This window comes from Microbacterium murale (assembly GCF_014635185.1).
Taxonomy (GTDB): domain Bacteria; phylum Actinomycetota; class Actinomycetes; order Actinomycetales; family Microbacteriaceae; genus Microbacterium; species Microbacterium murale.
Map to the genome: position 1 here is coordinate 455534 of NZ_BMCM01000003.1, position 113344 is coordinate 568877.

114 protein-coding genes, 1 tRNA gene and 1 other RNA gene (2 of these 116 cut by a window edge) are annotated in these 113344 nt (G+C 66.6%); 37 read left to right on the forward strand and 79 right to left on the reverse strand.

All coding sequences use genetic code 11. The annotated features are described in order from the left end of the window. The 5 genes from IEV67_RS11785 to IEV67_RS11805 all read right to left on the reverse strand — a co-directional run. On the reverse strand, positions 1–76 hold the beginning of the coding sequence (locus IEV67_RS11785; protein ID WP_188436751.1) for an acetolactate synthase large subunit. Its footprint begins 1727 nt before the window's first position; only the first 76 of its 1803 coding nucleotides appear in the window; the start codon lies at positions 74–76; its stop codon lies beyond the left edge, outside the window. 48 nt (positions 77–124) lie between these two features. Further along, entirely contained in the window at positions 125–1843 is a 1719-nt protein-coding gene (gene ilvD / locus IEV67_RS11790) for a dihydroxy-acid dehydratase (protein ID WP_188436752.1), read from the reverse strand. A gap of 9 nt (positions 1844–1852) precedes the next feature. Further along, a complete protein-coding gene (gene otsB, locus IEV67_RS11795; protein ID WP_188436753.1) occupies positions 1853–2650 on the reverse strand; it encodes a trehalose-phosphatase in 798 nt (265 codons plus the stop codon). 62 nt (positions 2651–2712) lie between these two features. Further along, positions 2713–4125, reverse strand: coding sequence for an alpha,alpha-trehalose-phosphate synthase (UDP-forming) (locus IEV67_RS11800; protein ID WP_188436754.1), 1413 nt, complete (start codon positions 4123–4125; stop codon positions 2713–2715). A 34-nt stretch (positions 4126–4159) separates the two neighbouring features. Then, positions 4160–5395 (reverse strand): MFS transporter, encoded by a 1236-nt coding sequence (locus IEV67_RS11805; RefSeq protein WP_188436755.1) that lies wholly within the window; start codon positions 5393–5395, stop codon positions 4160–4162. Between the two features lie 176 nt (positions 5396–5571). Here IEV67_RS11805 and IEV67_RS11810 point away from each other — a divergent pair, with 176 nt between their 5' ends. Further along, on the forward strand, positions 5572–5868 hold the full coding sequence (locus tag IEV67_RS11810; RefSeq protein ID WP_188436756.1) for a hypothetical protein: 297 nt from the start codon (positions 5572–5574) through the stop codon (positions 5866–5868). A gap of 9 nt (positions 5869–5877) precedes the next feature. Here the strand turns inward: IEV67_RS11810 and IEV67_RS11815 are convergent, their stop codons facing one another. From IEV67_RS11815 to IEV67_RS11825, 3 genes are read right to left on the reverse strand one after another with little or no spacing between them, the layout of a single operon-like run. Then, a complete protein-coding gene (locus IEV67_RS11815; protein WP_188436757.1) occupies positions 5878–7056 on the reverse strand; it encodes an acetyl-CoA C-acyltransferase in 1179 nt (392 codons plus the stop codon). After that, positions 7053–7706 (reverse strand): 3-oxoacid CoA-transferase subunit B, encoded by a 654-nt coding sequence (locus tag IEV67_RS11820; RefSeq protein ID WP_188436758.1) that lies wholly within the window; start codon positions 7704–7706, stop codon positions 7053–7055. Before IEV67_RS11820 ends, IEV67_RS11815 begins: the two co-directional genes overlap by 4 nt. A 1-nt stretch (position 7707) precedes the next feature. Further along, a complete protein-coding gene (locus IEV67_RS11825) occupies positions 7708–8496 on the reverse strand; it encodes a CoA transferase subunit A (protein ID WP_188436759.1) in 789 nt (262 codons plus the stop codon). 104 nt (positions 8497–8600) lie between these two features. Between IEV67_RS11825 and IEV67_RS11830 the strand changes: the two genes are divergently transcribed. Next, complete coding sequence (locus IEV67_RS11830; protein WP_188436760.1) at positions 8601–9386, forward strand: IclR family transcriptional regulator; 786 nt, start codon at positions 8601–8603, stop codon at positions 9384–9386. A gap of 86 nt (positions 9387–9472) precedes the next feature. Here the strand turns inward: IEV67_RS11830 and IEV67_RS11835 are convergent, their stop codons facing one another. The 9 genes from IEV67_RS11835 to IEV67_RS11875 are packed head-to-tail and all read right to left on the reverse strand — an operon-like array spanning position 9473 to position 18119. Then, the gene (locus tag IEV67_RS11835) at positions 9473–10384 is read right to left on the reverse strand and encodes an alpha/beta fold hydrolase (RefSeq protein WP_188436761.1); all 912 of its coding nucleotides are present in this window, start codon (positions 10382–10384) and stop codon (positions 9473–9475) included. Further along, positions 10381–11133 (reverse strand): 3-hydroxybutyrate dehydrogenase, encoded by a 753-nt coding sequence (locus IEV67_RS11840; RefSeq protein ID WP_188436762.1) that lies wholly within the window; start codon positions 11131–11133, stop codon positions 10381–10383. Before IEV67_RS11840 ends, IEV67_RS11835 begins: the two co-directional genes overlap by 4 nt. Next, the gene (locus IEV67_RS11845; protein WP_188436763.1) at positions 11126–11860 is read right to left on the reverse strand and encodes a TetR/AcrR family transcriptional regulator; all 735 of its coding nucleotides are present in this window, start codon (positions 11858–11860) and stop codon (positions 11126–11128) included. Before IEV67_RS11845 ends, IEV67_RS11840 begins: the two co-directional genes overlap by 8 nt. After that, a complete protein-coding gene (locus tag IEV67_RS11850; protein ID WP_229703049.1) occupies positions 11857–13422 on the reverse strand; it encodes a class I adenylate-forming enzyme family protein in 1566 nt (521 codons plus the stop codon). The genes IEV67_RS11845 and IEV67_RS11850 overlap by 4 nt, the downstream gene beginning before the upstream one ends. Positions 13423–13430: 8 nt before the next feature. Then, positions 13431–14537, reverse strand: a complete 1107-nt coding sequence (locus IEV67_RS11855) for a branched-chain amino acid ABC transporter permease (RefSeq protein ID WP_229703051.1) — start codon at positions 14535–14537, stop codon at positions 13431–13433. Continuing rightward, positions 14537–15412: a branched-chain amino acid ABC transporter permease gene (locus IEV67_RS11860; RefSeq protein ID WP_188436766.1), complete on the reverse strand. Its 876-nt coding sequence runs from the start codon at positions 15410–15412 to the stop codon at positions 14537–14539. The genes IEV67_RS11855 and IEV67_RS11860 overlap by 1 nt, the downstream gene beginning before the upstream one ends. Further along, positions 15409–16119, reverse strand: coding sequence for an ABC transporter ATP-binding protein (locus tag IEV67_RS11865; protein ID WP_188436767.1), 711 nt, complete (start codon positions 16117–16119; stop codon positions 15409–15411). Before IEV67_RS11865 ends, IEV67_RS11860 begins: the two co-directional genes overlap by 4 nt. Next, positions 16116–16907 carry an ABC transporter ATP-binding protein gene (locus IEV67_RS11870; RefSeq protein WP_188436768.1) on the reverse strand — a complete coding sequence of 264 codons (792 nt, stop codon included), beginning with the start codon at positions 16905–16907 and terminating at the stop codon, positions 16116–16118. The genes IEV67_RS11865 and IEV67_RS11870 overlap by 4 nt, the downstream gene beginning before the upstream one ends. An 18-nt stretch (positions 16908–16925) precedes the next feature. Continuing rightward, on the reverse strand, positions 16926–18119 hold the full coding sequence (locus tag IEV67_RS11875) for a substrate-binding domain-containing protein (RefSeq protein WP_188436769.1): 1194 nt from the start codon (positions 18117–18119) through the stop codon (positions 16926–16928). A gap of 132 nt (positions 18120–18251) precedes the next feature. Between IEV67_RS11875 and IEV67_RS11880 the strand changes: the two genes are divergently transcribed. Genes IEV67_RS11880 through IEV67_RS11900 form a run of 5 tightly spaced genes read left to right on the forward strand, consistent with a single transcriptional unit; the run spans position 18252 to position 21793 of the window. Beyond that, a complete protein-coding gene (locus IEV67_RS11880) occupies positions 18252–18728 on the forward strand; it encodes a MarR family winged helix-turn-helix transcriptional regulator (RefSeq protein WP_188436770.1) in 477 nt (158 codons plus the stop codon). Beyond that, positions 18725–19957, forward strand: a complete 1233-nt coding sequence (locus IEV67_RS11885) for an MFS transporter (RefSeq protein WP_188436771.1) — start codon at positions 18725–18727, stop codon at positions 19955–19957. The genes IEV67_RS11880 and IEV67_RS11885 overlap by 4 nt, the downstream gene beginning before the upstream one ends. 34 nt (positions 19958–19991) lie before the next feature. Then, complete coding sequence (locus IEV67_RS11890; RefSeq protein ID WP_188436772.1) at positions 19992–20474, forward strand: YbaK/EbsC family protein; 483 nt, start codon at positions 19992–19994, stop codon at positions 20472–20474. Between the two features lie 34 nt (positions 20475–20508). After that, a complete protein-coding gene (locus IEV67_RS11895; RefSeq protein WP_188436773.1) occupies positions 20509–21348 on the forward strand; it encodes an SDR family NAD(P)-dependent oxidoreductase in 840 nt (279 codons plus the stop codon). Between the two features lie 4 nt (positions 21349–21352). Then, positions 21353–21793: a hypothetical protein gene (locus tag IEV67_RS11900; protein ID WP_188436774.1), complete on the forward strand. Its 441-nt coding sequence runs from the start codon at positions 21353–21355 to the stop codon at positions 21791–21793. An 89-nt stretch (positions 21794–21882) separates the two neighbouring features. Here the strand turns inward: IEV67_RS11900 and IEV67_RS11905 are convergent. Next, positions 21883–21955 (reverse strand) — tRNA-Lys (locus tag IEV67_RS11905). Positions 21956–22058: 103 nt separating this feature from the next. Between IEV67_RS11905 and IEV67_RS11910 the strand changes: the two genes are divergently transcribed. Further along, positions 22059–22868 carry an inositol monophosphatase family protein gene (locus IEV67_RS11910; protein ID WP_188436775.1) on the forward strand — a complete coding sequence of 270 codons (810 nt, stop codon included), beginning with the start codon at positions 22059–22061 and terminating at the stop codon, positions 22866–22868. A 13-nt stretch (positions 22869–22881) separates the two neighbouring features. Beyond that, positions 22882–23463: a hypothetical protein gene (locus IEV67_RS11915; RefSeq protein WP_188436776.1), complete on the forward strand. Its 582-nt coding sequence runs from the start codon at positions 22882–22884 to the stop codon at positions 23461–23463. A gap of 28 nt (positions 23464–23491) precedes the next feature. Here the strand turns inward: IEV67_RS11915 and arr are convergent, their stop codons facing one another. Both arr and ssrA read right to left on the reverse strand, forming a co-directional pair. Beyond that, positions 23492–23902 carry an NAD(+)--rifampin ADP-ribosyltransferase gene (gene arr / locus IEV67_RS11920; RefSeq protein ID WP_188436777.1) on the reverse strand — a complete coding sequence of 137 codons (411 nt, stop codon included), beginning with the start codon at positions 23900–23902 and terminating at the stop codon, positions 23492–23494. Between the two features lie 94 nt (positions 23903–23996). After that, positions 23997–24364: a transfer-messenger RNA gene (gene ssrA, locus IEV67_RS11925) on the reverse strand. A 150-nt stretch (positions 24365–24514) separates the two neighbouring features. Between ssrA and IEV67_RS11930 the strand changes: the two genes are divergently transcribed. Then, positions 24515–25177, forward strand: coding sequence for an SIMPL domain-containing protein (locus tag IEV67_RS11930; protein WP_188436778.1), 663 nt, complete (start codon positions 24515–24517; stop codon positions 25175–25177). 15 nt (positions 25178–25192) lie between these two features. Here IEV67_RS11930 and hflX read toward each other — a convergent pair whose 3' ends face one another. After that, positions 25193–26713: a GTPase HflX gene (gene hflX / locus IEV67_RS11935; RefSeq protein ID WP_188436779.1), complete on the reverse strand. Its 1521-nt coding sequence runs from the start codon at positions 26711–26713 to the stop codon at positions 25193–25195. 59 nt (positions 26714–26772) lie between these two features. Between hflX and IEV67_RS11940 the strand changes: the two genes are divergently transcribed. Continuing rightward, positions 26773–27414 carry a class I SAM-dependent methyltransferase gene (locus IEV67_RS11940; RefSeq protein ID WP_188436780.1) on the forward strand — a complete coding sequence of 214 codons (642 nt, stop codon included), beginning with the start codon at positions 26773–26775 and terminating at the stop codon, positions 27412–27414. Between the two features lie 16 nt (positions 27415–27430). On the opposite strand, the gene IEV67_RS11945 is transcribed toward IEV67_RS11940, so the two are convergent. The 15 genes from IEV67_RS11945 to dapA all read right to left on the reverse strand — a co-directional run bounded on the left by IEV67_RS11945 (position 27431) and on the right by dapA (position 42839). Beyond that, the gene (locus IEV67_RS11945; RefSeq protein ID WP_188436781.1) at positions 27431–28813 is read right to left on the reverse strand and encodes an LLM class flavin-dependent oxidoreductase; all 1383 of its coding nucleotides are present in this window, start codon (positions 28811–28813) and stop codon (positions 27431–27433) included. 80 nt (positions 28814–28893) lie between these two features. After that, the gene (gene dapF, locus IEV67_RS11950) at positions 28894–29766 is read right to left on the reverse strand and encodes a diaminopimelate epimerase (RefSeq protein WP_188436782.1); all 873 of its coding nucleotides are present in this window, start codon (positions 29764–29766) and stop codon (positions 28894–28896) included. Between the two features lie 28 nt (positions 29767–29794). Beyond that, a complete protein-coding gene (locus IEV67_RS11955) occupies positions 29795–30256 on the reverse strand; it encodes a GNAT family acetyltransferase (protein ID WP_229703053.1) in 462 nt (153 codons plus the stop codon). A 26-nt stretch (positions 30257–30282) separates the two neighbouring features. Next, a complete protein-coding gene (locus IEV67_RS11960; protein ID WP_188436783.1) occupies positions 30283–30810 on the reverse strand; it encodes a dihydrofolate reductase family protein in 528 nt (175 codons plus the stop codon). Positions 30811–30839: 29 nt separating this feature from the next. After that, complete coding sequence (miaA, locus tag IEV67_RS11965) at positions 30840–31742, reverse strand: tRNA (adenosine(37)-N6)-dimethylallyltransferase MiaA (RefSeq protein ID WP_188436784.1); 903 nt, start codon at positions 31740–31742, stop codon at positions 30840–30842. A 100-nt stretch (positions 31743–31842) separates the two neighbouring features. Further along, the gene (gene miaB, locus IEV67_RS11970) at positions 31843–33393 is read right to left on the reverse strand and encodes a tRNA (N6-isopentenyl adenosine(37)-C2)-methylthiotransferase MiaB (RefSeq protein WP_188436785.1); all 1551 of its coding nucleotides are present in this window, start codon (positions 33391–33393) and stop codon (positions 31843–31845) included. Between the two features lie 32 nt (positions 33394–33425). Continuing rightward, positions 33426–34178, reverse strand: a complete 753-nt coding sequence (locus IEV67_RS11975; RefSeq protein ID WP_229703055.1) for a regulatory protein RecX — start codon at positions 34176–34178, stop codon at positions 33426–33428. A 38-nt stretch (positions 34179–34216) separates the two neighbouring features. Next, positions 34217–35272: a recombinase RecA gene (gene recA, locus IEV67_RS11980; protein ID WP_188436787.1), complete on the reverse strand. Its 1056-nt coding sequence runs from the start codon at positions 35270–35272 to the stop codon at positions 34217–34219. Between the two features lie 272 nt (positions 35273–35544). Next, positions 35545–35769 carry a DUF3046 domain-containing protein gene (locus IEV67_RS11985; protein WP_188436788.1) on the reverse strand — a complete coding sequence of 75 codons (225 nt, stop codon included), beginning with the start codon at positions 35767–35769 and terminating at the stop codon, positions 35545–35547. A 26-nt stretch (positions 35770–35795) separates the two neighbouring features. Beyond that, the gene (locus tag IEV67_RS11990; protein ID WP_188436789.1) at positions 35796–36104 is read right to left on the reverse strand and encodes a helix-turn-helix domain-containing protein; all 309 of its coding nucleotides are present in this window, start codon (positions 36102–36104) and stop codon (positions 35796–35798) included. A 156-nt stretch (positions 36105–36260) separates the two neighbouring features. Then, positions 36261–36743 carry a CinA family protein gene (locus IEV67_RS11995; RefSeq protein WP_188436790.1) on the reverse strand — a complete coding sequence of 161 codons (483 nt, stop codon included), beginning with the start codon at positions 36741–36743 and terminating at the stop codon, positions 36261–36263. Continuing rightward, positions 36740–37318, reverse strand: coding sequence for a CDP-diacylglycerol--glycerol-3-phosphate 3-phosphatidyltransferase (gene pgsA, locus IEV67_RS12000; RefSeq protein WP_188436791.1), 579 nt, complete (start codon positions 37316–37318; stop codon positions 36740–36742). Before pgsA ends, IEV67_RS11995 begins: the two co-directional genes overlap by 4 nt. Then, positions 37318–40053 (reverse strand): FtsK/SpoIIIE family DNA translocase, encoded by a 2736-nt coding sequence (locus tag IEV67_RS12005; RefSeq protein ID WP_188436792.1) that lies wholly within the window; start codon positions 40051–40053, stop codon positions 37318–37320. The genes pgsA and IEV67_RS12005 overlap by 1 nt, the downstream gene beginning before the upstream one ends. Before the next feature lie 63 nt (positions 40054–40116). After that, on the reverse strand, positions 40117–41793 hold the full coding sequence (locus IEV67_RS12010; RefSeq protein ID WP_188436793.1) for a ribonuclease J: 1677 nt from the start codon (positions 41791–41793) through the stop codon (positions 40117–40119). Positions 41794–41861: 68 nt separating this feature from the next. After that, positions 41862–42839: a 4-hydroxy-tetrahydrodipicolinate synthase gene (gene dapA, locus IEV67_RS12015; protein ID WP_188436794.1), complete on the reverse strand. Its 978-nt coding sequence runs from the start codon at positions 42837–42839 to the stop codon at positions 41862–41864. A gap of 55 nt (positions 42840–42894) precedes the next feature. Between dapA and IEV67_RS12020 the strand changes: the two genes are divergently transcribed. Further along, on the forward strand, positions 42895–43428 hold the full coding sequence (locus tag IEV67_RS12020; protein ID WP_188436795.1) for an NUDIX domain-containing protein: 534 nt from the start codon (positions 42895–42897) through the stop codon (positions 43426–43428). Positions 43429–43451: 23 nt separating this feature from the next. On the opposite strand, the gene IEV67_RS12025 is transcribed toward IEV67_RS12020, so the two are convergent. From IEV67_RS12025 to IEV67_RS12035, 3 genes are all read right to left on the reverse strand, one after another. Further along, positions 43452–44213, reverse strand: a complete 762-nt coding sequence (locus IEV67_RS12025) for an SDR family NAD(P)-dependent oxidoreductase (RefSeq protein WP_188436796.1) — start codon at positions 44211–44213, stop codon at positions 43452–43454. Continuing rightward, positions 44213–44626, reverse strand: coding sequence for a dihydrofolate reductase (locus tag IEV67_RS12030; RefSeq protein WP_229703085.1), 414 nt, complete (start codon positions 44624–44626; stop codon positions 44213–44215). Before IEV67_RS12030 ends, IEV67_RS12025 begins: the two co-directional genes overlap by 1 nt. Positions 44627–44706: 80 nt before the next feature. Beyond that, positions 44707–45516: a thymidylate synthase gene (locus IEV67_RS12035; protein WP_188436797.1), complete on the reverse strand. Its 810-nt coding sequence runs from the start codon at positions 45514–45516 to the stop codon at positions 44707–44709. Positions 45517–45629: 113 nt separating this feature from the next. Here IEV67_RS12035 and IEV67_RS12040 point away from each other — a divergent pair, with 113 nt between their 5' ends. The 3 genes from IEV67_RS12040 (at position 45630) to IEV67_RS12050 (ending at position 47130) form a co-directional block, all read left to right on the forward strand. After that, a complete protein-coding gene (locus IEV67_RS12040) occupies positions 45630–46070 on the forward strand; it encodes a TlpA family protein disulfide reductase (protein ID WP_188436798.1) in 441 nt (146 codons plus the stop codon). After that, complete coding sequence (locus IEV67_RS12045) at positions 46067–46633, forward strand: DUF4395 domain-containing protein (RefSeq protein WP_188436799.1); 567 nt, start codon at positions 46067–46069, stop codon at positions 46631–46633. The genes IEV67_RS12040 and IEV67_RS12045 overlap by 4 nt, the downstream gene beginning before the upstream one ends. Positions 46634–46704: 71 nt before the next feature. Continuing rightward, entirely contained in the window at positions 46705–47130 is a 426-nt protein-coding gene (locus tag IEV67_RS12050; protein ID WP_188436800.1) for an OsmC family protein, read from the forward strand. A gap of 10 nt (positions 47131–47140) precedes the next feature. Here IEV67_RS12050 and IEV67_RS12055 read toward each other — a convergent pair whose 3' ends face one another. Further along, positions 47141–47581, reverse strand: coding sequence for a hypothetical protein (locus IEV67_RS12055; RefSeq protein ID WP_188436892.1), 441 nt, complete (start codon positions 47579–47581; stop codon positions 47141–47143). Further along, a complete protein-coding gene (gene dapB / locus IEV67_RS12060; RefSeq protein ID WP_188436801.1) occupies positions 47581–48327 on the reverse strand; it encodes a 4-hydroxy-tetrahydrodipicolinate reductase in 747 nt (248 codons plus the stop codon). Before dapB ends, IEV67_RS12055 begins: the two co-directional genes overlap by 1 nt. 70 nt (positions 48328–48397) lie before the next feature. Here dapB and IEV67_RS12065 point away from each other — a divergent pair, with 70 nt between their 5' ends. Beyond that, positions 48398–48862 carry a GNAT family N-acetyltransferase gene (locus tag IEV67_RS12065; RefSeq protein WP_188436802.1) on the forward strand — a complete coding sequence of 155 codons (465 nt, stop codon included), beginning with the start codon at positions 48398–48400 and terminating at the stop codon, positions 48860–48862. A 13-nt stretch (positions 48863–48875) separates the two neighbouring features. On the opposite strand, the gene IEV67_RS12070 is transcribed toward IEV67_RS12065, so the two are convergent. The 4 genes from IEV67_RS12070 to IEV67_RS12085 all read right to left on the reverse strand — a co-directional run bounded on the left by IEV67_RS12070 (position 48876) and on the right by IEV67_RS12085 (position 55174). Further along, a complete protein-coding gene (locus IEV67_RS12070) occupies positions 48876–49478 on the reverse strand; it encodes a histidine phosphatase family protein (protein ID WP_188436803.1) in 603 nt (200 codons plus the stop codon). 90 nt (positions 49479–49568) lie between these two features. Beyond that, positions 49569–50597 carry an aldo/keto reductase gene (locus tag IEV67_RS12075; protein ID WP_188436804.1) on the reverse strand — a complete coding sequence of 343 codons (1029 nt, stop codon included), beginning with the start codon at positions 50595–50597 and terminating at the stop codon, positions 49569–49571. A gap of 212 nt (positions 50598–50809) precedes the next feature. Continuing rightward, on the reverse strand, positions 50810–53101 hold the full coding sequence (locus tag IEV67_RS12080) for a polyribonucleotide nucleotidyltransferase (RefSeq protein WP_188436805.1): 2292 nt from the start codon (positions 53099–53101) through the stop codon (positions 50810–50812). A 147-nt stretch (positions 53102–53248) separates the two neighbouring features. Next, positions 53249–55174, reverse strand: coding sequence for a GDSL-type esterase/lipase family protein (locus IEV67_RS12085; protein WP_229703057.1), 1926 nt, complete (start codon positions 55172–55174; stop codon positions 53249–53251). A 154-nt stretch (positions 55175–55328) separates the two neighbouring features. Here IEV67_RS12085 and IEV67_RS12090 point away from each other — a divergent pair, with 154 nt between their 5' ends. Both IEV67_RS12090 and IEV67_RS12095 read left to right on the forward strand, forming a co-directional pair. Then, complete coding sequence (locus IEV67_RS12090) at positions 55329–55949, forward strand: DedA family protein (RefSeq protein WP_229703059.1); 621 nt, start codon at positions 55329–55331, stop codon at positions 55947–55949. Between the two features lie 9 nt (positions 55950–55958). Beyond that, positions 55959–56138 carry a DUF5302 domain-containing protein gene (locus tag IEV67_RS12095; RefSeq protein ID WP_188436807.1) on the forward strand — a complete coding sequence of 60 codons (180 nt, stop codon included), beginning with the start codon at positions 55959–55961 and terminating at the stop codon, positions 56136–56138. A gap of 57 nt (positions 56139–56195) precedes the next feature. Here IEV67_RS12095 and IEV67_RS12100 read toward each other — a convergent pair whose 3' ends face one another. Beyond that, entirely contained in the window at positions 56196–57632 is a 1437-nt protein-coding gene (locus IEV67_RS12100; protein ID WP_188436808.1) for a cation:dicarboxylate symporter family transporter, read from the reverse strand. Positions 57633–57784: 152 nt separating this feature from the next. On the opposite strand from IEV67_RS12100, the gene IEV67_RS12105 reads away from it, so the two are divergent. Beyond that, the gene (locus tag IEV67_RS12105) at positions 57785–59053 is read left to right on the forward strand and encodes a sensor histidine kinase (protein WP_188436809.1); all 1269 of its coding nucleotides are present in this window, start codon (positions 57785–57787) and stop codon (positions 59051–59053) included. Further along, the gene (locus IEV67_RS12110) at positions 59050–59730 is read left to right on the forward strand and encodes a response regulator (protein WP_188436810.1); all 681 of its coding nucleotides are present in this window, start codon (positions 59050–59052) and stop codon (positions 59728–59730) included. The genes IEV67_RS12105 and IEV67_RS12110 overlap by 4 nt, the downstream gene beginning before the upstream one ends. 5 nt (positions 59731–59735) lie before the next feature. On the opposite strand, the gene IEV67_RS12115 is transcribed toward IEV67_RS12110, so the two are convergent. Both IEV67_RS12115 and IEV67_RS12120 read right to left on the reverse strand, forming a co-directional pair. Beyond that, positions 59736–60380, reverse strand: a complete 645-nt coding sequence (locus tag IEV67_RS12115; RefSeq protein ID WP_188436811.1) for an FMN reductase — start codon at positions 60378–60380, stop codon at positions 59736–59738. 2 nt (positions 60381–60382) lie between these two features. Further along, positions 60383–61609 carry an LLM class flavin-dependent oxidoreductase gene (locus IEV67_RS12120; RefSeq protein WP_188436812.1) on the reverse strand — a complete coding sequence of 409 codons (1227 nt, stop codon included), beginning with the start codon at positions 61607–61609 and terminating at the stop codon, positions 60383–60385. Between the two features lie 130 nt (positions 61610–61739). On the opposite strand from IEV67_RS12120, the gene IEV67_RS12125 reads away from it, so the two are divergent. Continuing rightward, on the forward strand, positions 61740–62900 hold the full coding sequence (locus tag IEV67_RS12125; protein ID WP_188436813.1) for an acyltransferase family protein: 1161 nt from the start codon (positions 61740–61742) through the stop codon (positions 62898–62900). A gap of 86 nt (positions 62901–62986) precedes the next feature. Further along, complete coding sequence (locus tag IEV67_RS12130; protein ID WP_188436814.1) at positions 62987–63991, forward strand: isopenicillin N synthase family dioxygenase; 1005 nt, start codon at positions 62987–62989, stop codon at positions 63989–63991. Positions 63992–64037: 46 nt separating this feature from the next. On the opposite strand, the gene IEV67_RS12135 is transcribed toward IEV67_RS12130, so the two are convergent. From IEV67_RS12135 to rpsO, 3 genes are all read right to left on the reverse strand, one after another. Further along, on the reverse strand, positions 64038–64373 hold the full coding sequence (locus IEV67_RS12135) for a transcriptional regulator (protein ID WP_188436815.1): 336 nt from the start codon (positions 64371–64373) through the stop codon (positions 64038–64040). Beyond that, on the reverse strand, positions 64366–65088 hold the full coding sequence (locus IEV67_RS12140) for a hypothetical protein (protein WP_188436816.1): 723 nt from the start codon (positions 65086–65088) through the stop codon (positions 64366–64368). The genes IEV67_RS12135 and IEV67_RS12140 overlap by 8 nt, the downstream gene beginning before the upstream one ends. A gap of 141 nt (positions 65089–65229) precedes the next feature. Then, positions 65230–65499, reverse strand: coding sequence for a 30S ribosomal protein S15 (rpsO, locus tag IEV67_RS12145; RefSeq protein ID WP_033104617.1), 270 nt, complete (start codon positions 65497–65499; stop codon positions 65230–65232). 228 nt (positions 65500–65727) lie between these two features. On the opposite strand from rpsO, the gene IEV67_RS12150 reads away from it, so the two are divergent. After that, positions 65728–67023, forward strand: a complete 1296-nt coding sequence (locus tag IEV67_RS12150; protein ID WP_268238585.1) for an MFS transporter — start codon at positions 65728–65730, stop codon at positions 67021–67023. A gap of 26 nt (positions 67024–67049) precedes the next feature. Here the strand turns inward: IEV67_RS12150 and IEV67_RS12155 are convergent, their stop codons facing one another. The 3 genes from IEV67_RS12155 to IEV67_RS12165 form a co-directional block, all read right to left on the reverse strand. Further along, on the reverse strand, positions 67050–67604 hold the full coding sequence (locus IEV67_RS12155; RefSeq protein ID WP_188436817.1) for a YceI family protein: 555 nt from the start codon (positions 67602–67604) through the stop codon (positions 67050–67052). 148 nt (positions 67605–67752) lie between these two features. Then, the gene (locus IEV67_RS12160; RefSeq protein WP_188436818.1) at positions 67753–68121 is read right to left on the reverse strand and encodes an FKBP-type peptidyl-prolyl cis-trans isomerase; all 369 of its coding nucleotides are present in this window, start codon (positions 68119–68121) and stop codon (positions 67753–67755) included. A 191-nt stretch (positions 68122–68312) separates the two neighbouring features. After that, entirely contained in the window at positions 68313–69605 is a 1293-nt protein-coding gene (locus tag IEV67_RS12165) for a PrsW family intramembrane metalloprotease (protein ID WP_229703061.1), read from the reverse strand. A gap of 61 nt (positions 69606–69666) precedes the next feature. Here IEV67_RS12165 and IEV67_RS12170 point away from each other — a divergent pair, with 61 nt between their 5' ends. Continuing rightward, positions 69667–70536, forward strand: a complete 870-nt coding sequence (locus IEV67_RS12170) for a fumarylacetoacetate hydrolase family protein (RefSeq protein ID WP_188436819.1) — start codon at positions 69667–69669, stop codon at positions 70534–70536. Positions 70537–70594: 58 nt separating this feature from the next. Here the strand turns inward: IEV67_RS12170 and IEV67_RS12175 are convergent, their stop codons facing one another. From IEV67_RS12175 to IEV67_RS12185, 3 genes are all read right to left on the reverse strand, one after another. Continuing rightward, positions 70595–72055 (reverse strand): aspartate ammonia-lyase, encoded by a 1461-nt coding sequence (locus tag IEV67_RS12175; RefSeq protein WP_188436820.1) that lies wholly within the window; start codon positions 72053–72055, stop codon positions 70595–70597. A gap of 101 nt (positions 72056–72156) precedes the next feature. Then, positions 72157–72492, reverse strand: a complete 336-nt coding sequence (locus IEV67_RS12180; RefSeq protein WP_188436821.1) for a peptidase — start codon at positions 72490–72492, stop codon at positions 72157–72159. Next, the gene (locus tag IEV67_RS12185; protein WP_188436822.1) at positions 72489–73862 is read right to left on the reverse strand and encodes an inorganic phosphate transporter; all 1374 of its coding nucleotides are present in this window, start codon (positions 73860–73862) and stop codon (positions 72489–72491) included. Before IEV67_RS12185 ends, IEV67_RS12180 begins: the two co-directional genes overlap by 4 nt. Positions 73863–74018: 156 nt before the next feature. Between IEV67_RS12185 and IEV67_RS12190 the strand changes: the two genes are divergently transcribed. Together IEV67_RS12190 and IEV67_RS12195 are read left to right on the forward strand one after the other, a co-directional pair. Continuing rightward, positions 74019–76130: a S9 family peptidase gene (locus IEV67_RS12190; RefSeq protein WP_188436823.1), complete on the forward strand. Its 2112-nt coding sequence runs from the start codon at positions 74019–74021 to the stop codon at positions 76128–76130. A 39-nt stretch (positions 76131–76169) separates the two neighbouring features. Then, entirely contained in the window at positions 76170–77282 is a 1113-nt protein-coding gene (locus tag IEV67_RS12195) for an acyltransferase family protein (protein ID WP_188436824.1), read from the forward strand. Here IEV67_RS12195 and IEV67_RS12200 read toward each other — a convergent pair whose 3' ends face one another. The 8 genes from IEV67_RS12200 to IEV67_RS12235 all read right to left on the reverse strand — a co-directional run bounded on the left by IEV67_RS12200 (position 77283) and on the right by IEV67_RS12235 (position 85812). Then, complete coding sequence (locus tag IEV67_RS12200; RefSeq protein WP_188436825.1) at positions 77283–78776, reverse strand: glycosyltransferase; 1494 nt, start codon at positions 78774–78776, stop codon at positions 77283–77285. Positions 78777–78867: 91 nt separating this feature from the next. Next, positions 78868–79896: a 6-phosphofructokinase gene (locus IEV67_RS12205; protein ID WP_188436826.1), complete on the reverse strand. Its 1029-nt coding sequence runs from the start codon at positions 79894–79896 to the stop codon at positions 78868–78870. Between the two features lie 214 nt (positions 79897–80110). Continuing rightward, complete coding sequence (locus tag IEV67_RS12210; protein ID WP_188436827.1) at positions 80111–82246, reverse strand: DEAD/DEAH box helicase; 2136 nt, start codon at positions 82244–82246, stop codon at positions 80111–80113. 193 nt (positions 82247–82439) lie between these two features. Next, entirely contained in the window at positions 82440–83396 is a 957-nt protein-coding gene (locus tag IEV67_RS12215) for a bifunctional riboflavin kinase/FAD synthetase (protein WP_188436828.1), read from the reverse strand. Continuing rightward, positions 83393–83803: a hypothetical protein gene (locus IEV67_RS12220; protein WP_188436896.1), complete on the reverse strand. Its 411-nt coding sequence runs from the start codon at positions 83801–83803 to the stop codon at positions 83393–83395. Before IEV67_RS12220 ends, IEV67_RS12215 begins: the two co-directional genes overlap by 4 nt. 74 nt (positions 83804–83877) lie before the next feature. Next, positions 83878–84246: a hypothetical protein gene (locus IEV67_RS12225; RefSeq protein ID WP_188436829.1), complete on the reverse strand. Its 369-nt coding sequence runs from the start codon at positions 84244–84246 to the stop codon at positions 83878–83880. Further along, positions 84243–85136 (reverse strand): tRNA pseudouridine(55) synthase TruB, encoded by an 894-nt coding sequence (gene truB / locus IEV67_RS12230; protein WP_188436830.1) that lies wholly within the window; start codon positions 85134–85136, stop codon positions 84243–84245. Before truB ends, IEV67_RS12225 begins: the two co-directional genes overlap by 4 nt. 40 nt (positions 85137–85176) lie before the next feature. Further along, entirely contained in the window at positions 85177–85812 is a 636-nt protein-coding gene (locus IEV67_RS12235; RefSeq protein ID WP_188436831.1) for a hypothetical protein, read from the reverse strand. Between the two features lie 72 nt (positions 85813–85884). On the opposite strand from IEV67_RS12235, the gene IEV67_RS12240 reads away from it, so the two are divergent. After that, positions 85885–86784, forward strand: coding sequence for an HhH-GPD family protein (locus IEV67_RS12240; RefSeq protein ID WP_306440992.1), 900 nt, complete (start codon positions 85885–85887; stop codon positions 86782–86784). A 27-nt stretch (positions 86785–86811) separates the two neighbouring features. Here IEV67_RS12240 and rbfA read toward each other — a convergent pair whose 3' ends face one another. From rbfA to IEV67_RS12275, 7 genes are all read right to left on the reverse strand, one after another. Next, on the reverse strand, positions 86812–87246 hold the full coding sequence (gene rbfA / locus IEV67_RS12245; protein ID WP_188436832.1) for a 30S ribosome-binding factor RbfA: 435 nt from the start codon (positions 87244–87246) through the stop codon (positions 86812–86814). Positions 87247–87308: 62 nt separating this feature from the next. Further along, a complete protein-coding gene (gene infB / locus IEV67_RS12250) occupies positions 87309–90080 on the reverse strand; it encodes a translation initiation factor IF-2 (protein ID WP_188436833.1) in 2772 nt (923 codons plus the stop codon). Positions 90081–90139: 59 nt separating this feature from the next. Continuing rightward, complete coding sequence (locus IEV67_RS12255) at positions 90140–90412, reverse strand: YlxR family protein (protein ID WP_188436834.1); 273 nt, start codon at positions 90410–90412, stop codon at positions 90140–90142. A gap of 41 nt (positions 90413–90453) precedes the next feature. Next, positions 90454–91437, reverse strand: a complete 984-nt coding sequence (gene nusA, locus IEV67_RS12260) for a transcription termination factor NusA (RefSeq protein WP_188436835.1) — start codon at positions 91435–91437, stop codon at positions 90454–90456. 83 nt (positions 91438–91520) lie between these two features. Further along, complete coding sequence (locus IEV67_RS12265; RefSeq protein WP_188436836.1) at positions 91521–92561, reverse strand: LOG family protein; 1041 nt, start codon at positions 92559–92561, stop codon at positions 91521–91523. Position 92562: 1 nt separating this feature from the next. Next, the gene (locus IEV67_RS12270) at positions 92563–94317 is read right to left on the reverse strand and encodes a proline--tRNA ligase (protein WP_188436837.1); all 1755 of its coding nucleotides are present in this window, start codon (positions 94315–94317) and stop codon (positions 92563–92565) included. A 40-nt stretch (positions 94318–94357) separates the two neighbouring features. Then, positions 94358–95128 carry an isocitrate lyase/PEP mutase family protein gene (locus IEV67_RS12275; protein WP_188436838.1) on the reverse strand — a complete coding sequence of 257 codons (771 nt, stop codon included), beginning with the start codon at positions 95126–95128 and terminating at the stop codon, positions 94358–94360. A gap of 52 nt (positions 95129–95180) precedes the next feature. Between IEV67_RS12275 and IEV67_RS12280 the strand changes: the two genes are divergently transcribed. The 3 genes from IEV67_RS12280 to IEV67_RS12290 all read left to right on the forward strand — a co-directional run bounded on the left by IEV67_RS12280 (position 95181) and on the right by IEV67_RS12290 (position 97758). Beyond that, entirely contained in the window at positions 95181–96620 is a 1440-nt protein-coding gene (locus tag IEV67_RS12280; RefSeq protein WP_188436839.1) for an RNB domain-containing ribonuclease, read from the forward strand. A gap of 71 nt (positions 96621–96691) precedes the next feature. Next, complete coding sequence (locus IEV67_RS12285) at positions 96692–97243, forward strand: helix-turn-helix domain-containing protein (RefSeq protein WP_188436840.1); 552 nt, start codon at positions 96692–96694, stop codon at positions 97241–97243. 56 nt (positions 97244–97299) lie between these two features. Then, complete coding sequence (locus IEV67_RS12290) at positions 97300–97758, forward strand: GNAT family N-acetyltransferase (RefSeq protein ID WP_188436841.1); 459 nt, start codon at positions 97300–97302, stop codon at positions 97756–97758. 6 nt (positions 97759–97764) lie between these two features. On the opposite strand, the gene IEV67_RS12295 is transcribed toward IEV67_RS12290, so the two are convergent. Both IEV67_RS12295 and ispG read right to left on the reverse strand, forming a co-directional pair. After that, entirely contained in the window at positions 97765–98661 is an 897-nt protein-coding gene (locus IEV67_RS12295; protein WP_229703067.1) for an alanyl-tRNA editing protein, read from the reverse strand. A gap of 26 nt (positions 98662–98687) precedes the next feature. Next, a complete protein-coding gene (gene ispG, locus IEV67_RS12300) occupies positions 98688–99839 on the reverse strand; it encodes a flavodoxin-dependent (E)-4-hydroxy-3-methylbut-2-enyl-diphosphate synthase (RefSeq protein ID WP_188436842.1) in 1152 nt (383 codons plus the stop codon). 236 nt (positions 99840–100075) lie between these two features. Here ispG and IEV67_RS12305 point away from each other — a divergent pair, with 236 nt between their 5' ends. Next, positions 100076–101986, forward strand: coding sequence for an anthranilate synthase family protein (locus tag IEV67_RS12305; RefSeq protein ID WP_188436843.1), 1911 nt, complete (start codon positions 100076–100078; stop codon positions 101984–101986). Between the two features lie 117 nt (positions 101987–102103). Here IEV67_RS12305 and IEV67_RS18995 read toward each other — a convergent pair whose 3' ends face one another. Continuing rightward, entirely contained in the window at positions 102104–103876 is a 1773-nt protein-coding gene (locus IEV67_RS18995; RefSeq protein WP_229703069.1) for an HNH endonuclease signature motif containing protein, read from the reverse strand. 110 nt (positions 103877–103986) lie between these two features. Continuing rightward, complete coding sequence (locus tag IEV67_RS12315; protein ID WP_188436844.1) at positions 103987–105297, reverse strand: M50 family metallopeptidase; 1311 nt, start codon at positions 105295–105297, stop codon at positions 103987–103989. Between the two features lie 51 nt (positions 105298–105348). Between IEV67_RS12315 and IEV67_RS12320 the strand changes: the two genes are divergently transcribed. The 3 genes from IEV67_RS12320 (at position 105349) to IEV67_RS12330 (ending at position 108410) form a co-directional block, all read left to right on the forward strand. Next, a complete protein-coding gene (locus tag IEV67_RS12320) occupies positions 105349–105918 on the forward strand; it encodes a hypothetical protein (protein WP_188436845.1) in 570 nt (189 codons plus the stop codon). 137 nt (positions 105919–106055) lie between these two features. Further along, positions 106056–106721: a YcnI family copper-binding membrane protein gene (locus IEV67_RS12325; protein ID WP_188436846.1), complete on the forward strand. Its 666-nt coding sequence runs from the start codon at positions 106056–106058 to the stop codon at positions 106719–106721. A gap of 72 nt (positions 106722–106793) precedes the next feature. Then, a complete protein-coding gene (locus IEV67_RS12330; protein WP_188436847.1) occupies positions 106794–108410 on the forward strand; it encodes a Mur ligase family protein in 1617 nt (538 codons plus the stop codon). Positions 108411–108439: 29 nt separating this feature from the next. Here the strand turns inward: IEV67_RS12330 and dxr are convergent, their stop codons facing one another. Together dxr and IEV67_RS12340 are read right to left on the reverse strand one after the other, a co-directional pair. Continuing rightward, positions 108440–109522 (reverse strand): 1-deoxy-D-xylulose-5-phosphate reductoisomerase, encoded by a 1083-nt coding sequence (gene dxr / locus IEV67_RS12335; protein ID WP_188436848.1) that lies wholly within the window; start codon positions 109520–109522, stop codon positions 108440–108442. A 50-nt stretch (positions 109523–109572) separates the two neighbouring features. Continuing rightward, on the reverse strand, positions 109573–110520 hold the full coding sequence (locus tag IEV67_RS12340) for an FKBP-type peptidyl-prolyl cis-trans isomerase (protein ID WP_188436849.1): 948 nt from the start codon (positions 110518–110520) through the stop codon (positions 109573–109575). 145 nt (positions 110521–110665) lie between these two features. Between IEV67_RS12340 and IEV67_RS12345 the strand changes: the two genes are divergently transcribed. Then, on the forward strand, positions 110666–111469 hold the full coding sequence (locus IEV67_RS12345; protein WP_188436850.1) for a lysophospholipid acyltransferase family protein: 804 nt from the start codon (positions 110666–110668) through the stop codon (positions 111467–111469). Here the strand turns inward: IEV67_RS12345 and IEV67_RS12350 are convergent. Continuing rightward, on the reverse strand, positions 111438–111929 hold the full coding sequence (locus IEV67_RS12350; protein ID WP_188436851.1) for an OsmC family protein: 492 nt from the start codon (positions 111927–111929) through the stop codon (positions 111438–111440). The two genes, IEV67_RS12345 and IEV67_RS12350, sit on opposite strands and share 32 nt — an antisense overlap. A 61-nt stretch (positions 111930–111990) precedes the next feature. On the opposite strand from IEV67_RS12350, the gene IEV67_RS12355 reads away from it, so the two are divergent. Both IEV67_RS12355 and ald read left to right on the forward strand, forming a co-directional pair. Then, the gene (locus IEV67_RS12355) at positions 111991–112986 is read left to right on the forward strand and encodes an asparaginase (protein WP_188436852.1); all 996 of its coding nucleotides are present in this window, start codon (positions 111991–111993) and stop codon (positions 112984–112986) included. A gap of 53 nt (positions 112987–113039) precedes the next feature. Further along, positions 113040–113344, forward strand: partial view of an alanine dehydrogenase gene (gene ald, locus IEV67_RS12360; RefSeq protein ID WP_188436853.1) — the beginning only. It continues 808 nt past the right edge of the window; only the first 305 of its 1113 coding nucleotides appear in the window; the start codon lies at positions 113040–113042; the stop codon falls past the right edge of the window.

Here is a 113344-nt window from a genome sequence, read left to right on the forward strand (position 1 = left end):
CAGCCCCCGTGATCTCCGGAGCAGCAGCCTTCTGGGACGGTGGCCGTGGAACGGCCGAAACAGAATCAGCAGTCATGTCTTTCCTTGGTGATCTGAGAAGTCGTCAGCAATCAGCCGACGAGGATCAACCGGTCGTCGCGCCTTCTGCAGCGGAACGCACGAGTCGCGAGTACTTGGCAAGAACGCCACGGGTATAGCGCGGGGGAAGCGGCTCCCAGCCAGAGCGGCGGGAGGCGAGCTCTGCCTCATCGACGAGTAAGTCAAGAGAGCGAGCTGCGATATCGACCCGTATCAGATCACCATCGCGCACGAAGGCGATAGGACCTGCGTCCACCGCTTCGGGTGCTATGTGGCCGATGCAAAGGCCGGTTGTGCCGCCTGAGAATCGTCCGTCAGTCAACAGTAGTACATCTTTTCCGAGCCCGGCGCCCTTGATGGCCGCGGTGATCGCGAGCATCTCCCGCATGCCGGGGCCGCCCTTGGGACCCTCGTAGCGGATGACGATGACTTCTCCGGCCTTGATCTCACCATTCGCGACGGCATCCATTGCGGCGCGCTCGCGCTCGAAGACGCGCGCGGGGCCTTCGAACACAGTGGCGTCGAAGCCCGCGGTCTTCACGACCGCGCCTTCGGGGGCGAGGGATCCGTGCAGGATCGTCAGGCCGCCGGTGGCGTGGATCGGGTTGTCGAAGGTGTGGATGACCTCGCCGTCGATCGGCTGCGGGTCGAGGTCGGCGAGGTTCTCGGCCAGGGTCTTGCCGGTGACGGTGAGGGCGTCGCCGTGCAGAAGCCCCTCGTCGAGCATGGCCTTCATGATGACGGGGATGCCGCCGTGACGGTCGACGTCGTTCATGACGTACTTGCCGAACGGCTTCATGTCGGCGACGTGCGGGACCTTGTCGCCGATCCGGTTGAAGTCGTGCAGATTCAGCTCGACATCGGCCTCGCGGGCGATCGCGAGCAGGTGCAGCACGACGTTGGTGGAGCCGCCCAGCGCCATGGCGAGTGCGATCGCGTTCTCGAACGCCTCCTTGGTCAGGATGTCGCGAGTGGTGATCCCCTGACGCAGCAGGTTCACGACGGCCTCACCCGAGCGGTGCGCGAAGTAGTCGCGGCGGCGGTCGGCGGCGGGCGGTGCGGCAGAGCCGGGCAGGCTGAGACCCAGTGCCTCGGCGACGGACGCCATGGTGTTGGCCGTGTACATGCCGCCGCAGGCGCCCTCCCCCGGCGCGATCGCGCATTCGATGCGCTTGAGGTCCTCTTCGCTCATGAGGCCCGCTCGGCATGCGCCGACGGCCTCGAACGAGTCGATGATCGTGACGTCCTTCTCGGTGCCGTCCGAGAGCTTCACCCAACCGGGTGCGATGGAGCCGGCGTAGAGGAACACACTGGAGAGATCGAGGCGGGCGCTGGCCATCAGCATGCCGGGGATCGACTTGTCGCAACCGGCCAGCAGCACTGAACCGTCGAGGCGCTCCGCCATCATGACGGTCTCGACCGAGTCGGCGATGACCTCACGCGAGACGAGCGAGAAGTGCATGCCCTCGTGGCCCATCGAGATGCCGTCCGAGACGGAGATCGTGCCGAACTGCAGCGGGTAACCGCCGCCGCCGTGCACACCCTCCTTGGCCGCCTGCGCGAGCCGGTCGAGGCTCAGGTTGCACGGCGTGATCTCGTTCCAACTGGATGCGATGCCGATCTGAGGCTTGTCCCAGTCCGCGTCGCCCATGCCGACGGCACGGAGCATTCCTCGCGAGGTCGTGGCCTCGATGCCGTCGGTGACGACTCGGCTTCGGGGCTTGATGTCGATGGGCGCGTTCGAAGAAGGATCTTGCGGGGACATGACGGCAGTCTATTCCCGTCCGGCAGCGCGCTCGGCCACGAGCGCCTCCAGAAGCGCAGCCATCTGTTGTGGGTTCTCCACACGCAGGGCGGCGGCGCTCTCGCCCGGTCCGACGCGCACACCGAGGTCGCCCGGCTGCAGTACGCGCATGGCGTCCTCGTCGGTGACATCGTCTCCGGCGAACAGGATGCCGGTGGCGTCGAAGTGCTCCCGCAGAGCATGCATCGCTGCGTCTTTGCCTTCGGCCCGCGAAGAGAACTCCAGCACCCGGTGGCCAGCTCTTCGGCGCCAGTGCGGGAAGCGCTGGGCCATCAGTTCATCGATCTCGGCGAAGGCCGCGGCCTCGTCCTCGGCCGTCGCCTGGCGGGTGTGGATGCCCATGCCGAAGGTCTTCGGCTCCAGCCTCACGTTCGCGTGGCGATCGACGATCGGCTGGGCGGCGGCCCAGAGAGCCTCAAGCGCGCCTTCTTCGGTACGGACCTCTGGCACGTCTGCGTCGCCGACCCCGGGGAACCAGTACTGCGCGCCGTGCGATCCGGCGAGGGCGGTGAGCGAATCCGCCGTGTGCTCACTGATCTCCTGCAGATCGTGCATGCTGCGGCCGGAGACGTACGCGATGAAGGTGTCCGGAAGGGCCGCAAGTCGGTCGAGCTGGACCTTCACCTCGGGCAGCGCACGCGCGGCCATCGGCTCCGCCACCAGCGGCGACGCGGTGCCGTCGAAGTCCAGCGCGATGACCAGTCGTGGGGTGCGGGCGATGGCCGTGAGTGCGTCGTCAGTGGTTCCTGGCGTCCAGATGCGGGTCACAGTGTGTCTCCTCGTCGGGATCGGTTCGAGATCGGTTCGGGATCGGTTCGGGATCAGGTGTTCTACGGCCGGGAAGAGCGAGCGGCCGAAAGCGCCTCGAGGAACGACGACGACCACGCGAGGACATCGTGCTCGAGCACACGGCGGCGCAGTGAACGCATCCGCTTGCCCTGTTCGCCCGGCGTCATCTCGACGGCCGTCATGATCGCATCCTTGAGATCCTCGATGTCGTGCGGATTGACGCGCACAGCCTGACGGAGTTCGTCCGCCGCACCGGTGAACTCGCTCAGCACGAGCACACCGCGGTTGTCGATGCGAGACGCGACGTACTCCTTTGCGACCAGATTCATGCCGTCGCGGAGCGCGGTGACCAGCATGACATCGGCTGCGAGATAGAGCGCCACCATCTCATCGCGGGGATAGCCCTGGTGCAGGTAGCGGATCGCCGTGTGCTGCATCGTGTCGGTGTCACCGTTGATCCGGCTGACCGCGAGTTCGATCTCATCACGAAGATTGATGTACGCGTCCACCCGCTCACGGCTCGGGCTCGCGACCTGGATGAGGGTGACGTCCTCGACGTTCAGCCGGCCTTCGGCGAGGAGCTCCCCATAGGCCTTGATCCGATGCCGGATCCCCTTGGTGTAATCGAGGCGGTCAACGCCGAGCAGTATCCGCTTGGGGTTGCCGAGGCTCTCCCGGATCTCGAGCGCGCGCGCCTGCACCTCCGGTCTGGCTGCGAGCTCGAGATAGGGTGTCGTCTCGATCGAGATCGGGAAGGCCTTCGAAATGACGGTGCGGTCCCCGTTCTCACCAGGGACGACGACGGTCGTGGACTTCACCTCGTACTTCAGCCGCCGGCGCACCGCAGCGAGGAAGTACGTCGCGTCCTGTGCCCTCTGGAAACCGACGACATCGGCGCCGAGCAGTCCGCGCAGCACCTGATCGCGCCACGGAAGCTGCGCGTACAGCCCGTGCATCGGGAACGGGATGTGGTGGAAGTATCCGATCGTGACGTCGGGCCGCAGCGCCCTGACCATCTCCGGCACGAGCTGCAGCTGGTAATCGTGCACCCACACGGTGCCGTTCTCCGCCGCGGCGGCGGCCGCGGCCTCGGCGAAACGTCGGTTCACCGCGACATACGCATCCCACCACTCGCGGTGATACTGAGGCGGTGCGATGACGTCGTGGTAGAGCGGCCAGATCGTGTCGTTGGCGAAGCCTTCGTAGTACTCGGCGACCTCTTGAGCGCTCAAAGCGATCGGGATCAGTCGGATGTCGTTCGCCGTGAAGGGTTCGAGTTCGAGATCGGCCTGGCCGGCCCACCCGACCCATGCGCCGTCGACCTGTTTCATGACGGGCTCGAGCGCCGCGACCAGACCACCGGGTGAGGTCCGCCAGGTCTCCTCGCCGTCGGCACTCACCACACGATCAACAGGTAGCCGGTTGGCGACGACGACGAAATCAGCGGTGGTCATGGGACTCCTCACGTCGGCGGTCGTTTTCCCCAGGCTATCGACTGCGTGGACGCTTATGGCTGAGGCGCCAGTTCAGGATGCCGGCGGCGAAGGTGATGACTGCGGCGAGGATCGGCAGCAGCAGGGCGGAGGAAGTTCCGGCGGACTCGGCGATCTCACCCGCGACGGCCGCGCCGATCGACTGTCCGACGATCACGCCCGAGCCCAGCATCGTCATGACGGTCGCCGTTCTTCCGAGCGGGCTGCGCGCCGCGCCGAAGCTGAACTGGGTGACGAGCGTCGGCCCGATGCCTATGCCCATGATCGCCAGCGCCGCCGTCATGCCGGCCGTCGTGTCGACCAGAGCGAGCAGGAGCGATCCGAGCAGGAGCGTTCCGGAGAACACCAGCCAGCGCGCCCGCAGCGAGAAGCGCGGCGGCAGCCAGGCCACGCCCAGCGCGAGGATCGCCGATCCCACGCCCATCACGCCGTAGAGCAGCCCCGCTTGTTCCGGCACTCCACGATCGGCCATGAATGAGGTCAGCGAGGTGAGCATGGTGCCGAAGAAGATGCCGACGCCCAGGATGCCCGCCACGATGACCAGCAGCTCCGGCCGGAACAGCTCCGTCACGCGCGATGGTGCACGCCCGTCCGCATCTCGGTGGCTGGACACGTGCCTGCCGCTCGGGTGCAGGGCGAATGCGCCGACGAACAGCACGGTGAGCACTGCGGCTCCGACCAACGGCGCCCACGGGGCGATCAACGACGCGAGCACGCCGACGATGAACGGACCGAACACGAACACGGTCTCATCCGCGGCGGATTCGTATGCCATGGTCCCGGAGAGCGTGCGCGCTCTCACCGGCTCCGGCATCCGCTCCGAGATGATCGTGACGAGCCGCGAACGCGACATCGGTGCGACCTGCGGCGCAGTGGCCCCGATCCCGAATGCGGCGATCAGCACCACCAGATCGGCGGCCGCGCTGTAGATGACGATCGTGAAGACGACGAGCATCGTGGCGTTCGCGATCGCGAGCGCCAGCAGCACGAAACGCTGCCCGAAGCGGTCTGCTGCCGCGCCGAGCAGAGGGCCGAAGCACGCGGTGCCGATGCCGACCGCTGCGGATGTGAGTCCGCCGAGGGACAGCGACCCGCGGGCAGAGACCGCGACCGTGAGCACACCCACGACCATCATCGCGAACGGAAGGCGAGCGACGAACGAGACCACGAAGTACGCGAGACCGGCCTCGCGGAACAGACTTGATGGACCAACAGTGTGTGTCTGGGTCATGACTCTCGCGCGCCCGAGGACGCGGGGATCTGGTGCCGCCGCTGTCCGTCGGGGCACCGACGGCCGGTTGATACACATCTTCGGGGCGTGCGGACACGCCGCAGTGATCGTACCCTCCTCCGCTGAACGATTCCAGGCCTCGAGCTCCGACGAGATCCACCCGGTAGCGTGAGGGTATGCGCTACCTCTTCAGCACCGGACTCATCGCAGCGATCTCTGCAGGAGTGTCACTGCTGCGCGGCACCCGCGAAGAACCTCTCACCTGGCGCGCCGCGCTGTCGTGGGTGAGCTGGGGCATCACTCTCGCGCTCGCTGTCGGCGCAGTGATTGACATGAGACGCGAGAGGCGCGGCGAACTCGTCGATGCCGACTCGCCGCAGTCGGTAAAGAAGGCGAAGAAAGCACAGCGATTGCAGTTCCGCTCCCAGAAGGCACTGGCCGACGCGCAGGGGCATGCCAAGGACCGCCGCTGATCAGCGCGATCAGCGCGTGAGGATCAGCGCCTCGCCCTGACCTCCACCGCCGCACAGGCCGACCGCCGCCGTTCCGCTGCCACGACGCGCGAGCTCGTGCGCCATGTGCACGACCAAGCGATTGCCCGATGCGCCGATGGGGTGTCCGATCGCGATGCCGCCGCCGTGGATGTTCACGATGTCATCTGCGAGGCCCAGCTCTGTCGTGGAACGGGCAACGACAGCACCGAACGCCTCGTTGATCTCCACGAGGTCGAGATCGGCCGCGCCGATGCCCTGCTTCTCGAGAGCGCGCGCGATCGCACGCGCGGGCTGCGCCTGCAGCGAGTTGTCCGGACCCGCGGTCTGCCCGCTTGCGCCCACGGTCACGAGAACCGGCCAACCCTGCGCCTCGGCGTTCTCGCGTGTGGTCACGACGACCGCTGATGCGCCGTCCGAGATCTGAGACGAGTTGCCCGCGGTGATCGAGCCGCCCTCTGCGAATGCCGCCCGCAGCTTTCCGAGCGTCTCGACGGTGGTCTCCGGCCGGATCCCCTCGTCCTTCGTCACGAGGATCGGGTCGCCCTTGCGCTGAGGAACCTCGACGTGCACGATCTCCGCGTCGAACACCCCCGCATCGGTCGCGGCGGCCGCACGCTGGTGCGAGGCGGCTGCCACGGCATCCTGCGCTTCGCGCGTGAGTTCGTAACGGTCGTTGTGACGCTCTGTCGACGCACCCATGCTCTCTTTGTCGTAGGCGTCGGTGAGCCCGTCGAAGGCCATGTGGTCGAGCACTTCCACGCTTCCGTAGGTCCAGCCGTCGCGTGAGCCCATGAGCAGGTGCGGTGCGCGCGTCATCGACTCCATTCCGGCGGCCACCACGGTCGTGGCGTCGCCGGTGCGGATCATGCGCGCGGCGTCGATGATGGCCGTGAGCCCCGACAGGCAGACCTTGTTCACCGAGTGCGCTGGGACGTCCCATCCGATGCCCGCACCGATTGCGGCCTGGCGGGCGGCGTTCTGTCCGGAGCCGGCCGCCAGCACCTGGCCGACGATCACGGCGTCGATCGCGGAGGGGTCGATGCGCGCCTGCGCCAGCGTGCCCTTGATCGCGAGAGCGCCGAGCTGCGGCGCGGTGAAGGAGGCCAGCTGTCCCTTCAGCCGCCCCTGCGGAGTGCGCGCCGCCGCGACGATGACGATGTCGGTCATGACTTCTCCTTGAGTTCGTCCGCGATGATCAGCGGAGGTTCGGTGGCATCGATGACCTCCTGCACGCTCACACCAGGCGCCGTCTCGACCAGCACGAGCCCGGCGTCTGTGACGTCGATGACTGCCAGGTCGGTGATGATCCGGTGCGCCACTCCCCTGCCGGTCAGAGGCAGAGAGCATTCGTTCACGATCTTCGCCGACCCGTCTCTGGCGACGTGCTCCATGAGGATGATGAGCCGGCCCGCACCGTGCACGAGGTCCATGGCGCCGCCGGGCCCCTTGACCATCTTCCCCGGGATCATCCAGTTCGCGAGATCACCCGTCGCGGAGACCTGCATCGCGCCGAGGATCGCGGCGTCGATCTTGCCTGCCCTGATCATGCCGAAGCTGGTGGCCGAGTCGAAGAACGCGGTGCCGGGGAGCGTCGTCACCGTCTCCTTGCCCGCATTGATGAGGTCGGGGTCGACGTTCTCCTCGGTCGGATAGGGCCCGACTCCGAGGATGCCGTTCTCGGACTGCAGCACGAGCGTGACGCCGTCCGGCACATAGTTCGGCACGAGAGTCGGCAGGCCGATGCCGAGGTTCACGTAGGAGCCATCAGTGAGCTCGGCTGCGGCGCGCGCGGCCATCTGCTCGCGGGTGAGTGCCATGTCAGGCCCCTTCCGTGGTGTCTGCGGACTTCGTCACGGTGCGACGCTCGATGCGCTTCTCGATGTCGGTGCCGACTTCGACCATGCGGTGCACGAAGACCCCCGGCAGATGCACGCGGTCCGGGTCGATCTCGCCCGGTTCGACGAGCTGCTCGACCTGCGCGATGCACACACGACCCGACATCGCGGCGAGCGGGTTGAAGTTGCGGGCGGCCTTGTTGAAGACGAGGTTGCCGTGCCGATCCCCCGCCATGGCGTGAACGAGAGCGAAGTCGGTCGTGATCGCCTCTTCGAGGACGAACTCCTTGGGCGTGCCGTTCACATCGAACGTGCGGACGTCCTTGACGGGAGATCCGACGGCGATGGATCCGTCCGCGTTGTAGCGCCGAGGCAGCCCGCCTTCGGCGACCTGGGTGCCAACGCCCGTCTGGGTGTAGAACGCGGCTATGCCTGATCCACCCGCCCGCAGCTTCTCGGCGAGAGTGCCCTGAGGTGTGAGCTCGAGTTCGAGTTCACCGGAGAGGAACTGACGCTCGAACTCCTTGTTCTCGCCGACGTAGGACGACGTCATCTTGCGGATGCGCTGCGCGTTCAACAGGACGCCGAGGCCCCAGTCGTCGACCCCGCAGTTGTTGCTGACGACGCTGAGGGCGGTGGTCCCCTGCGCGAGCAGCGCCTCTATGAGGGCGATCGGGTTGCCGGAGAGGCCGAACCCCCCGACTGCGAGAGATGCACCGTCCGGGATGTCTGCGACGGCTTCCGCAGCCGATGCCCATTGCTTGTCGATCACGCAGCACTCCTTCGTGTGAGGTCTTCTTCCAGCATCCGCCTGTCCTGAGCGGAATCGAAATCAGATCTTGCGATGTGGGCGATTGTCTCGATAGTGTCCACATTATGGACACCGCTCGAACGGTCCCCGGCGCGCAGGCCGTCGCGCGCGCCGCGAGTCTGCTGCGTCTCGTGACGGCGAGCGGCGAAGCGGGCGCGAACTTGCACGAGCTCGCGCAGTCCGGTGGGCTCTCCCGCTCGACGACCCACCGGTTGCTGAGCGCGCTGCGTGCGGAGGGGCTCGTCGATCGCGACGAGGACACGGCGAGATGGATGCCGGGACCCGAGCTCTTTCTCATGGGATCCGTGGCAGCGTCGCGATACGACATCACCGCCCTTGCGCGCGACATCGTGCGCTCCCTCGCTGTGAAGACAGAGGAGAGCGCATTCCTCTCGGTGCGGCGCGCGGATGAGACCGTGTGCCTGCTGCGCGAAGAGGGGTCGTTCCCGATCCGCTCCTTCGTGCTCAGCGAGGGCGTGCGATTCCCGCTCGGCGTCGCGAGTGCTGGACTCGCGATCCTGTCATTCCTGCCTGACCACGATGTGGATGCCTACCTGGATCGACACCCGGAGCTCAGCGAGCGCTGGGGCCGCACGCACGGCGTGAAGCCGCTGCGGACCAGACTCACCGAGACCAAGGAACGCGGGTACGCGATCAACCCCGGACTCATCGTGGAGGGAAGCTGGGGAATGGGCGCCGCCGTGTTCGATCGCGCAGGACGCCCGGAGTGGGCGTTGAGCCTGACCGGCGTGGAATTCCGATTCGGCCCCGACCGGATCGCGCACCTCGGGCGCACGCTCCTGGCGCACGCCCACCAGCTGTCCTCACGCATCGCGAGCGCCCGGCGCTGAGGGCGCACCACCGCGCACCCGCGCACCCGCGCACCCGCGCACCCGCGCACCCGCGCAGTCGCTCAGTCGCTCAGTCGCTCAATCTCTCAGGCGGCCGGAACCGCCCGCAGCTCGGCGCGGACGAGCGCACCCAGTGCGCGCGCACCGCGTGCGCTCATCACGACCGTGTAGTGATTCAGATCGTCCAGATGCTGGTGCCGCACACCAGGGTAGGCGTCGAGCAGCCTGCCCAGGTGCGCAGGCGCATACAGACCGGGCACCTCGTTCTGCAGTCCACGCGGTGCCGTCACCAGAAGCGTCTCGTGCCGCAGTCCGGACAGTGCCTCGGGCAGCGCCGACCCGGTGTTCAGGTCGATCGTGTCCTCCACCGTGGTCTGATAGCTCGTCGTCGGACGGAACTGATCCCCGTCCGGGCGCAGGTCGTATGCGATGTAGCGCTCGAGTTCCGCGCTCCAATCTGTGGCGAAGGCGGGATGGTGACGCCAGAACAGCTCCGTGTACTCCTCGACGTCCTTCCAGCGCTGCGACAGCCGATCGGCCGTGGCTCCGAGGATCAGTGAGACGAGCTGTGCAGGTTCTGCTCCAGCCGGCACATCCAACGGCAGGCCGCCGTCGACGAGGATGAGGCGCTCTACGCGCTGCGGATGACGATGCGCGAACACGACCGCCACGAATGCCCCCATGGAGTGCCCGACCACCGGCACCGAATCGGCACCGACGAAGTCGAGCACCGCCACCATGTCATCCGCGTGGGCGGCCATTCCCGCCTGACCTTCGACGCCGCGGCTCTCGCCGCGCCCACGAAGATCAGGAGCGATCACTCGAACGCCCGGCAGCTCGGCCACCACGAACGGCCACGCGAGGTGTGAGGACGTCACACCATGGATGGCGAGGACCGTCGGCGTGTGCTCGCCGGCGTCCACCGGATCCCAGACGCCGACCCGCAGTGAGCCACCGGAGACCGGCACATCGATCGTGCGATAGGTGTGGCTGTTCATCGGGAGCTCCATCCGCCGTCCATGGTGTACGAGGCGCCTGTGACCATGGCCGCGTGCGGCGATGCGAGCCAGCCGGCGAGTGACGCGACCTCGGCCGGGTCGACGAGACGCTTGATCGCGCTCTCGGTCAGCATCACCTTCTCGATGACCTCGTTCTCGGGGATGCCGTGGAGCTTCGCCTGATCTGCGATCTGCTTCTCGACGAGTGGCGTACGCACGTATCCGGGGTTGATGCAGTTGCTGGTCACGCCGTGCGGACCGCCTTCGAGGGCGGTGACCTTGGACAATCCCTCCAGCCCGTGCTTGGCCGCGACGTACGCCGACTTGTAAGCGCTGGCGCGAAGGCCGTGCACACTGGAGATGTTGATGATTCGGCCCCAACCTCGCTCGTACATGCCCGGAAGCGCGGCACGGATCAGCAGGAACGGCGCCTCCAGCATGATGCGCTGCACAGTGCGGAAGTCATCCGGGGCGAAGTCCTGGATCGGGCTGACCCGTTGGATCCCGGCGTTGTTCACCAGGATGTCGGCCTCGAGCGTCAGGTCGTCGAGCGCCACGGTGTCGGAGAGGTCGACCGACCAGACCTCGCCGCCCAGCGCAGCCGCGTGCTCCTCGGCGGCGGAACGATTCACGTCGGCGATGACGACGCGTGCGCCGCGGGAGGCGAACTCCTGCGCACATGCGAGGCCGATGCCGCTCGCTCCCCCGGTGATCACCGCACGTCGGCCGGTGAGATCCTGCTCAGTCATCGACTTCCTCCTCCGATGCAGCGTCTGCAACGCGCGCGGGATGTGCGGGGTGATCGGGACTCCGCACGCCGTCAGGACGCAGAGCGTTTCCGATGAAGCGCGTCATTCCATCGAGAACGGCCGGATCGATCGCAGCAGGCGGCCGGCCGGAGTCGTCGCGCTCCCAGAGCAGATACCGCATCCCGATCAGCTCACCGGCGCCCATGAGCGCCCACGCGGAGACTTCGGGGTCGAGCAGCGGGTCGACGTCGCCGGACGACTGCGCGGCGCACAGGCCGGCGCGGTACCCCTCGACGATGCGTTCGTAGTGCAGTCTCAAGGTCGCGGGCGAGACGAACTCCGCTTCGCGCACGACGCGGTACAGCGCGGGATGTGCTGCCGTGAAGCGGAAGAAGCCCTCGAAACCGAGGCGCTCCGCCTCGATCCTGTCCTTCGCCTCGGCCATCGACTGCGACATGGCATGACGCACGCGTCGATTGAGATCGATGACGAGAGCCTCGAAGATCGTCTGCTTGCTGTCGAAGTAGAGGTAGAACGTGCCCAGTGCGACGCCGGCGCCTTCCGTGATCTTCACGATCGACGCCTCGTGGTAGCCGAGGTCGGCGAACACCGTCTCGGCGGCCTCCAGGAGCTTTCGACGCGTGGCCTCGCCGCGCTTGGTCAGTGGTCGGCCGGTGGCAGGTGACACATAGCCGTCCGCGGCTACCGTCTCGACGGAATCAGTCATCGGGGCCTTCTTTCTGATGCAGTGACCGTCTCGTGCGCGGTGCCGCCGCTGTCCATGATCCGTGCAGCGGCCGTCCGCAGCGCGGAGCGGGCCACCTTCTCGATCGTCGATCGCGGCAGCTCCTCGACGAACACGATCCGAGCGGGAAGTTTGAAGGCGGCGAGCCGTTCACGGACGAATGCGAGCAGCTCATCCGTCGACACGGCGTCACTCGTCACGACGAAGGCGACACCGCGCTCGCCCCACACCGGGTCGGCCGCACCGACGACGGCGACAGCGGTGACGAGCGGGTGCGCTCCGAAGGCGCGCTCGACCTCGGCCGGGGCGACGTTCTCACCACCCGAGACGTAGATCTCCTTCAGTCGATCGACGATGCGGTACACGCCGGCGGCATCGCGCTGGGCGAGATCGCCCGTGCGCAGCCAGGATTCGGATCGTGCACGCGCCGTTGCATCCGGGTCGTCGAGGTACTCCGCGAAGGTGCTCGGGCCGCGCACCCACAGCTCCCCCGTCGCCGGACCGTCGAGTTCGAGCTCGGTCTCCACGTCGACGAGTCTGACCTCGACCGACGGATACGGTCGCCCGACCGCACCGGGATGCTCCGCGAACTCCGCAGCGGGCAACGTCAGCACGTTGGGACCGGCCTCGGTGAGGCCGTAACCCTGTGTGAAGGCGATGTCACGAGCGGCCCATGACTGCGCGGTGTCGATCGGCATGGTCGCGCCGCCGACCAGCACGTGACGCAGCGATGAGAGATCTGCGTCGGCCCACCCTGCTGACTCCTGCAGCATCCGGTACTGGGTGGGAACGCCCATCATCGTGGTGATCCTGCGCCTGCTGATCAGCTGCAGCACGCGTCCGGGCTGGAACGACCGTTCGAGCACGACGGTCGCGCCGGACCACCACGCCAGCAGGGGCTGCACGTTCCAGGCAGCGACGTGGTACTGCGGAAGCATCGAGAGCACCACATCCGTCGGCAGCATCGGCATGGCCTGCGCGAGCGCCATGTTCGTCCAGAAGCAGTTCTGATGCGTGAGCACCACGCCCTTGGGCGCTGCCTCGCTTCCCGAGGTGAAGATGACCAGCAACGGATCGTCATCGCGCACGGCGCGCACGGGAACCGGTGAACGCGACGGCGGCACATGGGCTTCCACGCCTGCGACTCCGAGGTAGCCGTGCGCAGGCGCATCGTCGAGCATCCTCAACGCGGTCTCGGCGAGTGCGACGTGTTCGTCCTCCACCAGCACGAGCCCAGGACGGCTGCGCCGGATGAGCTCTGCGATCTCTGTCGGGGTGAGCCGCCAGGAGAGCGGGACGAAGGCGATCCCGAGGAAGGCGCACGCGAAGAACGCGACCACGTGATCGGCCGAGCTCCCCGACACCGTCACGATGCGTCCGCCGGCGCCGTGACCGGCATCCGTCAGTCGACTGGCCAGGCTCTCCGCACGCGAGGCGAGCGTCGCATAGTCCGTCGCCACACCACGATCGTCGATCGCGATCTTGCTCGGGTTCGATGCCGCGCGATCGCGCAGCCACCGGCCGATCGTGTGCGGTCCGTCCATCTCACGATTCATCGCGCCCCCACTCCTGCGCCGACGGATTCGCTTTCGTCGAGAGCGCCCAGTGATCCTGCGGCCACGGCAGCAGCACCACGGCGCCGACGACGCCAGCTGTCGACCGTGCCCGCGATTCCACCAGGGAGGAACATCACGACGAGGATGAAGAGCAGCCCCAGAAGGAACAGCGGCTCGGAGAGCGGGATGCGCAGGAAGTCCGGCAGCGCCTGGATCCCTTCGGCGCGGGCGAGGACCGTGAGCCGCTGATCGAGGATCGTGTAGAGCACGCCTCCCACGATCGCACCCCATCGGAATCCGACACCACCGAGCACGACCATGACCAGCACGGTGATCGTCAGATCCGCACCCACCGCACTCGGCTGAGTGCCGGATTGGAGAAGCAGATACGCGATTCCGGCCAGGCTCGCGCATACGGCCGCGATCACGAAGACGAGGAGCTTGGCGCGGGCGGGACGAAGTCCGAGCACCTGCACGCGCAGTTCGTTCTCACGTGAGGCCGCGGCGAGGTGACCGAGACGCGAGGTGTCGACCCAGAGCACGATCAGGTAGACGATCACGAGAACGATCAGGGCGAACCAGTAGAGGTTGCGGGTGTTGATGACGCCGACCAGCCAATCCGGCACGCTGTCGGTGTTGAGTCCCAGTCCTTCCTCACCGCCGGTGACCTTCTGGTTGCGGCGCACGAGCACGGATCCGGCCTGAGCGAAGGCCAGTGTCACCATCGCGAACGGGATGCCGTCGACCCGCATCGCCACGGCACCGGTGACGAGCGCGATCACCATACCGCCGATCAGGGCGAGGAAGACGCCGGGCCACAACGGCATCGCGAAGGCCCGAAGCAGGATTCCGAGACCGTATGCGCCGGCTCCGAAATAGAGCGCATGCCCGAACGACAGCATTCCCGCGGTGCCGAGCAGCAGGTTGTACGACAGTGCGAGGGCTGCGAACACCATGCACAGTGACAGCAGCGCGAGCGATCCCGGTGTGTAGGTCGGACCGGGAAGGATGCCAGGCAGCGAGATGTTCAGCAACGGCAGCAGCGCCATCACGATGATCAGCACGCCGCCCACGATCACCGGCGCGAAACGCTTGATGCTCATCATGCTCGCCTTCCCATCAGACCCGCCGGTCTCACCAGCAGTACGACGGCGAGCAGGATCACGACGATGAAATCACCTGTGCCGCCGAGATATGTGTTGGCGATCTGCTGCAGCACCGCGACCAGCACCGAGGCGACGGCCGCGCCCGTGAGTGATCCGAGCCCGCCGACCACGGTCACGATGAACGCGAAGATCAGCAGCGTCGAACCCAGGTGGGCGGACACATAGGTCATGGCGTGCATGGCGAGCACGCCGCCGATGCCCGCTGCGGCTCCTCCGATCGCGAACACGAGGGTGAACGAGCGGCGCACGTCGATTCCGAGCGCCGTGACCATCGCTCGGTTCTCGACACCGGCGCGGATGATCATCCCGTAGCGCGTCTTCTTCAGGAAGAGCACCAGTGCGGCGAGCACGACCGCTGCGGCGATGATCAGCACCCAGTACTTGTTCGGGATGCTGGCGCCGAGGACGCTGGTCGTCTGACCGAGCCATGACGGTCCTGCGACCGTGATGGCATCCGTGCCCCAGATCCCCTCGAACAGCGCGATCGCCGCGAACGAGAGGCCGACTGTGACGAGGACCTGCTCGATGTGACGTTCGTAGAGGGGCCGGATGAGGATCAGCTCGGTGAGGGTGGCGAACACCGCGCCCACGACGCCGCCGACGAGGATCGAGAGCAGGAAGCCGGTCCAGGTGGAGGCCCCGATCGCCTGCGCGACTGCCCAGCCGACGAAGGCGCTGAGCGTGAGGAACGCGCCGTGTGCGAAGTTCAACACGTGCATGAGCCCGTAGATGAGGCTGAGTCCGCTCGCTACGAGGAAGTAGAGGGCGCCGAGTCCGACGCCGATGACGAGTGTGAGGACGAGTGCGCTCACTGGTGCACCTCCGCACTGACTCCGAGCAGGCGCCGAGTGAGGTCGGCGTCGTCGAGGATCTCCCTGGCGGGCCCGTTGTGCACGACGCGGCCGCCGGCGATCACCACCGCACCCGCTGCGAGCTGACGCACGACCTCGAGATTCTGCTCCACGAGCAGAATCGGCACGGTCTTGGCCGCCTCGGCGAGCGCTGCAGCCACCTCGTTCACGATCTTCGGTGCGAGGCCCTTCGTCGGCTCGTCCACGAGGATGATCCGATTGTCGTTGAGGAGAGCGCGCGCGACGGACACCATCTGCTGCTGTCCGCCGGAGAGCGTCCCGGCGCGCTGATCGCGCCGCTGCACGAGATCCGGGAAGAGCGCCGCCACGAAATCACGCCGGGGCGTGCCCTGGCGCTCCGCGAGAGCGAGATTCTCGGCGACGGTGAGGCCGGCGAACACCTCACGGTCCTCCGGCACGTAGCCGACACCGCGGCGCACGATCTTGTGAGTGGGCAGGTGGTCGATCCGTTCGCCGTCCAGCAGCACCTCTCCGCGTCGGGTGATGAGCCCGAGGATCCCCCGGAGCGTGGACGTCTTGCCTACGCCGTTGCGTCCCAGCACGGCCGTGATGCCTGTTGCCGGCACGTCGAAGGAGACGTTCTCCACGACCTGCTGTCCGGCGATCGAGGCGCGAAGCGAACGCACTTGCAGGATCGGCCCGCTCATGCGGCCGTCCCCGTTCCGAGATACGCGCTCTGGACCGTCGGGTTCTCCATGATGTTCTGGGGTGTGTCCAGAGCGATGATCGTGCCGAAGTACATCACCGCGACCAGATCGACGAGTCCCATCAGCACGTCGATGTGATGCTCGACCATCAGCACCGTGCAGCCCTTCTCGCGCTGCATCACGCGGATGTTGTCGACCAGGCCCGCGACGTCACCCGAGGCGACTCCGGCCATCGGTTCATCGAGCAGGACGAGACGGGAGTCGGTCGCGAGCAACGAGGCGATCTCCAGCTTGCGCTTGTCCCCATGGCTGATGTCGCCGGCGGGTGTGTCGAGACGCCCTGCGAGTCCGACGCGCTCCAAGACCGAGATCGCCTGTGTGGTTGCGGCGTCATCGCGGCGAGGGAACCGCAGCAGAGAATAGCTGCCTCCCTGCGCGGCCTGCACCGCGATGCGGACGTTCTCGAGGATGCTGAGCCTGGGGAACAGGCTCGATGTCTGGAAGGTGCGCCCCAGCCCTGCCCGCGCCCGACGCGGTACGGACAGGCCGGTGATGTCCTCGCCGTCGAGGAGGATCCGACCGGCAGTCGGCCGGATCACACCCGAGATCGCGTTGAACAGCGTGGTCTTTCCCGCGCCATTGGGTCCGATGACTCCGACGAGGGAGCCCGGTGCGATCTCGAGGTCGACGTCTTTGAGGATCATCGCTCCGCCGATCTGCAACCCGAGACCCTCGACACGCAGTGCGGCGCCGGCGGGCTTGGGATCAGGCAGGACTGGGGTGCTCATGAGATGTGCGCCTTCCGCTTACGGTGCGACGTCGGAGGCGTCGACGGTGTCGATGAGCTCCCCGGCGAATCCGTCACCATCGGCGACGAGCTTCGCCTGGTACATCTCCTGCAGGAGGGCGTGATCCTCGGCTCGTACGGTCGTCGTCCCCTTCGGTCCCTCGAACTCGAATCCTTCCAGCGCGGCGATCATGGCATCCACGTCTCCCTTGCCCTCCTTCACGGCCTGCACGAGCATGATTGCCGCGTTGAAGCCGTCGGGGCTGAACAGGTCCGGCGTGCCGCCTGCAGCTTCGATCGCCTCGATCATCGCGGTGTTCACCTCGTTGTCGGGGCCACCAGGGAAGTAATGGTTCAGGAAGTTGATCTTCTCGGAGGCGTCGCCGTAGGCGCCGAACGTCGCGGCATCGCCGAGACCGGTCACGACCGGGATGCTGTCGAGCACTCCCTGCTGGCTCATCGCCTGCCACATGGCGCCGGATGTGGCGCCGGCCCAGGCCACGAACACGAGATCGGGGTCGGTGCTCAGCACCTGCTGGGCGAACGGGGTGAACTCGGTGACGTCCTCAGCGACGAGCACCGGGGTCACGATTGCGCCCTTGCCACCGAGAATCGCCTCGACGGCTGCGACGTTGCCCTGACCGAACGCGTTGTTCTGCGCGAACACGGCGACATTCTTGCCCTCGATGTCATCGAGGAAGGTGCCGGCGGTGGCGACATCCTGTGCGGATTGGCGACCAGAGCGGAAGGTGTACTCGTTGACTCCCGTGATCGCGTCCGCTGCGGCGGGGCCCGAGATGAAGAGCACCTTGTTCTGCGCCGCCTGCTCTGCCACTGCGAGCGCGACACCGGAGGATGCGCTGCCGAGAAGGATGTTGACGCCTTCTCCGATGAGCTCCTTCGCTGCCGTCACAGCGGTGTCTGGGTCGCCTGCATCGTCGCGGTACTCGATGGAGATCTTCGTGCCGTCCACCTCACCTGTTCCGTCGGTGGCGTAGTCGAGCCCGGCTTTGAATGCCGTGAGGTACTGATCGCCGTATCCGGCGAGCGGACCTGTCTCGCTCGTGATCACACCGGCGGTGATCTCGGCGGGGCCGCCGCTTCCCTCTTCCGCGCCGTCGCCGCCGGTTGCGGCCTGCGGCGCACATGCCGCAAGAACGAGGGCGGCCGTGGCGACCACGGACCCGAGGAGCAACTTCTTCGTAACTCGCATGTGAATGCCTTTCGCCGTTGAAGGTCTTGGTGCGTAACCTGAAAGCTGATTCAGGTTATCTGAACGATAGGTCCTTGTGGCGAACCCGTCAAGTCGGACCCAATACATACCAGCCGGTATATACTGAATGGTATGCAACGTGACGAGATCATCCCCTCGATCGTCATCTCCGCCCATGCGCTCGCACGCATCGCGGCGCAGCAGGCGAACAATGACGCACCTTCCGCTCAGTGGCGGGTGCTCAGCATCCTGGAACGCGAGAACGGGCAACGCGTCGGTACGCTCGCGGCCGCCGGACGTACGACACAGCCTGGAATGACCCGGTTGCTCGGCGATCTGGAACGCGCCGAACTCGTCACCCGCACGGCAGACCCCGAGGACTCCCGAGCGACTGTGGTGCACATCACGGATGCCGGGCTCGCTGCGCTGCGCGGATGGCGCGACGAGTTCCGCATCACGCTCGCGCCGCACTTCGACGACCTGGACGTCGTCGACTGGGCGACGCTCACCCGTGCTGCGGAGATCCTCGCGGCGCACAGCACCGAACCGCGCCCGTCGTCACAATCGCCCACGTCAGAACCCCGTCCATCGTCAGGAGCCACCGAGTGAACGGCACCACTTCCACCGTGTCGATCTGGAAGCAGCCGGCGCAGGTGTGGGCGGTGGCGTTCGCCAGCGTCGTCGCATTCATGGGCATCGGTCTCGTCGACCCCATCCTTCCCGCGATCGCCGACTCCCTCCAAGCGAGTCCGACTCAGACAGAGTTGCTGTTCACCAGTTACCTGCTGGTCACCGGCGTCGCGATGCTGTTCACCAGTTGGATCTCGAGCCGCATCGGCGCGAAGGCGACGCTGATGATCGGACTCGCCCTCATCGTCGCCTTCGCGCTCGCGTGCGCCTTGAGCGGCAGCGTGGATGCGATCATCGGCTTCCGCGCCGGCTGGGGCCTGGGTAACGCGCTGTTCATCTCCACGGCGCTTGCGACGATCGTGGGTTCGGCATCCGGTGGAAGCGGTGCCGCGATCGTGCTGTACGAGGCAGCACTCGGCCTCGGAATCGCGATCGGGCCGCTGCTCGGAGGGCTTCTGGGCGAGGTCAGCTGGCGCGGACCGTTCTTCGGCGTGGTCGCGCTCATGGCCATCGCCTTCATCGCGATTCTCACACTGCTGCGTGGTCCGCAGGAGAGGCGCCAGCCCGTGCCGTTCTCCGCACCGTTCAAGGCGCTGCGTCGCCCTGCTCTCGCGATTCTCGCCGTCACCGCGCTGTTCTACAACATCGGGTTCTTCGTGCTGCTGGCGTTCTCGCCGTTCCCGCTCGGATTCGGCGCGATGGGCATCGGCTTCACGTTCTTCGGCTGGGGTGTCGCTCTGGCGATCACCAGCGTGTGGGTCGCCCCGTGGATGATGCGGCGGATGCGACGTACGACGGTCATCATGACTGTGCTGCCGCTGCTCGCGGTGGATCTGATCGTGGCCGGCTTCGTCGCCGAGATCGCTCCGGCACTCGTCACGTGCATCATCGTCGGCGGCCTGCTGCTGGGCGTGATGAACACCGTGCTCACCGAAGCCGTGATGGAGGCGACCGATCTGCCGCGCTCAGTCGCCTCGTCGGCGTACTCGGCCGTGCGCTTCATCGGCGGCGCGATCGCGCCGCCAGTGGCCGCCCTGCTGTGGCACGCGTTCAACTCCACGGTGCCGTACCTCTTCGCCGCCGCATCGGTATTGGTGGCGACGCTGACGATCTTCCTCGGCCGCAAGGTACTCGCGCACATCGACGATGAACCGGCGGATGCCGTGATCGAAGATGCTGAGGCGATCACGGTCGGCGACGCCGGCTGACCGACGCGCACCGCCGATTCGGTAGCGTGGGCCCATGAGTGCCCCAGACCTTCCCGAGCGCAGCATCATCGTCACGCAGCACCTCGCAGCAGCCGGTGTGGATGTGGACATTCGTGTGCTGCCCGATTCCGCGCGCACGGCGGCTGCGGCCGCCGAAGCGATCGGATGCGAGGTCGCGGCGATCGCCAACAGCCTGGTCCTCGTCGCAGACGGGGTACCGGTTCTGGTGATGACCAGCGGCGGGCATCGCGTCGACTTCGACGTGCTGCGCGAGAGCATTCACGCCGACGAGGTGGCCATGGCACCGGCATCCGTCGTTCGAGAAGCCACCGGGCAGGCCATCGGCGGTGTGGCGCCCGTCGGCCACCCGGTGCCGCTGACGACCTACATCGACAGGACGCTGGATGCGCATGACGAGATCTGGGCTGCGGCCGGCCATCCCCACACGGTGATGCCGTTGACGTTCGAGCTCCTCAAGACGCTCACCCGCGGCGAGATCATCGCTGTCACGAACTGACCGCGAGAGTGGCGGTCGAATCGAAGGAGAACAGTTGCGCGATCGCAAGACGGTGGTCATCACGGGAGCCAGCGATGGGATCGGTGCAGCCGCTGCGCGACGACTGCACGCTGACGGACATGAGGTCGTCGTCGTGGGGCGTTCCCGGGCGAAGACTCGTGCGATGGCAGCAGAGCTGAAGGCAGATCATCTCGAGGCCGACTACTCCCGGTTGGATGACGTGCGGGAACTGGCCGCTGCACTCGCCTCGCGGTATCCGCGGATCGACGTTCTCGCGAACAATGCGGGAGGCATGTTCGGTGCGAGAACCGAGACGGTCGACGGCTTCGAACAGACGTTCCAGGTGAACCATCTGGCCCCGTTCCTGCTCACGAATCTGCTGCAGGACGTGCTGCTCGCCAGCGGTGCCGCCGTCATCCAGACCTCAAGCGTCGCGGCTCGTCTGTTCGGCAGTGTCGACATGAGCGACCTCGACAGCCGCTGCGACTACACGCCGATGAAGGCATACGGCGCGGCCAAGCTGGCGAACATCCTCTTCACCCGCGAACTGCACAACCGCTTCCACCGTCGCGGACTGAACGCGGCCGCGTTTCATCCCGGGGTGATCGCTTCGGCGTTCGCGGCGGATACGAGCAGCAGGGCGATGGGCTTCCTGTACAACAACAGGTTCGCGCGCAGGTTCCTCGGAACGCCCGAATCCGGTGCCGACCAACTCGTGTGGCTGGCCGAGACGACCCCCGGCGAGGCATGGGTGCCAGGGCTCTACTACGAGAAGCGCTCCATCGCGGCGCGGGTGAACCCGCAGGGCACGAGGGATGACCTCGCTCATGAACTCTGGGAGCGAAGCGCGACGATGACAGGGCTGAGGAGCTGAGCGAATGGACGATCTGGCTGTCGGCACCTGGCACATCGTCGAATCGAGCCTGTCGCTGTGGCGATCACGGCATGATCCGACCGTGACGTACGGGGCGCTGCCGGACGGCTCGCTCGTCGACGTCGTCGCCTTCAGGTCCAGGCGCGGCGTGACGCGCCGGATCATCGGCATCGACCGACGCGGACCAGACGGCGGATGGCGCTGGCGGGGCGTCGGTCCGGTCACCCGTCTCGCGAGAAGCGATTGGCGATTCGTCGCGGGTGATGCGTCTGAAGGATGGGCGGTCACCGCGTTCGAACGAACACCCTTCACGAGCGCAGGCATCGATCTGTACTTCCGCTCACGGCATCCGTCGCTGGAGATGGTCGATCTCGCACGTCGCGCAGCATCCGCGGACCCTCGAGCACAGCGCTGGGCGCCCAGCCTGTTCCGAACGCAGCCCTGAACGCCTGCGCTCAGCGCAGCGTCGCGGCATCCGGAGCCTCAAAAGCAGAAAAGCCTCGAAGACTGGCGAGAGTCTACGAGGCTGATCCGTGCACCCCCAGGGACTTGAACCCTGAACCCATTGATTAAGAGTCAATTGCTCTGCCGATTGAGCTAGAGGTGCGTGGCCCGGTTTCCCCGGCCGAGGAATTACATTACCAGTCTCAGGGCGTCATGCGAAATCGAGCCAGCATTCGCGGGCACCCGATGCCGACTATCCTGAAGGGGTGACCGACTCCCCCGCAGCCGCCGATTTCACGAGCGATCTCGCACTCGCCCTCCGGCTGGCAGACGTCGCCGACGAGCAGTCCCTCCCCCGCTTCGATGCGGCCGACCTGAGGGTCTCGACGAAGGCCGATCGATCCCACGTGACGGATGCCGATCTCGCGACAGAACGCGCCATCCGCGCCCTGCTTGCCGAAGAACGTCCAGACGACGGCATCCTCGGCGAAGAATTCGGCACCGAAGGCGACACCCACCGTCAGTGGATCATCGACCCGATCGACGGCACCGCGAACTTCATGCGCGGGGTTCCGCTCTGGGGCACGATGATCTCGCTCGCCGTCGACGGCGTACCGCAGGTCGGCGTCGTCAGCATGCCGGCGCTGGGTCGCCGCTGGTGGGCGTCGACCGGCGCAGGCGCCTGGACGGCGACGGACGCCGCCCCTCGCCGCCTTGAGACATCGGCGGTGTCATCGTTGGACGATGCATCAGTGAGTTTTCAGAGCATCACGCAGTGGGCGGATGCTGGACAACTCGACACGCTCGTGCGCGTGGCCGATCGCGTCTGGCGTGACCGCGCCTACGGTGACGTCTACTCATACATGCTGCTTGCCGAGGGCCGTCTCGAGATGGTCGCGGAGTTCGACGTGAAAGAGTATGACATCGCCGCCGCTGTGCCGATCGTGCGCGAGTCAGGTGGTACATTCACCTCGTTCGACGGCCTCGACACGATCGCAGCCCGTTCGACGCTGGCCAGCAACGGCCTGCTGCACGACGCATTCCTCGACCTCACCCACGCGACCACGAATGCCTGACCCGAAAGCAGAGATGATCCGCCGTACATCCTTTGCCGCGCTCGCGGCCGTGACGATCGCACTGACGCTGTCGGCATGCTCCACCGCCGCCGCCGAGCCGGAATCGACTCCGACGTCGAAGCCGACCAAGACCACGACCCCGTCGCCTGAGCCCACACCGACATCGACACCGACACCTGAGCCGGAAGAGACTGCCGGCGCCGCGCCCACGTGCGAGACGATCATCGCACCCAGCACAATCGCCGCTCTGACCGAGCACGGCTGGACCTATCGGGAGCACGAGTTCCGCTTCGGCGACCACGTCGTCGACGGCGGCATCCAATGCGTCTGGGGCGACTACACGGTGCCGTCGGACCATGTCCAGGTGTTCGGGTGGGCTCCGGTCGATCAGGCGGCTTCCAGCGCCGGTCAGCAGAAGCTTCTCGACGACGGATGGCAGCGCGCCGATTCCGATGGGCACGTGTACATCACCGAGAACCCCGAGACCGCGATGTCCCCCGACCAGGACGGGTTCGGTATGACGTACGAGTTCGGTGACGGTTGGGTGAAAGTCGCCGACACGCGGCGGGGCCTCGTGCTGGTCGAGTTCGACTGACCTGCACGACGCCGCGCCTGAAGCGTGGTCAGTTGATGATCTCGCCCCGCTCGTCCGCGCGAAGCACCGCGAGCCGGTCTCTCCACGACTGAAGTGCGTCGGGTGTGAGCCGTGCCCAGTCCGTGATCTCGCCGATCACCCTGAGCGGGGCGCTGCTGCGGTACGACCGGGTGGGGTTGCCGGGGAACTTCTTGTCCGTGACATTCGGATCGTTCTCGAACGCACCTGTCGGTTCGACCAGATAGACACGCGGCACGCCCTCGCCGGCGGCGAGCTCCGCAGCGAGCCCTGCGCCATCGCGCAGCGCCGTGAAGTAGATGTGGTTCATCACCACTTCCGGCCGATAGTTCGAATGAAATCCCGCGGTCAGGAGATCGTCCGCCTGAACATCGGCCTTCGTACCGTGGTAGAACGGTCCGTCATCCAGTACGTCGCTCACGAGCACAGCATACGCAGACCCGCCGCGAGAAACAGAGAAGCCTCTCGCTGCCGTGAGAACACGGAAGCGAGAGGCTTCGCACAGTGACAGCGGTTTGTGGAGCTGGGGGGAATCGAACCCCCGTCCAACGCTGAGTACCCACGGCTTCTCCGGGCGCAGTCTGTGCAGACGTTCTACTCGGCTCCGACCTTTGTCACAGACACCTAAGTCGACGAGCCCAGCCTGGGAAGAGTCCCGTGTGACGTCCAGACGCCGTCACACAGCAAGATTCCTAGATGACGCCAGGATCCGTATCGGAATCACATACGGCCTGACGGACTCGAGCTCGCTTATGCAGCGAGGGCGAAGTCGTTGCGCTTTGTTTCGGCAACTATTGTTTTGCAGGGGGCGTTCACGAGATAACCCTGCATCCTCGGCCCGCTTCACGTGAATTCACAAGCACTGTCGAAACCGATCAGCCCCGTGTGTCTTCTTTCGAAGGAACCACTGTCACTCTGTGTATTTATCACCTCGGATGCCGAAGCACCCGAGCATCACAGAATACAACGGATACGCACTTCATGCTATTCCGCGACCGGTCCGATGAGGATGGGCTGGCGTAGAGTCGCTCCCATGAGCGATGTCACCATCACTGTCCGCGGCGAGCACGAAACCCGCCTGGCACCCGAGCGCGCCACGATCCGCGTCACGGTACGCGCCGAAGGCGCGGAGCGCGCATCGGTGGTCGACCAGGTGATGCGATTGTCCGAACCGCTGCGGACGAGCATCACCGAGCGCAAGGATGCCGGCACCGTGGCCGAGTGGACCAGCAAGCGGCTCGCCGTGAGCGCAGAACGGCCCTGGAACAACGAGGGCAAGCGCCTCGCGCTGGTCTACCGCGCGAGCGTCGACTTCAGCGCGACGTTCACCGATCCGTCCGAGCTCTCCATCTGGGTGTCGGACATCTCCGCCTGGGACGGCGTCGAGGTCGGCTGGGTGGATTGGCACCTCACCCCCGAGACCCGTGCCCGTGTCGAACGCGATGTCGCCTCCTCAGCCGTGAGCGTCGCTGTCGCCCGCGCGGAGGCGTACGCCACCGCGCTGGGCCTCACCGATGTCACGCCCCTCGAGATCGCCGACGTCGGTCTCATCTCGCATGGCCAGGCACCAGGCGCCCCTCAGATGCTGAAAGCACGCGGCGCCGCATTCGTTGCCGATTCAGCACCGTCGATGGAGTACGAGCCCGACGAGATCGTCGTGTCAGCGACAGTGGAGGCACGCTTCAACGCCCATTGACCGGCTCAGGCGTGCTCAGACCGCGAACTGCGCCAGTTCTGCCGCCAGCCGCTCCGAGACGTGCGCACGGACATCGGTGCCTTTCTCGCCATGCTCCGCCGACAGCAGCATCCCGGTCTCGTGGATCGCCGCGACGAGATCGCCACGGTCGTACGGCACGAGTGCATGCACCTCGACGGCCGGTTTCGGCAGCGCCTCGTCGAGCGCGGCCCGCAGCTCTTCGATGCCCTCACCGGACCGTGACGATACGAAGTGCGCGCGTGGCTCGAGGCCCTGCAGCACCAGTCGATCGTCGTCCGAGATGAGATCGGCCTTGTTGAAGACGACGATCTCAGGAAGGTCGCGCACTCCGACGTCACCCATCACGTCGCGGACGGTCTGCAACTGCCCTGCAGGGTCGGGGTGCGATCCATCCACGACGTGCAGCACGATGTCGGCCTCGCCGACCTCTTCCAGCGTGGAACGGAACGCCTCGACGAGCTGATGCGGCAGGTTGCGCACGAAGCCGACCGTGTCGGTGAACGTGTAGACCCGACCGTCAGAGGTCTCGGCGCGCCGCACCGTGGCATCCAGAGTCGCGAACAACGCGTTCTCGACCAGCACGCCCGCACTGGTCAGCGCGTTGAGCAGACTCGATTTCCCGGCGTTCGTGTACCCGGCGATCGCCACAGAGGGAATCGTGTTGCGCTTGCGCTCGGCGCGCTTGGCCTCACGCGCCGGCCCGAAGTCACGGATCTGACGACGCAGCAGCGCCATCTTCGTGCGGATGCGGCGGCGATCCAGTTCGATCTTCGTCTCACCTGGTCCGCGCGAACCCATGCCCGCACCGCCGGCGCCGACCTGTCCACCTGCCTGCCTGCTCATCGAGTCACCCCAGCCGCGCAGACGCGGCAGCAGGTACTCGAGCTGCGCCAGTTCGACCTGCGCCTTGCCCTCGCGACTCTTGGCATGCTGACTGAAGATGTCGAGGATCACAGTCGTACGGTCGATGACCTTCACCTTGACGACATCTTCCAGCGCACGCCGCTGGCTGGGCGCGAGTTCCGTGTCGGCAATGACGGTGTCAGCACCCGTGGCTGCGACGAGGTCCTTGAGCTCCTGGGCCTTGCCGCGGCCCAGGTATGTGGCGGGGTCCGGATTCGGACGTCGCTGCAGCACGGCGTCGAGTACCACGGCACCTGCCGTCTCGGCGAGGGCTGCGAGCTCGCGAAGCGAGTTCTCGGCATCCGTCTGGGCGCCCTGCGGATACACGCCGACGAGCACGACGTTCTCGAGTCGCAACTGTCGATACTCGACCTCGGTGACGTCTTCGAGTTCCGTCGAGAGGCCGGCGACACGACGCAGGGCGTGACGATCCTCCAGATCCCACTGATCGCCGTCTCGATCCGAATACGCCGCCGTGGCGGAGTCCTGCAGCGCCTGTGCGGCGCCGAAGACCCGCGCCTGGGTGCGCGGCTGCGCGCTTGCGAGCACCCGATCCAGTCTCTCGTCGTCGAGTGTCTGCTCAGTGCTTGTCTCGTCTGTGGCTTTCGTCATCCTCTGCCTTCTGTGTCCGACGCCTTAACCTTAACCCTGCTGTCCGGTACGCTCGCCGTATGGGGTCTGATCACTACTTCACTGCGGCCCCGGCAAGCGCGGAGAACCTGCGAACCATTCGCGTGACGCTCGCAGATCGTGAACTCGAAGTGACCACCGCCGGTGGCGTCTTCAGCCCCGACCGCGTCGATGCCGGCACCGCAGTCCTCTTCGCCAACATGCCTCCGCTGCCGCCGAGCGGTAATTTCCTCGACCTCGGAAGCGGCTGGGGCCCCATCAGCATCACGATGGCTCTCACCTCGCCGCACGCCACGGTGTGGGCTGTCGACGTGAATGAGCGGGCGCTGGACCTCGTCCGTCGAAATGCCGAAGCTCTCGGCATCACCAATGTCAACGCCGTGCTGCCCGATGATGTTCCCGACGACATCGTGTTCCGGACCATCCGCTCGAATCCGCCGATCAGAGTGGGCAAGGACGTGCTGCACGACATGCTCGAACGGTGGATACCGCGTCTGGACGAGCGCAGCGATGCGTGGCTCGTCGTGCAGCGCAATCTCGGCGCCGATTCGCTCCAGCGATGGCTCGGAGCGACCTTCCACCCCGGGTACAGCGTCTTCCGCACGGCGACGGGCAAGGGATATCGCGTGCTCAAGGTGCGAAAGCACGGCAACCCTCCGACGGAGCCGATCGCCCTCACCTGAGCGCCGGCCGAGCAGGTCAGACCTTGGCTGTGCGGCGCAGGCTGTAGCCCGCACCACGATGCTCATCCGGCAACCGGTCGCCGCGTCCGTGCAGCTTGTGACGAAGCGTCCCTGGAACGTACTCGGTCTGGTACACGCCGCGGCGCTGCAACTCGGGCACGATGAACTCGACGATGTCCTCGAACGTTCCGGGAGTGATCGCGTAGGCGAGGTTGAATCCGTCGACGTCGGTCTCCTCGACCCACTCCTGAAGGAAGTCGGCGACCTCTTCGGGCGAGCCGACCACGCGCGGACCGAGACCGCCGATGTTGCCCAGTCGGGCGATATCGCGGACCTTCCATTCCTTGCCGTCGTCGTTCGCCTGCTGGAAATTCGCCACGGTCGACTGGATCGCGTTGCTCTTGACGTTGCCGATCGGCTCGTCGAGATCGAACTGCGACAGGTCGATGCCCATCCATCCCGACATGAACACCAGCGCGCCCTCATCACTGGCGTACTGCAGGTAGTCCTCGTGCTTGGCGTGCGCCTTCTCGCTCGTCTCGTCGGTGATGATCGTCAGGAGCGTGTAGATCTTCGCGGAATAGCGGTCGCGACCGGCGGCTTCGAGCGCGTCGCGGATGCGCTTCACCGTTCCCGCGAGCACCGTCTTGGTGGGTGCGGCGACGAAGATCGCCTCGGCGTTGCCTGCCGCGAATGCGATGCCGCGCGGTGATGCGCCGGCCTGGAAGATCACCGGCGTTCGCTGCGGCGACGGTTCGGAGATGTGGATGCCGGGAACAGTGAAGTGCTCACCGTGATGACCGATCTCATGGACCTTGGCCGGATCGGTGAACACCCCGGATTCACGGTCGCGGATGACCGCATCGTCCTCCCATGAGCCCTCCCACAGCTTGTACGTGACCTCGAGGTACTCGTCGGCGACGTCGTAGCGCTGGTCGTGCTCCAGTTGGTCGTCGTGCCCCATGTTGCGGGCCGCGGACGGCAGGTAACCGGTGACGACGTTCCAGCCGACCCGGCCGTTCGTCAGGTGATCGAGGGTCGACATGCGACGGGCGAATGGATACGGGTGTTCATACGCTGTGCCCGCGGTGACGCCGAAGCCCAGATGATCGGTGACGGCGGCCATGGCGCTCACCAGCAGAACGGGATCGTTCACGGGCACCTGGGCGCCGTGGCGGATCGCGGCTTCATTGGAGCCGCCGTACACGTCGTACGTACCGAGGACGTCGGCGATGAACAGACCATCGAAGTTGCCGCGCTCGAGGAGCTTCGCGAGCTCAGTCCAGTAGCCGAGTTCCTTGTAGCGCGCCGACTGATCGAGCGGGTGCCGCCACATCCCGGAGGACTGGTGCGCCACGCAGTTCATGTCGAACGCGTTGAAGCGGATCTGCTTGCTCATACGCACCATCGTGAGCCACGACACGCCTGGATTTCTTCTCGGCTGTAATCCGACGACTCAATCGTCGGCGCCCGAGCGGCTCACACGAGATCGACGGTGCCGCTGTAGACGAGCTGCGCCGGCCCTGAAAGCGCGACGTGCTCACCGTCTTCTGCGGGGAACATCCGCACGCCAAGCGTGCCCCCTGGTACTTCGACACTCCAGTTGTCCGGGGCGCGGTCGCCTGCCCAGTAGCGCACGGCGAGAGCGGCCGCTGCGACACCGGTACCGCAGCTGAGCGTCTCCCCCACCCCTCGCTCGAACACGCGCATCCTGACGTGGCCGATGCCGTCGCGCACGAGGGGTTCTCCCGGGACGACGAATTCCACGTTCGCGCCTGCGGGCAGGGCAGGCTCGAGTTCCGGGATGTACTCGAGTTCAAGACTGTCGAGTTCTTCGTCCGATGCGAGGGCGACGACGACATGCGGGTTGCCGACATCGATCCCGAGGCCGGGGCGAGCGACATCTAGGCCGCGCGCCTTCGCGAGCGGGTCATCCCCTGACAGGCGCCAGCGTCCCAGATCCACCTGATACCCGGTGCCGCTGCTCGTCACATCACGCACACCGGCGCGGGTGCCGATCGGCAGAGTCGTACCGGGTTCGATCACCGCGAGGCCGGCACCGACCAGATAGTGCGCGAAGACGCGGATGCCGTTGCCGCACATCTCGGCGATCGATCCGTCGGCGTTTCGATAGTCCATGAACCATTCGGCAGCGGGTTCCTCAGCGAGCGCTGCCGCACCCTCCGGAAGAGCTGCAGAGCGCACCACGCGGAGGATTCCGTCAGCGCCGATGCCGAAGTGCCGATCGCAGAGCACTGCGACCTGCGCGGGCGTGAGATCCAGCTCACCATCGGCGTCAGGGATGATGACGAAATCGTTGCCGGTACCGTGCCCCTTGGTGAATGCGACCATGCGAACAGTCTAGAGAGGGTCGGAGTGTCTAGCTCTCGTCCGCGATCAGCCTCTTGCCGGTGTTCGAGACCTCGAACCGCTCGTAGCCGAGCTGATCGTAGAAGCCGAGCACCGCTTCATTGTCTGCTCGAACCATCAGCTGCACCTTCGGGCAGCCCATCTCGAGCAGGAGCCGCTCTGCCTCGACCACCAGTCCCCGACCGATCCCCGAGCCTCGGAGTTCGGGCGCCGACGCCAGGTAATAGAGCCATCCGCGGTGACCGTCGTACCCCGCCATCACCGTGCCGACGACACGAGGCGGACCGTCATGCGCGCCGGGAGTCTCGGCGACGATGAAGAGTTTCGGCTGCACCTTCAGCTTGCGCTCGATGTCCTGGTACGGGTCGTTCCACGGGCGTGTCAGTCCCACATCGTGCCACAATTCGACGACAGCATCCGTGTCGCCACGCTCGAAGGCACGAATCGCCCAGGCCGCACTGTTCCCACTCACCTGATCGAGGCTAGCGAACCCATCGATCAGTCACGAACCACGCGGTAACGGCCGCACATGAAGTTGCGGTTGCGCGCCACGTCAAGCAGTTCGAGGTCGAGCGTTCGCGGCAGCAACGGCGCTCCGCCGCCGAGGGTGACCGGCGCGAACTGCACCCAGATCTCGTCGAGGAGCCCGGCATCGGCGAACTGGCCGGCCAGGTCACCACCGCCGACCACCCACAGGTCTTTACCATCTGCGGCCGCGGTCATCGCGGCGTGCACCTCGGGGATCGCATCCCGGGTGAGGGTCACATCGGCGCCGTCGGGAATCGTCAGCTCGCGATGGGTGAACACCCACGACGGCTGCGTGTATCCCCAACGACCCTGCTCATGATCGAGTACCCACTCGTACGTGGCTGCTCCCATCGCCAGCGCGCCGATCGTCTTCTCGAACTGCTGATAGGCCATCGGTCCTTCGGCATCGACGTCTTGCTTCAGCAGCCAGTCGAGTGAGTGCTCTTGCGTCGCGATGAAGCCGTCAAGACTGGAGGCGGTGAAGAAATGCGTGCTCATCACTCCATGATGAAGGCGGGCACCGACATTCAGCCGATCAGCTCTGCGGGATCGCGTCCCGGGGAGAGCCAAGTGAGCTCTGGGTAGCGTTTGAACCACGACACCTGGCGGCGCGCGTAGCGACGGGTCAACGATTGGGTCGCGGCAACGGCCTCGGCCTCGGTCACCTCGCCCTTCAACTGCGCCAGCGCCTGCGCATAGCCGATCGCGCGACCGGCGGTGACGCCCTCTTCCAGACCCTGCTGACGCAGATGCTCGACCTCTTCCAGCATCCCGTCCGCCCACATCCGCTCGACCCGCCTGTCGAGACGTTCGACCAGTTCGGGTCTGTCGACGTGGAGCCCCAGGATGCGAGTGGTCGGGTGCCAGAGCTCAGGAGCCTCCGGCAGAGCGGCACCGTGAGTCTTCTGGCCCTGCTCGAGCACTTCCAGTGCGCGAATGACCCGGCGCCCGTTCTTCGGATCTATTCGTGCGGCAGTGGCGGCGTCCGCAGCCTCAAGACGCGCGAACAGCGCAGCGGGACCATGCGTCTCCAGGTCGCGTTCGAGACGCGCTCGCGCCTCGGCGTCGCGTGGAGGAAAGCGGAAGTCGAAGATGACGCTCGAGATGTAGAGGCCGGAGCCGCCCACCAGGATCGCGTCACCGCCGCGGGAATGGATGCTCTCGATCGCGGTGCGCGCGAACGGCTGATACCAGGCGACGGCTGCCTCATCGCGGACATCGCGGACGTCGAAAAGGTGATGAGGGATGCCACGACGCTCGGCCATGGGGAGCTTGGCCGTACCGATGTCCATGCCCCGGTACAGCTGCATCGCGTCGGCATTGACGATCTCGGCCGGATTGCCGCGTTCGCGCAGCTGCTCTGCGAGGGTCAGCGCGAGGTCGCTCTTGCCTGTTCCTGTCGCGCCGACGACCGCCCACAGGCGGGTCATCCTCTTCGCCGCTTCATCGAGACCCCGCCTTGGTGCCGAAACCTCACGCTGTTCACGACTGCGACCTGGGGTCTCGACACGAACCTGGGGTCTCGGGGAGTCAGACACCGACGCGGAGCGTGGGAAGACCGAGCGACACCGCGCGCGGCGCACCGGCGTCTCCGGCCGGAGCCGGAACTCCGCACGACTCCGCCTGTGCGCGATCCCACGCGTCTCCACCCCTGGTGCGCCGGATGCGCAGCGGAGCGCCGCTCGCGTCGTCGGCCAGAAGGTGGAACGGCGCGCCGTGCGTGATCGTGACGGTCACCACGTCGCCGGGACGCGGGATCTCGGATCCCTCGGTGACCTCGAAATGCACCAGGCGGTTGTCCTCAGCGCGACCGGTGAGGCGGTGCGTCTCGGCGTCCTTCTTGCCTTCGCCGACGGAGACGAGCACCTCGACCTCGCGGCCGACCTGCTTCTGATTCTCTTCCAGCGCGATGCGCTCCTGGAGGGCGAGAAGCCGGTTGTACCGCTCCTGCACCACCTCTTTGGGCACCTGGTCTTCCATGGTCGCGGCGGGAGTGCCTTCGCGGATGGAGTACTGGAATGTGAACGCGTTGGCGAAGCGTGCCTGCTCCACGACGCGCATGGTGTCTTCGAAGTCCTCGTCGGTCTCACCGGGGAACCCGACGATGATGTCGGTCGAGATCGCGGCATGCGGCATCCGTTCGCGAACACGATCGAGGATGCCGAGGAACTTCGAGCTGCGGTACGAACGACGCATCGCCTTGAGCACGCGGTCGCTGCCCGACTGCAGCGGCATGTGCAGCTGAGGCATGACCGCCGGTGTCTCCGCCATGGCGTCGATGACGTCGTCGGTGAAGGCGGCCGGGTGCGGGCTGGTGAACCGGATGCGCTCGAGCCCGTCGATCTCGCCGGCGGCGCGCAGCAGCTTGCCGAAGGCCTGACGATCCCCGAACTCGACGCCGTACGAGTTCACGTTCTGACCGAGCAGCGTGACCTCGATCGCGCCGTCTTCCACGAGCAGGCGGATCTCGTTCAGAATGTCGCCGGGGCGACGGTCCTTCTCCTTGCCACGCAGGCTCGGCACGATGCAGAAGGTGCAGGTGTTGTTGCAGCCGACCGAGATCGACACCCATCCGCTGTGGGCGGAGTCGCGCTTGGTCGGCAGCGTCGAGGGGAACACCTCGAGGGATTCGAGGATCTCGAGTTCGGCGTCGCCGTTGTGGCGTGCGCGTTCGAGCAGTCCGGGCAGCGAGCCCATGTTGTGTGTTCCGAACACGACGTCGACCCAGGGTGCCTTGTCGAGGACCGCGTCCTTGTCCATCTGCGCGAGGCAGCCGCCGACGGCGATCTGCATGCCCTCCTTGCGACGCTTGACGGATGCCAGGTGCCCGAGCGTGCCGTAGAGCTTGCCCGCAGCGTTGTCACGAACCGCGCACGTGTTGATGATGACGACATCCGCCTCCGCGCCGGATTCGGCCCGGAGGTAGCCTGCGCTCTCCAACGACCCCGACAGTCGCTCGGAGTCGTGCACATTCATCTGGCACCCGAAGGTACGCACCTCATAGGTCCGCTGACGTCCGTCGGCGTCGACGGCCGCCGACGAGGCCTGGATGATCGTCGGTTCGCTGCTGAGGATAGTCATGGTGAACCCATTCTACGAGCGATCCGGCCGAGTCACTCCGAGTCGACGAACCGCACGCCGCTGCTCGGCTTTCCCAGCGACGCTTCAGTCAGCGCCGTCCTCGCCGCACTCATGGCGACGGACCCGCCGTATCCGCGCCGCGCGAGCTGGCCCATGAGTCGCCGAAGCGCGGTCTCGAAGTCGAGCCGAGCCATCGAACGCGCCTTGGTCCTGGCGAATTCCAATGCACGTTCGGCGTCGTCGTCCGGCAGATCGCCGAGCGCGGCGTCGATCGCATCACGCGGGATGCCACGCTGGGCCAAAGCCCTCGACAGCGCCACGCGCCCCTGCCCCTTGCGCTCGATACCGGAGATCACCAGCTGCTCGGCGAGGATCGCGTCGTCTAGGTATCCGCGTCGGCAGAAGTCGTCGATCACATCGTCGATCTGGGAGCGATCGAGATCGTGACCGCGCAGCACCTGCCGCGCCTCTGAGATCGACAGCGAGCGCGCCCGGAGCTTGCGGACCAGTGACTCCTCACCGACCCGACGGATCTCGTCCGGGTCGCGCTCAGGTTCCTGCTCCCCCGACTGTTCAGCGCTGGAGCGCATCCCCCGCAGTCTGGGTGGCGCCTTCTCGCGTCCGGGGGTCCGGTCGACAGGCTCTGCAGGCTCAGACTCGGACGACTCGATCCGTGACAGCGCTGGCCGAGCAGGATCGGTCTCCGTCGGGCCCGACGGTGCGACGTCAGCCCCGGCGGACGACGACGAGGCCGATGCGACCTTGCCGCCGAAGAGCGGAATCACGGGGGCGAGGCGAGCCTCGCCCCCGTCACCGACAGTCATCAGGCCGGAACGCGCTGCGTGAGCTCGTCCGCAGCCTCAGGAGCGGCATCGGCGACTGCTCCGCCGATGCCGAGCTTCTGCTTGATCTTCGTCTCGATCTCCAAGGCGACATCAGCGTTCTTGATGAGGAACGAACGCGCGTTCTCCTTGCCCTGTCCCAGCTGATCGCCGTCGTAGGTGTACCACGAGCCCGACTTCTTCACGAGGCCATGCTCCACACCGAAATCGATGAGGCTGCCCTCGCGCGAGATGCCGGTTCCGTACAGAATGTCGAACTCCGCCTGCTTGAAGGGGGGCGCCATCTTGTTCTTCACGACCTTGACACGGGTGCGGTTTCCCACCGCCTCGGTTCCGTCCTTCATCGTCTCGATGCGACGGATGTCGAGTCGAACCGACGCGTAGAACTTCAGCGCCTTTCCGCCGGCCGTCGTCTCAGGAGACCCGAAGAAGACACCGATCTTCTCGCGCAGCTGGTTGATGAAGATCATGGTGGTGTTGGTCTGGCTCAGACCACCCGTGAGCTTCCGGAGCGCCTGTGACATGAGTCGCGCCTGCAGACCCACATGCGAGTCGCCCATCTCTCCCTCGATCTCGGCGCGCGGAACCAGCGCGGCGACCGAGTCGATGACGATGAGGTCGATGGCACCGGAACGCACGAGCATGTCGGCGATCTCGAGTGCCTGCTCCCCGGTATCCGGCTGAGAGACCAGGAGCGCGTCGATGTCGACCCCGAGCTTCTTCGCGTACTCAGGATCAAGCGCATGCTCGGCGTCGATGAAGGCGGCGATACCGCCACCTCGCTGCGCGTTGGCGATCGCGTGCAGCGTCAATGTCGTCTTACCCGATGACTCAGGGCCGTAGATCTCGACGATGCGACCGCGCGGCAGGCCGCCGACACCGAGAGCGACGTCGAGGGCGATCGAACCGGTGGGGATGACGGCGACCGGCGCACGCTCATCACTGCCCAGCCGCATGACTGAACCCTTACCGAACTGACGATCGATCTGGGCGAGGGCTGATTCCAGGGACTTCTCGCGGTCTGCGGGTGATGGCATAATGTGCTCCTATGTGTTCGCGTGGTGCCGCCTGTAGGCTGTCGCGGCCACCCCGACTGGGGCGAACTCTCCGACAAGGCGTATGGCTTTTCGGCCTGTCTTCACCGTAGGAGCGACCTCCGACATTGCATCGGCGGTCCCACGAACTGGGGATGACATCACCTCGAAACCACTTGTGCAGAACGTTACGCGCACTTCGAACACATCTTCGACGACACGCCGATCAGATGCAAGCCGAACACGATCAGAGGAACGAGTTCAGCGCGACGGGATCAGCGCCTGCGCGGCTCAAGCCGACCGACGCCATAGCGGCGCTCGGGCGGGACATCGGTCTCCGCGCAGAGCGCAAGCCAGATCTCGCGGGGAGCGATCCCCGCGTCGAGCGCCTCGTCCGCCGTCCGGTTGCCGAGCGCGTCCAGAACGAGATCCGTCTTCAGCATGGATGCGCGCGCACCGAACTCGAGATCGACCGCGCGAAGGAACTCACTGCGCCGCATTGAAGGTCTACCCGAGAAGCCGCAGGTCAGTGCAGCGAGAGTTCAGGCTCGATGGACGCGACCAGGTCGTCCGGGACGACATCAGGGAAGACCTGGATGCCCTCGAGGACAGAGATGCGGTCGCCCACCTCACGCATGATGATCGAGATGGGCACGTCGAGCGCTTCGGCGACCGAAGCGAGAATCTCGCTCGAAGCCTCCTTCTGACCGCGCTCGACCTCGCTGAGATATCCGAGCGCCACGGAGGCCTTGCTCGCGACCTGCCGGAGCGTGCGCCCCTTCTGCAGGCGGAAGTCCCTCAGCACATCGCCGATTTCCTGTCGTACAAGAATCATCGGAACCTCCTCTCGATTCCCCTCATCGGAGCAAGCTCCGAACGGATCGCCAGTCTAACCCGACTCTCTGAAGAAAAAACTACCGTTTCACGCTGTGCTTTCGTTGTGAGCACATCTTCCATCGCCACACTTCTGACAACGATCACGAGCGGCGGGCTATTCCCGTATCTCTTCGAGCAGCTTCTCGATCGCCGCATCCACCGTCTGAGCTCTGATCGATGCGCGGTCGCCGTCGAGCCGCAGCGAGAACGCACGCGCACGCAAAGGTGTGGCGACGCCGATGTGCACGGTTCCCACCGGTTGACCGTCAGGGGAATCCGGGCCGGCGATCCCCGTTGTGGACAGGCCAATGTCCGCGGGTCGGCCTGCGACGCTCACGGCGTCGCGTACGCCGTCGGCCATCTGCTCCGCGACGAGCGGATGCACCGGACCGTGCTCCTCGAGCAACGCAGCATCCACCCCCAGCAACGATGCCTTCACGGGCGTGGCATACGCGACGACTCCTCCGAGCAACGTCGCCGATGCGCCTGGCACCGACACGATCTCGGCTGCCAGTGCCCCGCCTGTGAGCGATTCGGCGATTCCCAGTGTCCATCCGCGCGCAGTGAGCGCGGCCACCAGTTCCGCCGCCATGGTCATGATCTGTCGGCGCGTGATCCGCGCACCTGTGAGAGCACGTAGTCGATCCCGCTGATGACCGTGAGCGCGAGCGTCACGTACATCAACACAATGCCGACCCCGATCCACCAGTCCATGCCGATCAACTGGTGAAGAGGCAGCAGCCACCAGCCGAGCGCGATGCCCTGCACCGCGGTCTTGACCTTGCCCAGCCACGCCGCCGCCACGATTTGGCTGCTCGCGACGATGAAGCGGTGAATCGTGATGCCCCATTCGCGGATGAGGATGATGATGACGATCCACCATGGCCATTCGGCGAGGATCGCGAGTCCGACGAACCCGGCACCGGTGAGCAGCTTGTCCGCGATCGGATCCCAGAGCTTTCCGAAGTCGCTGACGATGTCGTACCTGCGGGCGAGATACCCGTCCACCCAGTCCGTGGAGATGGCCACGACGAACAGGACACCGGCGACCCAGCGGATCACGAGGTCATCGAGGCCGTACGTCCCGCCAAGGAGCAGCAGGACGAAGAAGACGGCGGCGAGAGGGATCCGTGCGATCGTGATCGCATTCGGCAGCTGCCGAGGAATCGCCATCAGTCGCGCCCCGTCAATCCCCAGGCGTCTTCGTCGCCCTCGTCCTCATCGACCACGGGCAATCCGCGGAACTGATCTTCGATCGGGTCGTGAACAGGTCCTGGCTGCGCCGCAGCTGACGACGGTGCCGGCGCGGCGGCCGGTGGATCATCGCCGCGCAGTTTCGCGATGACGTCGGGCAGCTGCTCGGCCGTCACCAGCACATCACGCGCCTTCGACCCTTCCGAAGGCCCGACGATCTCACGCGATTCGAGCAGATCCATCAGACGTCCGGCCTTGGCGAATCCCACGCGCAGTTTGCGCTGCAGCATCGAGGTCGATCCGAACTGCGAGGAGACGACGAGCTCAGCGGCCGCGAGCAGCACCTCGAGGTCGTCGCCGATGTCCTCGTCGACCTCCTTCTTCCTGGTCGGCTCCAGCGCCTCCTGCACATCGACCCGGTACTCGGGCCGAGCCTGCGCGGTGACGTGCTTGACGACCGCGTCGATCTCGCTCTCCTCGACCCATGCGCCCTGCAGTCGGAACGGCTTGGACGAGCCCATCGGCGAGAAGAGCGCATCGCCTTGACCGATCAGCTTGTCGGCGCCGGGGCTGTCGAGGATCACGCGGCTGTCGGTGACACTGGTCACCGCGAATGCGAGGCGCGAGGGCACGTTCGCCTTGATCAGACCGGTGACGACGTCGACGCTCGGGCGCTGGGTCGCCAGTACGAGATGGATGCCGGAAGCACGGGCCAGCTGAGTGATGCGCACGATCGAGTCCTCGACGTCACGAGGCGCGACCATCATGAGGTCGGCGAGCTCGTCGACGACGACCAGCAGGTACGGGTACGGCTTGAGCACGCGCTCACTGCCGACGGGCAACTCGACCTCACCGGCACGCACGGCCTTGTTGAAGTCATCGATGTGGCGGAAGCCGAACGACGCGAGGTCGTCGTACCGCATGTCCATCTCCTTCACCACCCACTGGAGTGCCTCTGCGGCCTTCTTCGGGTTGGTGATGATGGGTGTGATCAGGTGCGGCACGCCGGCGTAGCTCGTGAGCTCGACGCGCTTCGGGTCGATCAGCACCATGCGCACATCCGAAGGACGCGCCCGCATCAGCAGGCTCGTGATCATCGAATTGACGAAGCTCGACTTACCGGAGCCGGTGGATCCGGCGACCAACAGGTGCGGCATCTTCGCGAGGTTCGCGACGACGAAGTTGCCGCCGACATCCTTGCCGACGGCCACCGTCAGCGGGTGCGTGCTCTTGTGCGCTGCCGCGGAGCGGATGACGTCGCCAAGGGCGACCGTCTCGCGGTCGGTGTTCGGGATCTCGATGCCGATCGCACTCTTGCCCGGGATCGGCGAGAGGATGCGGACATCGTTCGATGCGACGGCATAGGCGATGTTGTTGCTCAACTGGGTGATCTTCTCGACCTTGACGCCGTGGCCGACCTCGACCTCGTACTGCGTCACCGTCGGGCCGCGCGAGAACCCGGTCACCTTGGCGTCGATCTTGAACTGCGAGAGCACGCTCGTGATCTGCTCGACGATCTTGTCGTTCGCCTCTGAGCGGGCGACGGAGGGCGGGCCTGCGCTGAGGACGCTCGGCGCAGGCAGCGCATACGGCGTGCTCGGTGCCTGCAGCCCGCGCTCTCCCGGCCCGTCGGTGCCGAAGCCCGAGAGCCCCGGCAGTTCGGGCTGCTCCCCCGTGGCGCCGGAATCGTCGAGAAGCGCAGTGCTGCCCTGGTTTCCGAGCGTGCCCATGACGCCCTGGACATCGGTCAGGATCTCGGTCGCAGCATCCGCAGGGTCTGCGACGATGACCGCCTGATCGTAGGCCGTGTTATCGACAGCGTCATCGCTCGGCGACAGCAGTTCGGTGAGATCCTGCGAGCCGATCCCCTCATCGGGGTCTTCCTCGCGACCGGTCTTGTTGCGCCGCCACCATGGGAGCACATTCGGGTCGTCGTCCTCGTCGAACGAACCCTCCGCCTTGTCTGCGGCGGCCTTCTCGTCGGAAGCGGGCTTCTCGACCCGCTCTGCACCGAACGTCCAGGCGTACAGGTCTCCGAGCCGCACCCCGATGCGATTCGGCGGCGTCTTCGTGATGATCAGGATGCTGAGAGCGGCCAATACTCCGAGGACGATGTAGGCGACGATGTCGGTGAGATACGAGAGCGGTTCCCCCAGCATCCAGCCGAAGAGTCCACCGGCCGCGCTGAGTGCCGGCATGCCCGACTTCGGCTCCGGCTGCCCACCAGCGACGTGGCAGATTCCGGCGATCGTGAGGACGAACAGCCCGAAGCCGATCCCGATGCGCCCGTTGTCGTGCACGGATGAGGGATGGCGGAACAGCCAGCCCGCGAGGATCAGCAGCAGCACCGGCATCAGGAAAGCCGTGCGGCCGATCAGACCGCCCACCGAGTAGGCGCTGATGTTCTGCGCGATCTCGTTGCCGATGAAGAACCATTCGGTGACCGCGCCCAGGCACGCCAGCAGCACCAGGAACAACGGGAACCCGTCTCGACGCTGGTCCTTCTCGAGCGCCTCCGGCCCGAAGGCGCGGAAGAGCCCCCCGACGCCGTGCGCCAGTCCTAACCAGGCGCGCACGGCGACCGGCGGCTTGTCGACATCGTCGATGTACTTCTTCGGGGTCGCCGGCAGCTTCTTGGTGGGGGCCGTCTGCGCCTTCGAGCGCGCGGGAGTCTTCTCAGACGCGCGCGAGGTCTTGGTGGTGCTCCTGGCCATGTGGAAAGCCTACGGCGAGGCGCCGACAAGCCGCGTAATGACGCGGCTTTCCCGGCGAATGAGCTAGGCCTCGATGACGAGCGGGACGATCATCGGACGACGGCGGAGCTTCTGGTTGACCCATCGACCGATCGTGCGGCGCACCACCTGAGACAGCGCGTGGGTGTCGCGGACTCCGTTGCCGGAGGCCTCCTTGAGCGCCGCCACGATCTTCGGGACCACATCGTCGAAGACCGAGTCGTCCTCGGCGATGCCTCGCGCGTGGATCTCGGGCCCGGTGATGATGCGTCCTGTCGCGGCATCGACCACGATGATGATCGAGACGAAGCCCTCCTCACCGAGGATGCGACGATCCTTGAGATCGGCATCCGTGATCTCGCCGACGGTGGAGCCGTCGACGTAGACGAAGCCGATGTCGAGCTGGCCGGCGATGGTCGTCTGTCCGTCCTTGAGATCGATGATCGTGCCGTTGGACGCGAGGATCGTGTTCGCCTCGGGAACACCGGTGTCCTGCGCGAGCTTCGCGTTCGCCATCAGATGACGGTACTCGCCGTGCACTGGCAGCACGTTCTTGGGCTTCAGGATGTTGTAGCAGTACAGCAGCTCACCCGCCGCCGCGTGTCCGGAGACATGCACCTTGGCGTTGGCCTTGTGCACGACGTTGGCGCCGAGCTTGGTGAGCCCGTCGATCACGCGGTACACCGCGTTCTCGTTTCCGGGGATCAGGCTGGAGGCGAGGATGACCGTGTCACCCTCCCCCACCTCGATCGCGTGGTCGAGGTTGGCCATGCGGCTCAGCACCGCCATCGGCTCGCCCTGCGAGCCCGTGGACATGTAGACGATCTTCTCGTCGGGGAGATCCCTGGCCTTCTTGTAGTCGATCAGCACGTTCTCGGGCACCTTGAGGTAACCGAGATCGGCGGCGATCGTCATATTGCGCACCATGCTGCGCCCCAGCAGCGCGACGCGGCGCCCGTTGGCGTGCGCGGCATCCAGAACCTGCTGGACACGGTGCACGTGGCTGGAGAAGCTGGCGACGATGACTCGGCGCGGAGCCTTGGCGATCACCTGGTCCAGCACCGGACCGATCGAGCGCTCGGTGGGTGTGAACCCTGGTACGTCGGCGTTCGTGGAGTCGACGAGGAACAGGTCCACGCCCTCCTCACCGAGGCGCGAGAACGCACGCAGGTCGGTGATGCGACCGTCGAGCGGAAGCTGATCCATCTTGAAGTCGCCAGTCGCCAACGCCATTCCGGCCGGGGTGCGGATGGCGACCGCCAGGGCATCGGGAATGGAGTGGTTGACCGCGACGAACTCGAGATCGAAGGGTCCGACCTTCTCCTCCTGTCCCTCCTTCACCGTGAGGGTGAAGGGGCGGATGCGGTGCTCCTTGAGCTTCGCCTCCACGAGGGCCAGTGTGAGGCCCGATCCGATCAGCGGGATATCGCTCTTCAGACGCAGCAGATAGGGCACCGCGCCGATGTGGTCCTCGTGACCGTGCGTGAGTACGACGCCGACGATGTCGTCGAGGCGGTCTTTGATCGGCTCGAAGTCCGGGAGGATCAGGTCGACACCTGGCTGGTGCTCCTCGGGGAACAGCACGCCGCAGTCGACGATCAGGATCTTGCCGTCGTATTCGAAGGTCGTCATGTTGCGACCGATCTCGCCGAGACCACCCAGAGGGATGACACGGAGAGCGCCTTCGGCGAGCGGTGCGGGGACGGAGATGGGAATGGTCATTGAAGTCTCCTCAGTCGGACACACGTCGTGCCCGTTCGTGCTTATGGGCGCGCGACGCGCCCGTCGTCTCAGCGCGTCGTGCCATGCACCTTCGGCAACGCGCCGCCGGCGGCCGCGTTGCGGTCGGGGCGGAAGTTCGAGAAATCGGCGCCTGGCACATCGGTGACGAGAGCGAGCTCGTCTTCGATGAGTGCGGCTTCCCACTCCTCCGGCCCCACCAAGGGCAGGCGGACGCGGGGGCTGGAGATGCGGCCGAGGCCGTGCAGGATGTACTTCGCCGATACGGTGCCAGGGACATGTGTCATCGTGGCGCGCACGAGCGGCTCAAGACGCTTGTGCTCAGCGGTCGCGGCCGCGAGATCGCCACGGTTCACGGCATCCACGATCGTGCGGTACGGCGTCGCCGTGATGTTCGCGGTGACGCCGATGAGTCCGGTCGCCCCGATCGCGAGGTGCGGCAGTGCGTTCGCGTCATCGCCGGAGAAGTACATCAGATCGGTCTGGTTCAGCACGCGGCTGACCTCGCTGAAGTCGCCCTTGGCGTCTTTGACAGCGAGGATGTTGGGGTGTTTGGCGAGGCGCAGGATCGTCTCGTACTTGATCGGCACCCCGGTGCGGCCGGGGATGTCGTACAGGATCACCGGAAGATCGGTGGCATCCGCGACGAGGCGGAAGTGCGTGAGGATGCCGGCCTGCGTCGGCTTGTTGTAGTACGGCGTGACGATCATGATGCCGTCTGCGCCGGCCTTCTCGCTGGCCTTGTAGAGCTCGATCGCATGTGCGGTCTCGTTCGAACCGCCACCCGTGATGATCTTGGCGCGTCCGGCAGCCACTGACTTGCCGACCTCGACGAGCTTGAGCTTCTCGGGGTCCGTGAGGGTCGAGGTCTCGCCGGTCGTTCCCGTCACGACGATGCCGTCCGCACCCGCGGTGATGACGTCATCCATGTGCTTCTCGACGGCGGGCCAATCGACTTCGCCGTCGGCCGTCATCGGAGTGACGAGCGCGACGAGAACCTGTCCGAAAGGGTTGCCCGAATGCGTCATTGTCCCAGCGTATCGGTTCGCGTCCCGCCGCATCGCGCCGGATAGGCTCCTGAGCATGACCTGGCGGACCGATGACTCCCGAATCGTGTACGAGAACGCATGGATCTCGGTTCGTGAGGATGCGGTGACGGGCCCCGCGGGCAAGGGTGTCTACGGCGTGGTGACGCTGCGCCATCCTGCGGTGTTCATCGTCGCCCTCGACGAGCAGGAGCGGGTGTGCCTGGTGTCACTCGAGCGCTACACGGTCGGGCGATCCATCGAGATTCCGGCCGGCGGCAGCGACGGTGAGGACCCGCTGGTCGCAGCACAGCGCGAACTGCTCGAGGAGACCGGGATGCGCGCCGACGAGTGGAGGATGATCGGCACCATGAACGCCCTGAACGGCGTCACCGTGGCACCCGAGCACGTGTTCCTCGCGCGTGACCTCCACGTCGCCGATGGCGAGGCCCGCGAGGAGGAGGGCATCGACGACGTCTCATGGGTGCCGTTCGGCGAAGTGCTGTCGATGGTCGCGGACGGTCGGATCAGCGACGGCGAGACGGTCGCGGCGCTGGCGTACGCGGGCATCCATCTCCGGCGATTCCGCTGATCGGCCCCGCTCTCCGGTCTGACTCAGACTCGTCCACGCCTGGCGGCGCGCGCGATGAGCGACGAGGGCAGCACCTTGGTGACCGCCACGACGAGCTTGTACCGCAGCGATGGGACGCAGACGGCCTGGCCGCGCGACGCGGCGCTCAGGCCCTCGCGCACCACGTCGCGTGCCTGCAGCCAGCCGATCGCGGGGATGCCCTCGTGGCCCTGTTTCAATCCCATGCGCTCGTGGAAGGTCGTGTGTGTGAATCCGGGGCAGAGAGCTGTCACGCTCACGCCGTCCGGCGCGTATTCCGCGTTCGCCCACCGGCTGAACCCGATGAGCCACTGCTTGCATGCGGAGTAGGTCGAGCGCGAGATGAAGCCTGCCACAGAGGCGACGTTGATGATGCGACCGCCTCGGCCGCGCATCGTGCCGAGCGCCGCATGCATGAGTCGCATAGGAGCTTCGACGTGTATGCGCAGATGGCGCACCTCGTCTTCGATGTCGTTGTCGGCGAAGTGCAGCGGTAACCCGAAACCGGCGTTGTTGACGAGCAGGTCGATCGGATGCCCCGGCGCCGAGATCCGCGCGGCCACGCGCTTCACGTCGTCTTCGACGACCAGGTCGGCCGTGAGAACCTCGACGACGACACCGTAGGTCTCGCGCAGCTCAGCGGCGAGCGTGTCCAGTGCGTCCTGAGAACGCGCCACGAGCACGAGATCGGCTCCGCGCTCCGCGAGCTGGTGAGCGAACTCGGCTCCGATGCCCGCGCTGGCGCCTGTGACGAGCGCAGTGGGCATCAGCGCTCGTATCCGAGGAAGCGGAACCGGATGCCGGTGCGCGAGGTCTGCCACTCCCCTTCGTCGACGAGTCGCCAACCCTCCTTAGAAGGCGCGTAGGCGTCCCCGTCGACCTGGAGGTCTATCTCGGTGACTTCCAGACGATCTGCGTGACCGATCACCTGCGCGAAGATCTCCGCGCCGCCGATGATCCAGACCTTGTCCAGACCGCGGACGGCCTCTGCGAGATCCGCAGCGCGACGGGCACCGTCGGCTGCCCAGTCCTGCTGGCGCGTGATGACGACGTTCTCGCGGTCGGGCAGCGGACGGAAGCGCTCCGGCAGTGAATCCCAGGTCTTGCGTCCCATCACGACGGGTGCGCTGAGAGTCGTCTCCTTGAAGTGCGCGAGATCCTCCGGCACGTGCCACGGCATGCCGCCCGACGCACCGATCACTCCGCCGTCTGCCTCGGCCCAGATGAGTCCGACCCACGGAAGTTCGAGAGGCACGGCGTTCACACCGCCACCGCAGCGCGGATCGGCGGGTGGTGCTGATAGTCCTCGACGACGAAGTCCGAGAAGTCGTAGTCGAGGATCGACTCGGGCTTACGCGCGAACCGAAGTGTCGGGTACGGGTATGCCTCGCGATTCAGCTGCTCGCGCACCTGCTCGACGTGGTTGTCGTACACGTGGCAGTCGCCGCCGGTCCAGACGAAGTCACCCGGCTCCAGTCCGACCTGCTGGGCGATCATCATGGTCAGCAGCGCGTAGCTGGCGATGTTGAACGGCACGCCGAGGAACATGTCGGCGCTGCGTTGATAGAGCTGGCACGAGAGCCTGCCGTCGGCGACGTAGAACTGGAACAGGGCATGGCACGGAGCAAGCGCCATGTCTGGGATGTCCGCCGGATTCCAGGCGGAGACGATCAGCCGCCGGGAGTCGGGGGTGGCGCGGATCTGCTCGATCACCTGCGACAGCTGGTCGATGTGACCGCCGTCCGGCGTCGGCCACGAGCGCCACTGCACCCCGTAGACCGGTCCGAGATCGCCGTCGGCATCCGCCCACTCGTCCCAGATCGACACACCGTTGTCCTGCAGCCATTTCACGTTCGAGTCCCCGCGCAGGAACCACAGCAACTCGTACGCGATCGACTTGAAATGCACCCGCTTGGTCGTGATCAGCGGGAAGCCCTGCGACAGATCGAAGCGGATCTGACGGCCGAACACGCTGGTCGTGCCGGTTCCGGTGCGGTCGTCCTTGTGCGTGCCGCTCTCCAGCACATCGCGGAGGAGATCTTCATACGGCGTCGGGACGGCTGCGCTCATGTCTGCCACGATACCCGGCTCGCAGGCAACGCAGGCGGATGCCGTGGCGAAGGTCGTGTGTCATCCTCTGTCATATCCGCCGCACCAGCCGATACGCGGCATATCCTCGGGGAATGTCCGTCTCCGTCGCGCTGGTGATCACCGGCGCCGTACTCGCACTCGCGATCGTGTGCGGATTCGCTGTGCGTGCACAGGACGGCCGCAGACGCTCCGGTGGGCGACTTCGCGTGCGATCCGGGGACCTCGGCGGCCGATCGCTCGCGGCGACGGCGACACTGGTGCAGTTCAGCACCGAACTGTGCGCGCGCTGCCCGCAGGTGCGGCGTCTGCTCGGCCAGATCTCCGGCGAGCACGCCGGAATCGCGCACATCGAGATCGATCTGACGAATCGCAATGACCTCGCCACCCGCTATCACGTGCTGCAGACGCCGACGACTTTCCTCGTCGACGCGTCCGGGTCGGTGCTCTCGCGTTGGGGCGGAGTTCCGCACCGACGCACGATCGAAGATGCGCTCGCTCCCGTTCTCACCCTTGAGCCTCAGGAGCAGAAATGACCGAACCCGCCGGCATCGACCCGCGCGGACCGCGCTTCGCCGCCTCCATCACCGCGACGCTCTTGCTCATCGCTCTGGTGCTGAGCCTGATCGGGATCTCCACGGCACAGGCGAATGCCGGGTGGTTCGCGTACCAGCCCCTGGCCGATGCCGCCCTCGTGCCCGGCGGCTGGGCGCTCCCCGCCGCCCCTCTGGCGCAGCGCGCCATCGACCCCGGTTTCCTGCTCGTGGTCGTCATCGCGCTGCTGTTCCTGTGGGGCGTGCTCTCGCCACGCACTGCCCCGTGGGGCGCGCTGTTCCGCCGTGTCGTCCGTCCGCGCCTCGCTGCGCCCACCGAGTTGGAGGATCCGCGCCCACCGCGCTTCGCGCAAGGCGTCGGCCTCTTCGTGGTCGCCATCGGTCTGGTGCTGCACCTGGCCGGCGTGCCGTGGGCGCTGCCCGTCGCCGCGGGTGCGGCGTTCATCGCCGCGTTCCTCAATGCCGCGTTCGACTTCTGCCTCGGCTGCCAGATCTATCTGCTCCTTCAGCGCGCAGGCATCGTCGGCAGAGCGGCTGCCGCCTGAGCCGAAGGTTCCCCACCGGGCTCCTGGTCGATAGGCTGGCCGCACACCCCGCCACGACCCTTGGAGGAACCATGCCCGTCACCAGTGAAGCCACCACCACCTGGAACGGTTCCCTGATGGAGGGCTCCGGCAACGTCGCCTTCTCCTCCTCGAACCTCGGAACCTTCCCGATCAACTGGAAGGCCCGCAGCGAGGGCTCCGACACGACGACCACGCCGGAGGAGCTCATCGCCGCCGCGCACTCGTCGTGCTTCAGCATGGCGCTCTCCAACGCCCTGGCTGAGAACGGCACCCCGCCGGAGCGCGTCAACACCACGGCATCCGTCACGTTCAAGCCCGGCGTCGGCATCACCGGCAGCCACCTCAACGTGAACGCGTCCGTTCCGGGTCTGACGCCCGAGAAGTTCCAGGAGATCGCAGAAGGCGCGAAGACCGGCTGCCCGGTATCTCAGGCGCTGGCCGGCATCGAGATCACCCTCGAGGCGACGCTCGCCTGAGGACCTCCGGTCAGGCCTTCTGCCTGGCGAGGCGGATCGCCGCACGAATGCTCGCACGAGCGTCTTTGCGACGACCCGCCGCATCCTGAACCACGCCGAGCCTGTAACGGGCGCGCCAATCGTCGTCCGCGGCATCCGCCTCCGCCGTATAGCGCTGGATCAGCGGTTCCGCGTCGCCTTTCGCGATGCGACCGCTCGGCGTGAGCTCGGTCTCCGCCGCCGGCATCCCGCCCTCCGAGTCGAGCCTCGTGCCGAGCCGCTCCGCCTGCACGCCGAACTGGATCTCGCGCGCGAGCGCCCAGACGCCGATCAGCGGAAGCACGATCAGCGCGACGCCCATGGCGATTCCCACCGGTTCGCCGCTGGCGATGAGCAGGATCGCCTTCTGCCCCATGAGCACGAAGTAGAGGATCAGCGCCGCGCCGATGAGGGCGACACCGATGCGCGTCATCACGATCGGGCCCGGATCCCGATGTCGATCATGTTCTCGAGTCCGACGAACACGCCGCGCGCGTCGAGCGCGAACGGCACGGCCAGCCGGATGCCGGGCGCGTAGGCCTCGGCCGAATCCACCGTTTCGTGGGTGAACGTCAACGACTCGCCTGCGCCGGAGAGGATGATGTCCTGTCGAGCGATCACGCCGGGGCGTCGAAGCGAGTGGATCGGCACGCTCGCGACCTGCTGCCCACGGGCACGCTGATCCGCGTGCGGGGCGTTGACGGGGCCCTGATCCGCGCGCGCGGCGGCGATGAGCTCTGCCGTGCGCACCGCGGTGCCGCTCGGCGAATCGGTCTTGGTGTCGCGGTGCGCCTCGACGATCTCCGCGGAGGGGAAGAAGGGTGCGGCGGCCGCAGCCAGTGCGGAGCCCAGGACAGAGCCGAGCGAGAAGTTCGGGATGAAGACGGCACCGGTCTCCGTCGCGTCGACCAGCGGACGCATGAGCGCGATGCGCTCGGCGGACCACCCGGATGTGCCGACCAGGACGTTGATGCCGCGCTCGACCGCTGCGCGCACGACATCGATGCTCACCTGCGGCGTCGATGCGTCCACGACGAGGTCGGCTCCATCGAGCTCCGACAGGTCACTGGACGAGGTGAGCACGCGAACGACTTCGAAACCCTCGAGGTCGGCGATCACCTGGCCGATGATCGTCCCGAGTTTGCCGGTTCCGCCGACGAGTGCCACCTGCTTGGTCATGCCTCCAGTCTATTCAGCGACTGATCGCCGAGCGGCACTCGGGCACGGCGCGGCGGGTAGCGTTGAGATCATGCTCGAGTTGCGCCCGACCTCCCCCGCGACAGCCGAATCACACGCGATCCTCTCCGAGTACTTCGCACTGCGTGCGCAGGAGTTCCCCGGCGGCACGTACACGACCGTGTTCCCGCGCCCGGAGGCGTTCGAGGCTCCAGCGGGCGTCTTCCTGCTGGCCGGCCCCGAAGGTGCACCGGTGGGCTGCGGCGGCATCCGGCGTCTGGAGGACAGCGATGCGGGCATCCGCTACGAGGTGAAGCACCTCTTCCTGAAGCCGGGGACGCGAGGTCAGGGGTGGGGGCGTGCGATCCTGGACGAGCTCGAACGGCGTGCTCGCGAGTGGGATGCCGCGGAGCTCGTGCTCGACACGCACCACACGCTCGAGGCCGCAGGCGGGCTGTACGCCCGAAGCGGCTTCGCACGGATCGACGCCTACAACGACAACCGGAACGCGACGCGCTGGTATCGCAAGACGCTCTGAACCGCGACGCAGTTCACACGGGCATCGGGTCGGGCAGGCCGGTGCGAAGCTCGACCGGCAGATGCGCGAGATCGTTGTGAGTGAGCATCGTCCACGGACGCCCTTGCTTCTGCGCGATGATGCTGAGTCCGCCGTTGGCCTGGTTCATGGTCATCCATCGCCACGCGGGCGCACCGAGCACTTCGCGGATGAACCATGAGATCACGAAATTATGTGTGATGAGCACTTCATGCACATCACCCTGCTTGCGAACGAGGAACTCATTCACGGCATCAGCCATCTGAGCGCTGCCGGCCTCGATCTCAGCATCAGTCACGGACCCGAAGAACGGCTCGTAGGCCGCAGGGGTCTCCTCGGTCATACCGGTCGGCACGCAGTCGAACAGCAGTGCCGAGGGCTTCGGTGCCACCGCCGGCAAACGCTCGGCGATCGTCCGTGCTGTCTCGGTCGCGCGGATCAGAGGAGAGTGCCACACCGCATCCAGCGGGAGCCCTGAGAGCCTGTCGGCGATCAATTCCGCCTGGCGCACACCCCGAGGCGAGAGGGGGCCGTCATCGAGTCCGTGTTCCGCGTCCTGTTGTTCACCATGTCTGACCAGGTAGAGGTAATGCGTCAAGACCCACTCGCTTCGTCGTCGTTGGCTTTCGCCCAGGCGTCATTCCACCCTATGTCACCCCTGTGACAAGCGGTTACGAATCGCCATGCGTCAGTTCCCGGCGCGCGTGAGATCGGCGATCTGCGTGCGCGACAGGGTGATGCCGGCACCCTGCATGAGCTCCTCGACGTGCTGCGTCGCGAACGTGTTGACGATGGGGGCGGCGATCGTGCGCTGCGCGAGCAGCCAGGCGATCGAGACGGCAGCGACCGGGGCTGAGATCTCGGTCGCGACCTGGTCGAGTGCGCGAAGGATCCGGATGCCGCGACGATTCAGGTGTCCGCGCAGCTGCTCCCCGCGTACGCCCTGCGACATCAGCGCCTTGCTGCGGTGCCGACCGGAGAGGAAGCCGTGCTCCAGCGCGTGAGAAGGGGTCACTGCCAGGCTCTGCGCTCCGGCCACCAGCCGAAGGTCGCCCTCGAACGTCTGCCGCCGGATCAGGTTGTACGGCTCGTCGAGCACTTCGATGCGCGGGTAGCCGGCGGCGGCGAGGATCCGCGCCTCGACCAGTCGCTCTGGTGCGAAGCCGAAGGCGCCGACCGCGCTGATCTTGCCCGCGTCGCGCAGCCACTCGACCGTGGCCAGCGTGTCTTCCAGATTCGTCTGCTGATCGAGGGTCGCATCGAGGTGCAGCACATCGATCCGCTCCGCCCCGAGTCGGGTGAGTGAACCTTCGACCGCGCGCACGAGGTTCACGGAGCCGAGGCCCGGGTTGTCGGCGTGCGAGCCGATGCGCACGCTCAGCAGCGTGCGCTCCCGATGGCCGCGCGAATGCAGCCACTGTCCGATGATGTGCTCACTGCGACCGCCGGAGAAGCCGTCTGCCGTATGGATCGCGTTGCCGCCGAACTCGACATACCGATCGAGGATCGCATGGCTCGTCTCGAGGTCGACATTCCACCCGAACTCGGCTGCGCCCAGCATGAGCGGGAACGTCTCCAGGCCGGTCTCGCCGAGCGGAACGCGGATGCTCTCGCCGATTCCCGGACCGACCACGGGGATCGGCGCGGACGGATGCACGAGCGAATGCTCCTGCATGCTCGCCTGCTGATCGGCAGCGCCTGCGCTGAACAGTCGCATCCTCATCACCCCCGCACATGTCCAGTACCTACGAACTGCGTGATCTGTGTGCACCCCCCGGTGCGTAGTTCGAGAGTAAGCGACGTCGGAGACGACTCCGACCATTGGCGGTAACGCTCGGCAAACTTTACATAACGTTTCGATCACATCAGATACGAAGAAGGCCCGGATCCCGCTCACATGGAGCGGAATCCGGGCCTTGTCCGTGTGGCTTACGCCTCGGCGGTCTCCGCCTCGGGCGCGGCTTCAGCAGCCGGCGCGGCCTCAGCGGCAGCGTCATCGAGGACGGGCTCGAGCGACAGCTTGCCACGGTCGTCGATCTTCGTGATCTTCACGAGGATCTTCTGGCCGACCGAGAGCACGTCGTCGACGTTCTCGACGCGCTTGCCACCCGCGAGCTTGCGCACCTCGGTGACGTGCAGCAGGCCGTCCTTGCCTGGCAGCAGCGAGATGAACGCGCCGAACGACGCGATCTTCACGACCGTGCCGAGGAACTGCTCGCCGATCTCAGGGTTGGTCGGGTTCGCGATCGCGTTGACCTGGGCACGAGCAGCCTCGGCCGACGGTCCGTCGACTGCACCGATGTAGACGGTGCCGTCCTCCTCGATGGAGATCTGCGCGCCCGTCTCGTCCTGGATCGCGTTGATCGTCTTGCCCTTCGGGCCGATCAGCTCGCCGATCTTGTCGACGGGGATCTGCACGCTGATGACGCGAGGCGCGGTGGGCGCCATCTCGTCGGGAGCGTCGATCGCCGCGTTCAGAACGCCGAGGATCGTCAGACGCGCATCGCGGGCCTGAGTCAGCGCACCGGTGAGCACGTCGGACGGGAGTCCGTCGAGCTTCGTGTCGAGCTGGATCGCCGTGATGAACTCGCTGGTGCCTGCCACCTTGAAGTCCATGTCGCCGAGAGCGTCTTCTGCACCGAGGATGTCGGTGAGAGCCGCGTAGCGCGTCTGGCCGTCAACCTCGTCGGAGACCAGGCCCATGGCGATACCGGCGACGGCTGCGCGCAGCGGCACACCCGCGTTCAGCAGCGACAGAGTCGATGCGCAGACGGAACCCATCGACGTCGAACCGTTGGAGCTGAGAGCCTCAGAGACCTGACGGATCGCGTACGGGAACTCCTCGCGGCTCGGCAGAACCGGCATGAGGGCGCGCTCGGCGAGGAAGCCGTGCCCGATCTCGCGACGCTTCGGCGAACCGACGCGGCCGGTCTCACCGGTCGAGTAGGGCGGGAAGTTGTAGTGGTGCATGTACCGCTTGCTCGTCGTCGGGGACAGCGAGTCGATCTGCTGCTCCATCTTGAGCATGTTCAGCGTGGTGACACCCATGATCTGGGTCTCTCCGCGCTGGAAGATCGCCGAACCGTGAACACGCGGGATGACCTGCACCTCGGCGTCCAGCGGACGGATGTCGGCCAGGCCACGGCCGTCCATGCGGACGCCCTCGGCCAAGACGCGGCCACGGACGATCTTCTTCGTCAGCGACTTGTACGCCCCGGAGACCTCACCGGCAGCAGATGCGGGCAGGGTGCCGGCCTCGACTGCGGCAGCGACCTCGGCCTTGACGCGGTCCTTGACCTCGTCATCGGCGCTCTGGCGTTCCTGCTTGTCGGCGATCAGGTAGACCTTCTCGAGATCGGCCGTCGCGGATGCGGCGATGAAGTCGTAGGTCCCCTGCTCGTACGCCGGGAAGACCGGGTAGACGCCCGGAGCCTTCGAGGAGTGCGATGCCATCTCGGCCTGAGCCTCGACGAGCTGCTTGAGGAACGGCTTCGCGGCCTCGAGACCGCCGGCGACGACCTCTTCGTTCGGCTTGACAGCGCCGGCCTTGATGAGGTTCCAGCTGTTCTCGGTTGCCTCTGCCTCGACCATCATGATCGCGACGTCTTCGGAGCCGTCGGACTTCTTGACGACACGACCGGCGACCATCAGGTCGAACACGGCTTCTGCGACCTGAGCCTCGTTCGGGAACGCGACCCACTGGTCGGCGTTCTCGCCCTGGCCGGGGATGAGCGCGAGGCGCACACCGGCGATGGGGCCGGAGAACGGCAGACCCGAGATCTGCGTCGAGGCGGATGCCGCGTTGATCGCCAGTGCGTCGTAGTACTCGCCGGGAGCGATCGACAGCACGGTGATGACGACCTGGACCTCGTTGCGGAGGCCATCGACGAACGACGGACGCAGCGGACGGTCGATCAGACGGCACACCAGGATCGCCTCGGTGGAGGGACGACCCTCGCGACGGAAGAACGAACCGGGGATCTTGCCTGCTGCGTACGAACGCTCTTCGACGTCGACGGTCAGCGGGAAGAAGTCGAATCCTTCGCGCGGGTGCTTGCCTGCGCTGGTGGCGGAGAGAATCATCGTCTCTCCGTCGAGGTATGCCGCAACCGAACCCTGCGCCTGCTGAGCGAGGCGGCCGGTTTCGAAGCGGATGGTGCGGGTGCCGAAGCGGCCGTTGTCAAGAACGGCCTCGGCGGCAGTGATTTCAGGACCTTCCAAGAGGTCTCTCCTTCTTTGTTTAGACTCGTCCGTCCGTGTGACGGGCGAGATCATACGTCAGCGCGCACAGTGCGGCGCGCGAACTGCACACAGCAGTCCCGTCCCAGCCTACCAGCGCATGCAGAATTCGCGGATGACCTGGGCGCCTCAATGGACTTCGACGCTGCGCATCGCCGACGAGCGGCCGATGTAGACGTAGTCGTCGTGCTTGGCCACTCGTCCATCGCCGGCCACCCGGCCGCGCAGACGGCGCCACACCCACGGCAGGGCATGATGCTGCCACCACGCGGCACGGGTCGTGGCATCGACGTCATGCAGCACCTGATCCAGCGCGCCGAGGGTGTCGGCGTGCGGCACACCGAGCATCTCGCCTGCCTGATAGGCCAGGAAACGGTGTCCGCGACTGCTGAGGTGCACGAGGTCCTCACCCCAGTTCTCTCTGGACGAGAGCGCCGGGTGCAGATCGGTGTCGATGAGCATAGCCCCCGTACGCTCCGCGATCGCGGCGAGCCGACTGGCGAAGTCGGCGAATCGGCGGGTGAACAGTCGCGCGGCCCTCCGGTCGGGCAGAAACGGTGTCACCAGCAGCACGTCCGCGCCGTCGTCGCGCAGCGTGCGCACGACCTGTTCGACCTGCGCGGCGAGCGCGGCGACGTCGGCGTGGGACTTCACGAGGTCGTTCGCACCGATCAGGATCGACACGAGGTCTGGCCGCAGTTCGCGGGCTCTGGTGAGCTGCTCCCCCGACACATCGCGCACCCGTCGGGATCGGACGGCGAGGTTCGCGTAGTGCAGGCCGCCGCGGGCAGCCAGCAGCAGCGCGAGGCGATCGGCCCATCCGCGCAGCGCGCCGTCGGGTGCCGGGTCGCAGAGGCCCTCGGTCAACGAGTCGCCGAGTGCGACGTAACGCTGCCAGCGGCGCCCCGCAGTCGGAGGCGTCGGCTCCGGCCTGCGGATGCGTGCGCTGCGCAGTCGCCGGTCGAGACCGTGCAACTCACGTGCTTCTTCGAAATGCCCGAGCAGCTGGTCGCACACCGCCTGCCAGCTTCGTCCCTCGACGGCGGCCCGTCCGGCGACCCCGAATGCCCTGCGCTTGCGGCCGTCGCCGGCGAGATCGGCCACCCGCATGCGCAGGTCGTCGAGGTCTCCCGGCCGGTACAGCCACCCGTCGATGCCCATCCGCACCAGGTCGAGTGGACCGCCCCGCCCCGTCGCGACGATCGGCACGCCACTCGCGTGGGCTTCCTGCAGAGTCTGCCCGAACGTCTCGCTCTCGCCCGGGTGCACGAAGATGTCGAATGATGCCATCGCCTGTGCGAGGGCATCGCCGTCGAGATACCCGAGGAACACGGCATCCGGCATCTCCGCCTGAAGGCGCGCCCGCGACGGCCCGTCTCCGACGATGACCAGGCGCACGCCTGGCACCTGCTGCAACGCGGCGAGGTCATCCACCTGCTTCTCCGCCGCCAGCCGACCGACGTAGCCGACGATGACCTCTGGCGTCGTGCGTCGCTGCCAGGCCTCGTCGCGACGCGAAGGGTGGAATCGTTCGGCATCCACTCCTCGTCCCCAGCGGCGGATGCGATCGACGCCGAGTCCGGTCAGCTGATGCTCGGATTCGGTCGACGGGACGAGCGTGAGGGTCGCCCGGCGATGCAGGCGGACGATGTGATTACGCGCGAACCTCGTGGTCGCAGGGAGCCGGTAGCGCTCCGTGTAGGCGGCGATGTCGGTCTGATACGCGGCGACAGCAGGTATGCCACGACTGAATGCCGCGAGTGCACCGCGCCATCCCAGCGCGAACGGTGACGCGAGGTGCACCACATCGGGGCGGAAGCGTTCCAGCGACGCCGCGACGCGCTGAGTGGTCGCGGCGCCGATCCTGACGTTGCGGTAACCAGGCAGCGCCAGGCTCGCCACTGGCTCGATCGGGGCGCCGTGCACCAGGGAGGGGATGCCGACGGCATCCGGAGCGATCACATGGGCCTCATGGCCGTTGCGCTCGAGGTGGCGCAGGATCTGCAGCACAGATCCTGTCACGCCGTTCATGTGCGGCAGGAAGGATTCGGTCACGATTGCGACTCTCACGATCTCAGGATGACGCCACGGATCACGCGCATCCGACAACGGCTGGCCCTGTACCCGAGTGTTCACCTGTTGCATGACTGTCCTTCACCGGCTGTCCCCGATTCCGTTTCCGTTCACCTTCGGCGCGCAGAGTTGACGCGTGATTCCGGAAGCGCTCGCGGATGCGGTGACCGGGCCGTGGGCCCTTGCGGTGATGGCCGTGCTCGTCTTCGGAGATGCGTTCTTCGTGATCGTCCCCGGCGAGGTGGCCGTGACTGCGCTGGGTGCGTTGTCGACGTCCACGGGAACTCCGCTGCTGTGGGCGGTGATCCTCTGCGCCGCCGTCGCCGCGGCCTGCGGGGATCTGCTCTGCTACGGGATGGGTCGATGGGTGGGGCTGGATAGATGGCGATGGATGCGCACCGAACGTCTGCAGAGCGCGCAGCGCTGGGCGCGGGACCGACTCGAGGCGGGAACGGCGGTCGTGCTGTTCACCGCGCGCTTCATCCCCTTCGCGCGCCTCGCGATCAACCTCGTCGCCGGCGCGACCCGGATCCCGTTCCCCCGCTACCTCGGGCTGATCGCACTCGCCGCCACCGGCTGGGCGACGTACCAGGCCGCGATCGGCGCGCTGTTCGCAGCGATCCTTCCGGACGCGCCCATCGTGTCGGTGCTGATATCGGTGGTCGTCGCCATCGGGCTGGGCGCACTGATCGATCTTCTGATCCGCAGGCGCGCACGCCGACGAAATCCTGTCGCGGCTCGTCGGCCGTCCGACTAGGCTGGCGTCATGAGCACCGAAGAAGGCGCAGCCTCCTCGTCCGAGGAGATGAAGCGCAAGTTCAAGGAAGCGCTCGAGAAGAAGAACGCACATCACCGCGACGGTGAATCGCATCTGGACGGCGACTCCGCCGTCCACGCGGCGAATGCCCCGCAGACGCGACGTGAGTTCCGACGCAAGAGCGGATGACCACCAGGAGGGCCACCCCGCACGGGGTGGCCCTCCTCCTCTTTCAGGCGATGGTGTTCAGCGCTGAGCGCGTGCCTTCGCCCTGGCCTGCTTCGCCCCCAGTTCCGCCACGGCTGCCTCTTCCAGGCCCTGAGTGCCGACGGCATCCGTCGCAGTGGACATCCCGTCGTGGGACGAGCCGTCGAGCATCGACTCGTCGAACGGTTCTCCGCCGCCGAGCACGCGCCGCGCCCGGGCAGGATCGATCTGCTTGGTCCATGTGCCGATGAGCAGAGTGGCCACGGCGTTGCCGGTGAAGTTCGTGAGAGCGCGACCCTCGGACATGAAGCGGTCGATGCCAACGATCACGCCGACCCCGTCGACGAGGTCTGGTCGATACGCCTGCAGACCGCCGGCGAGCGTCGCGAGCCCCGCGCCGGTCACGCCCGCGGCCCCCTTGCTCGCGATGATCATGAACAGCAGCAGTCCGATCTGCTCGCCGATCGCCATCGGCTGCCCCATTCCGGCTGCGATGAACAGCGACGCCATCGTCAGATAGATCGCCGTGCCGTCGAGATTGAACGAGTAGCCCGTCGGCACAGTGATCCCCACAACCGGCTTGGACACCCCGACATGCTCCATCTTCGCGATGAGCCGCGGGAGGGCCGACTCCGACGACGATGTGCCCACGATGAGCAGGTATTCGCGCGCGAGGTACTTGATGAGCTGGAAGATGTTCAGTCGCGTCACGAAGTAGAGCAGTGTTCCGAGCACCCCGATGATGAACACGATGCACGTGATGTAGAACGCGACCATCAGCAGCCCCAGTCCCCAGATAGCGGCGATGCCGGTCTTTCCGACGACAGCGGCGATCGCACCGAACGCACCGATCGGCGCGAGCCACAGGATCATGCCGAGGATGCGGAACACCAGAACCTGAAGGTGCTTCACGGCGGCCATGATCGGCGCGCCCTTCTCGCCGAGACCCTGCACCGTGAATCCGACCAGCAGTGCGATGAAGAGCACCTGCAGCACGCTCTCACCCGTGAATGCCGAGAAGAACGTGGTGGGGATGATGCCGAGGATGAAGTCCTGCGTCGACTTCGCCTCCGTGGTGGTCGCGTCATAGGACGCACCGGCCATGTCCAGACCGCTGCCCGGGTGGATGATGTTGCCGACGACCAGTCCGATCGCCAGGGCGAACGTCGACATCACCATGAAGTAGACCAGTGCGAGTCCGCCGATCTTCCCCACAGTCGCCGCCTTCGCGATGGATCCGACGCCGACCACGATCGTGCAGAAGATGATCGGCGCGATCATCATCTTGATCAGCGACACGAAACCCTTGCCGAGCGGTTCGAGGCTCTGCGCGAACTCCGGCCAGATCAATCCCACCGCGGCGCCGAGTACGACGGCGATGAGGACCGACACATACAACCAGGTGTGCTTGTCCCAGGAGCGTTTGCCTTTTCGCCAGTTGTAGCCGGGGAGTGAGAAGCTCGTGGTGATGGCCATGGTGTACCTCCGTGATCATGAACTGCGTCGTCACATGACATCCGGCGATTCGCCGGGTGAACGAATCTCACCCTCTCGGGGTTCTCAGACGCTGACCATTTGTGGTCGTATTGGTCGTGGCCCACCGGGTCGGGGAAGCAGAGGAGATCGCGATGACGCGTTCGGAGCGCAGCCGCAGTGCGGCATCGCACGTGTTCGTCGTCCTCCTCGTCGCCGCGATCCTGGTCGGAGCGGTCGCGGCCGTGATCCTCGCATTGCAGACTCAGCGCACCTCGCGGGCCGAGGCCGAGCACCTCACGAGCGCCCTGGCGCACTCGCTCGCCGGCTCTCCCAGCGTGATCGACGCGCTCGACGGTGAAGACGCCGACGCGGCCTCGGATGTGCTGCAGCCCTATGCCGCCGCGGTCGTCGAGCATTCCGCTCTCGACTTCATCACGGTGATGACCCCGTCCGGGCTGCGAGTGACCCACCCGGACCCGGCCCGGCTCGGCGAGCACTACCTCGGCACGATCCCGGCCGCACCGGCGACGCTCACCGAGGAGTTCACCGGCACACTCGGCGCCTCGATCCGTACGATCACGCCCGTGCTGAACTCGACCGGCGAGAGCGTCGGGTGGGTCGCGGCCGGAGTCACCGTCGAGTCCGTCGCCGAGTCGATCCTCGGACGATTGCCCTCTGCCGTCACGATCACGGCGCTCATCGTCGCGGCGGGTTCTCTCGGTGCCTTCCTCGCGCGCCGCTACACCCGCCGCATCGCAGGCGATCTGCCGGCCGGACGCGTGCGAGACGCCGTCGCGTCGTACGAGTCGGTGCGCACTCTCGGCGAGGCGCTGCGCGCACAGACGCACGAGCACGGCAATCGGATGCACACCGCCGTCGCACTGCTCGAGCTGGGACGCACCCGTGAGGCCATCGACATCCTCGCGGAGACGTCGCAGCAGAGCCAGTCGCTCGTGGATCAGGTCACCGCGCGACGAGACGGCGACCCCACGGTCGGCGCGCTCCTGCTGGGCAAGGCCTCTCAGGCGAAGGAGCGCGGTGTCGAGTGGTCGGCTGACATCGCCCCCGACGCACCGCGCTCCGCCCTCGCGCCGATGGACAGCATCGCCGTGCTCGGCAACCTCATCGACAACGCTCTGGATGCCGCTGCCGCCGCCCCCGTGCGCTGGCTGCGTGTCGTATTCCGCTCCGCGCCGAACGGCGGCGTCGTGCTGGAGGTCTCCGACAGCGGCGCCGGCGTTCCTGCGGCCGTGCGCGAGCAGATCTTCCAGCACGGATTCTCGACGAAACCCGCCGGGGCGGAGGGCAGAGGCGTGGGACTCGCACTGGTGCGATCGATCGTGAACGAGGCAGGAGGCACCGTGGAGATCCTCGACGAGCCGACGACGTTCCGGGTGACGCTGCCGGGTGCTCGGCCATGATCCACACACTCCTCGTCGATGACGACGCGCTGACTCTCGAACTGCATCGGGACTACATCGAGCGGATCGACGGCTACGAGGTCGTCGGAGAATGCAGCGGCGCGCGTGCGGCGCTCAACGCACTGATCGAGAGCCCTCCTCGGCAGGGGATCGATCTGGTCCTGCTCGACATGACGATGCCGGACGGCTCGGGGCTCGACGTCCTCCGTCATCTGCGGGCACGCTCGATAGCCGTCGACGTGATCGCGATCACGGCTGTGCGCGATGCCGAGACCGTGCGTCAGATGGCCGCTCTCGGCGTCGTGCAGTACCTCGTCAAGCCCTTCACCTTCGCGACGTTCAGGGAGCGGCTGGATCAGCACCGCGCGTACAGCGCACAGGCCGTCGCCACGGCCGGTCAGGCGAGCCAGGCCGAGATCGATGCGCTCCTGGGCGCATCGCGGCCCACCGGCAGCATCAGAGTGCCGAAGGGGTTGTCGGCGACCTCACTCGCCAAGGTGACGGCGGCGGCCAGAGCCGCAGGCGTGCTTTCGGCGAGCGAGGCCGCAGAACAGCTCGGGATGTCGCGTGTGGCGGCGCGCCGCTACCTCGAGCACCTCGCCGACGAGGGCAGGCTCGAGCGCGCCGCCCGGTACCGCGGCCGAGGTCGCCCAGAGACCGAGTACCGATGGCACTGAGTGCGCTACTCCCCCGCGAGCCCGCCGAGAAGGTGGCCGAAGGATCGCCCCTCACCCAGGTAGTTCGCCGGATCGAACGGGTCGCTCGCGGTCGCGGCATCCTTGCGGGCGATGGCCTCCGCGAGCTCGCGAGCACCCTTCTCGACCCGCTTGGCCAGCGGAGCGACGTCATCTCCCCCGCCGCCCCAATCGCTTGATGCCGCGAACACCCCGGTGGAGACCGTCTCGGCATGCAGGTAGGCGAACAGCGGGCGGATCGCGTAGTCGATGGCCAACGAATGCCGGGGCGTTCCGGCGTTCGCTCCGATCAGCACGGGCTTGCCGGTGAGGGCGTCAGGATCGAGCACGTCGATGAACGACTTGAACAGTCCGGAGTAGCTCGTGGAGAAGATCGGCGTCACCGCGATCACGGCGTCTGCCGAGTACACCGAGTTGAGCGCCGATTCGAGCGCGGCCGGTGCGAACCCGGTGAGCAGGTTGTTGGTGATGTCGTGCGCGAGGTCGCGCAGCTCGATCATGTCGACCGTGACCTCGATGTCGTGCTCGGCGAGTTGCTTCACGGTCTCCGCCGCCATGCGGTCGGCCAGCATCCGTGTGGAGGACGGGTTGGAGAGACCTGCCGAGATGACGGCGATGCGACGCTCTGTCATGATCATGCCTCCTTCCGGCCGACGCCGAAGGCAGCTCCCGCGGGCGCCGGCGTGTCCTGATACGGGGAGCCAACGGTCAGGTTGTCTCCGCGGTTCGCGCCTGGGCGCGCTTCGCGCGCAGGTCCGTCGCCGTACACCGCCTTGACGCGTGCGGCATGAGTCGGAGCATCCGGAACGCTCGCCGGACGATTCTTCGCGAGCTCCTTGCGGAGCGCGGGCACGACCTCGCCGCCGAGGATGTCGAGCTGCTCGAGCACGACCTTCAGCGGGAGACCGGCGTGATCGATCAGGAACAGCTGACGCTGGTAGTCGCCGAAGGTGTCACGCATCGCGGCGTACCGGTCGATGACCTGCTGCGGCGATCCGACGGTGAGCGGAGTCATCTCGGTGAAGTCCTCCATGCTCGGGCCGTGGCCGTACACGGGCGCGTTGTCGAAGTACGGACGGAACTCGTTCACAGCATCCTGAGAGTTGGCGCGCATGAAGACCTGTCCGCCGATGCCGACGATGGCCTGCTCTGGCGTGCCGTGTCCGTAGTGCGCGTAGCGCTGACGGTACAGCTCGATCAGGCGCTGGTAATGCTCCTTGGGCCAGAAGATGTTGTTCGCGAAGAACCCGTCGCCGTAGTACGCGGCCTGCTCGGCGATCTCCGGGGTGCGGATCGAGCCGTGCCAGACGAACGGTGCGACGCCGTCGAGCGGACGAGGGGTGGAGGTGAATCCCTGCAGCGGAGTGCGGAACTTGCCCTCCCAGTCGACGACGTCCTCATCCCAGAGCTTGCGCAGCAGCGCGTAGTTCTCGATCGCCAGCGGCAGCCCCTGGCGGATGTCCTTGCCAAACCACGGGTACACGGGGCCGGTGTTGCCACGGCCGAGCATGAGGTCGGTGCGGCCGTCGGAGATGTGCTGGAGCATGGCGAAGTCCTCGGCGATCTTCACCGGGTCGTTCGTGGTGATCAGCGTCGTCGAGGTGGAGAGGATGATGCGCTCGGTCTGCGCGGCGATCGCAGCGAGGGTCGTGGTGGGCGACGACGACCAGAACGGCGGGTTGTGATGCTCACCGACGGCGAAGACATCCAGGCCGACGTCTTCGGCGTGCTTCGCGATCGTGATCGCGTCCTTGATCTTCTGCCGTTCGCTCGGCGTCTCTCCCGTCACGGGGTTCTGCGTGATGTCGCTGACGGTGAAGAGACCGAACTGGATGCCTGAGGTGTCGGCGTGCTCGCTCATATGGTGCTCCCGGGTTCTCGAGGCGGATGCTGTTGGCATGACGCTTCTATTCAAATGCATGTATATGTCACAACGCAACCCACGTCACTTTATTCCCTGGCTGCCGATGACGGGCCGGTAGCCTCGGAGGATGAGCATCGCCGCACAGACCCCGACGGGCCCGACCACCGGGGGGATCGGGCGGCCGCGTCGGCGCGTGCCGTTCTGGGACAACGCGCGCTACGCCTGCATCGTGCTCGTCGTGCTCGGACACGCCATCCAGCGCCTCACGTACGACTCCAGCATCGCGATGGCGCTGTACCTGGCTTTCTACGCCTTCCACATGCCGGCCTTCGCGCTCATCGCCGGCTACTTCTCGAAGTCCGCGCCGCCCACACGCAAGCAGATGGCGCGGGTCATCACCGACATCCTGGTGCCGTATGTGATCTTCGAACTGCTCTGGACGCTCACGAAATGGCTGGTCGAAGGACAAGAGGCGCAGCCGAACCTGACCAAGCCGTCATGGACGCTGTGGTTCCTGCTCGCCCTGGGAATCTTCCGCCTGGTACTGCCCTACCTCGCGCTGCTGCGATGGCCGCTGCTGTGGAGCGTGCTGATATCGGTGGGAGCCGGATACCTCAGCAACGTCGACAGCACGTTCTCACTTTCGCGCACACTCGGCTTTCTGCCGTTCTTCGTGCTGGGGTGGTGGCTGCGGGAGCACGATATGGTCAACCGCTTCCGCCTGATCGATTTCCGCCCGTGGTGGCTCCGAGCGATCGCTGTGCTCGTCTTCGCCGCAGACGCGTTCGTCGCATGGAACTGGGTCGACCTGTGGGAGAGCATCAATCTCGACAAATGGTTCTTCTACAACGACACATATGTGGATCTCGGGGGCGACGCATGGTGGTCGGGCGGCATCCGCCTGCTGCTCATCGCGATCGGCCTGATACTGACGGCCGCGTTCTTCGTCCTGATCCCCCGCGGCACGTATTGGTGGACCAAGTTCGGGCAGTACACGATGTACGTCTACCTGCTGCACTCGTTCGTGCTGTATCCGTTCCGTGAATCCGGCATTCTCCGCGATGCCGAGCCGACGTGGATCTGGCTGCCAACGGTGATCATGCTGTCGGTGCTCATCGCTCTCGTGCTCGCCACCCGTCCGGTCAGGTGGCTGTTCCGACCGCTGGTCGAGCCGCGCGCGCGGTGGCTGTTCTCGGATGCGCGGCTGTTGGACGTGTCTCGTCGGGACGATCCGACGGGGTCGCGGCGAGACGACCCGACCGGGCCGCGGCGTCCGCACGAGGGGTGACCTGCCGGACCACCCCGCGCGTACGCCGAAGGTAACTGTGTGAAACACATGAGTGAGGCTGTGAGAACTCGCCGTACGCTCGTGTCATGGCTGAACTGAACCTCCCCGTCCTCGACCTCTCGCAGCTCGACGGCGGCCCAGAGGCCGCTGCGGCGTTCCGCAGTGAACTCGCCGCCGCTGCGCACGATGTCGGGTTCTTCTATCTGACCGGCACTGGTATCTCCCCCGCGCTCTTTCGTCGACTGCAGCAGGCAGCCCGTGACTTCTTCGCCCTGCCCGAGGAGCAGAAGCTCGCGATCGAGAACGTGCACAGCGCGCAGTTCCGTGGCTACACCCGCATCGGAGGCGAACTCACGCAGGGCAAAGTCGACTGGCGCGAGCAGATCGACATCGGGCCAGAACGGGAGCCTGTCTCCGACGGTCCGGCCTTCAACCGCCTCATCGGCCCGAACCTGTGGCCGGCGGCGCAGCCCGAGCTCCGAGAGGTCGCCGAGACGTGGCGCGAGCATCTCACCGGCATCTCCCGCAGGCTTCTGCGCAGCTGGGCAGAGGCGCTCGGCGCCGAGCCGACGCACTTCGACGCCGACTTCGGCGACCCCGCGAGCCTGATGAAGATCGTGCGATACCCCGGCACGGATGCGCCGGAGCCGCAGCAGGGCGTCGGCGCGCACAAGGACTCCGGAGTGCTCACGCTGCTCTGGGTCGAGCCGGGCAAGGGCGGTCTGCAGGTCGAACGCGACGGAGCATGGGTCGATGCTCCCCCCGTCGATGACGCCTTCATCGTGAACATCGGCGAGATGCTCGAGTACGCAACCGGCGGCTATCTCAAGGCCACCAACCACCGGGTGATCTCGCCCAAGGCACCCGCGGATCGCATCTCGGTGCCGTTCTTCTTCAGCCCCGCGCTCGACGCGAAGCTCCCGCTCATCGAACTGCCGGCGGAGCTGGCCGCTGAAGCGCAGGGCGTCACCGAGGATCCCCACAACCCGATCCACAGCCTGTACGGCGAGAACGCCCTCAAGTCACGACTCCGTGCTCATCCTGACGTCGCGGCGATCCACCACTCCGACCTCGTGGGGGCATCCGCCTGACACCGCGGGCGGCTGGCCCCGTACGTGATGCGGCCCCGGAAGCCGTTTACCCCGAGCCCGCCTCGTCGCGAGCCGGGTGGCCACCGAACTCGACGATCTCCTGCAAGGCCTGCAGGTGCGCGCCGAAGGCACGCTCGCCTCTCGCGGTCGAACGCACCCAGGTTCGGGGCCGGCTTCCCACCTCTCCCCTGCGCGTGCTGACGTAACCGGTCGCGTGCAGATGCGAGATGGATTTGCTCAGCGCCGAGTCTCCCACCTGAAGAATGTGTGCGAGCGTGGCGAAGTCGAGTTCGTCTCCGTCGAGGAGTGCGGCCATGAGCGAGAAGCGGATCGGACTCGCGAAGTTGTCGTCCAGACGCAGGCGTGGATGTTTCTCAGCCATCTCGTCCACCCAGGAACGCACTCCCGAGGTACAGGCAGAAGACCGCGCCGGCGGCGAAGTCACCGTGTCCGAGAAGCGCCGTATCGCCGCGAACCTGAAGCAGCAGGATCGTGACGATGGCACAGCTCGACACGGCGAACGCCGTCCACTGCGGCCACGCCCACACAGCTCCGAGCGCCGGTACCCGCTCTGAGACACGCCCGACGGTCCACCATCCGAGGACTCCGAGCATGAGAAGCAGACCGAAGAACGGACGCAGCATCTCGTCGCCGACGGAGAGCACCCAGATCCCCAGCGCCATCATCGCTCCGGTCACGATCGTCGCGACCCTGCCGGCGGCGGACAATCGAAGTCGTTGGACAGGCACATCTGCGGGAGCGGATCTGAGGATGCTGCGCAGAGCCGGCGATCCCAGCACGATCAGTGTCAGCGCGCCCGGGATCAGCCTCAAGGCCAAGGGGATCTCCACGCCGCTGATGGCAGCGAAGAAGAAGATGGCAAGCGCGACCAGGAAGACGGCGCAGAGCCCGAGCACGAGGACCCACCGCGGCGAGACGCCGTAGCCGATGACCCGGTATCCCTCGCGACGCTGGTTGGCGAGCTGCACCCACAACAGGTAGATGCCCACGAATGTGATGAACGACGACGATGCGGAAGCCGAACCGATGCTGATCGTCATGATCGTGATGTACGCGGCGAGGGTGAGGGCATTCACCAACCCGACCCACGCAGCACCGCGAGAGTACGTGCTTTCCAGCAGGAAAGCCACCGTCCTGGCCGTATCGGAGACGACGAAGGCCGCCCCACACCTGGGACGGCCTTCGGAAGAAGTGCGATATTACGCTGGTGCGCTGCCTTAGCGGCGAAGACCAAGCTTCTCGATCAGCGTGCGGTAACGCGCGATGTCGATGTCCTGGAGATAGCCGAGCAGACGACGGCGCTGACCCACCATGAGGAACAAGCCACGACGCGAGTGGTGGTCGTGCTTGTGATCCTTGAGGTGTTCGGTGAGGTCCTTGATGCGCTGCGTCAGCATCGCGACCTGCACCTCGGGGGATCCGGTGTCACCGGGGTGCGTCGCGTACTCTTCCATGATCGCCTTCTTGGCGTCAGACTCGAGTGGCATAGATGGGATCCCCTTTCAGTTCGTTGCGCGGCGCCCAACACCTGATGCGTGGGCTCTCTTTATCCGCGGCCGATCAAACGGCAACCTGTAGAGTCTACCAGCCCCGGCGCGTGATCCCGGCCTCGCCATGAGCCGTCGATCTTCTGTGAGCCGATAGCCTCGAAACGTGCAGTGCGATATGCGGGATGATCCCGAGTCCGAGTGGAGATCGTCGGGCGAGGTCGACGCGTGAGCGGCGGTGCCCGCGGGGCACTCATCGACCTTCGCCCCTTCCGCGCCAGCGGTGCGTTCACGAGGATGTGGATCGGCTCGACGCTGGCCGGACTCGGCGGCCAGCTCACCATCGTGACCGTGATGCTGCACGTGTTCGAGCTCACCGCGAGCACGTTCGCAGTCTCGATGGTCGCCGTCGCCGGCCTCATCCCGATGATCCTCTCAGGTCTCTACGGCGGGATGCTCGCCGACGCCTTCGATCGCCGCACGGTCGCGCTCATCGCCGCGATCATCACCTTCGTCTCGACCCTGCTGCTCGCCGTCCTCACGTGGGGTCAGCTCGAGACCATCTGGTGGCTGTACGCGCTGAGCATGATCAACTCCGCCGCGAACTCGGTCGGCATGGCGACGCGGACGGCGATCGTGCCGCGCCTCATCCCCCGTGACCTCCTTGCAGCGGCATCCGCTCTGAACGGCATCACGATCGGTGTGATGGTCATGGTCGGCCCGGCGCTCGCCGGCATCCTCGTCGCCCTCACCGGCTACGGCTGGACCTACACCATCGACGTCGTCCTCATGCTCGCGATGTTCCTCGGGCTCTGGACCCTTCCCGCCCTGCGGCCGGAAGGCGAGATCGTGCGCCCAGGACTGGAGTCGCTAGTCGACGGTTGGCGGTTCCTCAAGCGTGCGGCCAACATCCGGATGCAGTATCTGGTCGACATCGTCGCGATGACGTTCGGGCAACCGCTGGCGCTGTTCCCCGCGCTGGGCGCGGTGCTGCTCGGCGGAGGCGCCGTGACCACGGGTGCACTCACAGCGGCGGTCGCGGCCGGCACGTTCCTCTCCAGCCTGTTCTCCGGCCGGATCGTGCGCTACCGCTGGCACGGACGAGGCATCGAGCGTGCGGTTCAGGCGTACGGTGCGGCGATCCTGCTCTTCGGCGTGGTTCTTCTGATCGCCGCCTGGTCGCCCGAAGCGGATGAGGCGCATGCGAACATCGCGCTCATCGTCGCGGCTTCCGCGGCACTGGCTCTCTCAGGAGCTGCTGACAACATCAGCTCGATCTACCGCAACACGATGATGCAGGCGTCTGTGCCGGACGCGATCCGCGGAAGACTCCAGGGCATCTTCATCATCGTCGTGGCCGGAGGCCCTCGCCTCGGCGCACTCTATGCGGGCACGCTCGCCACTTTCACCGTGCTCTGGTTTCCCCCGCTTCTCGGCGGCCTGCTCGTCATCGCGCTCGTCGGCGTGCTGGTGCGTCTCACGCCGAGCTTCCGCGCATATGACGCAGAGGACCCCGTGCCCTGACGGCACGGGGTCCTCGATGACGAAGATCAGTCCTGCTGCAGAGCGCCCTGCAGGTCGAGGTTGATCGTGATGTCCTTGCCGACGAGGACGCCGCCGGTCTCGAGTGCTGCGTTCCAAGTGAGGCCGAAGTCTTCACGGTTGATGGTGGTCGTCGCCGACGCACCGGCCTTGTAGTTGCCGTAGGGGTCGGTGCCGAATCCGCCGAAGTCGAAGGCGAAGCTCACCGGCTTGGTGATGCCGCGGATGGTCAGGTCGCCGTCGATGAAGAAGTCATCGGACGCGACACGTGCACCGGTGGAGACGAACTCCATCGTCGGGAAGTTCTCGGTGTCGAAGAAGTCCGCCGAGCGGAGATGACCGTCGCGACCGTCGTCGTTGGTGTCGATGGACGTGACGTCGACTGTCGCCTCGACCTTCGCGTCGAGCGGATTCTCCGGGGCGACCAGCGTTGCGCTCTTCATGCCGAACGAGCCGCGCACCTTCGAGATCATCATGTGGCGGACGCTGAAGGTGACCTCGCTGTGCGCGGGGTCGAGGATCCAGGTGCCTGCGCGGTAGCCGGGAATGTCGATCGTGGTCATGCGGGTTCTCTCCTTGAGGTGTGGGGGCTCATTGCGTTCACAAGGAGCCAACTCTTATGCGAGCGCATGTATTCCGAGATCTCTGGACAAAAACAGGAGGACCTCCGTTCCGATGCGGAACAGAGGCCCTCCGGAGCCATGACTCTGATCAGCCGACGGCGACCAGGTCGATGATGAAGATGAGGGTCTTCCCCGACAGGAAGTGACCCGAACCGGCGGGACCGTAAGCCAGGTGGGGAGGAACGATCAGTTCACGACGACCACCGATCTTCATGCCAGGGATGCCGTCCTGCCAGCCCTGGATGAGGCCGCGAAGCGGGAACTGGATGGTCTCGCCACGACCCCAGGACGAGTCGAACTCCTCGCCGGAGTCATACTCGACGCCGGCATAGTGCACGGTCACGGTGTCGCCGGGCCGAGCGGCTGCGCCGTCGCCCTCGATGATGTCTCGGGTGACGAGCTCTGCAGGAGCGGGAGCTGTGGGGGCGTCGAACTCGGGCTTTGTGCGATCAGTCATGACTCCATACAACCGGAGCGCTCGGACATGGTCAATGCGAACGCACCAGCCCACAGCGAACAGTTCCGCCCATAGCAAGACTCAGCGCCCGGTGCTGCGGCGATGCCTGCATGTCTACCGGGCGCTGAGTTGATCTGTATTCAGATTGCACCCGTACTCCACGGGTGTCAAGAGTCAACGCGATGCGCTCCTCAGTACGCCAGGAGGGCCGCACGCGTCGCGCGGGTGCGCGTGAGCAGTGCGCGCTCATCGTCGGCCGCCAGCGGATCGCGGCCGACGATCGCCCGCTGGCGCACGGCGGCGAGTGCAGCGGCATCCTTGATGAAGGTCTTCATCAACGACCTGCGGTCACCCCGCAGGCTCGCAGCCCATCTGAGTCCGACCTTGCGTCCGGCAGGAGTCGCGAGCATCGTGATCTCCTCCGGCGTGAACCATCCGGCTGCGGCGTAGTCACCCAGTCGCTCCCTCGTGATGCGGGCCTCCTCCTTGCGCAACGCCACGATGGCGAGGATGAAGCCGATGAACAGCGGCACCTGGAGCGTGATGTAGAGCGCGAAGAAGTCGGCGAAGGTGGCGGAGCCGTTCCAGAATCCGTGCAGGATCATGGCGCCCAGCAGCCCGAGCAGTCCGGCACCGAACACCGCGCCCTTCGACGCACTGCGCCTGGCTGCAAGCCCCATGGCGAAACCGGTGAGGGCGGTGAACATGGCGTGCGCGAACGGCGAGAGCAGACCGCGCATGACGAACGTGGCCGTGAGCTGTTCGCCACCGCCCTCGATCAGGCTGATCGCGAAGTACTGGATGTTCTCGGTGAAGGCGAATCCCCCACCGATCAGCGCCCCGTAGACGATGCCGTCGATCGGGCCGTCGAAAGCGCGTCTGCCGATCAGGAAGATGATGAAGATCCCGAGACCCTTCGCGAGCTCCTCCACGATCGGCGCCTGGATCACCGCGCTGAACACCTCTGAGCGCATGCCGATCATGAGCGTGACGCCGAGGTCCACCAGCAGCGTCAGCCCGACCGCGGCGATGCCGCCCCACGCGATCGCGAACACGATGAGCAGCTTCGGCTCGGGTTCCCAGCGGTCGATGATGTAGACGCCGAAGAAGACGATCGCGAGCGGGATGAGCGCGAGGACGAGCCCCATGCCGGATGCGACGATCCCGAGCGCCCACACGAAGTAGCCGATCAGCGCCACGAGTGCGAAGCCGAGAACCCCGAAGAGCCAGATCGACACGGTCCTGCCCTTCTTCGACGGAACCGGCAGCATGGGCAGCGCACCGGCCGGAGCCGGCGCGGCAGGAGCGGGCGGGGAATAGTTGGTCGGCTGTGCGAGCGCGGACGCGTACACCGGCTGCTGATTGAACTGAGCCGGCGTGTACGGCGACTGCGCGTACTGCTGCTGCGAGTACTGCTGCTGCGAGAGCTGGGGCTGGGCCGGGGGCGGCGAGTACTGCGGCTCTGAGGGTCCTCCGAATGACATAGCCAAAGCCTAGAGGTACCCTCCACTCTGCTCCGGGCGACAGGACGGTAGCGTAGAGGACATGCGTTTCGCCCATCTGCGTCGGCCGGACTCCCCCGACGCCCATCTCGCGGTGATCCAGGATACCGAGGCCATTCTGGTCTCGGATCTGATCGACCCCGCACCATCGACCCTCCAGCAGCTCATCGAAGCAGGTGACGACGGCCTCGACGCACTGCGCACCGCACTCGACGAGCGCACCGCACCGCGTCATCCGCTCGCCGGCTTCGACTTCGCATCGGCTGTTCTCAATCCCCCCGTGATCCTCGCGATCGGCCTGAACTACGCCGCCCACTCCAGTGAACTGGGTTTGAAGACCGACACCGCACCGACCGTCTTCACGCTCTGGCCGAACTCGCTGACTTCGCATGGAGCGACGACGGAGTGGCCGCGCACTCTGAGCGAGTCGGTCGACTACGAGGCCGAACTCGGCGTTCTGATAGGGCGACCGGCGAAGAACGTGACCGAAGCAGACGCCCTCGACAGCGTCTGGGGCTACACGGTCGTCAACGACATCACGGCTCGTGACATCCAGTTCTCCGAGGCGCAGTGGTCGCGCTGCAAGTCGTTCGACGGCTTCACCCCGACCGGTCCGTTCGTCGTCACGGCCGATGAGATCGCGGACCCGCAGGATCTGCACATCTGGACCGTCGTGGACGGCCACACCGTGCAGGATGCCTCGACAGGCCAGATGGTCCGTTCGGTCGCGACGCTCATCGCGCATCTGTCGCAGTCGGTCACCCTGCAGCCCGGGACCCTGATCTCCACCGGCAGCCCTGGCGGGGCCGGCTACTCGCGCGAGCCGCAGATCTTCCTGCGCGACCGCTCCACGGTGACCGTCGGCATCGACGGCATCGGCGAACTCACGACGCACTGCCGCATCCACGGCTGAACGCCGTGCACGAGTGAGCCCCGTGCCCGGCCAGGCACGGGGCTCACTCGTCGGGCCGTCAGATCTCGATCAGGCCCTCAGGCGGGATGACGGAGATCGCGGCGGTGACTGCCTCGAGTCCCGACAGACGTGCCGGCGACAGCTGCTTCGTGACCTCTTCGCGTGACATCAGTCCCGCTTCGACCACGAGGTCGGCGACGTTGCGGTTCGTGAGCAGCGCGGTCTTCGCGAGGGCGGCCGCAGCGGCGTAGCCGATGAACGGCGTGAGCGCCGTGATGACGCCGACCGAAGCACCCACCATCGCTCCGAGGCGATCGGTGTTCGCCGTGATGCCGTCGACGCAGTTGACGCGCAGTGTCCACATGGCCTGGCGCATCCAGGTGATCGACTGGAAGATCGAGTGCGCAATCACCGGCTCAAAGGCGTTCAGCTGCAACTGCCCCGCCTCGACAGCCATCGTGACGGTCATGTCCGCACCGACCACGGCGAACGCGACCTGATTCACGACCTCGGGGATCACGGGGTTGACCTTGCCCGGCATGATGCTCGAGCCCGCCTGCTTGGCCGGGAGGTTGATCTCGCCGAGACCGGCCTGCGGACCGGACGAGAGCAGGCGCAGGTCGTTGCAGATCTTCGAGAGCTTGATGGCGTTGCGCTTGAGCGACGAGGAGAACGACATGAAGGCACCGGTGTCGCTGGTGGATTCGACCAGGTCGGTCGCTGTCTCGAGATCGAGAGCGGTGATCTCACGCAGGTGGGTGAGCACGGCCTGTGCATAGTCGACGTGAGTGGTGATGCCGGTGCCGATCGCGGTCGCACCCATGTTGATCTCGAACATCAACGACGCGTTCTCGGTGAGACGGCTGTGGTCCTCGCCGAGAGTCGTCGCGAAGCCGTGGAACTCCTGCCCGAGCGTCATCGGCACGGCATCCTGCAACTGGGTGCGTCCCACCTTGAGGATGTCGTGGAAATCGACGGCCTTGCTCAGGAACGAGCGGCGCAGCAGATCGAGCTCATCGAGCAGGGAACGGAGGTTGAGGGAGAGGCCGATCTTGACAGCCGTCGGGTACACGTCGTTCGTTGACTGGCTGCGGTTGGTGTGGTCGATCGGAGAGAGGAAATCGTAATCGCCCTTCTCCCGCCCGGCGATCTCCAGCGCGATGTTGGTGATCACCTCGTTCGCGTTCATGTTCGTCGAGGTGCCGGCGCCACCCTGGATCACGCCCACCGTGAACTGGTCATGGAATTCGCCGTCGATGACCCGCTGCGCTGCGGCATCGATGAGATCGGCCCGCATGGCGTCGAGTGCGCCGATGTCCTTGTTCGCCCTGGCACTGGCCTGCTTCACCATCGCGAGAGCCCGGATGAGGTCGGGATACACCGAGATCGGTCGCTTCGTGATCGGGAAGTTCGCGTCGGCGCGGGCGGTGTGGATGCCCCAATACGCGTCGGCGGGCACCTCCATGCTCCCGAGGGAATCGGTCTCGGTACGAGTGGGGGCAGGCGCGGCAGAAGCCATGTCACATCCTTGTGGGTCGTGGCGGATCAGGGAACGAGGGATGTCTCCAGTCTATGCCGCGCGCATCCTGCGAGAAGCGTCGCAGACGCCGCGTCGAGGCCTCAGTGGCCGACGACGATCAGCAGGATGCCGCTCGCCACCGCAACGGCGCAGAGCGCGAAGCAGCCGTACGCGCCGATCAACGCCACACGCTTCTGGCCGTCCGTGAGCGGGTTCTTCCTCGCGGCCTTCGCCGCCTGCTTCGCAGCGCGACGAGCTTCCTTCTCGGTGATCACGGTGATGGCATCGGTGAACTCCGCGGGACTCACCACCGGAGCGTGGCCCGCGCGGACGAGCAGCCGCAAGCCGAGTGCATAGAAGGTCACGACAGCGGCAGCACCGATGAGCGCGGCCGCGAACACCAGCACGAATGCGGCCCAGTCGATGTCGACGCTCATTCTGTGCCCTCGTTCGTCGTGCTCGCGGCAGCGGCCTCGCCCGCTGCGACATCCTTCTCGCCGGGCGTCTTCTGTCCGCCCTTCTTCTGCGCGCGCTTCTTGGCGGCCTTGGCCTGTTCTTTGGCCTCGGCTTTCGCCTTCGCACGCGCCTTCGCCTCCGCACGGGCACGCTCGATCTGCAGCTGACGTCGGGTCGGCGGCGGCATGTCGGGCAGCTCGATCGCGAGACCGGACTCTGCGACGTCGCTCATCGCGTTCTCGGCGGTCACCGCATTGCGGCGCGAACGCAGGAACAGTCCGATGATGACGACGAGAGCGAGAACCGCATCGATCGCCACGCCCCAGTTGCCCAGCCAGACCACGAGAAGAGCAGCCAGCGCACCGACCGCCGCGGCAGCCGGCAGCGTGAGCAGCCAGCCGATGGCGATGCGTCCGGCCGTCCGCCAGCGCACGGTCGAGCCGCGCCGGCCGAGGCCCGAACCGATCACCGATCCGGAGGCGACCTGAGTGGTCGAGAGCGCGAAACCGAGAGCGCTGGATGCGAGGATGGTCGCCGCCGTCGAGCTCTCCGCCGCGAAGCCCTGAGCGGGCTTCACATCGGTGAGGCCCTTGCCGAGCGTGCGGATGATGCGCCACCCGCCGAGATATGTGCCGAGGGCGATCGTGAAGGCACAGGCGAAGATGACCCAGAAGTACGGGTCCGACTGCTCGGAGTTCTGCCAGCCGACCGTGATGAGGGCGAGCGTGATGACGCCCATCGTCTTCTGTGCGTCGTTCGTGCCGTGCGCGAGAGCGACCAGGGACGACGTGAAGATCTGGCCCCAGCGGAATCCGTCGCGACCATCCGGTTTGCCGTCGTAGCGGCGGGTGATCGAGTAGGCGATCTTCGTGGCGGCGAACGCGATGAGCCCTGCCGTGATCGGGGCGATGAGCGCGGGCAGGACGATCTTGGACAGAACCATGCCGAAGTCGATGCCCCCGATGCCGACGCCGATCAGCGTCGCGCCGATGAGCCCGCCGAACAGCGCGTGCGAGGAACTCGAGGGCAGTCCCAGCAGCCAGGTGAGCATGTTCCACGTGATGGCGCCGATGAGGCCGGCGAAGATCACGGACAGGAACAGCTCTGCACCCGAGTCCCGGATGGCGTCCTCGTTGATGATGCCGTGAGACACGGTCTTCGAGACCTCTGTCGACAGGAAGGCGCCGACGAGATTGAGGCCGGCCGCCAGGAGCACAGCCGTCTTCGGCTTGAGAGCACCCGTTGCGATGGGCGTCGCCATCGCATTCGCGGTGTCGTGAAAGCCGTTCGTGAAGTCGAAGAAGAGGGCTAGCACGATGACCAGCACGACGATGAGGGCTGCGGTTTCCACCGTTCGCTTTCGGTTGTGTGAAAGGAAGAGAGCTGCCGACGTGATCGGCGTGACGAACGAAGAGTTCACCGTGGGTTTGACTTCCGTTTACCGGCCCCGATAAATCCTCGCACCCTGCTCGGCTCCGGTCAACTCGACCTGGGTTAGCGTGGTGTGGTGACCAACGCCCCCATCGCAGCTCGCCGTTCCCACCTCCGCACTCACCACGGCGATACATTCGACGATCCTTACGAGTGGCTGCGTGAGAAGGACTCGGCCGAGGTGATCGCGCATCTCGAGGCGGAGAACGCGCACACCGACAGCGAGACGGCACACCTCGAGGAGCTGCGCGAGACGCTGTTCCAGGAGATCAAGGGCCGCGTGCAGGAGACCGATCTGTCGGTGCCGACCCGCAAGGGCGATTGGTGGTACTACAGCCGCAGCGAGGAGGGCTCGCAGTACGGCATCCAATGCCGCGCCGCGGCCGATGAGCGTGACTGGACTCCCCCGGTGCTCGAGCCGGGCGTGCCCGTCCCCGGTGAGCAGATCCTCCTGGACGGCAATGTCGAGGCCGAGGGTCACGAATTCTTCTCGCTCGGCTCCTTCGACACATCGGATGACGGCGCCAAGATGCTGTGGGCTCCCGATTACGAGGGCGACGAGCTCTACACGATCAAGGTGCGCGACCTGGTCAGCGGCGAGACGCTCCCCGACGAGATCCCGCGGACCGGTGGTGGCTTCTTCACCCCGGACGGCACAGGAATCATCTACACGACTCGCGACGACGCATGGCGTCCCGACACTCTGTGGCTGCACCTGATCGGCACACCGGTCGAGGACGACGTGAAGTTGTTCCACGAAGCGGATGAACGGTTCTGGCTGGGCGCCGGCGTCACTCGCAGCAAGCGGTACCTCGTGATCGGGGTCGGATCCAGCGTGACGAGCGAGGAATACCTCGTCGATCTTCGCGGTGACATCACCGCGGAGCCGCGACTAGTGTGGCCGCGGACCGAGGGCGTCGAGTACTCGCTCGAGCACGCCGTGATCGACGGCGAGGATCGGCTGCTGATCCTGCACAATCAGGATGCGGTCGACTTCGAACTCGTCTCAGTACCGGCAGATGACCCCCAGCGCGAGCGACATGTCGTGATGGGGCACGAGGCCGGACGCCGCATCCTCGGCGTCGACTGCTTCCGCGACTTCGCCGTCGTCGGCTACCGCAGCGAGGGCCTCGAACGCATCGGCATGCTCGACTACGCCGACGACCGTGTGGAGGAACTCGGCTTCGACGAGCCGCTGTTCTCGGCATGGCCGGCAGGCAATCCGGAATGGCACTCGCCGTTCCTGCGCCTGGGGTACACGTCGTTCGTCACCCCGAGCACGGTCTACGACCTGGATCTGTCGACGCGAGAGCTCGTGCTGCGCAAACGCCAGCCGGTGCTCGGCGGCTACGAGTCGTCCGAGTACGGGCAGGAGCGGGCATGGGCTTCGGCGTCCGACGGCACGCAGGTGCCGATCTCGCTGGTGTGGAAGAAGACATTCGGCGCGCCTGGAGACGACATCCGGCCCGTGCACCTCTATGGCTACGGGTCGTACGAGCACTCGATCGACCCCGGCTTCTCGGTCGCCCGACTGTCGGAACTCGACAGGGGTGTGATCTTCGCCGTCGCGCACGTGCGCGGTGGCGGCGAGATGGGTCGCAGCTGGTACGACGACGGCAAGATGCTCAACAAGCGCAACTCGTTCACCGACTTCGTGGCCTGCGCAGAGCACCTCATCGCCGCGCGCATCACGACCCCCGAGCACCTGGTCGCCGAGGGTGGCAGCGCAGGCGGTCTGCTGATGGGAGCCGTTGCGAACATCGCCCCTTCGCGGTTCGCCGGGATCCTGGCATCCGTTCCGTTCGTCGACGCGCTCACCAGCATCCTCGATCCCTCACTCCCCCTCACCGTCATCGAGTGGGACGAATGGGGCGACCCGCTGCACGACGCGGACGTCTACGCCTACATGAAGTCGTACACGCCGTACGAGAACGTGCAGGACGGCGTCTCCTACCCGCGCATCCTCGCGATGACATCACTCAATGACACCCGTGTGCTCTACGTGGAGCCCGCGAAATGGGTTGCGCGACTTCGCGAGGCGGGGGCGGATGACGTGCTGCTCAAGTGCGAGATGGCCGCCGGGCACGGAGGCGTGAGCGGCAGGTACAACGCCTGGAAAGAGCGTGCATTCGAGCTCGCCTGGATGCTCGACGCCCTGGGTCTCGCTGAGAAGAAGCCGTCCGCCTGATCAGGGCGCTCGCAGATCGGGCGTCTAACATGGCGCGGGATGTCCGACACCTCCGCCAGAATCACAGGTCTCGACGGACTCAGAGGATTCGCGTCTCTCGCCGTCGTGCTCTATCACCTCACCCTCATCGCCAGACCCGAGCTGAGCGAGACGGCGTGGGAGTGGCTGACGCAGAGTCCGCTCAAGATCGTGTTCCCCGGCACGGAGTCGGTGCTCGTGTTCTTCGCCCTGTCAGGACTGGTCGTCGCATTGCCCGCGCTGCGCTCCGACTTCACGTGGACGCGCTACTACCCGTCGCGCCTGCTGCGGCTGTATCTTCCGGTCTTCGGCGCACTGATCCTCGCGGCCGTCCTGATCATCGCGATTCCCCGCGATCCGGCGACCATGCCGACCGGGACATGGCTGCGTGATGCACAGGCGACCACGGTCACGCCGCTCTCGCTGCTGACGGAGGCATCGCTCCTGCCGCAGTCGTACGACATCGACAACGTGCTGTGGTCGTTGCGCTGGGAGCTCTTCTTCTCCCTGCTGCTGCCGCTGTTCGTGTGGATCGCGATCCGATTCCGGCGGGCCAGTCCCTATCTCGCAGCCATCGCCGCGACGGCCACCATCGCAGGCAGGATGCTTGAGATCGACGCGCTGGTGTACTTCCCCGTGTTCCTCCTGGGGACGATCATCGCGATCAATCTCGACAGCATCCGCGCCTTCGCACAACGCGTGCGCACGCGGATGCTGTGGCCGGCGCTGGCGGTGCTCGCGGGAGTGCTGCTCATCGCCAGCTGGCTGGCACGGCCCTTCGTCGAAAGCGGCTCAGGCATCGCCGACGTGCTCTGGGGCCTCGCCGGCGTCGGTGCCGCTCTCATCGTGCTGCTCGTCATCGTGTGGCCGATGCTGCGCCGCGGGTGCGAACGATCGACCGCGCTCTGGCTGGGCAAGATCTCCTTCAGCCTCTACCTGGTGCACGCGCCGATCCTCGGCACGCTGGGCTACCTGCTCGGCCGGGAACACTGGTGGGTGGCGTGCCTGATCGGCGTACCGGTCTCACTCGTCGTCGCCGCCGCGTTCTACCAGTGGGTCGAGCGCCCATCGCACCGTCTCGCGCGACGGGTCGGAGGGTACGTCGCTCAACGTCTGGAGGCTCGCGCGGTCTGATCAGCGCCCTGTCAGCCACTGGACCCGCCGACGCAGGACTCCTGCACGTCGGCGCAGCCGCACCCGCACCGGCTGTTCCCGCGCCGACTCGATCCGCTTCGCATCGAACGCCGAGCGCAGTTCGCGCGCCCACTGACGAGTCACCGCCACGTCGGAGAACTCGGCGGCCCTGGCCATCGCACGCCTGCGCATCGCCTCGACCCTCGCCGCAGGCATCGACTGCAGCTCCACGATCCGCTGCGCCATCATCTCGGTATCCCGTTCCGGAACGATGAAGCCGTCGACACCGTCGCGGATCATGTCGGCCGGACCGTACCGGATGTCGTAGGCGATCGGGATGCAGCCCGCTGCCATGCTCTCGATCAGCACGAGCGGGAGTCCCTCCGAGGTCGACGTCAGAAGGCTGAAGCCCGCGCGCTGGAAGGCCGTGCGGGCATCAGGGTCGAAACCGCGCAGCCGAACGTGCTCGTCGAGGCCGAGAGCCTCGACCCGCCTGCGGATCTCACTCTCCTTCGGCCCGTCGCCGAACACGTCGAGACTGATCCGGGAATCCGTGGCCCGCGCCTTGGCGACGGCATCCACGGCGTGCTTCAGGCGTTTACGGGTCTCGAGCGACGCGACGACCACACCGGAGGAATCCGCGCGGGGACGTCCGGACGGCGGGAGGAATTCCGCCTCGTTCGGGATGGCGCGTATCCGGGCCGCGACGTCCACAGCCGCCAGGTCGTCGACGAGGTCCGCCCGCTGCCTCGCCGTGAGCACCACGATGTCGTCGAAGTCGCCCGCGCGACGCAGCACGGGAGCTCGCGACGATCGCAGCGTGCCTGCTCGTCCGCCGAGTCGATGCGACGCGTGCACGATGTGCACAGTCGTCACGTTCTCTCTCCGATAGCCGGCGACGCAGCGCGCAGCCGTCTTCGAATCGACCAGCATGTAACTCGTCTTGCCCGCAGTCAGACGATCGAACCACCAGCGGTAGAGAGTCCAGCTCGATTTCCACGCACGAATAGGTGTGCCGTCCTCCGCGTACACCACGATGCGCCGCGACGGGGCATCTGCGCGCTCTGTGGCGAGAAGGCTGCCGTCCGGACGGAACCGATCGACCGCTGTCGGCCCGCCGTCGGCCCCGGAGCGTCGCCTCGACAGGACGACGCCATCGCGCTCGGAGACGACGTCATCGTCGTTCGGCACGAGCGGCTCGACCGGGTCGATCTCGGTGTCCTTCGCACGCGGCGGGCGCTGGCGCAGTTCATCCCAGATGTTGCGGATCCTGAGCCCGTCGATCAGCTCCCCCGCCGCGCGGAGGCGCGCATCGAGCTCGGGATAATCCGGCCGATCGTCGAGCGTGAGGATGTCGACATCGACGCCGCCGATCCGCCTGAATGATCGCGAGCGGCGAAGCATGGCGTTCGTCATACCGCCGTAGTGGTCGCTGATTCCCCACGTGAGGGCGAAATGCCTGCCGTGCGGAAGACGTGAATCTGCGCGCATCATCGAACCGACGATAGGCGCTGAGCTTTCGTTCATCCTGTGGGCCGCCTGTGCGGCTGCTGGATGCTGTGACGTTCGGCGACGCCCGCGGTGCTCAGCCGAACAGCGCCGCGGCCTCGTCGTAGCGATAGCGCGGCACGGTGTTGAGCTCGCCGAGCGCCTCTTCGAACGGCACCCGCACGATGTCGGTGCCCTTCATCGCGACCATCTTGCCCCATGCGCCTTCCACGATCGCGTCCGCCGCATGCAGGCCGAGCCGAGTGGCGAGCACGCGGTCGAATCCGGACGGCGAACCGCCACGCTGAATGTGCCCGAGGATCGTCGCGCGGGTCTCTATGCCGGTGATGCGCTCGATCGCGGGAGCCAGCTGGTCGCCGATACCGCCGAGGCGCGGACGGTTGAAGGCATCCAGTCCCTTATCGCTGAAGGCCTCGTCCATGCCCTCGAGCTTGAAGCCCTCCGACACGACGACGAGCGGCGCCCGGCCGCGGTCGTGTGCGCTCGTGACGAGTTCCGTGATCTCGTCGATCGACATCGGCACCTCGGGGATGCAGATGACGTGAGCGCCGGCCGCCATGCCCGCGTGCAGCGCGATCCACCCCACGTGGCGGCCCATGACCTCGGCCACCATGCAGCGCTGGTGCGAATCGCCGGTGGTGCGGAGGCGGTCCATCGCATCCGTCGCGATGTTCACGGCGGTGTCGAAGCCGAACGAGTAGTCCGTGGCCCGCAGGTCGTTGTCGATGGTCTTGGGCACGCCCAGCACGTTCAGCCCGTCTTTCGCGAGCCGATCCGCCGCAGCCAGAGTGCCCTCGCCGCCGATCGCGACGATCCCGTCGATCTTGTGTCCGTAGAGGGTCTTGGCGATGTTCTCCGCGCCGCCGCGCTCGCCCTCATAGGGGTTGGTGCGGCTGGTTCCCAGGATCGTCCCGCCGATCTTGGACAATCCCTTGACCTCGTGACGAGTGAGCGGCATGAAGTCGCCCTCGACGACCCCGCGCCATCCGTCGCGGATGCCGACGAACTCGAGGTCGTACGAGGTCGTGCCCTTGAGCACGATGCCGCGGATCACCGCGTTGAGTCCGGGGCAGTCGCCGCCGCTGGTGAGGATGCCGATCTTCATGCTGGTGCCTTCAGACGTTTTCGGGAGGGGGGGACGGGCGACGCTGCCTGCTCTCGACCCTAGTGGGCATCACTGCCGGATGCCATTCCGACCGCGCGAAAAACGACGATCTTGCCGGCCGGAATACGCCCGATCGTCGTTCTTCCGCAAAAAGGGCGGATCGCCCGCAGAACACCCACCAAGAAGGCCGTTTCTTAACAGCCCCGGCGGTGCCTCAGTCGCCGAGCGCCTGCCGAAGCAGGTGCATCAGTGCCGCCAGCTGCACGGACTCGCTCGGAGTCTCGAGCACCGCTTCGCCGTCCAGCGCCCTGGCCGCGAGGCCCTGCTTCTGATCGATGAGCTCGGCGATCTTCGTGTCGATCGTGTGCGCGGCGATGATCCGCCATGCCGTGACCGGCTCGTCCTGTCCGATGCGGTGCACGCGGTCGATCGCCTGCGTCTGCTCCGCGGCGGTCCAGCTCAACTCAGCGAGGACGACGTTGGAGGCCGCCTGCAGGTTGAGTCCGACGCCGGCCGCGGTGAGCGAGCAGACCGCGATGCCGACGCTCTCGTCGCCGTTGAAGTCGTCGATCGCCTGCTGTCGTGCCGGCGTCGTCTGATCGCCGCGGATCGAGACGTAACGGATGCCGGATGCCGCGAAGTGCGCCTCGGCCTGGTCCATCACGTCGATGTGCTTGGCGAAGAACACGACCTTGCCGACCGAACGCTGCAGCTGCGCGGCGTAGTCCGCGGCGAGCTGAGCCTTGGCCTGACCGATCTTGCGAACCATCGTGAAGACGTTGTCTCCGCCTGTGCCTGCGGCCTTCGACTCCTCGAGTTCGTTGTGCGCCACGAGCCGGACGATGTCGTCGTCGATCTCGCCGGGCTCCAGCCCGCGGTCGCCGCGAGCCTGGACGATGCGACGGTACTTCGCAGCCAACCGCTCCCCCAGCTCGCGCTCGGCCTGACGGATGCCACGGCCGAACTCATCGTCCAGTTGCACCGGCAGGTCTGCGATCAGCTTGTCCGGCAGGTCGGCGGCGACGTCCTTCTTCTTGCGTCGGACGATGCCCATCGAGATCACGGCGTCGCGCGCTTCCGCATAGAACGACTTGTCCGCCGGCGTGAGTCCGGTGTCGTCGAGCTTCTCCATCAGCTCCGCACCCGGTTTGTCGCCCGTCGTCCAGCCGAGGAAACGCCAGATCGCGTCGAAGTCCTCGACGTCGTTGATCAGCGGCGTACCGGTGAGCGCCATCATGAGCGGGTCGTGGGAGCGCTCACGGATGCGCGAGGCCAGCGCCAGCACGTTCTGCGAACGCTGCGAGGAAAGGTTCTTGATGAAGTGCGCCTCGTCCACGACCATGCCCTTGAGCCCGATCGAGCTGAGCCATGACAGGTGCCGGTCGAGGATCTCGTAGTTCACGATGAAGACGTCGGCGAACGCGTCGATGTCGGCACCGTCGCCCTGGATCACAGTGGCCCTGCGCTGCGGGGTCCACCGCTCCACCTCGCGAGCCCAGTTCATCTTCACGACGTTCGGCACGACGACGAGGAGGGGGTATGCGTCGGCGATGGATGCCGCGAGAACGGACTGCGCGGTCTTGCCGAGGCCCGGTTCGTCCGCCAGGAGGAAGCTGCGGTGACCTGCGCGCACGGATTCGAGGAACCGTGACTGATGCACCATCACCTCGAGGCCCTTGGGCGAGATGTGATCGTACTCCGGCGTCGGCGGCAGTTCCATGCTGGCGGCCGACCCGCCCGCGCCGGTCTCGAATGCCTTGTACAGCGGTCCCATCAGTTCCCAGTCGTCGAGCCTCCGCCTGGGTGCCGTCGGGCGCCGAGGAGTGAGGTCGGGCGCGAGGAACGGGTTCGCGAGTTGTCGTGATTCCACCGCGGCCGGGATCACCTGGCGTTCGGCGAGGGCCGCCGGCACCACCGGTGCCTGCACCGGCGCGATGTCGGTGATGATGAGCTCTTCCGGTGCGAGTTCGGCGCCGGACTCGAGCAGCCAGTCACGGCGCATGCGCTTCGCCACCGGGCTGGTGGCCGAGTCCGCCTCGAGCAACTGGATGAGAGAGGTGTCGCGTGCGGCGGTCTTCGCCAGGATCGTCGCGACGCCGTCGAGCCGCTTGAGCAGTTCGGCGCGTGTGGAATCCACGAACGCGGCATCCGTCTTCACCCTGGCGCGCTCCTCGCGCACCAGGAAGGCGATCACCTGGAACTTGACCCGGTTCGTCGGCCCGAGCTTTCCGCGCTGAGCCTTGGCCTCGATCTCGCGCACCTTGCGGGCGAGGATCGGGATCAGTGGGGCCTCGTCATCACGACGTGACGTCTTCTTGCGCCGCGTGGCGGCGGTTGCCGTAGTCGGCATGCTCCTCCTGAGCGTGAATACCGAACCGCCGTCAAGGTCGGTTCGTGCCGTACGAGTCGTCCGCGTGTGGCGCCAGCCAGGACCGTGCGAACGTTGTGCGGTCGTTCTCGTGGTGCCGGTGTGGCGCGCTCCCGAAAACGACTCTGCGAGAAGTTTACGTCATCCTCGCAATAAATCATCGATCGACGGGCGACTACGCCCGGACTTCACCTGTCAGAAGGGCGCGCGCTGCCACCACATCGGCCGCCATCTGCGCCATGAGCGCCTCGATGCCCTCGAACGCGACCATGCCGCGCAATCGCTCGGTGAACTCGACGGTGACATCGTGCCCGTAGAGGTCGAGGGAGTCCTCATCAAGCACATGCGCCTCGACCTGACGCACCAGGACATCGTCGAAGGTCGGGTTCGTCCCGACGGAGACCGCCGCGGGATATCGCACGGCTGTGTCGTGATCGATGAGCCAGCCCGCATACACACCGTCCGCAGGGACGAGGGCATCGACGCTCGCCGACAGGTTCGCGGTCGGGAAACCCAGCTCGCGACCGCGTTTGTGTCCGTGCACGACCTCGCCGCGCACGTCGACCGCGCGCCCCAGGACGACCTCGGCCGTCTTCACATCCCCCTCGGCGAGCAGTTCGCGTATCCAGCTGGATGAGACCCGGCGCTCGGAACCCTCGACGTACACGTCCTCCACCACATCCACGGTGAAGCCATGCTGCGGGCCGAGCTCGCGCAGGAGCTCGGGGGTGCCCGCTCCCTTGTGCCCGAACCGGAAGTCGCGTCCGACGAGCACCGTGGACACGTGCAGCGCATCGACCAGGATCTTCTCGACGAAATCGATCGGCGTGCGTGAGGCCAGCTCGCGATCGAATGTCAGCAGCAGCGTCGCATCGAGTCCGAGCTCGCCGAGCAGTTCGAGTTTGCGTTCCACCGAGACCACGTTCTCCGGACAGATCTCCGGCCGCAGCAGCGCGAGCGGGTTGCGGTCGAAGGTGACTGCGACGGCGCGTGCTCCGGATGCCGCGGCATCCGCCTTGAGACGCTCGATCACCGCACGATGTCCGGCGTGCACGCCGTCGAACTTGCCGATCGCGACGGCTGAGGGACCGAAATCGGCCGGCACCCCGCTCGGGTCGCGGAAGACGATCACGCCGTCACCTCCGCGGTGCGGACCGCCTCGACGGGGCGGTGTGTGCGCAGCCACCAGATCCCGAACATCGGAAGGACCAGCGGGATGAACAGATAGCCGCGGCCGAACACCGACCAGACCGAGTCGTGCTGGAACAGCTCGGGAACCGCGAGGCTCAGCACGCCGACCACGAGCACGCCGACCAGCTCGAAGACGATCGCGACCCAGGCGACCGTGTACCAGCCGCGTCGACCGGCGAGCACCAGCGCCAGAGTCGCGAGGATGTACACACCGGCGGCGATCGCCGAGAGCGTGTACGCCAGGGGCGCCTCGTCGAACTTCCGCACGATCTGCACGAAGCTGCGGCCTGTGGCAGCCAGCGCCATCACGGCGTAGACGATGACGAGGACACGGCCTATGCCGGTCATCCGATTGCGGGTTGCGGTGATGCTCATAGCATCCTCCATTCTAAGCGCGCGAGGAATGCTCGATCGCCGCACGCTCAGCCGACCTGAACGGTCCAGATCACCTGCATCCGCCAGAGCATGATCGCGACCGCGAGTGCGACCAGACCGAGGATGACGGTGCTCCAGCGGCTGCGTTCGAGCAGCGCCCAGATCACACCGCCGATCGGCAGCAGGGCTGCAGAGATGAGATAGACCCAGAACTCCAGCGGGTCGCCCGAGGGCGGGTTGCCGGCGAAAGGCGCGATGATCGCCACGATGACCTGCACGATGAGCAGCACCTCGACGAGAGCGAGCGCACCGACCGAGAAGTCGCTCGGTCGCCGGCCCGCCAGTCCTGCGACTGCGCAGAACACTCCCGCCGCGACTGCGACGGCGATCTGCAATGTGGTGAACCAGAGGATCATCGGGACGCCTCCGGCATGTTCATGACGCTCTTGATATCGCTGCCGCGCTTCGCCACGATCCCGACGAGTGCCCCTTCGGGGTCGATCGCCGCGGCGAGGGCGCCGTCGAGCCTGGCGGCCTGACCGCCCAGTCGCTTGCCGTGTCGCAAGTCGCGCGCATCGTCTTCGGTGACCTCGAGCGGTTGCAGGATCGCGGAGGCCGCCACGGCCGGCGTCAGTGTCTTCGCACCGGTGAGGGAGTCGATGTCGACGGCGTCCGTGACATCGAAGGGTCCGATCCTCGTGCGCCGGAGCGCCGTGAGATGTCCTCCGATGCCGAGCGCATCCCCGAGATCGCGGGCGAGTGCGCGGATGTACGTGCCGGACGAGCAGTCCACCACGACGTCGAGATCGATCACGCCGCCGCCACGGCGCTCGTCCAGCAGGTCGAACCGCGACACGGTGACCGCTCGAGCCTTGAGCTCCACCTCTTCGCCCGCGCGGACGAGGGCGTAGGCGCGACGTCCGTCGACTTTGATCGCGGACACCGCACTGGGCACCTGGGAAATGTCACCTGTGAGCGCGGCGATCCCGGTGCGGATCTGCTCGCTCGTCACCGCATCCACGTCGGCGGCGTCTGCTGCGCGGGTGATCTCGCCCTCTGCGTCGTCCGTGCCCGTCGCCTGCCCGAGCCGGACCGTCGCCAGGTAGGTCTTGTCGGCGCCGACGACATATGTGAGGAGCCGGGTGGCGCCTTCGATGCCGAGCACCAGCAGACCGGTCGCCATCGGATCGAGAGTGCCGGCGTGCCCGACCTTGCGCGTGCCGAACGCCTTTCGCGTCCGCGCGACCACGTCGTGGCTGGTCAGCCCACCGGGCTTGTCAACGAGGAGGATGCCGGGTGCGACCATTCCCCCAGCTTATCGAGGCCACGTCCGTGCTCCGTCGCCGTCAGCCGCAGACCTCATAAGGGGGCTGATCCGCCGTCGTCACAGTCACCGCATTCGCCTGTTCCGATGAGGTCGTGTAGAACTCAAAGAAGATCTTCGCTGTATCGCCCTGAACGCTCAGCCAGGTGCCTTCGCCGATCGGCGCCGTACCCTCCACCGCGTCCGGATACTGAGCCAGGATCTCGTCCTCGGTCGACCCGATCCCGAGGCCTTCTTCAGTACGCGGGCCCACACCCGGCGTGACCGGATCGGCGGCCGAGGCTGACACCACCATGATGGGGTCGGTCTCGGTCGTGGTGCCGCGCGCGAAGTTGACGTTGTAGGACTGATCCTGCGCATTCCACCACGCCGTCCACGAGCAGTTCTCGTCGTTCATCCACGATGTCGGCAGCGCCGACAGCGTGGCCTCGAAGTCACCGCCCGTCTCGATCGGACCAATGCCCTCGTCACTGACCAGCCAGGTGGACGGATCTTCCGGATCGGGTTCGTCCGTCTCCTGCGTCGGGGTGGGATCGGGCGACGGTGCGCTGGTCTCGGCGGTCGTCGGCTCTGGGGCCGGTTGTGCCGTGGCGCAGCCTGCGAGCGGCATGACGCTCACGGTAGCGATCGTGAGCACGGCGATCATCCTGCGATGCATGTGATCTTCTCCTCTCCTCTGCCCGCACCCGCGTCTCGGCCCGGGGTCGGGCACTCCGCATAGGCTAACGAGGTGCCCGCGATCTCGACACCCCCATCGGACCTGGCTCCCACGCTCGCTGAGTGGTACCGCTCGGATGCGCGGGATCTGCCGTGGCGCCGGCCGGAGTTCCACGCGCAGTTCGGTGCGTGGGGCACGCTCGTCAGCGAGTTCATGCTGCAGCAGACGCCGGTGACGCGGGTGATACCGCATCTCGAGGCCTGGCTGCGGCGCTGGCCGACACCGACGTCGATGTCTCGCGCGACGCCGGCAGAGGTCGTGCTGCAGTGGGCGAACCTCGGCTATCCTCGACGCGCACTGTGGCTGCACCGCGCCGCGATAGAGATCACCGAGCGTCACAGCGGCGCGGTCCCGCGCGACGTCGATGCGCTGCTCGCGCTGTCCGGCATCGGCGATTACACCGCCAGGGCGGTGGCCGCATTCGCCTTCGGTGACCGGCATCCGGTCGTCGACACCAACACTCGCCGCGTCATCGCCCGCGCGCTCGAGGGCAGGTCTCACCCTGGACCTGCCGCGCGCAGTGATCTGGTCGCGATGCGGGCGCTGCTGCCTGAGTCGGATGACGAATCAGCCGTCTTCAACGCCGCGATGATGGAACTCGGTGCGACGGTGTGCACATCTCGCGCACCGAAGTGCGAACGGTGCCCCATCTCGGCGCAGTGCGTCTGGATCAACGCCGGTCGCCCTGACACCGGCGATGGACGCCGGCGACAGGCACGATACGAAGGCTCCGATCGGCAGGCCAGAGGCGCGGTGCTGAAGGCGCTGCGTCACTCGGATGCAGGTGAGCTGCCTCTGGATGCCGTGATCCACGACTGGCCGGATGCCGTGCAGCGCGACCGTGCAATCGACTCTCTCATCGCAGACGGGCTCGCCGAGGCGGCGGAGCACATGCTCCGGCTGCCGCGCTGAGCCTACTGCCTGCTGGCAGCGCTCGGTCTACTGCTGGTCGTCCTCATCGGCGCGCACGATGTACGGGTCGGCATCGCCGGCGTGTGTGGCCGACGATGCGAGCTTGGCAACCTCCGCGTCGCGCTCCTGCGCCTGACGGAGCAGCGCCGTGATGTTGTCGGCGTTCTCCGGAAGCGCATCGGGGATGAACTCCAGCGTCGGCACCAGACGGGTGCTCAGCTGCTTGCCCACTTCGCTGCGCAGTAGTCCGGTCGCCGAAGCGAGTGCGGCAGCGCTCGATGCTCGTTCCTCGTCGGTACCGAGCACGGTGTAGAACGCCGAAGCGTGCTGCAGGTCACCGGAGACGCGGACGTCGGTTATGGTGACGAAGCCGAGTCGCGGGTCGCGCAGTCCTCGCTCGAGGCGCTCCGCCAGGATGACGCGAATGCGATCCGCCAGGCGTGCCTGTCGTTCTCCAGCCATTTCCTTCTTCTTCCGTGTGACGAATGAGGGGCGCCCGCGGGCGCCCCTCATATTTGATCAGATCAGCCGCGAGGCTTCTCGACCATTTCGGTGGTCTCGATCTCGTCGCCGATCTGGATGTCGTTGAACTTGCCGAGGCCGATACCGGCCTCGTAGTCCGTGCGCACCTCGGTGACGTCATCCTTGAACCGGCGCAGCGACTCGATGGCGAGGCCATCGGCGAGCACGACGCCGTCGCGGATGATGCGAGCCTTGGCGTTTCGCGTGATCGTTCCCGATCGCACGATGACACCGGCGATGTTGCCGAACTTCGAGGAGCGGAACACCTCGCGGATCTCGGCGACACCGGACTGGATCTCTTCGAACTCCGGCTTGAGCATGCCCTTCAGCGAGCTCTCGATCTCGTCGATCGCGGAGTAGATGACCGAGTAGAACCGGACATCCACACCCTCACGAGCCGCAGCCTCACGGGCCTTGGGATCGGGGCGGACGTTGAAGCCCACGATGATCGCGTTGTCGATCGTCGCCAGGTTCACATCCGACTCGGTGACAGCACCCACACCACGGTGGATGATGCGCAGCTGCACGGTGTCGTCGACCTCGATCTTGAGCAGCGACTCCTCCAGCGCCTCGACGGCACCGGAGACGTCACCCTTGATGATGAGGTTGAGCGTCTCGACCTTGCCCTCTTCGAGCGCACGGGTGAAGTCCTCGAGCGAGATGCGCTTGCGGGCCTTGGCCAGCAGGGCGTTGCGCTCGACGGCCTCACGCTTCTCAGCGATCTGGCGAGCCATGCGGTCTTCCTCGGTGACGATGAAGACGTCACCGGCGCGCGGCACCGAGTTCAGACCCTGCACCTGCACCGGACGGGACGGATATGCCTCGTCGACTGCGTCGCCGTTCTCGTCGAGCATCGCACGGACACGGCCGTAGGCGGTGCCTGCGACGATCGAGTCGCCGACGCGCAGCGTTCCGGACTGGATGAGCACTGTCGCGATCGAACCGCGTCCCTTGTCGAGCTTCGCCTCGATGGCGACTCCACGCGCGGACTTGTTCGGGTTCGCGGTCAGGTCGAGACCGGCGTCGGCCGCGAGCAGCACAGCGTCCAGAAGTTCCTGGATGCCGGTGCCTGCACGCGCCGAGACGTCGACGAACATGACGTCTCCGCCATACTCCTCGGCGACGAGGCCGTACTCGGTCAGCTGCTGACGAACCTTCGCCGGGTTGGCATCCGGCTTGTCGACCTTGTTGACCGCGACCACGATCGGGACGCCGGCGGCCTGGGCGTGGTTGAGCGCCTCGACCGTCTGCGGCATGATGCCGTCGTCGGCCGCGACCACCAGGATCGCGAGGTCGGTGACCTGCGCACCACGGGCACGCATGGCGGTGAACGCCTCGTGACCGGGGGTGTCGATGAAGGTGATTGCGCGCTCGTGGCCCTCGTGCTCGGTCCAGACCTGGTAGGCACCGATGTGCTGGGTGATGCCTCCGGCCTCACCCTCGATGACGTTGGTCTGGCGGATCGCGTCGAGGAGGCGCGTCTTACCGTGGTCGACGTGACCCATGACGGTCACGACAGGCGGACGGATCTCGAGGTCGTCCTCGCTCTCCTCCTCCAGCTCCTTGGCCAGGTCGAGACCGAAGCCCTCGAGGAGCTCCTTGTCCTCGTCCTCGGGCGAGACCATCTGGATCTTGTAGCCGAGCTCCTCACCGAGGACCTCGAAGGTCGCCTCGTCCAGCGACTCGGTGGCCGTGGCCATCTCGCCGAGGTTGAAGAGGATCGTGACAAGGGTTCCGGGCTGCACCGTGTAGCCGGTCAGCGTCTCGATCTTGTCGGCGAAGTCGGCGATCGATGCGCCGCGGCGCATGCGGATGATCTCTCCGTTGCCGCGGGTGACGTTGACGCCACCGACGACCGGAGCCGACCGCATTTCGAATTCCTGCCGCTTCGCCCTACGCGACTTGCGCTGCTTGGACTTGCCGCCTCCCTTACCGAAGGCGCCTGCGGTTCCACCGCCGGGTCCACGACCACGGCCACCGCCGCCGCCTGGGCGACCTGCGAAGCCGCCACCCGGACGAGCACCGGGACCGCCGCCTGGTGCGCCTGCACCACCGCCGGGACGACCGGGGCCACCGGAACGCTGCTGGAACGGTGCACCACCGGGACGGCCGGGACCGCCGGAGCGCGGAGCACCGGGACGCGGTGCGCCCGGACGCGGAGCGCCTGGACGGGGTGCGCCGGGGCGCGGAGCCTGCGGACGCGGGATGTTTCCCGGCGTCGGGCGCTGGCCCATGCCCTGCGCGGAAGCGAAGGGGTTGTTACCAGGACGCGGGCCGGCTGGGCGCTGGCCCATGCCCTGGTTGGAAGCGAAGGGATTGTTGCCAGGACGCGGCGCGCCGGGCTTCGGGGCACCGCCCTTGTCTTCGGAATCCGCAGCGGACTTCGCCGCAGCGGGAGCCTCGGCAGCAGCGGGCGCCTCGGCAGCCGGTGCATCTGCGACGGGCGCTTCTGCGGGTGCGGGCTCGGGCGCCGGCTTCGGGCCGGGCTTGGGCCCCGGCGTCGGAGCCTTCGGTCCGGGCGTAGCCGCACCGGACTTGGCAGCACTGGACTTCGCCGCGGCGGGTTTCGTCGCAGCGGCAGGCTTCTCTTCGGCCTTGGGCTTCGCAGCACTGTCGGCCTCGATGGCCGCACGAAGCTTGCGAGCCACTGGGGGCTCGATGGTCGACGAGGGGCTCTTGACGAACTCGCCGAGCTCCTTCAGCTTTGCGAGTGCGAACTTACTGTCGACGCCGAGCTCAGCGGCAATCTCGTGTACGCGTGGTTTGGCAGCCACAATTCTCCTGTCTGGGTCGGTCTACCCAGGCAGGGCAGACCACTAGTTGCGGACGGGTCTCATTTCGAGCCGTTCACTTTGTTTCCATAGCCATTCAGCCGTTTCTCGATGGTCTGCGTGTCCAGTGGTTCGGACACACGGAGGGCTCGTGCGAAAGCGCGGCGCCGCAGTGCGGCATCCATGCATTCCTGCGTCGGATGCAGCCAGGCGCCCCTCCCGGTCATGACGGCACGCTCATCGATGATGAGGATGCCTTCGTGAGAAACCACTCTGAGAAGAGCGGATCGGGAAGCACGCATGCGACAGCCGACGCACGTTCGTACAGGTTCCATCTTACACCGCGCCACTGGGTGGCAACTCCAAGGCCTCGCCGTCAGTCCAATATGCTGTCGGGCTGGATGTCGATCTTCGCGCCCGTCAGCTTGGCGGCGAGCCGGGCGTTCTGGCCTTCCTTGCCGATCGCGAGAGACAGCTGGTAGTCGGGCACCAGTGCGCGCACGGCCTTGGTGTTCGCGTCCAGCACGAACGAGCTCGTGACCTTTGCGGGCGAGAGCGCGTGGGCGACGAAAGTCGCGAGATCGGCGTCGTGGTCGACGATGTCGATCTTCTCCCCCGACAGCTCTTCCGTGACGGCCCGGACGCGGCGACCGAGTTCGCCGATGCAGGCGCCCTTGGCGTTGATCGACGGGTCGTCCGACTTGACTGCGATCTTGGTGCGGTGGCCTGCTTCACGGGCGAGCGAGACGATCTCGACGAGTCCAGCGGCGATCTCGGGCACCTCGAGCGCGAACAGCTTGCGCACGAGCCCCGGGTGGGTGCGGGAGACGGTGATCTGCGGCCCCTTGAGCCCCTTCGCGACCGCGGTGACGTAGACGCGCAGGCGGGAGCCGTGGGCGTAGTCCTCGCCGGGAACCTGCTCCTCGGGCGGGAGGATGGCCTCGACGCTGCCGAGGTCGACGTGAATCATGCGCGGGTTCGGGCCCTGCTGGATGACGCCGGCGACGATGTCGCCTTCTTTGCCCTTGAACTCGCCGAGCACGGCTTCATCTGCGATGTCGCGCAGGCGCTGGCTGATGACCTGCTTGGCGGCGAAGGCCCCGATACGGCCGAAGTCGTCCGGGGTGGCGTCCTCTTCACCGATGATGGCGCCGTCGTCGTCCTTGACCGGCTGCAGCACGGCCACGTGACCGGTCTTGCGGTCGAGTTCGACGCGAACGCCCTCAGGGATGGTGCCCTCTTCCGAGACGTGCTTGCCGTATGCCGTCAGAACGGCCTGCTCGATGATAGCGACGAGTTCGTCGAAGGGAATCGCCTTCTCCTTCTCGATCCCGCGCAGCAGCCCCAATTCGATGTCCATAACGGCCTCCCTATTCAGCTCTCGCCGCAGCATCCTGCACGCGCGGCACCGTACTACGATACCCGCTCGAGCAGACGAGGGTGTCAGCCGTCGGAGCGCGCGGAGCCGAGCGCGTTGATCGCGTCGATGAGGCGGTAGAGGCCGCCCACCTCGCGCTGACGCAGACGCAGTGACAGCCGTGGAAGCTCCACTCGGTCACGGTCGGCGTGCTCGATGGGGAGTGCGCTGATCCGTTCGATCCGCCCCTCGACCAGCAGCGACGCGAACTCGGCGTTCAGCATCTCGATCTCGGCAGCCGTCGGTTCGTTCTTCAGCCGCAGCACGAGCACGTCGTCGGCCCAGCGCAGCGAGTCGTAATTGCGCCAGAACTCGGTGATCTCCGCCACGGCTGCTTCCGCCGAGTCCGTGACGAGCAGGCGATCGAAGTCATCGGCCGAGATGACCCCTGCCGGAATCAGACTCTCGGTGATGAACCGCTCGAGGCCCTTCCAGAAGGTGCCTCCCGGTTCGTCGAGCAGCACGATCGGCATGGGCTCCGCCTTGCCGGTCTGCTGCAGCGTGAGCAGTTCGAACATCTCGTCCAGCGTTCCGAAGCCGCCGGGAAGGCAGATGAAGCCGGTCGACTCCTTGACGAGCATGAGCTTGCGGGTGAAGAAGTACTTCATCTCCACGCGGTGCGTGTCGTCGGCGACGACGGCATCCGGCTTCTCCTCGAACGGAAGACGAATGGAGACGCCGAGCGCCTTCTTCTCCCCCGCGCCCTCGGCAGCCGCCTGCATGATGCCGGGCCCCGCGCCGGTGACGACCATCCAGCCGCGTTTCGCGAGCGCGGATGCCACCGAACGCGCCTGCACATACAGCGGGTCGTCCTGAGTTGTGCGGGCCGAGCCGAACACGGTGACCTTCGGCACATCGGCGTACGGCCGGAACAGGCGGAAGGCGTCGCGCATCTCGACGAGCGCCGCGGATGCGATCTTGAGATCGAGCCGGTCGGTGTCCTCCTGGCCGAGCAGGATGCCGGTACTGAGCATCCGTCGGACCAGCGGGCGGTTCCTCGTGATCCCGGCGTCGGCCATGATCTCGTCGACCGCCGCGGTGAGTTCGTCCGGCTGCGCGTCACTCATGTCAGGACGTCAATCTCTCGATCGCGTCGTCCAGGGAGAGCGAGTCTCGCTCTCCGCTTCGACGATCCCAGAGTTCCACCTGGCCATCGGCGGCGCCGCGGCCGACGACGAGGACCCGCGGGATGCCGACGAGCTCGGCGTCTCCGAACTTCACGCCAGGCGAGACCTTCGGACGATCGTCGTAGAGCACGTCGAGCCCGGCCGCCTCCAGGGTGGCTGAGGCCTTCTCGGCGACGTCGTATGCGACCTGATCGCGACCGGCCGCCACGACGTGCACGTCGAAGGGCGCGACCGATGCCGGCCAGATCAGGCCCTTGTCGTCGTTGTGCAGCTCGGCGATGATCGCGAGGATGCGGGTGATGCCGATACCGTACGAGCCCATCGTGACGGTGACGAGCTTGCCGTTCTCGTTGAGGACCTTCAGCCCCAGTGTCTCCGCGAAGAAACGACCGAGCTGGAAGACGTGTCCGATCTCCATTCCACGGGCGAGCTCGACAGGACCAGAGCCGTCCGGAGCCGGATCCCCGGCGCGGACGTTGGCGATCTCGACGATCCCGTCGGCGAAGAAGTCTCGTCCTGCGGTGACCGAGTGCGCGTGTTTCTGGTCGATGTTCGCCCCGGTGATCCAGCTCGTCCCCTCGCTGACACGGGGGTCGACAAGATAGCGGATGCCGGTGGCTGACTCTTCGCCGAGTACAGCACCTGTCGGTGTCCACGGGCCGATGTAGCCCCTGACCAGCAGCGGATTCTTCTCGAAGTCGTCGGCCGTCGCGGTCTCGACTTCGGCGGGCGCGAACGCCACCTCGGCGCGTTTCTCGTCGACCTCGCGGTCCCCGGGAATTCCGACCACGACGATCTCACGCGTGCCATCGACGTGTGTGAGCGCGAGCACCACGTTCTTCAGAGTGTCGGCGGCCGTGAACTCGCCATCGAGCACGGCATTCGCGTGTGTGACGAGTGTGTCGATCGTCGGCGTGTTCGGTGAGTCGAACACCTCTGGGGTTGCATCCGCGTCGAAGTCGACTGCGTCCGCGACTGCGGTGGTGAACGCCTCGACGTTCGCGGCATACCCTCCGTCGCTGCGCACGAAGGTGTCTTCGCCGACCGGCGTCGGGTGCAGGAACTCCTCGCTGCGGGCGCCGCCCATCAGGCCGTTGTCGGCGTTGACGATCACGTACTCGAGCCCGAGCCTCTGGAAGATGCGCTCATAGGCATCGCGCTGGCTCTGGTAACTGACCTCGAGCCCGGCGTCCGAAGCGTCGAAGGAGTACGCATCCTTCATGGTGAACTCGCGACCGCGCAGCAGACCTGCACGAGGGCGTGCCTCATCGCGGTACTTGTCCTGGATCTGGTAGATCGTCAGGGGCAGGTCCTTGTACGAGGAGTAGAGATCTTTCACCAGCAGGGTGAACATCTCCTCGTGAGTGGGCGCGAGCAGATAGTCCGCACCCTTGCGATCCTGGAGGCGGAAGATGCCGTCGCCGTACGACTCCCAGCGACCGGACAGCTCGTAGGGCTCACGCGGCAGGAGCGCCGGGAAGTGGACTTCCTGCGCACCGGCATTCGTCATCTCGGCACGAACGATCGCTTCGATACGTGCCTTGACCTTCAACCCGAGCGGGAGCCAGGTGAACACTCCGGGCGCCGCGCGTCGGATGTACCCGGCGCGCAGCAGCAGCTTGTGACCGATGACCTCCGCTTCAGCGGGGTCTTCACGGAGCGTGCGGAGGAAGAATTTCGAGAGACGAGTGACCACGCGTCAAGTCTAGTGACCGTGGTCACTCGTTCTCGGACGGTCAGTTCAGCGCACGGGTGCTGGCGGGGATGACGCCGTCTGCGTACAGGCTCGTGGCGACGTCCTGCACGGCGGTGAGTCCGACACGCTGGATCATCGGACCGTACGAGATGCGTGCGACGCCGAGTGCTTCGTACTCCGCGGCGGTCAATGCACCGGGCAGCCCGATGACGCTGATCTTGCGCTCGCCGATCCCTTCCACGAGCTGACGGGTGACGTCGGCGTCGAGGATGCCCGGGACGAACACGCAGGTGGCGCCGACGTCGAGGAAGGCACGGCCGCGCTCGATGGCATCCGCGATGCTCGCCTCGACCGGGCGGTCGCCTCCTCGGACGAAGGCGTCGGTGCGGGCATTGAGCGCGAACGGTATGCCCTCGGCCTCTCCGGCCTTCACGATCGCCTCCATGACGGCGACGGACTCCGCAAGCGGCTTGAGGCGGTCTTCGACGTTCGCGCCGACGATGCCGGCGGCGATCGCGAGGCGCGTGGTCTCGCCCGCGTCGTCATAGCCGTCATCGAGGTCGGCGGAGACGGGCAGCTCGGTGGATGCCGCGATCCGGCCGACCATGTCGAGCATGAGTTCGCGCGGGATCTGACCGTCGGCATAGCCGAAGGTCGCGGCGATGGAATGCCCGGCGGTGGCAAGGGCGGTGGTCTGCGAGACGTCGGCGATCGCTTTCGCCGAGATCACATCCCAGATGTTGACGACGCGGAGGATCTCCGGTGCGTCGTACAGTGAACGGAGCTTCTGAGCCTTCTCTGCAGCGGTCATGTCTCCACGCTAATGCCGCAGGCGCGGCGATGGGGCGGCTTAGGGTGAAGTCATGCCTCAGCGTCGATCACACATCGCTCCGTCCGCCGTCGAGAGCGAACTCGCTGCAGCGCTCACCGCGCTGCGCGAGGACCTGGACACGCCCACCGAGTTCTCCGCGGAGGCCATGGCCGAAGCCGAGGCCGCCACCGCACCGGAACCCGATCTCGATCTGCGCGACGTGCCCTTCGTCACGCTCGATCCCCTGGGCGCGAAGGATCTCGATCAGGCGATGCATCTCGCGCGCAACGGCTCGGGCTTCGAGGTGCGTTACGCGATAGCGGACGTTCCGTCGTTCGTCACGCCGGGCGGGGCGGTGGATGCCTCGGCGCGTGAGCGCGGTCAGACGCTGTATGCGGCGGACGGCTCGATCCCGTTGCATCCGAGGGTTCTCAGCGAGGATCGCGCATCCCTGCTTCCGGAGCAGAATCGTCCGGCACTCGTGTGGACGTTCAAGCTCGATGAAGCCGGCGTCGTGTCGGAGTTCCGGCTGGAGCGCGCGCTGATCCGATCGCGCGCGCAGCTGGACTACGCGAGCGCGCAGCAAGCGCTCGACCGCGGCGAAGAGTCGCCCCTGTCTCTGCTTCCGCTGATCGGCGGGCTGCGTCAGGAGCTCGAGGCGCAGCGCGGAGGTGCCAGCCTGAATCTTCCCGATTCGGAGGTCGTGCAGCGTGAGGACGGCACGTACGACATCGACCGACGGCATCCGCTGCCCCTTGAAGACTGGAACGCGCAGCTGTCGCTGATGACCGGGATGGCCGCGGCATCGCTGATGATCGAAGCGAAGGTGGGTGTGCTGCGCACGATGCCCGAGCCGGACGAGAAGGCGTTCACGGCGTTCCGTCTGCAGACCGAGGCTCTGGGACGGCCGTGGAAGGACGGCGAATACGGAGAGTACCTCCGTTCCCTGGACCGTGAGGACCCGCTCACGCAGCCGGTTCTGGAGGCTGCGGCGTCGCTCTTCCGCGGTGCGGGATACGTGACCTTCGACGGGACGGTTCCCGCGGATATCGAGCAGGCGGCCATCGCAGCCGCCTATGCGCATGCCACCGCTCCCCTTCGGCGACTGGTCGATCGCTGGGCACTCGCGATCTGCCTCGCGGTGTCGCGTGGTGAAGAGATCCCGTCGTGGGCGCGCGAGTCGCTCGAGGAGTTGCCGGCGCTGATGCAGGCATCGGGCCAACGCGCCTCGCGCCTGAACGCCGACACCGTCAATCGTGTCGAGGCCGCTCTCCTCACTCCGCTCGACGGCACCACGATCGAGGCCACCGTGATCGAGGTGCGCGAGGACCGCGCGACGATTCAGATCGCAGATCCCGCCGTGACGGCATCCGCTCCCCTGCCTGCGGGCGCGAAGCCCGGTGACACCGTGCCGCTTCGCCTGATACGCGCCGACATCGGCAGGGGTGAGGTCGAGTTCGCCCTCGCAGACGCATCGGTGGCGGACCGTTGACGGCTGCTGGCTGGATGATGGCGTGGCGCTGACGTGGTGCTGGCGGGAGGTATGAGGCGAGCATGAATTCCGTGAACAAGACACGAATCATCGAACTCCGACAGGCACAGGGCTGGACGCAGGAACGGCTTGCGAACGAAAGCGGTGTGGGCATACGAACAGTACAGAGACTGGAGGCCGGTCAGGATGCCAGCCTGGAGACGCTCTCGCTGGTCGCCGAGGCGCTTCATGTGCCTGTGCGCGACCTCTTCACCGTGATCGACGACGAGGCACTGAGCAATCGTGTGGATTCGCTGCAGGACCGGACGGAGCAGCAGCAGGCTGCCCGCGACCGGATCAGCGGCGCGTGGCGATGGCTCTACATCGGGGTCGGCGTCGTCCTGACACTCGTCGCCTTCACCTTCCCACAGGGGCTGGTGCTGTTCCTCGGATACTGGGTAGGCGGGTACATCATCCTCGTCGCGATTCGCAGGATCCACCTGGAACCGCACCTCGATGAGAAGTACCCGCTGTCGCGGGCGAAAGAATCACGGCGTGCGCGGCGGGCCGCAGCGAAGACGCACGTGAACCGCGAAGCTCGACAGCAGGAAGATGACGTGCACGTGACAGATCCGACCCAGTGACTACGTCAGACGTGCGATGCAACGTCCCGGAAACACTGTCCTGAGACGATGAATGCATGTGGCACATTCGTCCTGACGACCTCACCGGTGACGCGATCCGAGCGCTCATCGTCGAGCATCTGGCGCACATGCACAGCCTGTCTCCGGCTGAGAGCGTCCACGCGCTGGACGCCACGGCGATGCAGGGAACCAGCGTGACGATGTTCACCGCCTGGGACGGTGACGACCTCGGTGGCATGGCGGCGCTGAAGCGGCTCGACGCGCACAACGGTGAACTCAAGTCGATGCGCACCACCACCGCGGCGCGTGGGCGTGGCGCCGGCCGCGCCCTGCTGCAGTACATCCTCGGAATCGCGCAGACGGAGGGATTCGCTTCGCTCTCGCTCGAGACAGGAACCGAGGAGGAGTTCTCTGCCGCGCGCGCTCTCTACGCCAGCGAAGGATTCATAGAGTGCGGACCGTTCGCGGACTATGTCGCAGATCCGCTCTCGGTCTTCATGACCCGCGCACTGTGAGGCGGGTCATACGGCGGCGGGAACGACCTTCGTCGTCATGACCAGCAACTGCGGGTCGGGAAGCTCGAGTGTCACCCGGACGCTCGAGAACTCGGAAAGTGCGTCGACATGCGTGCCGCCGCACAAGATCACGGCCTCACCCTCTGGCAGTTCGCAGCGCCAGCGGCGACGATCGATGATGCTGGGTCCATCGACCTCGATCCGACTCGCACCACCTGACGCCACCCACTCCGCGAGCTTCGCGTTGATGGCATCCTCGCGTTCAGAAAGAGTCCCGGCGAATGTCTCGGTGTCGAATCCCGCTTTGCGGAGGCTCTTGCCGAGGCGGTATTCGTCGACGCTGACGTCCTCGTCGATGCGGCTGGTCTGATTCGCGCGCCCCTCGAAGTCAGGCGAGCCCAGCGCATCCGTGCCAGGATCCTTGCGCCACAGATCAGCAACCGCAAGGTCGAGCGCCAGCGAGGCGAGGTGGCACGCGGTGTGTCCTCGGCTCAGCCCCGCGCGGCGGCGGGCGTCGACTTCAAGACGCACCTCAGCACCCTCTGCGAGCCAGTCCGGAGCTTCGCCTTCGAGGCGGTGGCCGACCAGCCAGGTCCATCCCTCGGCGCCGCGCTTGACAGGGATCTCAGCACCGACTGCGAACTCACCGGTGTCGCTGACCGCCGCCATCACTGCTTCGGCGACAGCGACGTGCTCGTCACCGGAACCCAGCTCGCCGGCATCCCCTGGCTGATCCGGCCAGGTGTGATCCACTGGATGGAAGGGGGTCGCATCCGCGACAACGACAGTTCCCGTCGGCATCCGCTCGACGCGTGAGATGACGCCGTCGCCTCTGACGGCACCGGACGCGAATGTGACGTTCGTCGCCGCCATGACCTGCACGGGTGCCGGGGTATCAGACAACTTCGTCTCCTTCGTGCTCGCCAGGATCAGACCGTGACGACCTGTGCGGTGCCGGTCTTGGCATCCGGACCCATCTCGGCAGCGATGCGGTTCGCCTCTTCGATCAGGGTCGCGACGATGTCGGCTTCCGGAACGGTCTTGATGACCTCGCCCTTGACGAAGATCTGACCCTTGCCGTTTCCGGATGCCACTCCGAGGTCTGCCTCTCGGGCCTCGCCTGGGCCGTTGACGACACAGCCCATCACGGCGACTCGGAGCGGCACGGTCATGTCCTTCAAGCCCTCGGTCACGTTGTCTGCCAGCGTGTACACGTCGACCTGAGCACGTCCGCACGACGGGCAGGAGACGATCTCGAGCTTGCGCTCGCGCAGGTTCAGTGACTGCAGGATCTGGTGCCCGACCTTGACCTCTTCGGCCGGCGGGGCCGACAGCGAGACGCGGATGGTGTCGCCGATGCCCTCGGACAGCAGGATGCCGAACGCCGTCGCAGACTTGATCGTGCCCTGGAAGGCGGGGCCCGCCTCGGTGACGCCGAGGTGCAGCGGCCAGTCGCCCCGCTCGGCGAGCAGTCGGTACGCCTTGACCATCACGACCGGGTCGTTGTGCTTGACGGAGATCTTGAAGTCGTGGAAGTCGTGCTCCTCGAACAGCGATGCCTCCCACACGGCGCTCTCCACCAGTGCCTCTGCGGTCGCCTTGCCGTGCTTCTGCAGGATGCGCTTGTCGAGGGAGCCGGCGTTCACACCGATGCGAAGGGACACGCCTGCGGCCTTCGCCGCCTCGGCGATCTTGCCGACGTTGCCGTCGAACTCGCGGATGTTGCCCGGGTTCACACGCACAGCGCCGCAGCCGGCGTCGATCGCGGTGTAGATGTAGCGCGGCTGGAAGTGGATGTCGGCGATCACGGGGATCTGACTCTTCATCGCGATGATCTTCAGCGCATCCGCATCATCCTGGTGCGGCACGGCGACGCGCACGATCTCGCACCCGGAGGCGGTGAGCTCTGCGATCTGCTGAAGCGTCGCGTTGATGTCGGTCGTCTTCGTCGTCGTCATCGACTGGACGCTCACGGGTGCATCGCCACCGACGAGCACCTTTCCGACGCTGATCTGTCGGGACTTGCGTCGAGGACTCAGAACTTCGGGGACGCGCGGCATCCCAAGATTCACTGCAGGCACGTACCCAGGTTACGCCGCCACGGTGGACGGAGGCTGGAACCCGGCTCCATAACGGCCGGTTTCGGATGCTGCGCCGTCTGAGCAGAGCGCCGCACTGTGATAGTTTCGGCCCATGCTCGCGAACTTCACCTGGTGGCCCGCCTCTTAGGCGGTGTGTTCGCGTTCCCACGAATCCAGACCGCCTCCGGGGCGGTCTTTTCGTTGAGCCGAGCCGGAGCCCTGCACAGGAGACCTCGATGACCGACACCGCAGCCCTGCTCGCCGCACTCGCGCAGGACCCCGACGCGTCCTTCGTGCTCATCGCGCGGGATGGCGCTCAGAGCGTCGAGCTGCTCACGGGTGACATCGAAGACGTCGATCTGCTCGCTGACATCCCGCTCACCGTGAACGGCGTTCCTCGTGAGATCTTCGCGATGGTGCCGTATCGGCAGGTGCGCGAGCGGGGCTTCGAGGCGCAGGATGACGGCACACCACTGCGTTGCCTGCTGGTCGACCGTCACGAGCACCTTCCGCTTCACGATGTCATCGAGTCGCTGCCTCAGGATGCCGTGCCGCTGAAGGATGCCGGCTTCGACATCAGCGATGAGGACTATGCGCAGGTCGTGACCCGTGTGATCGCCGACGAGATCGGTCGCGGCGAAGGTGCGAACTTCGTCATCCGGCGCGACTACACGGCGACCGTCGACCTTGGCTCCGACGACACCGGGCACGGCGAGAGAACGGCCGCGCTCACATGGTTCCGCGCGCTGCTGACGCACGAACGGGGCGCCTATTGGACATTCGCCGTCATCACGCCGGGTCACATCGCCGTCGGCGCGAGCCCGGAGGCGCACGTCGTCGCGCGCGACGGCATCGTCACCATGAATCCGATCTCCGGCACCTTCCGCCATCCGGCAGGTGGCGCGACCAAGGAGACGCTGACCGAGTTCCTCTCCTCCACCAAGGAGACCGAGGAGCTCTTCATGGTGGTGGACGAAGAGCTGAAGATGATGAGCGCCGTGTGCTCGGACGGCGGCCGGATCACGGGACCGCATCTGAAACAGATGTCGCGGCTCACCCACACCGAATACATGCTGCGCGGGCGCAGCAGACTTGATCCTCGCGACATTCTGCGTGAGACGATGTTCGCTCCCACAGTGACCGGCTCCCCCATGCAGAACGCCTGTGCCGTCATCCGCCGCCATGAGAGCAAGCCTCGTGGTTACTACTCCGGTGTCGCAGCGCTGTTCACCCCGAATGTCGAGGGCGGTCACGATGTCGACGCCCCCATTCTGATCCGCACCGTCTATCTGGAAGACGGGGAGCTGCGTGTGCCGGTCGGTGCGACTCTCGTGCGTCACTCCGACCCGTACGGCGAGGTCAGCGAAACCCATGGCAAAGCCGCCGGGGTGCTCGGTGCCATCGGTGCGATCGCACGTGATGTCGCGGCCGCGACCAAGGTCGACCCCGACGCGCCCGCCGTCGAGACCGCTCTCGCTGACGACCCCGAGATCGCCGAGTTGCTCGCCTCGCGCAATTCACGGCTGGCCGAGTTCTGGCTGAATCCGCAGGAAGACGGTGCTGCGGGGCCCTTCGCCGGGCGCAGGGCGCTCGTGATCGATGCCGAGGACCGTTTCACGACGATGCTGGCTCACCAGCTGCGCCACCTCGGGCTCGACGCGAAGATCGTGCCGTGGCACGACGTGACCGATGCGGACGTCGATGCCGCCGAACTGGTCGTCGCCGGACCGGGCCCCGGCGATCCGCGTGATGCGACCATCGCCCGCATTGCACGCATGCGTGAGGTCGTCGCCCGCCGCCTGGCTGAGGGCGCGCCGCTGCTCGCGGTCTGCCTCAGCCATCAGATCCTGGCCGACCAGCTCGGCATCGAGTTGGCCCCGTTGACTTCGCCGCACCAGGGTCTGCAGAAGGTCGTGCCGGTGTTCGGTGAGGATGCCTCGATCGGCTTCTACAACACCTTCACCGCTCGGGTCTCCCCCGGAACGACCGCTGCAGGCGCAGCCGAGGTGTCTGCTGACGCGACGACCGGCGACGTCTACGCATTGCGCGGACCGTCGTTCGCATCGGTGCAGGGGCACCTCGAATCGATCCTGTCGCGCGACGGCATCCGAACCTTGGAGCGACTGATCACGGACGCGTTCGCCTGATCCGGGACACCCGCACACCCGCCTGGTCGGCAGCAAGGCGGGTACCGATCGAGGTGATGTTCGCCTGCCCCACATTCGCCTGCCCCACAGAGGTGAGTCGACGGAGCATCATAATCATCACGGATTCCGGGCGGCGTGGCGTTCGTGGTCGAGGGCGTGGTCGAGGGCGTGGTTGAGGGCGTGGTTGAGGGCGTCGTGGACGGCGGTGTAGTTGTGGTGGGGTGATCGCCATTTGGCGTAGGGGTCCCACCAGTTCGGGCCGCGGATTTCTGGCATGCCGTTGCGCATGCGGATCTTCCAGATGCCCTCGTCGAGGGTGTGATGGTGGTGCCAGCACAGGGGGACACCGTTGCTGGTGTGCGTGGGTCCGCCGCGGGCGTGTTCTTCGACATGGTGGAGTTCACACCAGTCGGCGGGGACGTCACAGCCGGGGATGAGGCATTCGCGGTCTCTGAGCACGATCGCCCGGCGTTGGGTCGCGTTGAACAGGCGCGCACTGGTGCTGATCGCGACGATCGCACCGTTCTCGTCGAACAGCACCCGCTGCACACCGCCCGCGCACCCGGCGTGATCGGCCGCGCCGAGGGGGACGTCGTATCCGGGGCTGTCGATCCTGGCCCGGCCGGTGCGGTGCGCGTAGTCCTCCGCGGTGACGGAGACGACCAGGGTCGGTGCCGCACCACCCAGGGTGGGCATGCCCCCGGATGCGGCGGCGACCATCAGGGCGGTCGCGAACGCGTCGTGACGTTTCTGCGCGTGGGTGCGCAGGTCCGCCAACTCCACCGGCGGAGATTTCGCTTTGTGTTCGGGGAGCCCGTCGGCACGATCCGAGAATTCTTCGCCGGCCTCGTACTCGGCGCTGCTGGAGTACTTCGCATCGAACCAATCATCGTCATCGCCGTCATCGGCGCCGGCGCCACCGTTGTCGCGATCGCCGCCCCTGCCGAAGTGGGTGTCATTGCGGGCGCCGCTGGTCCCGCCGTCGTCGCTGTCGCCGCCACCGGTCCCGTCATCGCTGGTCTCGTCGTCGCCGTGACTGCTGTCGTTGGCGCCGCGTTCGCCGTCACCGTCGTCCGAGGGTCGAAACCGCACGGTGCTGCTGCTGCCGGTGTCTTCGGCTTTCGGGTTCAACAGGGAATCGACGAGTTTCTGCAACTGTGCCGCGACCTCTGGGAGTAGTTCGCCGCGCACGGGGACGGATCCGTCGCGGAGTTTCCCGATCGTGAAATACCTCCGTCGCCGCCCGGCCCGATCCGACGGCTCGGCCCCGTCTGGATCCAGGCGGGCCACGATATGCGCCGCCAACGCGGCGAGCTCATCCACCGTCGGCGCTGGCGCCACGCCCGAATCGCCAGGATCCGTGCCGTCCAACGGCAGCCCGGCCGCGAACCTCGCCAGCACCGCATCCGCCGCCAACCGGTCCGCCACACCGACCCGGACCGCCTTCAGCAACGGGGTCGTGCAGGCCAGGAACCCTCCCACCGACAGCACCCCGTCCGCCAACGCGTCCGCGAGCTCGGGGAACTTCCCCGGCAACAGCCCACCGGAAGTGATGTCCACCTCACGGCGTATCGCCCCCGCCGCGGCCACATACCGGCGCGCGGCCGGCCCGTCCACGAGCAGGGTGCGTCGCAGCAGCTCGGCCGCATCCCGGCATCCCGCCCGCGTCGACAACCGCCCCTCACGCTCGCACTCATCCCGCCCCACGACCTGATCCGTGACCGCCACGATCGCACCATCCAACCGCCGCTGCACCCGCCCCAACACCTGGATCACAGCGAGAAGCTCATCATCACCAGCGAACCGCAAGTCACCAGACACACCAGAGGAACCCATCGCATCGGCCAACAACCGATCGACGCCCTCCAACTCCTCCGCCAGTGACCCCATACCCCCATTCAAGCGAGGGCCACCGACATTCAAACCCCAGATCAGACCACATTCACGAACTGTGGACAACCCCTCTGAATCACACACCTGTGGAGCAGAAGTGCGAGCCCTTACCCGAGCAGATCCACGGGATTCACGACATCCGCAATCATCAGCAGTGCACCCATTCCGATCAGCAGCACCGCCACGATCACGGTCAACGGCACCAACCGTGTCGCGTCGACCGGAGCAGGCGGCGGACGACGAAACAGCTTCGCCCACGCGCGCCGGATCCCGTCCCACAGAGCCACGACGACGTGACCACCGTCCAGCGGCAGCAACGGAATCAGGTTGAAGACGAACAGCGCGACGTTGAGTGAGCCGAGCAGGTTGAGCAGCACGACGAATCGGTTGAGCACCGGGGCATCCGTCGCGGCGACCTCGCCCGCGAGACGGCCGACACCGACCACGCTGAGCGGTCCATCCGGATCGCGATCAGCGCCGGTGAACAGCGACACTCCGACGTCCCAGAGTTTCACGGGCAGCGTTCCGATAAGACCGACGACTCGCGCCACGTTCTCGCCGGCGAGCTCCGGGCCTGCGGCGATCGGCTGCGGCACGTAACCCATCTGCGACAGCATCCCGACATAGCCGACCTCGGCGACGATCTGCTTGCCGTCGTCGTCGAGCAGGGGCTGCCCCGACGCATCCGTGAGTTCGCGCTCCGCAGCGATGGGCGTGATCGTCAGGTCCACATTCTCGCCCTCGCGCGAGACGACCATTCCCAAGCGTTCTCCCGGGGCCGCCTGCACGATCTCGCTCGCCTCGGCGAACGTCGACACCGGTGTTCCATCGACCGAGACCAGCACGTCGCCTGGCAGCACGCCTGCCTCAGCAGCCGGCGTCAACGGATCACCGGGTTCGCACTCGGTCTGCGACGTGCCGGCAGGAAGCACGCACTCGTTGACTCCAGCGATCGTCGTCGTTCCCTGCTGAAGCCCGATGCCCGACGCGAGCACGGTGAAGATGATGACGGCGAGGATCAGGTTCATGACCGGACCGCCGAGCATGATCACGATCCGCTTCCACATCGGCAGCTTGTAGAAGACGCGCTCTTCGGCGCCCTCCGCGATCGTCTCATCGTTGGCTGAACGAGCATCCTGCACCAGCGTGCGGAACAGGCCGCGCACCGGCTTGCCATCGGATGCCGGATACATGCCGGACATCGAGATGAATCCGCCGAGCGGCAGCATCTTGAACCCGTACTCGGTCTCCCCGATCTTCTTCGACCAGAGCCGAGGCCCGAAACCGATCATGTACTGCCCCACGCGCACCCCGAAGAGCTTGGCGGGCACGAGGTGCCCGACCTCATGCAGCCCGATCGACAGACCGAGCCCGACCAGCATGAACAGGATGCCGGCGACGTACAGCAGGATTTCCACGTCCCAACGCTACTGCGCGCGAACTAGGAATCCGCCGCATAGGCTGGAGCCGTGACCCCCAGGCAGCTGCGACTCGTACGTGGAGCCGCTGCATCGTCGATCGCGACCGTCATCGCCGCCGTCTCGCACACGATCGGCGGCGGCGCTCCCCCGCATCCGCTGCTAGTCATCGCCCTCGGCGTGTTCCTCACGCCCCTCGCGGCGCTGCTCGTCGGACGCACGCCCAGTATCGGGCGGTTGAGCGCAGCAGTCCTCGTCTCGCAGACGGTCTTCCACGTGCTGTTCGTGGCGCTCGGCGCCACCGCATCAGCCACCGTCATGACAGGGCACCATCACGTCATGACGCTCGATCCGCTGTCTTCGACGGTCGCGCCGGACGCCGGCATGCTCGGAGCGCACATCGCCGCCGCCGCGCTCACGATCGCGATGCTCTGGCGCGGCGAACGCCTGCTGAGCGTCATCCGACGCTGGGTGCACACGGTTCTGCGCACACGGATGCCGAGGCTGCACGCCGAATGGCCGGTTCCGGCATCGGTCGGCACCACCGCTCGACGATTCGTCCCGAGCATCCCTGCCGTGGCCATCTCCCGGCGCGGACCCCCTGCCCTCTCCCGCGGCTGAACAGCCGCACGTGATCACCGCCGTCGCAAGCGACCCGTCTGAAACGACGCCGCACCACGGCATCCACCGCGGTTCCGCGCGCCGTCGGCGCGCCCGCACGCAGGATCTGCTCTGCACCTGAACACAGGAGAACACTCATGTCCCGAATCACCCGTGGCGGCGTGCTCGTCGCCGCCCTCGCCGCAGGCCTCGTCCTGGCCGCACCGGCCGTAGCCCAGGCGCATGTCGGCGTCAGCCCCGATGCCGTTCAACCCGGTGCCTCCACTGTGCTGAACTTCTCGTTCACCCACGGTTGCGAGGAATCACCGACCACCGCGCTGCGCATCACGATGCCGGAAGGGCTGGCGTCGGTCTCCCCGACCGTCGACAGCAACTGGAAGATCGCCGTCGAGCGCGCCGACAACGGTCTCGTCTCCGCCGTCACCTACACCGCGCTCACCCCGATCCCGACCGGACTTCAGGGTGTCGCGAGCATGGCGGTGCAGATCGGCGAAGACGCCCCGGAGACGCTCGCGTTCCCCGTCGAGCAGACGTGTGAGAGCGGGGTCAACGAATGGGTGGAGATTGCGGAAGACGGCGCCGACCCGCATGACCTGGATTCGCCGGCGCCGGTCGTGACGGTGGCCGCAGGCGACGAGAGCACGACGGATGCTGCGCACACGGAGCACTCGGACGCTCAGGAGGACGCGCAGGGGCAGACGACCGAGGCATCCCCGGTCGGCGTCATCCTCGGGGGTGCAGGACTGCTGACCGGCGTCGCCGCCCTCGTGGTCGCAGTGCTCGCCTACCGCCGCTCGGTCTGAGTCTCGTGAGCGGCCGCCAGGGGCGCGCCTGAACGCGTCCCTGTCGGCCGCTCATGAGATCATTGTCATGCCATGTCGACCACACAGCCCAGCCTTCCTCCCGTGCTCCGTCCCGATGCTCCGCCACAGCGGAATCTGACGGATCTCGCCGCTCGTTTCGCCACCGCCACCCGCGGAGACACCGCCGGCGTCACCCTGACCGGCATCACCCTCGCGACCGCTGATCTCCGTGCAGGAGAAGCGTTCGTCGCCATTCAGGGGGTGAATCAGCACGGAGCGATATTCGCCCCCGCGGCCGCGGAAAAGGGCGCGGTCGCCGTCATCACCGATGAGGCAGGCGCTGACATCGCAGGCAACATCGGGCTGCCGATCGTGATCGTGGACGATCCTCGCGGCGTGCTCGGCGCCCTGAGCGCCTGGGTGTACGGCACCGGAGCCGATGACGAATTGCCGCTGCTCTTCGCGACCACCGGCACGAACGGCAAGACGAGCGTCTCGCACCTGCTGGAGGGCATCCTCGACCAGCTCGGCGTCGTGACAGGCCTCTCCTCCACTGCGGAGCGGCACATCGCCGGCGAGGTCATCGTCTCCAGACTCACGACACCCGAAGCATCCGAGATGCACGCCCTCCTCGCGCTCATGCGCGAACGAGAGGTCGAAGCTGTCGCCGTCGAGGTCAGCGCGCAGGCGCTCTCACGCAAGCGCGTCGACGGACTCGTGTTCGACGTCGCCGGCTTCACGAACCTCAGTCACGACCACCTCGACGACTACGCCGACATGGAGGAGTACTTCGCGGCGAAGCTCCCCCTGTTCAAGCCCGACCGCTCCAGGCGCGCGGTGATCTGCCTCGACTCGGCGTCCGGCGTCGACGTGGTCGCCGCGGCCGAGATTCCCGTCGTGACCGTCGGCACTCCCGCGATCGCGGCTGACGCGTCCGTCGCCGCCGGCGCTGACTGGGTGGTCACGATCGACGAGGAGCGCCAGCGCGGCACCCGCTTCACGATGACCGGTCCCGAGGGGCGCACTCTCACCACGGTCGTACCCGTGATCGGCCCGCACATGGCGGCTAATGCCGCCCTCGCGATCGTCATGCTTCTCGAGGGCGGGTACGAGTGGGAGCGCATCACCGCCGCCCTCGAGCGCGACGGACGCATCGACGCGTACCTGCCGGGACGCACCGAGCTCGTCTCCGGTGATCGCGGCCCCGCCGTCTTCGTCGACTTCGGCCACTCACCCGACGCGTTCGAGAAGACGCTGGCGGCGATCCGGCGCGTGACGCCGGGGCGCACCGTGATGCTGTTCGGTGCCGACGGCGATCGTGACGCCACCAAGCGTCACGACATGGGGCGCACTGCCGTGCTCGGCAGCGACATCCTCGTGATCACCGATCACCATCCCCGTTTCGAGGACCCGGAGTCGATCCGTGCCACGCTGATCGAAGGCGCACGGATGGTACGACCGGATGCTGAGATCCACGAGTACTCCCCGCCGGAGAAGGCGATCATCGCCGCAGTCGGCCTTGTCGGCGACGGCGATGCGATCCTCTGGGCCGGTCCCGGCCATCAGGACTACCGGGACATCCGCGGCGTTCGCACGCCGTACTCGGCTCGCGAGCTCGCCCGCCGCGCTCTGCGCGATGCCGGATGGCCTGTGCCTGAGCCGCACTGGCCGGTGCCGTACCCCGACTGACCCTTCGACAGGCTCAGGGACTGAGGCGTCTACTGCTGCGCGATCAGCCGATCCGCGGTCGCGCGCGCCCAGTTCTCGGCCTGTGCGAGCGACTCGATCGTGAGCTGGTCAGGCGATTCATGAGCGTCGACGACCCTGGCGATCGTGTCGACGATCCCGAGGAATGGCAGACGTCCCTCGTGAAAGGCATCGACTGCCTGCTCGTTGGCGGCGTTGAAGACCGCGGGGAACGTCCGGCCAGCGCGCCCGACGCTCTTCGCCAGTGCGACAGCGGGGAACGCCGCATCGTCGAGCGGCTCGAAGTCCCAGCTGCTCGCCTTCGTCCAGTCCAGCGGGCGTCCGACCCCGCCGATGCGATGCGGCCAGTCCAGGGCGAGCGAGATGGGCAGTCGCATGTCCGGCGGTGACGCCTGAGCGATGGTCGAGCCGTCGATGAACTCGACCATCGAGTGCACGATCGACTGCGGATGCACGACGACCTGGATGTGCTCGTAGTCGACGTCGAACAGCAGGTGCGCCTCGATCACCTCGAGTCCCTTGTTCACCAGGGTGGCGGAATTCGTCGTCACGACTCGTCCCATCGCCCAGGTCGGGTGCGCGAGCGCTTCGGCGGGGGTCACCGCCGCCATCTCGTCACGCGTGCGTCCGCGGAACGGACCGCCGGATGCTGTGACGACGAGGCGTCTGATCTCATCGTGCGTCCCGGAGCGCAGCGCCTGCGCGAGCGCGGAGTGCTCGGAATCGACAGGCACGATCTGGCCCTCAGCCGCGGCCGATTTCACCAGTTCGCCACCGACGATCAGGGACTCCTTGTTGGCGAGTGCCAGCGTGCGACCGGCCTTCAGCGCAGCGAGCGTCGACCCCAGCCCGATCGATCCGGTGATCGCGTTGAGCACGACATCCGCCTCGACGTCACGCACCAGCTGCTCTGACTCCTGCGCGCCCATGGCCGTGTCTTCGACCTGGAACTGCGCGGCCTGCTCGCCGAGCAGTTCGGCGTTGTTGCCGGCCGAGAGCCCGACCAGCTCGAAACGGCGAGGATTGGCGCGGATCACATCCAGCGCCTGAGTGCCGATGGAACCGGTCGAGCCGAGGACGATGATACGACGCATACCGTCAGCCTATTGCGCTGGCGCGTCCTGCACGGCGAAGCCGCGACCGGCTACGCCGCGGCAGGGTGCATCGTCGCGAGGATGTCGATCACGAAGACGAGCGTCTGGCCCTTGAGGTCTTCGTCGTTGATCTCGCCCTCGCCGTAGCCCGCCGCCGGCGGGATCACGACGAGCACCTGAGAGCCGACCTTCTGCCCTGCGAGCGCCTGGACGAACCCGGGAACGTAGCCGTTGCCCTCACTGGTGATCGGGGCGCCGTTCGCCCATGAGGAATCGAAGGTCTCGCCGCTCTCCCAGCCAACGCCGTGGTACTGGAGAAGAGTCGTGTCTCCGTCGCCCACTGCGATGCCGTCGCCCTGCTTCAGCACCGAGATCTGCACCTCGGTGGGAGCCGCGGCATCCGGGATCTCGACCGTGGGCGCCCCATCATCGTCGAGCGTGACGGCGGGCATGCCGGCGACCGGCGCCTGCTCCTCGCCCCATGCGGCCGTGGGGACCACGTCGAGAACGTCCAGCACGTAGTACTGCGCGGCCGCGTCCTCAGTTGTGGGGAAGACGATAGACAGGCGCGACCCGACGCTCGCGCAGCCGATGAGCTGTCCGAGCGGCGCATCAGCGGTCAGCGCGGCCGGGAGCAGCTCGCCCTCGGTGTAACCGGCATCGCCGAGTCGCTCACCCGTGTCGCCGTCGAATGCGCTCAGTGCATAGCTGACGTAGTCGCCGTCGGCGACCTTGTCGCCGTCGCCCTCGCTGATCACTGTGCGCTGCGCCGCATCGACCTGCGCACCCAGTTCGAAGGTCGCGGTCGACGCTGCGCCGAAGTCGCCCTCCACCGTGACGCCGTCGGAGGCGTCACCCGGTTCGACGGTCGCTGAGCACAGGTCGGCGGCCGGAGTCTCGGTGTCGTCTGCGGTCGTGCCCTCCGTGCCAGAGCAGCCGGCCAGGAGCATGGTCGCGACGGCGATGGTGGACAGAGCGATGAGCGGGCGATTGCGCAAAGTGAGACCTCGTGATCGTGGGGAGGGACATTCCATGATGTCGTATTCGCCTTTGTCCTCGCTGAGAAGCATCCGTTCTCGGGGCGCGGCGCAGTGTGCTCGTCGCATTCCACGGATGGCATGAATCGCGGAGTAGCCTGATCTGATGACCTCTGAGCAGTCTGCCGTTCCCGAGCCGACCGAAGAATCGGATCAGGAGCAGTCGACAGAGGAAGCCACGACACCACGCCGCGCCGGCGCCACGTACGCGTTCGGACGAGCAGTGATCGGCTCGCTGGCCCGGCTCGTCTACCGTCCGCACGTCGAGGGTCGTGAGCGCGTTCCGCTGGACGGCCCGGTCATCTTCGCAAGCAACCATCTGTCGTTCATCGACTCGATCGCGATCCCCGTCGCAGCGCCCCGCCCTGTGCACTTCCTCGCCAAATCGGCGTACTTCGAGGGCACCGGGTTCAAGGGCGCCGTGTCTCGGACGTTCTTCCAGTCGATCGGGGCGATACCGGTGCGCCGCGGCGCCGGACAGGCCGCTCTCGACGCGCTGGATCAGCAGCGACTGCTGCTCGAACAGGGACTGGCCGTCGCGCTCTACCCTGAAGGCACCCGTTCCACGGATGGCCGACTGTACAAAGGGCGCACCGGTGCTGCGTTCCTCGCACTGCAGACCGGTGCGCCCGTCGTTCCGGTCGGGCTCGTCGGCACGGACAAGGCGATGCCGAAAGGTGCGAAGATGCCGTCGCTCAGCGAGCGCATCACCGTGCGATTCGGCGATCCGATCGACGTGACAGTGCACGGCGCAGCCGGCAGCGGCAAGGCCCGGCGTCTCGCGACCGACGAGATCATGTCGGCGATCCATGCGCTCAGCGGTCAGGAGCTTGCCGGCATCTACAACGAGCCCCCCGCTCAGGGACCGATCGAGAAGATCAAGCAGGCTCTTCCGCACGAGCGGCGCTGACGCTTGCCTCGTGGCGGACCGGGAAGTTCACCGAGTTCGCGATGAAGCACATCCGGTGCGCATCCTCGTGGGCGCTCTCGGCCGCAGCGATCATCGACGCATCCGCGACGACGACCTCCGGACGCAACAGCACCTCGGTGAAGGCGCCTCCTCCCCTGCCGTCCTCACGCATCACTCCGCTCGCGCGATCGATGTAGGACACGACGACGACGCCTGCGCCGACGCAGGCATGCAGATACGACAGCAGGTGGCACTCGGAAAGAGAGGCGATCAGCATGTCCTCCGGATTCCAGCGCTGCGGATCGCCCCGGAAAGGTTTGTCCGCCGATGCGAGCAGCGCCGGCTTGCCTGCGACCTCGATCGTGACATCTCTGGAGTAGTCGCGATAGCCGCTCGTGCCGGTCCCGCGGTTGCCCTGCCAGGTGGCCGTGAGTGCGTACTGGTGTTCGCCGAGAGTCATGAGGTCAGTCTGACACGGTGCGGCTCGGTGACGCCGGCGACGTCGGCGTTAGGCTGGTCGCGTGCTGGAGACTCTCACTGTTGCGGATGCTGTCGAACTCGCCGTCGTCGAACGCAGCGGGTTCATCGAATCCCGCCATGCCGGTTCGGCGATCGTCCTGTCACCGGACGGAGATGTCGTGCGCCGGCTGGGGAACCCGGACGCGTTGATCCTCCCCCGCTCGAGCCTGAAGCCGCTTCAGGCCGTCGCCTGCGTCACCGCCGGGGCCGAACTGGCGGGTGAGCAGCTGGCGATCTCGACGGCGAGTCACGTCGGCACCGATCGTCACGTCGACCTGGTCCGCGAGATCCTGACCGCCGGCGGTCTCACGGAAGATGACCTCGGCTGTCCCTCGGCGTGGCCGCGAGACACCGCCACACGCGACGAACTCGTCCGAGAGCACGGACAGCCGGCACGCATCCGGATGGATTGCTCTGGCAAGCATGCCGCGATGCTCCGCGCGTGCGTCGCCACCGGCTGGCCGACCGAGGGATACCTGCATCCGTCGCATCCGCTGCAGCTTCACATCCGCGAGGTGGTCGAGCGCCTGACCGGCGAGAAGATCGCTCACACTGCGGTGGACGGATGCGGCGCGCCGATCCACGCGATCACCCTCGCCGGGCTCGGGCGTGCCATCCACCGGATCGGGTCAGCCTCCGACCGCTCGCCGTTCGCCCTGCATCGAGTCGCGGGCACCCTCGTCCGCGCCGTCAAGGAGAACCCGTGGACGATCGAAGGTCCTGGACGACCGGACACGATCGCGATCGAGACACTCGGCGTGTTCGCCAAGAGCGGCGCCGAAGGGATCATGACGATGGTCGCCCCCGACGGCACGACCGTCGTGCTCAAGATGCTCGATGGTGGCGCACGCGCACTCGTGATCGTCGCAGCGACGTTGCTCGCACGCGCCGGAGCACTGAGCGAAGCCGATCTGGCGACGCTCGCCAACGCACTTCCCCTCGCCGTCCTCGGCGGAGGGAGCGACGTCGGGATGATCCGTCCCGGCGCCGCCGTCTGATGCCCTGACCCTGGGCAGTATCCCCTCAGAGTCGAGGGAGGAGAGGAGCCACGATGAGGATCAGCGTCCCCACCGAGGTGAAGAACAACGAGTACCGCGTCGCCCTGACGCCGGCGGGAGTGCACGATCTGGTGCGCTCAGGTCACGAGGTGTTCGTGCAGTCCGGAGCGGGCGTCGGATCGTCGATGCCCGATGCCGAGTACGCCGAAGCCGGCGCCACGTTGCTCGACGACGCCGCAGAGGTCTGGGCGCGCGCAGAGCTGTTGCTGAAGGTCAAGGAGCCGATCGCGAGTGAGTACGACCACTTCCGCGACGACCTCACCCTGTTCACCTACCTGCACCTGGCTGCGGACCGGCC

Bases quoted from the DNA above. Each gene is read 5' to 3' on its own strand.
- IEV67_RS12330 (WP_188436847.1), top strand. From the start codon at position 106,794: ATGTCGACCACACAGCCCAGCCTTCCTCCCGTGCTCCGTCCCGATGCT.
- IEV67_RS12005 (WP_188436792.1), bottom strand. From the start codon at position 40,053: ATGGCCAGGAGCACCACCAAGACCTCGCGCGCGTCTGAGAAGACTCCC.
- rbfA (WP_188436832.1), bottom strand. From the start codon at position 87,246: ATGGCTGGAGAACGACAGGCACGCCTGGCGGATCGCATTCGCGTCATC.
- IEV67_RS12160 (WP_188436818.1), bottom strand. From the start codon at position 68,121: ATGACTGATCGCACAAAGCCCGAGTTCGACGCCCCCACAGCTCCCGCT.
- IEV67_RS12345 (WP_188436850.1), top strand. From the start codon at position 110,666: ATGACCTCTGAGCAGTCTGCCGTTCCCGAGCCGACCGAAGAATCGGAT.
- IEV67_RS12290 (WP_188436841.1), top strand. From the start codon at position 97,300: ATGTGGCACATTCGTCCTGACGACCTCACCGGTGACGCGATCCGAGCG.
- IEV67_RS12025 (WP_188436796.1), bottom strand. From the start codon at position 44,213: ATGCCCACTGCGCTCGTCACAGGCGCCAGCGCGGGCATCGGAGCCGAG.
- IEV67_RS12180 (WP_188436821.1), bottom strand. From the start codon at position 72,492: ATGAGCGTCGACATCGACTGGGCCGCATTCGTGCTGGTGTTCGCGGCC.
- IEV67_RS12035 (WP_188436797.1), bottom strand. From the start codon at position 45,516: ATGAGCGCAGCCGTCCCGACGCCGTATGAAGATCTCCTCCGCGATGTG.
- IEV67_RS11990 (WP_188436789.1), bottom strand. From the start codon at position 36,104: ATGATTCTTGTACGACAGGAAATCGGCGATGTGCTGAGGGACTTCCGC.
- IEV67_RS11985 (WP_188436788.1), bottom strand. From the start codon at position 35,769: ATGCGGCGCAGTGAGTTCCTTCGCGCGGTCGATCTCGAGTTCGGTGCG.
- IEV67_RS11890 (WP_188436772.1), top strand. From the start codon at position 19,992: ATGAGTGCCCCAGACCTTCCCGAGCGCAGCATCATCGTCACGCAGCAC.
- IEV67_RS12105 (WP_188436809.1), top strand. From the start codon at position 57,785: ATGACGCGTTCGGAGCGCAGCCGCAGTGCGGCATCGCACGTGTTCGTC.
- IEV67_RS12350 (WP_188436851.1), bottom strand. From the start codon at position 111,929: ATGACTCTCGGCGAACACCAGTACGCACTCACGGCCACCTGGCAGGGC.
- IEV67_RS12280 (WP_188436839.1), top strand. From the start codon at position 95,181: ATGCCTCAGCGTCGATCACACATCGCTCCGTCCGCCGTCGAGAGCGAA.
- IEV67_RS12205 (WP_188436826.1), bottom strand. From the start codon at position 79,896: ATGAAGATCGGCATCCTCACCAGCGGCGGCGACTGCCCCGGACTCAAC.
- IEV67_RS11915 (WP_188436776.1), top strand. From the start codon at position 22,882: ATGATCCGCCGTACATCCTTTGCCGCGCTCGCGGCCGTGACGATCGCA.
- IEV67_RS12095 (WP_188436807.1), top strand. From the start codon at position 55,959: ATGAGCACCGAAGAAGGCGCAGCCTCCTCGTCCGAGGAGATGAAGCGC.
- IEV67_RS11850 (WP_229703049.1), bottom strand. From the start codon at position 13,422: ATGGACGGACCGCACACGATCGGCCGGTGGCTGCGCGATCGCGCGGCA.
- IEV67_RS11845 (WP_188436763.1), bottom strand. From the start codon at position 11,860: ATGACTGATTCCGTCGAGACGGTAGCCGCGGACGGCTATGTGTCACCT.
- IEV67_RS11800 (WP_188436754.1), bottom strand. From the start codon at position 4,125: ATGACCACCGCTGATTTCGTCGTCGTCGCCAACCGGCTACCTGTTGAT.
- IEV67_RS12135 (WP_188436815.1), bottom strand. From the start codon at position 64,373: ATGGCTGAGAAACATCCACGCCTGCGTCTGGACGACAACTTCGCGAGT.
- IEV67_RS11945 (WP_188436781.1), bottom strand. From the start codon at position 28,813: ATGAGCAAGCAGATCCGCTTCAACGCGTTCGACATGAACTGCGTGGCG.
- IEV67_RS11875 (WP_188436769.1), bottom strand. From the start codon at position 18,119: ATGCGAGTTACGAAGAAGTTGCTCCTCGGGTCCGTGGTCGCCACGGCC.
- pgsA (WP_188436791.1), bottom strand. From the start codon at position 37,318: ATGGCGATTCCTCGGCAGCTGCCGAATGCGATCACGATCGCACGGATC.
- IEV67_RS11805 (WP_188436755.1), bottom strand. From the start codon at position 5,395: ATGACCCAGACACACACTGTTGGTCCATCAAGTCTGTTCCGCGAGGCC.
- rpsO (WP_033104617.1), bottom strand. From the start codon at position 65,499: ATGCCACTCGAGTCTGACGCCAAGAAGGCGATCATGGAAGAGTACGCG.
- recA (WP_188436787.1), bottom strand. From the start codon at position 35,272: ATGCCATCACCCGCAGACCGCGAGAAGTCCCTGGAATCAGCCCTCGCC.
- IEV67_RS11995 (WP_188436790.1), bottom strand. From the start codon at position 36,743: ATGACCATGGCGGCGGAACTGGTGGCCGCGCTCACTGCGCGCGGATGG.
- IEV67_RS12325 (WP_188436846.1), top strand. From the start codon at position 106,056: ATGTCCCGAATCACCCGTGGCGGCGTGCTCGTCGCCGCCCTCGCCGCA.
- miaA (WP_188436784.1), bottom strand. From the start codon at position 31,742: ATGACCCGCCTGTGGGCGGTCGTCGGCGCGACAGGAACAGGCAAGAGC.
- nusA (WP_188436835.1), bottom strand. From the start codon at position 91,437: ATGGACATCGAATTGGGGCTGCTGCGCGGGATCGAGAAGGAGAAGGCG.
- IEV67_RS12045 (WP_188436799.1), top strand. From the start codon at position 46,067: ATGACCGAACCCGCCGGCATCGACCCGCGCGGACCGCGCTTCGCCGCC.
- IEV67_RS12050 (WP_188436800.1), top strand. From the start codon at position 46,705: ATGCCCGTCACCAGTGAAGCCACCACCACCTGGAACGGTTCCCTGATG.
- IEV67_RS12040 (WP_188436798.1), top strand. From the start codon at position 45,630: ATGTCCGTCTCCGTCGCGCTGGTGATCACCGGCGCCGTACTCGCACTC.
- IEV67_RS18995 (WP_229703069.1), bottom strand. From the start codon at position 103,876: ATGGGGTCACTGGCGGAGGAGTTGGAGGGCGTCGATCGGTTGTTGGCC.
- IEV67_RS11820 (WP_188436758.1), bottom strand. From the start codon at position 7,706: ATGGCACTCACCCGCGAGCAGATGGCCGCGCGCGCCGCAGCCGAGCTC.
- IEV67_RS12170 (WP_188436819.1), top strand. From the start codon at position 69,667: ATGCGTTTCGCCCATCTGCGTCGGCCGGACTCCCCCGACGCCCATCTC.
- IEV67_RS11810 (WP_188436756.1), top strand. From the start codon at position 5,572: ATGCGCTACCTCTTCAGCACCGGACTCATCGCAGCGATCTCTGCAGGA.
- IEV67_RS11865 (WP_188436767.1), bottom strand. From the start codon at position 16,119: ATGAGCGGGCCGATCCTGCAAGTGCGTTCGCTTCGCGCCTCGATCGCC.
- IEV67_RS11830 (WP_188436760.1), top strand. From the start codon at position 8,601: ATGGACACCGCTCGAACGGTCCCCGGCGCGCAGGCCGTCGCGCGCGCC.
- IEV67_RS11900 (WP_188436774.1), top strand. From the start codon at position 21,353: ATGGACGATCTGGCTGTCGGCACCTGGCACATCGTCGAATCGAGCCTG.
- IEV67_RS12120 (WP_188436812.1), bottom strand. From the start codon at position 61,609: ATGAGCGAGCACGCCGACACCTCAGGCATCCAGTTCGGTCTCTTCACC.
- IEV67_RS11840 (WP_188436762.1), bottom strand. From the start codon at position 11,133: ATGACTGAGCAGGATCTCACCGGCCGACGTGCGGTGATCACCGGGGGA.
- truB (WP_188436830.1), bottom strand. From the start codon at position 85,136: ATGGTCGCACCCGGCATCCTCCTCGTTGACAAGCCCGGTGGGCTGACC.
- IEV67_RS12220 (WP_188436896.1), bottom strand. From the start codon at position 83,803: ATGACCGGCATAGGCCGTGTCCTCGTCATCGTCTACGCCGTGATGGCG.
- dapB (WP_188436801.1), bottom strand. From the start codon at position 48,327: ATGACCAAGCAGGTGGCACTCGTCGGCGGAACCGGCAAACTCGGGACG.
- hflX (WP_188436779.1), bottom strand. From the start codon at position 26,713: ATGACGAAAGCCACAGACGAGACAAGCACTGAGCAGACACTCGACGAC.
- miaB (WP_188436785.1), bottom strand. From the start codon at position 33,393: ATGACTATCCTCAGCAGCGAACCGACGATCATCCAGGCCTCGTCGGCG.
- IEV67_RS12195 (WP_188436824.1), top strand. From the start codon at position 76,170: ATGTCCGACACCTCCGCCAGAATCACAGGTCTCGACGGACTCAGAGGA.
- IEV67_RS12275 (WP_188436838.1), bottom strand. From the start codon at position 95,128: ATGACCGCTGCAGAGAAGGCTCAGAAGCTCCGTTCACTGTACGACGCA.
- IEV67_RS12155 (WP_188436817.1), bottom strand. From the start codon at position 67,604: ATGACCACGATCGACATTCCCGGCTACCGCGCAGGCACCTGGATCCTC.
- dxr (WP_188436848.1), bottom strand. From the start codon at position 109,522: ATGCGTCGTATCATCGTCCTCGGCTCGACCGGTTCCATCGGCACTCAG.
- IEV67_RS12175 (WP_188436820.1), bottom strand. From the start codon at position 72,055: ATGGCTTCTGCCGCGCCTGCCCCCACTCGTACCGAGACCGATTCCCTC.
- IEV67_RS12165 (WP_229703061.1), bottom strand. From the start codon at position 69,605: ATGTCATTCGGAGGACCCTCAGAGCCGCAGTACTCGCCGCCCCCGGCC.
- IEV67_RS12010 (WP_188436793.1), bottom strand. From the start codon at position 41,793: ATGACCATTCCCATCTCCGTCCCCGCACCGCTCGCCGAAGGCGCTCTC.
- IEV67_RS12030 (WP_229703085.1), bottom strand. From the start codon at position 44,626: ATGCCGTGGCACGTGCCGGAGGATCTCGCGCACTTCAAGGAGACGACT.
- IEV67_RS12125 (WP_188436813.1), top strand. From the start codon at position 61,740: ATGAGCATCGCCGCACAGACCCCGACGGGCCCGACCACCGGGGGGATC.
- IEV67_RS11815 (WP_188436757.1), bottom strand. From the start codon at position 7,056: ATGACCGACATCGTCATCGTCGCGGCGGCGCGCACTCCGCAGGGGCGG.
- IEV67_RS12265 (WP_188436836.1), bottom strand. From the start codon at position 92,561: ATGAGTGACGCGCAGCCGGACGAACTCACCGCGGCGGTCGACGAGATC.
- IEV67_RS11835 (WP_188436761.1), bottom strand. From the start codon at position 10,384: ATGAACAGCCACACCTATCGCACGATCGATGTGCCGGTCTCCGGTGGC.
- IEV67_RS12115 (WP_188436811.1), bottom strand. From the start codon at position 60,380: ATGACAGAGCGTCGCATCGCCGTCATCTCGGCAGGTCTCTCCAACCCG.
- IEV67_RS12305 (WP_188436843.1), top strand. From the start codon at position 100,076: ATGACCGACACCGCAGCCCTGCTCGCCGCACTCGCGCAGGACCCCGAC.
- IEV67_RS12210 (WP_188436827.1), bottom strand. From the start codon at position 82,246: ATGCCGACTACGGCAACCGCCGCCACGCGGCGCAAGAAGACGTCACGT.
- IEV67_RS11930 (WP_188436778.1), top strand. From the start codon at position 24,515: ATGAGCGATGTCACCATCACTGTCCGCGGCGAGCACGAAACCCGCCTG.
- IEV67_RS12235 (WP_188436831.1), bottom strand. From the start codon at position 85,812: ATGCATCGCAGGATGATCGCCGTGCTCACGATCGCTACCGTGAGCGTC.
- ilvD (WP_188436752.1), bottom strand. From the start codon at position 1,843: ATGTCCCCGCAAGATCCTTCTTCGAACGCGCCCATCGACATCAAGCCC.
- dapF (WP_188436782.1), bottom strand. From the start codon at position 29,766: ATGGTCGCATTCACCAAGGGGCACGGTACCGGCAACGATTTCGTCATC.
- IEV67_RS12100 (WP_188436808.1), bottom strand. From the start codon at position 57,632: ATGGCCATCACCACGAGCTTCTCACTCCCCGGCTACAACTGGCGAAAA.
- IEV67_RS11940 (WP_188436780.1), top strand. From the start codon at position 26,773: ATGGGGTCTGATCACTACTTCACTGCGGCCCCGGCAAGCGCGGAGAAC.
- IEV67_RS12255 (WP_188436834.1), bottom strand. From the start codon at position 90,412: ATGGAACCTGTACGAACGTGCGTCGGCTGTCGCATGCGTGCTTCCCGA.
- IEV67_RS12110 (WP_188436810.1), top strand. From the start codon at position 59,050: ATGATCCACACACTCCTCGTCGATGACGACGCGCTGACTCTCGAACTG.
- IEV67_RS11960 (WP_188436783.1), bottom strand. From the start codon at position 30,810: ATGAGCACGCATTTCTTCACCGCCTCCAGTCTTGACGGCTTCATCGCG.
- IEV67_RS12020 (WP_188436795.1), top strand. From the start codon at position 42,895: ATGACCTGGCGGACCGATGACTCCCGAATCGTGTACGAGAACGCATGG.
- IEV67_RS12130 (WP_188436814.1), top strand. From the start codon at position 62,987: ATGGCTGAACTGAACCTCCCCGTCCTCGACCTCTCGCAGCTCGACGGC.
- IEV67_RS11870 (WP_188436768.1), bottom strand. From the start codon at position 16,907: ATGAGCACCCCAGTCCTGCCTGATCCCAAGCCCGCCGGCGCCGCACTG.
- IEV67_RS12055 (WP_188436892.1), bottom strand. From the start codon at position 47,581: ATGACGCGCATCGGTGTCGCCCTCATCGGCGCGGCGCTGATCCTCTAC.
- IEV67_RS11880 (WP_188436770.1), top strand. From the start codon at position 18,252: ATGCAACGTGACGAGATCATCCCCTCGATCGTCATCTCCGCCCATGCG.
- IEV67_RS11855 (WP_229703051.1), bottom strand. From the start codon at position 14,537: ATGAGCATCAAGCGTTTCGCGCCGGTGATCGTGGGCGGCGTGCTGATC.
- IEV67_RS12225 (WP_188436829.1), bottom strand. From the start codon at position 84,246: ATGATCCTCTGGTTCACCACATTGCAGATCGCCGTCGCAGTCGCGGCG.
- dapA (WP_188436794.1), bottom strand. From the start codon at position 42,839: ATGACGCATTCGGGCAACCCTTTCGGACAGGTTCTCGTCGCGCTCGTC.
- IEV67_RS12200 (WP_188436825.1), bottom strand. From the start codon at position 78,776: ATGATGCGCGCAGATTCACGTCTTCCGCACGGCAGGCATTTCGCCCTC.
- IEV67_RS12075 (WP_188436804.1), bottom strand. From the start codon at position 50,597: ATGCGACTGTTCAGCGCAGGCGCTGCCGATCAGCAGGCGAGCATGCAG.
- IEV67_RS12065 (WP_188436802.1), top strand. From the start codon at position 48,398: ATGCTCGAGTTGCGCCCGACCTCCCCCGCGACAGCCGAATCACACGCG.